The organism is Sulfurospirillum cavolei (assembly GCF_001548055.1).
Taxonomy (GTDB): Bacteria; Campylobacterota; Campylobacteria; order Campylobacterales; family Sulfurospirillaceae; genus Sulfurospirillum.
Window position 1 is genome coordinate 2,473,987 of the sequence record NZ_AP014724.1, and the last position, 115,343, is coordinate 2,589,329.

At 43.1% G+C, this 115,343-nt stretch carries 117 protein-coding genes (1 of these 117 running past the window's edge); 32 read left to right on the plus strand and 85 right to left on the minus strand.

What is annotated here, in order from left to right:
- Positions 1–197: 197 nt before the first annotated feature.
- Positions 198–1,580 carry a PLP-dependent aminotransferase family protein gene (locus UCH003_RS12400; protein ID WP_060826741.1) on the minus strand — a complete coding sequence of 461 codons (1,383 nt, stop codon included), beginning with the start codon at positions 1,578–1,580 and terminating at the stop codon, positions 198–200.
- Positions 1,581–1,670: 90 nt separating this feature from the next.
- Between UCH003_RS12400 and UCH003_RS12405 the strand changes: the two genes are divergently transcribed.
- The 3 genes from UCH003_RS12405 to UCH003_RS12415 all read left to right on the plus strand — a co-directional run bounded on the left by UCH003_RS12405 (position 1,671) and on the right by UCH003_RS12415 (position 3,734).
- Entirely contained in the window at positions 1,671–2,039 is a 369-nt protein-coding gene (locus UCH003_RS12405; RefSeq protein WP_060826742.1) for a hypothetical protein, read from the plus strand.
- Between the two features lie 10 nt (positions 2,040–2,049).
- Positions 2,050–2,658 (plus strand): pyridoxamine 5'-phosphate oxidase family protein, encoded by a 609-nt coding sequence (locus tag UCH003_RS12410; protein ID WP_060826743.1) that lies wholly within the window; start codon positions 2,050–2,052, stop codon positions 2,656–2,658.
- 137 nt (positions 2,659–2,795) lie between these two features.
- Entirely contained in the window at positions 2,796–3,734 is a 939-nt protein-coding gene (locus UCH003_RS12415) for a sensor domain-containing diguanylate cyclase (protein WP_060826744.1), read from the plus strand.
- A 211-nt stretch (positions 3,735–3,945) separates the two neighbouring features.
- On the opposite strand, the gene UCH003_RS12420 is transcribed toward UCH003_RS12415, so the two are convergent.
- The 4 genes from UCH003_RS12420 to UCH003_RS12435 form a co-directional block, all read right to left on the minus strand.
- Positions 3,946–4,896: an ankyrin repeat domain-containing protein gene (locus UCH003_RS12420; RefSeq protein ID WP_060826745.1), complete on the minus strand. Its 951-nt coding sequence runs from the start codon at positions 4,894–4,896 to the stop codon at positions 3,946–3,948.
- A 101-nt stretch (positions 4,897–4,997) separates the two neighbouring features.
- Positions 4,998–6,650, minus strand: a complete 1,653-nt coding sequence (locus UCH003_RS12425) for a TIGR01212 family radical SAM protein (protein WP_231964782.1) — start codon at positions 6,648–6,650, stop codon at positions 4,998–5,000.
- 30 nt (positions 6,651–6,680) lie between these two features.
- Positions 6,681–7,028 (minus strand): nitrous oxide-stimulated promoter family protein, encoded by a 348-nt coding sequence (locus UCH003_RS12430; RefSeq protein WP_039672013.1) that lies wholly within the window; start codon positions 7,026–7,028, stop codon positions 6,681–6,683.
- A gap of 137 nt (positions 7,029–7,165) precedes the next feature.
- Complete coding sequence (locus UCH003_RS12435; RefSeq protein WP_060826747.1) at positions 7,166–8,170, minus strand: c-type cytochrome; 1,005 nt, start codon at positions 8,168–8,170, stop codon at positions 7,166–7,168.
- Positions 8,171–8,325: 155 nt separating this feature from the next.
- Here UCH003_RS12435 and UCH003_RS12440 point away from each other — a divergent pair, with 155 nt between their 5' ends.
- From UCH003_RS12440 to UCH003_RS12450, 3 genes are read left to right on the plus strand one after another with little or no spacing between them, the layout of a single operon-like run.
- On the plus strand, positions 8,326–9,237 hold the full coding sequence (locus UCH003_RS12440; protein ID WP_144441017.1) for a cache domain-containing protein: 912 nt from the start codon (positions 8,326–8,328) through the stop codon (positions 9,235–9,237).
- Positions 9,234–9,899: a response regulator transcription factor gene (locus tag UCH003_RS12445; protein WP_060826748.1), complete on the plus strand. Its 666-nt coding sequence runs from the start codon at positions 9,234–9,236 to the stop codon at positions 9,897–9,899. The genes UCH003_RS12440 and UCH003_RS12445 overlap by 4 nt, the downstream gene beginning before the upstream one ends.
- Entirely contained in the window at positions 9,880–11,040 is a 1,161-nt protein-coding gene (locus tag UCH003_RS12450) for a sensor histidine kinase (RefSeq protein WP_060826749.1), read from the plus strand. The genes UCH003_RS12445 and UCH003_RS12450 overlap by 20 nt, the downstream gene beginning before the upstream one ends.
- Positions 11,041–11,045: 5 nt before the next feature.
- On the opposite strand, the gene UCH003_RS12455 is transcribed toward UCH003_RS12450, so the two are convergent.
- A complete protein-coding gene (locus tag UCH003_RS12455) occupies positions 11,046–11,261 on the minus strand; it encodes a cold-shock protein (RefSeq protein ID WP_039672007.1) in 216 nt (71 codons plus the stop codon).
- Positions 11,262–11,469: 208 nt separating this feature from the next.
- Between UCH003_RS12455 and UCH003_RS12460 the strand changes: the two genes are divergently transcribed.
- Positions 11,470–13,965 carry an EAL domain-containing protein gene (locus tag UCH003_RS12460; protein WP_060826750.1) on the plus strand — a complete coding sequence of 832 codons (2,496 nt, stop codon included), beginning with the start codon at positions 11,470–11,472 and terminating at the stop codon, positions 13,963–13,965.
- Positions 13,937–14,284: a DUF309 domain-containing protein gene (locus UCH003_RS12465; RefSeq protein WP_060826751.1), complete on the plus strand. Its 348-nt coding sequence runs from the start codon at positions 13,937–13,939 to the stop codon at positions 14,282–14,284. Before UCH003_RS12460 ends, UCH003_RS12465 begins: the two co-directional genes overlap by 29 nt.
- Positions 14,285–14,289: 5 nt before the next feature.
- Here the strand turns inward: UCH003_RS12465 and ribD are convergent, their stop codons facing one another.
- The 14 genes from ribD to nadA form a co-directional block, all read right to left on the minus strand.
- On the minus strand, positions 14,290–15,300 hold the full coding sequence (ribD, locus tag UCH003_RS12470) for a bifunctional diaminohydroxyphosphoribosylaminopyrimidine deaminase/5-amino-6-(5-phosphoribosylamino)uracil reductase RibD (RefSeq protein ID WP_060826752.1): 1,011 nt from the start codon (positions 15,298–15,300) through the stop codon (positions 14,290–14,292).
- Complete coding sequence (locus tag UCH003_RS12475) at positions 15,294–15,722, minus strand: ribosome maturation factor (RefSeq protein WP_039672005.1); 429 nt, start codon at positions 15,720–15,722, stop codon at positions 15,294–15,296. The genes ribD and UCH003_RS12475 overlap by 7 nt, the downstream gene beginning before the upstream one ends.
- A complete protein-coding gene (rbfA, locus tag UCH003_RS12480; protein WP_041963532.1) occupies positions 15,715–16,092 on the minus strand; it encodes a 30S ribosome-binding factor RbfA in 378 nt (125 codons plus the stop codon). Before rbfA ends, UCH003_RS12475 begins: the two co-directional genes overlap by 8 nt.
- Entirely contained in the window at positions 16,089–18,737 is a 2,649-nt protein-coding gene (infB, locus tag UCH003_RS12485; RefSeq protein ID WP_039672003.1) for a translation initiation factor IF-2, read from the minus strand. The genes rbfA and infB overlap by 4 nt, the downstream gene beginning before the upstream one ends.
- Positions 18,730–18,981 (minus strand): DUF448 domain-containing protein, encoded by a 252-nt coding sequence (locus UCH003_RS14050; protein WP_039672002.1) that lies wholly within the window; start codon positions 18,979–18,981, stop codon positions 18,730–18,732. Before UCH003_RS14050 ends, infB begins: the two co-directional genes overlap by 8 nt.
- A gap of 35 nt (positions 18,982–19,016) precedes the next feature.
- Positions 19,017–19,901: a homoserine kinase gene (thrB, locus tag UCH003_RS12495; protein WP_060826753.1), complete on the minus strand. Its 885-nt coding sequence runs from the start codon at positions 19,899–19,901 to the stop codon at positions 19,017–19,019.
- Between the two features lie 10 nt (positions 19,902–19,911).
- A complete protein-coding gene (locus tag UCH003_RS12500) occupies positions 19,912–20,298 on the minus strand; it encodes a hypothetical protein (protein ID WP_231964783.1) in 387 nt (128 codons plus the stop codon).
- Positions 20,299–20,369: 71 nt separating this feature from the next.
- Positions 20,370–21,254 carry a UDP-3-O-acyl-N-acetylglucosamine deacetylase gene (gene lpxC, locus UCH003_RS12505; protein WP_039671999.1) on the minus strand — a complete coding sequence of 295 codons (885 nt, stop codon included), beginning with the start codon at positions 21,252–21,254 and terminating at the stop codon, positions 20,370–20,372.
- Positions 21,251–21,862, minus strand: coding sequence for a septum site-determining protein MinC (gene minC / locus UCH003_RS12510; RefSeq protein WP_039671998.1), 612 nt, complete (start codon positions 21,860–21,862; stop codon positions 21,251–21,253). Before minC ends, lpxC begins: the two co-directional genes overlap by 4 nt.
- Positions 21,859–23,229, minus strand: a complete 1,371-nt coding sequence (locus tag UCH003_RS12515) for a M23 family metallopeptidase (protein ID WP_060826755.1) — start codon at positions 23,227–23,229, stop codon at positions 21,859–21,861. Before UCH003_RS12515 ends, minC begins: the two co-directional genes overlap by 4 nt.
- Positions 23,226–24,170, minus strand: coding sequence for a DHH family phosphoesterase (locus tag UCH003_RS12520; RefSeq protein WP_060826756.1), 945 nt, complete (start codon positions 24,168–24,170; stop codon positions 23,226–23,228). Before UCH003_RS12520 ends, UCH003_RS12515 begins: the two co-directional genes overlap by 4 nt.
- A gap of 57 nt (positions 24,171–24,227) precedes the next feature.
- On the minus strand, positions 24,228–25,286 hold the full coding sequence (gene flhB, locus UCH003_RS12525) for a flagellar biosynthesis protein FlhB (RefSeq protein ID WP_039671995.1): 1,059 nt from the start codon (positions 25,284–25,286) through the stop codon (positions 24,228–24,230).
- 17 nt (positions 25,287–25,303) lie between these two features.
- The gene (gene nadC, locus UCH003_RS12530; RefSeq protein ID WP_039671994.1) at positions 25,304–26,134 is read right to left on the minus strand and encodes a carboxylating nicotinate-nucleotide diphosphorylase; all 831 of its coding nucleotides are present in this window, start codon (positions 26,132–26,134) and stop codon (positions 25,304–25,306) included.
- Positions 26,131–27,123, minus strand: coding sequence for a quinolinate synthase NadA (nadA, locus tag UCH003_RS12535; RefSeq protein ID WP_060826757.1), 993 nt, complete (start codon positions 27,121–27,123; stop codon positions 26,131–26,133). Before nadA ends, nadC begins: the two co-directional genes overlap by 4 nt.
- Positions 27,124–27,230: 107 nt before the next feature.
- On the opposite strand from nadA, the gene plsY reads away from it, so the two are divergent.
- The 6 genes from plsY (at position 27,231) to UCH003_RS12565 (ending at position 32,023) form a co-directional block, all read left to right on the plus strand.
- Positions 27,231–27,857, plus strand: a complete 627-nt coding sequence (gene plsY / locus UCH003_RS12540) for a glycerol-3-phosphate 1-O-acyltransferase PlsY (protein WP_060826758.1) — start codon at positions 27,231–27,233, stop codon at positions 27,855–27,857.
- On the plus strand, positions 27,857–28,192 hold the full coding sequence (locus UCH003_RS12545; protein WP_039671991.1) for a dihydroneopterin aldolase: 336 nt from the start codon (positions 27,857–27,859) through the stop codon (positions 28,190–28,192). The genes plsY and UCH003_RS12545 overlap by 1 nt, the downstream gene beginning before the upstream one ends.
- Positions 28,193–28,271: 79 nt before the next feature.
- A complete protein-coding gene (hsrA, locus tag UCH003_RS12550; RefSeq protein ID WP_012856039.1) occupies positions 28,272–28,943 on the plus strand; it encodes a homeostatic response regulator transcription factor HsrA in 672 nt (223 codons plus the stop codon).
- Positions 28,922–30,232 carry a sensor histidine kinase gene (locus UCH003_RS12555; RefSeq protein WP_082709206.1) on the plus strand — a complete coding sequence of 437 codons (1,311 nt, stop codon included), beginning with the start codon at positions 28,922–28,924 and terminating at the stop codon, positions 30,230–30,232. Before hsrA ends, UCH003_RS12555 begins: the two co-directional genes overlap by 22 nt.
- Before the next feature lie 67 nt (positions 30,233–30,299).
- Positions 30,300–30,551, plus strand: a complete 252-nt coding sequence (locus UCH003_RS12560; protein WP_012856037.1) for a YfhL family 4Fe-4S dicluster ferredoxin — start codon at positions 30,300–30,302, stop codon at positions 30,549–30,551.
- Complete coding sequence (locus tag UCH003_RS12565) at positions 30,551–32,023, plus strand: Ppx/GppA phosphatase family protein (RefSeq protein ID WP_060826759.1); 1,473 nt, start codon at positions 30,551–30,553, stop codon at positions 32,021–32,023. Before UCH003_RS12560 ends, UCH003_RS12565 begins: the two co-directional genes overlap by 1 nt.
- Before the next feature lie 63 nt (positions 32,024–32,086).
- Here the strand turns inward: UCH003_RS12565 and bamA are convergent, their stop codons facing one another.
- Complete coding sequence (gene bamA, locus UCH003_RS12570; protein ID WP_060826760.1) at positions 32,087–34,333, minus strand: outer membrane protein assembly factor BamA; 2,247 nt, start codon at positions 34,331–34,333, stop codon at positions 32,087–32,089.
- Between the two features lie 127 nt (positions 34,334–34,460).
- Here bamA and UCH003_RS12575 point away from each other — a divergent pair, with 127 nt between their 5' ends.
- Positions 34,461–35,288 carry a prephenate dehydrogenase gene (locus tag UCH003_RS12575; protein WP_060826761.1) on the plus strand — a complete coding sequence of 276 codons (828 nt, stop codon included), beginning with the start codon at positions 34,461–34,463 and terminating at the stop codon, positions 35,286–35,288.
- 54 nt (positions 35,289–35,342) lie between these two features.
- Here the strand turns inward: UCH003_RS12575 and UCH003_RS12580 are convergent, their stop codons facing one another.
- From UCH003_RS12580 to UCH003_RS12605, 6 genes are all read right to left on the minus strand, one after another.
- Entirely contained in the window at positions 35,343–36,335 is a 993-nt protein-coding gene (locus UCH003_RS12580; protein ID WP_060826762.1) for a beta-ketoacyl-ACP synthase III, read from the minus strand.
- Positions 36,336–36,344: 9 nt separating this feature from the next.
- Positions 36,345–37,343 (minus strand): phosphate acyltransferase PlsX, encoded by a 999-nt coding sequence (plsX, locus tag UCH003_RS12585; protein WP_060826763.1) that lies wholly within the window; start codon positions 37,341–37,343, stop codon positions 36,345–36,347.
- Complete coding sequence (gene rpmF, locus UCH003_RS12590; RefSeq protein WP_039671985.1) at positions 37,344–37,496, minus strand: 50S ribosomal protein L32; 153 nt, start codon at positions 37,494–37,496, stop codon at positions 37,344–37,346.
- 1 nt (position 37,497) lies between these two features.
- Entirely contained in the window at positions 37,498–37,866 is a 369-nt protein-coding gene (locus tag UCH003_RS12595; protein WP_060826764.1) for a DNA-binding protein, read from the minus strand.
- Between the two features lie 5 nt (positions 37,867–37,871).
- Positions 37,872–38,285, minus strand: a complete 414-nt coding sequence (gene ndk, locus UCH003_RS12600; protein WP_039671983.1) for a nucleoside-diphosphate kinase — start codon at positions 38,283–38,285, stop codon at positions 37,872–37,874.
- A gap of 143 nt (positions 38,286–38,428) precedes the next feature.
- A complete protein-coding gene (locus UCH003_RS12605) occupies positions 38,429–38,713 on the minus strand; it encodes an NADH-quinone oxidoreductase subunit I (RefSeq protein ID WP_039671982.1) in 285 nt (94 codons plus the stop codon).
- Positions 38,714–39,116: 403 nt separating this feature from the next.
- On the opposite strand from UCH003_RS12605, the gene UCH003_RS12610 reads away from it, so the two are divergent.
- Both UCH003_RS12610 and UCH003_RS12615 read left to right on the plus strand, forming a co-directional pair.
- A complete protein-coding gene (locus tag UCH003_RS12610; RefSeq protein ID WP_060826765.1) occupies positions 39,117–41,087 on the plus strand; it encodes a methyl-accepting chemotaxis protein in 1,971 nt (656 codons plus the stop codon).
- 110 nt (positions 41,088–41,197) lie between these two features.
- Complete coding sequence (locus tag UCH003_RS12615) at positions 41,198–41,794, plus strand: peroxiredoxin (protein WP_039671980.1); 597 nt, start codon at positions 41,198–41,200, stop codon at positions 41,792–41,794.
- A gap of 56 nt (positions 41,795–41,850) precedes the next feature.
- On the opposite strand, the gene UCH003_RS12620 is transcribed toward UCH003_RS12615, so the two are convergent.
- From UCH003_RS12620 to UCH003_RS12690, 15 genes are all read right to left on the minus strand, one after another.
- The gene (locus UCH003_RS12620; RefSeq protein ID WP_060826766.1) at positions 41,851–42,261 is read right to left on the minus strand and encodes a Fur family transcriptional regulator; all 411 of its coding nucleotides are present in this window, start codon (positions 42,259–42,261) and stop codon (positions 41,851–41,853) included.
- 83 nt (positions 42,262–42,344) lie between these two features.
- Complete coding sequence (dxs, locus tag UCH003_RS12625; protein WP_060826767.1) at positions 42,345–44,183, minus strand: 1-deoxy-D-xylulose-5-phosphate synthase; 1,839 nt, start codon at positions 44,181–44,183, stop codon at positions 42,345–42,347.
- Positions 44,184–44,198: 15 nt separating this feature from the next.
- Positions 44,199–44,999 (minus strand): flagellar assembly protein FliH, encoded by an 801-nt coding sequence (fliH, locus tag UCH003_RS12630; RefSeq protein ID WP_060826768.1) that lies wholly within the window; start codon positions 44,997–44,999, stop codon positions 44,199–44,201.
- A gap of 1 nt (position 45,000) precedes the next feature.
- Positions 45,001–46,029, minus strand: a complete 1,029-nt coding sequence (gene fliG, locus UCH003_RS12635; RefSeq protein WP_060826769.1) for a flagellar motor switch protein FliG — start codon at positions 46,027–46,029, stop codon at positions 45,001–45,003.
- The gene (gene fliF, locus UCH003_RS12640; protein ID WP_039671975.1) at positions 46,026–47,753 is read right to left on the minus strand and encodes a flagellar basal-body MS-ring/collar protein FliF; all 1,728 of its coding nucleotides are present in this window, start codon (positions 47,751–47,753) and stop codon (positions 46,026–46,028) included. Before fliF ends, fliG begins: the two co-directional genes overlap by 4 nt.
- Before the next feature lie 9 nt (positions 47,754–47,762).
- Positions 47,763–48,863, minus strand: coding sequence for a histidinol-phosphate transaminase (gene hisC / locus UCH003_RS12645; RefSeq protein ID WP_060826770.1), 1,101 nt, complete (start codon positions 48,861–48,863; stop codon positions 47,763–47,765).
- Between the two features lie 3 nt (positions 48,864–48,866).
- Positions 48,867–49,934: a prephenate dehydratase gene (gene pheA / locus UCH003_RS12650; RefSeq protein WP_060826771.1), complete on the minus strand. Its 1,068-nt coding sequence runs from the start codon at positions 49,932–49,934 to the stop codon at positions 48,867–48,869.
- 50 nt (positions 49,935–49,984) lie between these two features.
- Positions 49,985–51,190: a diaminopimelate decarboxylase gene (lysA, locus tag UCH003_RS12655; RefSeq protein WP_060826772.1), complete on the minus strand. Its 1,206-nt coding sequence runs from the start codon at positions 51,188–51,190 to the stop codon at positions 49,985–49,987.
- Between the two features lie 66 nt (positions 51,191–51,256).
- Positions 51,257–52,315, minus strand: coding sequence for an LptF/LptG family permease (locus UCH003_RS12660; RefSeq protein WP_060826773.1), 1,059 nt, complete (start codon positions 52,313–52,315; stop codon positions 51,257–51,259).
- Complete coding sequence (pth, locus tag UCH003_RS12665; protein ID WP_060826774.1) at positions 52,312–52,887, minus strand: aminoacyl-tRNA hydrolase; 576 nt, start codon at positions 52,885–52,887, stop codon at positions 52,312–52,314. Before pth ends, UCH003_RS12660 begins: the two co-directional genes overlap by 4 nt.
- A 6-nt stretch (positions 52,888–52,893) precedes the next feature.
- Entirely contained in the window at positions 52,894–53,430 is a 537-nt protein-coding gene (locus tag UCH003_RS12670) for a 50S ribosomal protein L25/general stress protein Ctc (RefSeq protein ID WP_060826775.1), read from the minus strand.
- Between the two features lie 62 nt (positions 53,431–53,492).
- A complete protein-coding gene (locus UCH003_RS12675) occupies positions 53,493–54,692 on the minus strand; it encodes a type IV pilus twitching motility protein PilT (protein WP_039671968.1) in 1,200 nt (399 codons plus the stop codon).
- A 17-nt stretch (positions 54,693–54,709) separates the two neighbouring features.
- Positions 54,710–55,708 (minus strand): transaldolase, encoded by a 999-nt coding sequence (locus UCH003_RS12680; RefSeq protein ID WP_060826776.1) that lies wholly within the window; start codon positions 55,706–55,708, stop codon positions 54,710–54,712.
- 17 nt (positions 55,709–55,725) lie between these two features.
- Positions 55,726–56,346, minus strand: coding sequence for a phosphoserine phosphatase SerB (serB, locus tag UCH003_RS12685; protein WP_039671966.1), 621 nt, complete (start codon positions 56,344–56,346; stop codon positions 55,726–55,728).
- Between the two features lie 124 nt (positions 56,347–56,470).
- Positions 56,471–56,944 carry a bacteriohemerythrin gene (locus UCH003_RS12690; RefSeq protein ID WP_060826777.1) on the minus strand — a complete coding sequence of 158 codons (474 nt, stop codon included), beginning with the start codon at positions 56,942–56,944 and terminating at the stop codon, positions 56,471–56,473.
- A 163-nt stretch (positions 56,945–57,107) separates the two neighbouring features.
- Between UCH003_RS12690 and UCH003_RS12695 the strand changes: the two genes are divergently transcribed.
- Entirely contained in the window at positions 57,108–58,022 is a 915-nt protein-coding gene (locus UCH003_RS12695; RefSeq protein WP_039671964.1) for a methylenetetrahydrofolate reductase, read from the plus strand.
- 43 nt (positions 58,023–58,065) lie between these two features.
- Here UCH003_RS12695 and UCH003_RS12700 read toward each other — a convergent pair whose 3' ends face one another.
- From UCH003_RS12700 to lpxB, 7 genes are read right to left on the minus strand one after another with little or no spacing between them, the layout of a single operon-like run.
- Positions 58,066–58,560, minus strand: coding sequence for a chemotaxis protein CheW (locus UCH003_RS12700; protein WP_039671963.1), 495 nt, complete (start codon positions 58,558–58,560; stop codon positions 58,066–58,068).
- Positions 58,561–58,573: 13 nt separating this feature from the next.
- Positions 58,574–60,919, minus strand: coding sequence for a hybrid sensor histidine kinase/response regulator (locus UCH003_RS12705; protein WP_060826778.1), 2,346 nt, complete (start codon positions 60,917–60,919; stop codon positions 58,574–58,576).
- Positions 60,920–60,929: 10 nt separating this feature from the next.
- Positions 60,930–61,880, minus strand: coding sequence for a chemotaxis protein (locus tag UCH003_RS12710; protein WP_039671961.1), 951 nt, complete (start codon positions 61,878–61,880; stop codon positions 60,930–60,932).
- 9 nt (positions 61,881–61,889) lie between these two features.
- Complete coding sequence (locus UCH003_RS12715) at positions 61,890–62,627, minus strand: UDP-2,3-diacylglucosamine diphosphatase (RefSeq protein ID WP_060826779.1); 738 nt, start codon at positions 62,625–62,627, stop codon at positions 61,890–61,892.
- Positions 62,617–63,630 (minus strand): N-acetyl-gamma-glutamyl-phosphate reductase, encoded by a 1,014-nt coding sequence (argC, locus tag UCH003_RS12720; protein ID WP_173636966.1) that lies wholly within the window; start codon positions 63,628–63,630, stop codon positions 62,617–62,619. The genes UCH003_RS12715 and argC overlap by 11 nt, the downstream gene beginning before the upstream one ends.
- Before the next feature lie 2 nt (positions 63,631–63,632).
- On the minus strand, positions 63,633–64,127 hold the full coding sequence (gene greA / locus UCH003_RS12725; protein ID WP_039671959.1) for a transcription elongation factor GreA: 495 nt from the start codon (positions 64,125–64,127) through the stop codon (positions 63,633–63,635).
- Positions 64,128–64,152: 25 nt separating this feature from the next.
- Positions 64,153–65,184 (minus strand): lipid-A-disaccharide synthase, encoded by a 1,032-nt coding sequence (gene lpxB, locus UCH003_RS12730; protein WP_039672442.1) that lies wholly within the window; start codon positions 65,182–65,184, stop codon positions 64,153–64,155.
- Positions 65,185–65,312: 128 nt separating this feature from the next.
- On the opposite strand from lpxB, the gene surE reads away from it, so the two are divergent.
- From surE to UCH003_RS12745, 3 genes are read left to right on the plus strand one after another with little or no spacing between them, the layout of a single operon-like run.
- Positions 65,313–66,098, plus strand: a complete 786-nt coding sequence (gene surE / locus UCH003_RS12735) for a 5'/3'-nucleotidase SurE (RefSeq protein WP_060826780.1) — start codon at positions 65,313–65,315, stop codon at positions 66,096–66,098.
- Complete coding sequence (locus UCH003_RS12740) at positions 66,098–66,742, plus strand: tRNA threonylcarbamoyladenosine dehydratase (protein ID WP_060826781.1); 645 nt, start codon at positions 66,098–66,100, stop codon at positions 66,740–66,742. Before surE ends, UCH003_RS12740 begins: the two co-directional genes overlap by 1 nt.
- Before the next feature lie 34 nt (positions 66,743–66,776).
- Positions 66,777–68,564: a DUF4365 domain-containing protein gene (locus UCH003_RS12745; RefSeq protein WP_060826782.1), complete on the plus strand. Its 1,788-nt coding sequence runs from the start codon at positions 66,777–66,779 to the stop codon at positions 68,562–68,564.
- A 5-nt stretch (positions 68,565–68,569) separates the two neighbouring features.
- Here the strand turns inward: UCH003_RS12745 and UCH003_RS12750 are convergent, their stop codons facing one another.
- The 9 genes from UCH003_RS12750 to UCH003_RS12790 form a co-directional block, all read right to left on the minus strand.
- Complete coding sequence (locus UCH003_RS12750) at positions 68,570–69,193, minus strand: hypothetical protein (RefSeq protein ID WP_060826783.1); 624 nt, start codon at positions 69,191–69,193, stop codon at positions 68,570–68,572.
- Entirely contained in the window at positions 69,193–69,633 is a 441-nt protein-coding gene (locus UCH003_RS12755; protein ID WP_060827002.1) for a hypothetical protein, read from the minus strand. Before UCH003_RS12755 ends, UCH003_RS12750 begins: the two co-directional genes overlap by 1 nt.
- 4 nt (positions 69,634–69,637) lie before the next feature.
- Positions 69,638–72,895 (minus strand): carbamoyl-phosphate synthase large subunit, encoded by a 3,258-nt coding sequence (gene carB / locus UCH003_RS12760; RefSeq protein WP_060826784.1) that lies wholly within the window; start codon positions 72,893–72,895, stop codon positions 69,638–69,640.
- A gap of 61 nt (positions 72,896–72,956) precedes the next feature.
- A complete protein-coding gene (gene mreC / locus UCH003_RS12765; RefSeq protein WP_039671947.1) occupies positions 72,957–73,703 on the minus strand; it encodes a rod shape-determining protein MreC in 747 nt (248 codons plus the stop codon).
- Positions 73,696–74,730, minus strand: a complete 1,035-nt coding sequence (locus UCH003_RS12770) for a rod shape-determining protein (protein WP_039671946.1) — start codon at positions 74,728–74,730, stop codon at positions 73,696–73,698. The genes mreC and UCH003_RS12770 overlap by 8 nt, the downstream gene beginning before the upstream one ends.
- Positions 74,731–74,746: 16 nt before the next feature.
- The gene (gene clpX, locus UCH003_RS12775) at positions 74,747–75,979 is read right to left on the minus strand and encodes an ATP-dependent Clp protease ATP-binding subunit ClpX (protein ID WP_041962813.1); all 1,233 of its coding nucleotides are present in this window, start codon (positions 75,977–75,979) and stop codon (positions 74,747–74,749) included.
- The gene (lpxA, locus tag UCH003_RS12780) at positions 75,972–76,763 is read right to left on the minus strand and encodes an acyl-ACP--UDP-N-acetylglucosamine O-acyltransferase (protein WP_060826785.1); all 792 of its coding nucleotides are present in this window, start codon (positions 76,761–76,763) and stop codon (positions 75,972–75,974) included. Before lpxA ends, clpX begins: the two co-directional genes overlap by 8 nt.
- 1 nt (position 76,764) lies before the next feature.
- Positions 76,765–77,214 (minus strand): 3-hydroxyacyl-ACP dehydratase FabZ, encoded by a 450-nt coding sequence (fabZ, locus tag UCH003_RS12785; protein ID WP_039671944.1) that lies wholly within the window; start codon positions 77,212–77,214, stop codon positions 76,765–76,767.
- 33 nt (positions 77,215–77,247) lie between these two features.
- Positions 77,248–78,336, minus strand: a complete 1,089-nt coding sequence (locus tag UCH003_RS12790) for an epoxyqueuosine reductase QueH (RefSeq protein WP_060826786.1) — start codon at positions 78,334–78,336, stop codon at positions 77,248–77,250.
- Between the two features lie 213 nt (positions 78,337–78,549).
- On the opposite strand from UCH003_RS12790, the gene UCH003_RS12795 reads away from it, so the two are divergent.
- Positions 78,550–81,432: a DUF748 domain-containing protein gene (locus UCH003_RS12795; protein WP_060826787.1), complete on the plus strand. Its 2,883-nt coding sequence runs from the start codon at positions 78,550–78,552 to the stop codon at positions 81,430–81,432.
- Between the two features lie 9 nt (positions 81,433–81,441).
- Here the strand turns inward: UCH003_RS12795 and bcp are convergent, their stop codons facing one another.
- Positions 81,442–81,906 (minus strand): thioredoxin-dependent thiol peroxidase, encoded by a 465-nt coding sequence (bcp, locus tag UCH003_RS12800; RefSeq protein WP_060826788.1) that lies wholly within the window; start codon positions 81,904–81,906, stop codon positions 81,442–81,444.
- 158 nt (positions 81,907–82,064) lie between these two features.
- Here bcp and UCH003_RS12805 point away from each other — a divergent pair, with 158 nt between their 5' ends.
- Genes UCH003_RS12805 through UCH003_RS12825 form a run of 5 tightly spaced genes read left to right on the plus strand, consistent with a single transcriptional unit; the run spans position 82,065 to position 85,846 of the window.
- A complete protein-coding gene (locus tag UCH003_RS12805; protein WP_060826789.1) occupies positions 82,065–82,979 on the plus strand; it encodes a branched-chain amino acid transaminase in 915 nt (304 codons plus the stop codon).
- Between the two features lie 17 nt (positions 82,980–82,996).
- Positions 82,997–84,088, plus strand: coding sequence for a prohibitin family protein (locus tag UCH003_RS12810; protein WP_060826790.1), 1,092 nt, complete (start codon positions 82,997–82,999; stop codon positions 84,086–84,088).
- Positions 84,085–84,768 carry a bifunctional phosphoribosyl-AMP cyclohydrolase/phosphoribosyl-ATP diphosphatase HisIE gene (gene hisIE, locus UCH003_RS12815; RefSeq protein ID WP_060826791.1) on the plus strand — a complete coding sequence of 228 codons (684 nt, stop codon included), beginning with the start codon at positions 84,085–84,087 and terminating at the stop codon, positions 84,766–84,768. The genes UCH003_RS12810 and hisIE overlap by 4 nt, the downstream gene beginning before the upstream one ends.
- The gene (locus tag UCH003_RS12820; protein ID WP_060826792.1) at positions 84,758–85,294 is read left to right on the plus strand and encodes a DUF2393 family protein; all 537 of its coding nucleotides are present in this window, start codon (positions 84,758–84,760) and stop codon (positions 85,292–85,294) included. Before hisIE ends, UCH003_RS12820 begins: the two co-directional genes overlap by 11 nt.
- A 9-nt stretch (positions 85,295–85,303) precedes the next feature.
- A complete protein-coding gene (locus tag UCH003_RS12825; RefSeq protein WP_060826793.1) occupies positions 85,304–85,846 on the plus strand; it encodes a DUF2393 family protein in 543 nt (180 codons plus the stop codon).
- On the opposite strand, the gene UCH003_RS12830 is transcribed toward UCH003_RS12825, so the two are convergent.
- From UCH003_RS12830 to UCH003_RS12900, 15 genes are all read right to left on the minus strand, one after another.
- The gene (locus UCH003_RS12830) at positions 85,843–86,805 is read right to left on the minus strand and encodes a TIGR01212 family radical SAM protein (RefSeq protein ID WP_060826794.1); all 963 of its coding nucleotides are present in this window, start codon (positions 86,803–86,805) and stop codon (positions 85,843–85,845) included. The two genes, UCH003_RS12825 and UCH003_RS12830, sit on opposite strands and share 4 nt — an antisense overlap.
- Positions 86,805–88,142: an amidophosphoribosyltransferase gene (purF, locus tag UCH003_RS12835; RefSeq protein ID WP_041962678.1), complete on the minus strand. Its 1,338-nt coding sequence runs from the start codon at positions 88,140–88,142 to the stop codon at positions 86,805–86,807. The genes UCH003_RS12830 and purF overlap by 1 nt, the downstream gene beginning before the upstream one ends.
- A 14-nt stretch (positions 88,143–88,156) precedes the next feature.
- Positions 88,157–88,924 carry a 4-hydroxy-tetrahydrodipicolinate reductase gene (gene dapB, locus UCH003_RS12840; RefSeq protein WP_060826795.1) on the minus strand — a complete coding sequence of 256 codons (768 nt, stop codon included), beginning with the start codon at positions 88,922–88,924 and terminating at the stop codon, positions 88,157–88,159.
- A 12-nt stretch (positions 88,925–88,936) separates the two neighbouring features.
- Positions 88,937–89,875, minus strand: coding sequence for a thioredoxin-disulfide reductase (trxB, locus tag UCH003_RS12845; protein ID WP_060826796.1), 939 nt, complete (start codon positions 89,873–89,875; stop codon positions 88,937–88,939).
- 127 nt (positions 89,876–90,002) lie between these two features.
- Positions 90,003–90,320 carry a thioredoxin gene (trxA, locus tag UCH003_RS12850; protein WP_039671931.1) on the minus strand — a complete coding sequence of 106 codons (318 nt, stop codon included), beginning with the start codon at positions 90,318–90,320 and terminating at the stop codon, positions 90,003–90,005.
- An 85-nt stretch (positions 90,321–90,405) separates the two neighbouring features.
- Positions 90,406–90,732, minus strand: coding sequence for a YraN family protein (locus UCH003_RS12855; RefSeq protein WP_060826797.1), 327 nt, complete (start codon positions 90,730–90,732; stop codon positions 90,406–90,408).
- A complete protein-coding gene (locus UCH003_RS12860; protein ID WP_060826798.1) occupies positions 90,733–92,004 on the minus strand; it encodes a homoserine dehydrogenase in 1,272 nt (423 codons plus the stop codon).
- The gene (locus UCH003_RS12865; RefSeq protein WP_039671928.1) at positions 92,001–93,221 is read right to left on the minus strand and encodes an LL-diaminopimelate aminotransferase; all 1,221 of its coding nucleotides are present in this window, start codon (positions 93,219–93,221) and stop codon (positions 92,001–92,003) included. Before UCH003_RS12865 ends, UCH003_RS12860 begins: the two co-directional genes overlap by 4 nt.
- A gap of 10 nt (positions 93,222–93,231) precedes the next feature.
- Positions 93,232–94,047 carry a hypothetical protein gene (locus UCH003_RS12870; RefSeq protein WP_060826799.1) on the minus strand — a complete coding sequence of 272 codons (816 nt, stop codon included), beginning with the start codon at positions 94,045–94,047 and terminating at the stop codon, positions 93,232–93,234.
- Positions 94,041–94,976: a hypothetical protein gene (locus UCH003_RS12875; protein ID WP_060826800.1), complete on the minus strand. Its 936-nt coding sequence runs from the start codon at positions 94,974–94,976 to the stop codon at positions 94,041–94,043. The genes UCH003_RS12870 and UCH003_RS12875 overlap by 7 nt, the downstream gene beginning before the upstream one ends.
- Complete coding sequence (gene rlmB / locus UCH003_RS12880; protein WP_060826801.1) at positions 94,969–95,652, minus strand: 23S rRNA (guanosine(2251)-2'-O)-methyltransferase RlmB; 684 nt, start codon at positions 95,650–95,652, stop codon at positions 94,969–94,971. The genes UCH003_RS12875 and rlmB overlap by 8 nt, the downstream gene beginning before the upstream one ends.
- Positions 95,653–95,742: 90 nt before the next feature.
- A complete protein-coding gene (gene rsmI / locus UCH003_RS12885) occupies positions 95,743–96,555 on the minus strand; it encodes a 16S rRNA (cytidine(1402)-2'-O)-methyltransferase (RefSeq protein WP_060826802.1) in 813 nt (270 codons plus the stop codon).
- Positions 96,556–96,570: 15 nt separating this feature from the next.
- Complete coding sequence (rpmE, locus tag UCH003_RS12890) at positions 96,571–96,771, minus strand: 50S ribosomal protein L31 (protein WP_060826803.1); 201 nt, start codon at positions 96,769–96,771, stop codon at positions 96,571–96,573.
- Between the two features lie 101 nt (positions 96,772–96,872).
- On the minus strand, positions 96,873–97,541 hold the full coding sequence (locus UCH003_RS12895) for a 16S rRNA (uracil(1498)-N(3))-methyltransferase (RefSeq protein WP_060826804.1): 669 nt from the start codon (positions 97,539–97,541) through the stop codon (positions 96,873–96,875).
- Between the two features lies 1 nt (position 97,542).
- Complete coding sequence (locus UCH003_RS12900; protein ID WP_039671921.1) at positions 97,543–97,953, minus strand: hypothetical protein; 411 nt, start codon at positions 97,951–97,953, stop codon at positions 97,543–97,545.
- An 81-nt stretch (positions 97,954–98,034) separates the two neighbouring features.
- On the opposite strand from UCH003_RS12900, the gene UCH003_RS12905 reads away from it, so the two are divergent.
- A complete protein-coding gene (locus UCH003_RS12905) occupies positions 98,035–99,150 on the plus strand; it encodes a molybdopterin molybdotransferase MoeA (protein WP_060826805.1) in 1,116 nt (371 codons plus the stop codon).
- A 223-nt stretch (positions 99,151–99,373) separates the two neighbouring features.
- On the opposite strand, the gene moaA is transcribed toward UCH003_RS12905, so the two are convergent.
- Entirely contained in the window at positions 99,374–100,342 is a 969-nt protein-coding gene (gene moaA, locus UCH003_RS12910) for a GTP 3',8-cyclase MoaA (RefSeq protein WP_039671919.1), read from the minus strand.
- A gap of 121 nt (positions 100,343–100,463) precedes the next feature.
- Between moaA and UCH003_RS12915 the strand changes: the two genes are divergently transcribed.
- Positions 100,464–100,976, plus strand: a complete 513-nt coding sequence (locus UCH003_RS12915) for a PAS domain-containing protein (RefSeq protein ID WP_060826806.1) — start codon at positions 100,464–100,466, stop codon at positions 100,974–100,976.
- Positions 100,942–102,396 carry a methyl-accepting chemotaxis protein gene (locus UCH003_RS12920; protein ID WP_060826807.1) on the plus strand — a complete coding sequence of 485 codons (1,455 nt, stop codon included), beginning with the start codon at positions 100,942–100,944 and terminating at the stop codon, positions 102,394–102,396. Before UCH003_RS12915 ends, UCH003_RS12920 begins: the two co-directional genes overlap by 35 nt.
- A gap of 75 nt (positions 102,397–102,471) precedes the next feature.
- On the opposite strand, the gene UCH003_RS12925 is transcribed toward UCH003_RS12920, so the two are convergent.
- From UCH003_RS12925 to mqnP, 3 genes are read right to left on the minus strand one after another with little or no spacing between them, the layout of a single operon-like run.
- On the minus strand, positions 102,472–102,978 hold the full coding sequence (locus UCH003_RS12925; protein WP_041962689.1) for a DUF6115 domain-containing protein: 507 nt from the start codon (positions 102,976–102,978) through the stop codon (positions 102,472–102,474).
- A complete protein-coding gene (locus UCH003_RS12930) occupies positions 102,968–103,507 on the minus strand; it encodes a hypothetical protein (protein WP_060826808.1) in 540 nt (179 codons plus the stop codon). The genes UCH003_RS12925 and UCH003_RS12930 overlap by 11 nt, the downstream gene beginning before the upstream one ends.
- 1 nt (position 103,508) lies before the next feature.
- Entirely contained in the window at positions 103,509–104,378 is an 870-nt protein-coding gene (mqnP, locus tag UCH003_RS12935) for a menaquinone biosynthesis prenyltransferase MqnP (protein WP_060826809.1), read from the minus strand.
- A 99-nt stretch (positions 104,379–104,477) separates the two neighbouring features.
- Here mqnP and miaA point away from each other — a divergent pair, with 99 nt between their 5' ends.
- Together miaA and UCH003_RS12945 are read left to right on the plus strand one after the other, a co-directional pair.
- Complete coding sequence (miaA, locus tag UCH003_RS12940; RefSeq protein WP_060826810.1) at positions 104,478–105,395, plus strand: tRNA (adenosine(37)-N6)-dimethylallyltransferase MiaA; 918 nt, start codon at positions 104,478–104,480, stop codon at positions 105,393–105,395.
- On the plus strand, positions 105,392–106,810 hold the full coding sequence (locus UCH003_RS12945) for an aldehyde dehydrogenase family protein (RefSeq protein ID WP_060826811.1): 1,419 nt from the start codon (positions 105,392–105,394) through the stop codon (positions 106,808–106,810). The genes miaA and UCH003_RS12945 overlap by 4 nt, the downstream gene beginning before the upstream one ends.
- Here UCH003_RS12945 and UCH003_RS12950 read toward each other — a convergent pair.
- The 7 genes in view from UCH003_RS12950 to nuoI are tightly spaced (at most 40 nt apart) and all read right to left on the minus strand, a layout consistent with a single transcriptional unit that may run on beyond the window.
- The gene (locus tag UCH003_RS12950) at positions 106,807–109,200 is read right to left on the minus strand and encodes a DUF7494 domain-containing protein (RefSeq protein WP_060826812.1); all 2,394 of its coding nucleotides are present in this window, start codon (positions 109,198–109,200) and stop codon (positions 106,807–106,809) included. The genes UCH003_RS12945 and UCH003_RS12950 overlap by 4 nt on opposite strands.
- Positions 109,201–109,240: 40 nt before the next feature.
- The gene (gene nuoN / locus UCH003_RS12955; RefSeq protein ID WP_060826813.1) at positions 109,241–110,728 is read right to left on the minus strand and encodes an NADH-quinone oxidoreductase subunit NuoN; all 1,488 of its coding nucleotides are present in this window, start codon (positions 110,726–110,728) and stop codon (positions 109,241–109,243) included.
- The gene (locus UCH003_RS12960; RefSeq protein ID WP_039671910.1) at positions 110,728–112,254 is read right to left on the minus strand and encodes an NADH-quinone oxidoreductase subunit M; all 1,527 of its coding nucleotides are present in this window, start codon (positions 112,252–112,254) and stop codon (positions 110,728–110,730) included. The genes nuoN and UCH003_RS12960 overlap by 1 nt, the downstream gene beginning before the upstream one ends.
- A gap of 10 nt (positions 112,255–112,264) precedes the next feature.
- On the minus strand, positions 112,265–114,121 hold the full coding sequence (gene nuoL, locus UCH003_RS12965; RefSeq protein WP_060826814.1) for an NADH-quinone oxidoreductase subunit L: 1,857 nt from the start codon (positions 114,119–114,121) through the stop codon (positions 112,265–112,267).
- 3 nt (positions 114,122–114,124) lie between these two features.
- On the minus strand, positions 114,125–114,427 hold the full coding sequence (nuoK, locus tag UCH003_RS12970; RefSeq protein ID WP_039671907.1) for an NADH-quinone oxidoreductase subunit NuoK: 303 nt from the start codon (positions 114,425–114,427) through the stop codon (positions 114,125–114,127).
- Positions 114,424–114,978, minus strand: a complete 555-nt coding sequence (locus UCH003_RS12975) for an NADH-quinone oxidoreductase subunit J (protein WP_060826815.1) — start codon at positions 114,976–114,978, stop codon at positions 114,424–114,426. Before UCH003_RS12975 ends, nuoK begins: the two co-directional genes overlap by 4 nt.
- Before the next feature lie 7 nt (positions 114,979–114,985).
- Positions 114,986–115,343, minus strand: the 3' portion of a protein-coding gene (gene nuoI / locus UCH003_RS12980; RefSeq protein ID WP_060826816.1) for an NADH-quinone oxidoreductase subunit NuoI. 257 nt of this gene lie beyond the right edge of the window; the window shows 358 of its 615 coding nt (coding positions 258–615); its start codon lies off the right edge, out of view; its stop codon occupies positions 114,986–114,988.

Here is a 115,343-nt window from a genome sequence, read left to right on the forward strand (position 1 = left end):
TTTTGAGTTTACAAAAGCTCATTATTGCCTTAAAATAGTTATATATAAAAAAATATGACGATAAAATATAGCATAAAACAATCAATAAGAATCTATTATGAAAAAAGGAGGAAGCTAAACTTTCAAAAGGGCTCAGGCAAACATTAAAAATATCGTTCTTCTTATTTGCGTACCGTGCGATACCATTACGGTAGAGCTTACCGTGCCAACGTTTCTATCCAAATGGTATTGAGAAGTTCTATAGCATCACTGATCTCTTCTTCCCTCAGTCCTCCAAACCCCATGCGTATCGCTTCCCATGTCTCACCGTAAAGATCGCTCGCACAATAGAGTTTCATACCCTTTTTAAGGGCATTTTCACGCAAACGGTGCAGATCGATCGCAACCGTTGGACGCATGATGATCGCTAAACCTCCACCTTCACTGATGATCTCGATCTGATCGCCTAGCATGCTTTTGAGTTTATTGCGCATAAGGTCATGTTTTTTACGATTGAGCGTGCGAATCTTACGCAAGTGTCGCTCCCAATGCCCCTCTGCCATAAAAAGCTCTAACGTCTTTTGCGTACTCAGTGCCACGCCACAGCGTTGATGGCTCATCTGACACATCGTGGTGTAGGCTTCCAAGTAACGATGCGGCAAAACGATGTAACTCACCCGAAGAGCAGGAGAAAGTGCTTTGGAGAAGGTTCCCATATAAATGACATTGGCACCGTTTTCCAGTCCTTGCAGTGCTGGAATCGGACGGTTTTGGTACCTCAGTTCGCTGTCATAATCATCTTCAATGATCACACCTCCCTCCCGTTTTGCCCAGTGCAACAACCGCATACGATGCGTTATGGGCATACTGACGCCTGTGGGGTACTGGTGCGATGGGGTGATGTAAACCATCTTTGCCGTTGTCTGCTCTAACGCATCTATGTTAAGACCACTCGCATTGACCTCAATGGGTGCAATGGCATAGCCGTACTGTTTAAAAATAGTCCCTGCCGCGGGGTATCCAGGATGTTCAACGGCGATTTCATGAAAGTGCGTTTGAAAAAGGGTTGCGATCTGCCGCATCGCATCGCTAGAGCCTGCACAAAGAATGATTTGTGAAGCATCGCAAAGCACACCACGTGAATGCATCAAGTAGCGTGCTATCTCACTTCGAAGCCCTTCCTCTCCTTGTCTATTCGTGTACGCACCAAAATCGAGCGGTGTTTTCATTGCTTTGATAAAAAGGCGTTGCCACAGTTTGAGTGGAAAGGTGTCTGGACTGAGTCTTGCTGGGAAAAAGTCATAACGAATAGATGGCTCAGATGGCGTCTCTTGCATGGGCGAAGAGCGCGCTGTGGGGGTGAGTTCGTGTACGATGTCGGCGACGAAATAGCCGCTTTTGGGCACGCTTTCGATGTACCCTTCGCTGTAAAGTTGCTGATACGCTAGCGAAACGCTGTTTTTGCTGATGGCGTATTGAACTGCCATTTTACGCACCGAAGAGAGTTTGGTGCCTTTTTCGAGCTGATGGGTGACGATGTCGTGCTTGATCGCATCGTAGAGTTGAATGTAAAGTGGCTTATTTTGGTTAAGATCGTACATAACTGACCCTTAAAATATTTCAAAAACTGGCTCTTGTGAAGAGTACAGATTAGGATTATAATACCACAATTTAAATCAAAAGGAGTTCGTATGATTTCAGACACACTCAAACGTGTGATGCAAAAAGAGGGCGTTGTCGCCATCGTCGCTCAAGGCAAAGAGTTTCCCTGCGTTGTCAATACATGGCATTCGTATGTGCGTCTTACTGAAAATAGCTTGATTATTCCTGTGGGTGGTATGCACAGCATCGAAGAGGCATTAAGTCGCGATAACAGAGTTTTAGTGACAGTGGGCAGTAAAGAGGTCGAGGGATTGCACCATATGGGGACAGGATTTTTACTGCGCGGCAATGCCTGCATGATAGAAGAGGGTGATGCGTTTACGACTATCAAAGAGAACTACCCGTGGGCAAGAGCGGTGTTGGAAATCAATCTGACAGAAGCAACACAAACCGTTTAGGAGAAAAAGCATGCGAAGAGCTGAGTTTGAAGTGCATGATCCTGCACTCATCGAAGAAGTTTTGAACAGTTGCGAGTATGGAACGCTCAGTCTTGTCGATGGCGACAAGCCTTACGGCGTGCCGATCAATTTTGCGTGGCATGAAAACCGTCTAGGATTTCATGGATCGCTCGAAGGCCGCAAGATGGACGTCATCGCTCGAAATGCCAAAGCCAGTTTCAGTGTGGTGAAACCGCTTTCGCTTTTGCCCTCGTATTTTAGCAACACACGCTCGGCGTGTCCGGCTTCTCAGCTTTATATTTCCGTGATGTGTGTAGGAGTTGTGAAGGTGATTTCGGATTTACATGTAAAGTGTGAGATGCTCAATGCGCTGATGCAAAAGCTCCAACCTGAAGGTGGGTACGACCCTATCGAAGCGGACAATCCTGTCTATACAAAAGTGGTCGAACGACTGGGCATTTGTGTTTTAGAACCGACGTCCATGAGCCTCAAAGTCAAAGCCGGGCAAAATCTTACGGAAGAGCGAAGAACACTGTTGGTGGAGAAATTGCGTCAAAGAGATAGTGCGATCGATCGTTTGAGTCTTAAAGTGATCCAACAGCTCAATGAACAACATTAAAGGATAGTGTGTATGCCAAAGAATGAAGGATTAGGGGAAATAACGTGATGTGTTAAAGAATAAAATTCTTACATGTCAAGATGCTTAGGCAAAATTTAGATAGAATTTAATGCATCAAATGACATAAGAGGTGATATATGAGTAAAAAATTTAATCTTTTGCATACACATATTAGCCTTGAAGCACTTTTTGAATTAATGCCTGTAGCAATGGTTCTCATCGATAGGTCCGGTCGGAATATTGCCTTCAATCAAAAGCTCAGAACGTTACATGGATTTACACCCAACATTCTTCTTCGACGAAGAGTAAAAGAGTTTTGCCAAAAAAGCGCAGCCAATATTGAACGCGATTTTTATATGCACGATAAAGGCTTAGATGTGCCAGACCACGAAATACAGATAAACAATAAAATTTACCTTGTTGCCGTTAGACCTATCCGAGATAAGAGTGGTTTTGCCGTCGGAGAAATGGCAAGCTTAACCGATATTACGCAACAAAAGAACACTGAAAGAGCACTTGTATTAGCCAATGAAAAACTCGAGTTTCTGGCAAATAACGACCCTCTAACTGGATTGTTAAATACGCGCGCTTACTATACCGTATGTGAACAGATGATTAATATATCTCATCGTAACCATACATCCTTTTCTGTTCTCTTTGTCGATCTTGATCATTTTAAAAATATTAACGACACCTATGGACATAATGTCGGAGATATTGTTCTTAAAGCCGTCTCAAAATGTATCATGGATTTTTGTAGAAAAAGCGATCTTATCGGTCGAGTCGGCGGTGAAGAGTTTTCAATATTCCTGCCTGATACCGACAATATAAGTGCCGTCAATTTTGCCGAAAAACTACGTGCGAAGATTGAGCTATTAAATCCTAATATCGGCGAAGATAAAAACATAAGTATTACGGCGAGTATTGGGGTAGCTTCAAAAATGACACATCACAAATCTATAACAGATATTCAGCGCGACGCAGATCATGCCATGTATCATGCTAAAAAAAATGGTCGTAATAGGGTTTCATGTTTGCATCACCCCTGCTATGTTGAAGCAAAAAAGGAACTATAAGCTTGTAACGTTTATCTTTACATGTAAAGAGTTGTAGACAAGATTGAGTTAGAATTTAACCAATAAAATTGACATTTAACGGAAGAAAATTAAAAATTTAATTGAATGAAAGAAAGTTGAATTCTTTTCCAATCTTTCTTTCCATAATTACCTTTCCATTAATTAAAATCATATTAGACATTGAGAAGATAGTTTTCTTTTGTGACGAATGTCAAATACGATTTTTTAAAAAATTGACGACATCATGTCTATTATGCATAACTGCAAATTCTTTCAGAGATTTTCCATAAGAAACCTTTTGTGTAATATCAGCTCCTTTTTCAATCAAAATTTTTATCATTTCAAGATTTCCATGCTTAAAAATTGCCAATGCAAGTACTCCGTCTCCTTCTCCATGCTTTTTTTTATTCGGATAAGAGAAAATTGATTCTCTAGGATTTACCCCATTTTCAAGTAACAAGTTAACTGCTTCTAATTTGTTGCAATTTACAGCAAAATATAAGGGGGAATAGCCTGCTCCAAAAGAATCATATTCAAGTTTATTTGGGCTTGTTCCATTAGTAATAAATTCATGCATCTTTGACAAATCACCAAGTCCAGCACATAAATGCAAGTTCAACGATACACCATGTTCAACAAAGATTTTCGCTACAGTTGTTGAATTATCGCAATACAATAGAGCTTGAGCTAGAGGAGTTTCTAATTTATTATTTTTCAATCCTTCAATATTTGCTCTATTATTTAGAAGTAATTTTACTATTGACTCATATCCATGTGTGGCTGCTATACTTAATGGCGTTCTCATAAATTTTTCAGCACTTTTTCCACTACCATCATATGTGTCGTATGTTCCATCCACAAACGCTCCACGCTCAAGTAAAAGCTTGCATATTTCTATATTCCCTTCAGCCGCTGCTATATATAACGGACGACCTTCGTCAAGATCTGCCCCATAGTCTAATAAAAGCTGGACTACATTTAAGTTACCATTCTCTATTGCACACGAAATAGGAAGTTTTTTATAGCTGCTTTTCCCATCATTTCCATATTTGTTAGCGTTAACACCGCCTTCTAAAAGTTTTTTTACAAGTGCAATAGCACCATTCCGTGATGCTTTACAAAGTTCATCAGCTCTATTATCAAAAAGACCAAATAACCCCATTGTATTCCTTTTTATTTTTGTTGTTAGTTTATTATATTATCCATCAATTTACCTACATTTTATGCGTAAAAAGATAGAAGTTGAGAACTAACCTTTTCACTTCAATCTTTACATGTCAAGACTTTTTGACGTTCGCTTTCGATCTCTTTATCGCTTAAGATACCGTAAGGATCACGGTACGGTTCTTTAACATGTAAGGACTTCGACACCTTTGAGAGTGTAGCGACGACACCTTTGATGTCGCTGTTTTCGTCATTGGCAACGTGCACGTCAAAGCCTGCGAGCGTGAGTCCCGCTTGGCTGACATGTAACGCGGTGGAGGCGACCAAAATGCCATCTAGTTTGAGCCGTTTTCGCAGGGTTTGGAAAAATTCTAACGTCACAAGCGACGCGTTGTTACTCTCTAAAAATGGGTCTACAAAGATGACATCGAAGCACTCGTCCAAACGCGTCATCGCATAACGTGCTTCGGCGTTGAGAAATTCAACCTTCGTAAAATCATCTTCATACTTCCCACATGTAAAAAGTGCTTCCAAAAGTTGTACATGTAAAGATTCCGGCACGATCTCCATGCTCTTTTGTAAAAGCAGACGATCGTGGTCGATCGCCTTGACATGTAAGGTGTGTTTTCTGAGGATTTGTGCTACTTTAAGAGCTTCAAGCGTGTTGTACCCCATCCCGAAACCGATCTCCAATACCCTTACGTCGCCTTGTTCCAGCCGCTTTTTTAAACACGATTTTTCCAAAAAAAGCCTTTGTGCTTGAGCGTACGCACCCGCTTTAGGATGGTAATAATCACGGTACGTTTCGCTCCAAAAAGTCGTACTTCCGTCTTTTAAGTCTATTTTTTGCGGTATTACACTCTTTGGTGCGCTTTGGTTTTCGATGCGATCGCCTTGAGAGATTCCGCGATACCGCATCGTTTGAGCGACGTATTCACTAAATTGCCCCTTTGCCATATGCCATTTTGGAGCGACCAATTCGCGCTCGGGCGTGTCGGTGGCAAGGCGCACGATCGGTATAGACGAAGGCACGTAACGAAGCAACTCGATCAAGGCTTCGGCATACGCGTATTCGTTTAAAAGCGTGAAGGGCTCTTGAGCATATTGGCGCGCCAAATCGGTATTTTTGATGACATGTAAGTTGTGAAATTTAATCCCAGCAATGTGCTCGTCGACCACGCCTCGAACGCTTTCGCGCCACATCTCGGGCGTTTCGTTCGGAAGCCCTACGATCAGGTGCGCATACGTTTTTAACCCTTTGGCGCGTAAACGCCTTAGCGCATCCAAAGAGCACGCGGCGGTATGCCCGCGATTGAGACTTTCAAGCGTTACATCGTGCAAACTTTGAACGCCAAGCTCCACGACCACATCGATCGTGCTGTTGAGTTCACTCAAATAGGCTAACGTCGCCTCACTCAAACAATCAGGTCTGGTTCCGACATGTAAAGCTCGAAAAGGGTATAGCGAAAGCAAGGCGGCGTAGGTCTCTTTTTGCCGAATCAACGAGGCAAAAGTGCCCGTGTAGGCTTGAATGTAAAGGGCAAACGCTTGAGCGTTGTAACGTTTTTTCGCAAAAGCAAGTGCTTTTTCGATCTGCTCTTCGACACTTTTGGCATCGGCGATTTGAGCTGCGCGGCTTCCGTGTTCGGGGCAAAACGAGCAGCCGCCGCTTCCGTCTTTTTCACGGTTGGGGCAACCAAATTCCACATTGACGGGAATAGTGTACAACGCTTCGCCATAACAAGCGCGCATAGACGCTTTATGGCTTAAATACGGAAGCATTTACTTGAAAAGAAATTGGCGCATCTTGGTCAATCCCAAACGCATACCGCTGTAACGCATAATCTTCGCCATCTTTTTCCACACCGGTTTTTCATAGCACGGATTGAGACATTTGCGACAACTGGGTTTGGGTTCTTGCGTACAGTTTCGAAGCCTCTCATAGGCATACAAAAAAAGCGTTTCGCACTCTTCGCACAAACGATACGGCACTTCGCATACGTTCTCTTCGTGAAAACGAACCTGTAACGTACCCTCTTTTTTGGGAACGTCGTTGTGTTCTTTATCGCAATGCAATTGTAAAAAACGGTGTAGGGTTTGGCTATCGTTAGCAAGTTTATCGCGCGTCATGATCTCTCTTTGCATGTAAAAATAGATGCTCTAGCAAAAAGCAATAGTATCACAAAATCATTAACGCGACGTTCTCTTTTGAACTTAACGGTTCTTTTTAAAAAAAGAGCGACCTAAATCGCCCTTTTTCGGAAGGATTATTCGGCTTTTTTCGCGGGAATAATAATGCCTTTGTAAGGACCAAATTTATGCTGATGGCGATTTTTATCGTCAGCATATGGAGGCGTATCGGTATCCGCAGCTTTGACGATTACGTCAGGAAAATCTTTTTCTTTATTCGCTTTAATCGGTCGTACCTTGTCGTAATTGTTAATATACGCGGCAACATCATAAGCTTGATCGTCCGTCAAAATTTTTGCATCGCTGGTCGCACCTAAAGGCATATTAGTAGCAATCCAATCGGCAGCTTTAATCAATCTAAACATACCGGCACCCGTATTATAAGTATCTTTACCCCAAAGCGGCGGATATTCATAACCGTTTGCCTTGCCTTCACGTTTCACACCCTGTCCGTTATCACCGTGACAAGAAGCGCAATACTCTTGATATACCTTTTCTCCTTTGATGGGGTCAGCCGCTCGACTCATAATTATTTTACGGTCAATTTTCATCAAAGAACTGCCTTCAACTTTAGCACCGACAGGTATCCCCTGTGATAACCAATACATATATGCCGTCATCGCTTTCATCTCTTTAGAGTTTTCCGGCAATGGCTTACCGTTCATACTACGTTGCATACAGCCGTTAATACGATCTTCGATAGTTCCAATCGTATTTTCTCTAGGACGGTATTGAGGGAAATTTGCAAAAACACCGATAAATCCCGCAGAATATTTCTTTGTTCCTGCATCTAAGTGGCAACTGTTACAGGCAAGGTTATTGCCAGCATAACGCATTTTTGGATCGGCAACTTCCGGTCCAATGTATTTATACGTTTCTTGAACTAAGGCTTTGCCGTAACGAACATACTCCCCAAACATATTATCAGGAATCGTTTTTTCATCAGGTGCTTGCCACTCTTTCACGGTAATCGGTTTAAATCCCTGATAATTTCGTTTAGCAAGTTCACCCACATCAAATGCAAAAAGCCCGCTTGCATACGTTAACGCCAATGCCGCCGAAACTAAAGATAATCTTTTCATTTCTGCCTCCTTTTAAATTTTTAGACTATTGTAATCATAAACATTTATCGTCAATTTATCGTCAAAAACGCTCAGGACGTTTTTCGGTATAATGCTTTTCATCTTTATAGACAAAAGGAGATGCCATCAAAACCGTTCGCATTTACGCCCTTTTGTTGGCACTTTTTAGCCTATCGATGCTCATCATCGGCTTTTTAATTTATCGAACTAACCACAACCTTTACGTCGAAGACGCCAAAAACAGTGTCGAGAGCGTTTTAAATCTTACCCAAGAGCTGATCTCCCATAAAAAACAACTCGCTCTCAGCGTGGCATTGATGCTTTCTCAAAACGAAGCGATCAAAGAAGCCTATCGGCACGAAGATCGGCATGCACTTTTTACCGTTATTAACCAAGAAATTGTCAAGACGAAGCAGTACCTTCAAATGGAGCATATGGAAGTCCAGTTTCATACCAAAGACGCCAAAGCGTGGGTCAGGAGCTGGGACTATGAAGACTACGGTAACGAACTTGCCTCATGGCGCAAAGGCATTGCCTTGCTTCATCAAACGCAAACGCCTTTGGTCGCGATCGAACTTGGAAAACGCCTCAATATCAAAGCATTGACGCCGATTTTCGATCGGGGCGTTTTTATCGGCTCGTTGGAGGTCATTTTAGGCTTTGAAGAGATCGCGCAAAACCTTAAAAATAAAAAAATCGATTTTGTGGTTTTGATGCATCGCGACTTCTTGGAAATCGGCTCGTGGATGAAAGATTTGGAACAAATCAACGATTTCGTCGTCGTGAATAGCAGTTGCCCCGCTTCATGCCACACCGCTTTATACACCATCGCGACGCCCGAAACGTTGGATAAGGGATTTGCGCGCATCGACGGTATGTTATTCGGATTTACGCCGCTCTTTGACATCGAATCCAAACCCATCGGTTACGTCGGTGTTTGGTTTGACGAGTCGCTGCTCAAAGACTCCCTGCTTTTGCGCGCGACGCTAGCCCCTCATCCGCAAAGCATGCATACTAAAACGCTGATGCCCTCTTCCCAAACGACGCAAGAGGTTTTAATTCGATGAAAATTTTACTGCTTGAAGACGACTATGCCTATAAAGAGAGTATTCAAGACTCCCTCGAAGAGATGGGTTACGCCGTAGACGCGTTTGAAGACGGACAAAAAGCGTTGGACGCCCTGTTTGAAAATCGGTACCATCTGGCACTTTTGGATATTCGCGTTCCCCACGTCGACGGTTACGAGATTTTAAAACAAATTCGCAAAGCCAAACTCGATCTACCGATTATTTTTATCACGTCGCTTACCGACATCAACAACCTCAGCCTCGGTTATGAGCTCGGATGTAACGACTATATCCGAAAACCTTTTTCGCTCAAAGAGCTTCAATACCGCGTTACGCAGGCATTAAATGCTTACCATATGCGAACGACTGTTGACATCACGCTTTGCCACGGTTTTAGCTATCGCTTGGAAGATCAATCGTTATGGTTTGACGCGATGCAAATTCCGCTGACGCAATACGAGAAAAAACTCCTCTTTTTGCTGGTCAAGAACCGTGGTAATTATATCTCGACCGAAAACATTCATGCCTACGTATGGGAAGACAAAGCTGTAGGCGACAACGACATTCGTATGCTGGTCAAAAAGTTGCGCGACAAAACCGACAAAGAGCTCATCGTAACCGCCAAAGGCATAGGATATAAAATTGAAAAATGCCACGCATAACGTCCTTATCTTTGCCCTTGCCGTCACGTTTCTAACGCTTTTAGTCGTGTTGTTTCCGACGCTCAATTATCTCTCCGCTTCATTACGTCTTTCGCAATTTAACCAAGAACGCGAATTACGGCTCTATGCCAAAGAGGTCGAAAAAAGCATTTACGCTATTTCTCCGATGCAAAAAACCTTTATTTTTCCGCGTTCGATTCTTTACAAAGGTGCACTTCTCGATGCTTCCAACCGTATCGTATTTTCGTTGATCGAAGAGCCGATCCCCCTCTTTGAAGACGCTTTTTACAAAAGCGGTCAGTCGCTCTTTTACAAACAAACGTTACTGGACAATCCTTTACATGTCAGCTTTCTCGTCGTACAAAAAGAGCTTTCGTATTCGCAGGTTATTTTTGATAGTTTGATTATGATCGGCGTGGTATTGGCGGGAATGTTCGTAATTTCGTTTTTGCTGATGAAGATGCTTTTAAAACCCTACATCGAAACCTCCGCTCGTATGAACCTCTTTTTTACCGACGTGATGCACGAACTTAAAACGCCTTTAGGCATCATGCAACTTAATATCGAAGGTCTAAACAGTAAATACAAAGACAAACGCCTCAGTCGTTCTTTGGCCGCACTCTCGACGCTTGCGACGCTTTATGACGATTTGGAGTACCTCATCAAAAATAAAACCATCACCTACACGCACGAATATCTGGATTTTTCGATTTTTTTGGAAGATCGTATCAGCTACTTCGAATCCCTCGCCGCGTCTAAAGAGATTACGCTCTTAGCGACGATCGCTCCGGAGCTGTTTATTACGATGAACCGTATCGAATTGCAACGCCTCATCGACAACAACCTTACCAACGCAATTAAATATTCTCATCCCAAAAGCACGATCGAGATTTTTCTTTATCCCTGCGAAGAGGGTATCGTTTTTGAAGTGAAAGATTACGGTATCGGTATTAAAGAGATCGATAAGATTTTTACGCGTCACTATCGAGGGGATATTTTTAAAGGCGGATTCGGAATCGGTTTGAGTATTGTGAAAAGTATTTGCGATAAATACGACATTGCGATCAACGTCGAATCAAAAGTGGGAGAAGGGAGTCGATTTTCGTATCGATTTTTAAAGAGGGAATCGCTTCCCTCTTAAAAGGCTTACAGACCTGTTACGTTCTCGGCTTGAGGACCTTTTGGACCTTCGCCTAGTTCGTACGTTACTTTTTGACCTTCGGCCAAAGATACACGACCGTAACCGGTTCTGTTTACTTGGCGAAAGTGTACGAATACGTCTTTGCTGCCATCATTTGGTTGGATAAAACCAAAACCTTTTTCGTTGTTAAACCATTTAACGGTTCCCTCTAATAAAGCCATTCTAAGCTCCTATGTAAAATACACTCCCTCACGGCAGTGGTTGAAAAGTAGAAAATTGAGTATTTTTGGAGTGTTTTAGAGAGCTTTCGAAGAGCCGTGACACAAAACCTACCAAAGATGAACTCGAACCTCATCTTTCTAGAAAAATAGTTTATCTTATTTTTCAAAATAAAGCAAATTTAAACGCACGATTCACTATACTCTTTGCATGAAACTGACCAAAACCTATACACTTTACACTTTTCTCATCTTAGTATTGACCATTTTGCTGATGATGGGCGTATGGTTTGGTATCAAAACGGACGAACATCGAAACATTTTAAAAGAGCAATGGAGTGCTTTTGAGAGGTATCAAAGTGTTTTGGAACTCGAAAGCCGTTTGATTCGTAAAACCGTCTACGATTATGCGGCATTAGACGCGCTTCAAGCTTTTATCGTTTCCAACGATACGGCATGGGGACATTCCCATTTGGAACCTCTTTTAAAACGTTTGGACGTCGATGCGATTTTGCTTTTTAATGCACGTAAAGAGTTGATTTACCGCTTCGACACGTCAGTCGCCTATACGATACCCGATTTGCATCGTTTTTCAACTCCTATGCCTTCTTTCAAAGAATTTTTTTCATTAGACGCGCAAACGCGACTTAACCAATATTTTTTAGCGCCCCTTTACGCTCACAATGCCTCCGATGAACACCCTATCGGTTTTTTCGTGATCGTACGGCAATGGGATCAGGCATTTTTCCATGAAATCGCTAAATTGACGCGCGCTCAAACCGCAATTATTCCTCCCTTGAGCGACAAAGAACAACGTGAAATGCCGTTTTTGCTTCCTTTAAAAGCCTTAGACGACACGACGGTCGGCTTTTTGCGCTTTGAGTATCTTCCCTCGGCATTGCTTTTTATGACGGAACTTCAAACCGTTTTATTTACGGCGGGATCGGTGATTCTTCTTGTAGCATTTTTCCTTTTTTTCCTTCTAACGCGCAAAACGTTTTTCATTCCGATTCGCTATCTTTCCAAAGCACTTAAAACAAAACATTACATGTACATTGCCGCACTTTCAAAACAAAAGCACGAACTCGGCGAAATCGCACGGCTGATCGTCGAACACGACCAGCAATCCCTTCAACTCAACCGCTATACCGAAGCCGTCGATGAAATAGCCATCGTCTCCAAAACAACGCCCAAAGGCATTATTACCTACGTTAACGACGCTTTTGTGAGCATTTCGGGCTATGCCAAAGAAGAGCTGATCGGAAAACCTCACAATATCGTACGTCACCCCGACAACCCTCCTCAATTTTTTTACGATATGTGGCAAACACTTAAACACGGACGTACGTGGAAGGGTATTTTGAAAAATTTACGTAAAAACGGGCAAACCTACTATGTCAAATCCGCCATTATACCGATGCTAAGCGCCAAAGGCGAGATCGAGGAGTTTATTGCGATTCGCTACGATATTACGGACCTTTTCGAACAAATGGAGCATCTCAAAAAAGAGAACGTTTTGGATCTTCCCGGACGTAAAATGCTTTTTGAATCCGTCGAGCAATGCCTCGATCCTCATCTTGCCATTTTAAATATTTGCGGCTTTCGCGATATTAATACCCTGCACGGACAAGCATTTGGGGACTCGGTTCTGCAACACCTCTGTTTTAAAATCAAAACGGCACTGACGCAATGTTTTCAGCTTTTCTACCTCCAAGGCGATGAATTTGCCCTTTTATGTTGCGAAACCCTCTCCTACGACGATTTTCTTCAAAAATGCGACACTTTGTTGACACGCCTGAACGATGAAGGACTCATCATCGCAGGCAAGCACTATGCGATCACGCTTCGTATGGGCATCGCCAACGGTAACGACTATACCTACAATCGAGCGGAAATCGCTCTGGAAGAGGCACGGAAAAGCCACAAAGCTTTAGTCGTCTACGACGATAACGAAGGTTTTTCCAAAAAACTTCAAGGCGACATCGCATGGAACGAAACGCTACGCGATGCCTTAGTGCACAACCGTTTTACCGTCTTTCTCCAAGAGATCGTCCCTTTAAACGATACGGCGGAGCGAAAAAAATACGAAGTGCTGATCCGACTTATCGACCGCAACGGAACGATTATCGCGCCGTTTCACTTTTTGGATTTGGCAAAACGCATGCACGTCTATCACCAACTAACGCGCTTTGTGATCCAAGAAGCGATCCAAGCGGCATTAGAACTTCATTGCGACGTCTCGATCAATCTTGCCAAAGAAGATATTCTCAATGTCGAAATCGCTTCATTTTTGCTATCGACGCTCCATCACTATCCGATGCTGAAAAAGCGTATTACGATCGAGCTGCTGGAGAGTGAGGGTATCGAGAATTCGCCCGAGGTCAAAGCTTTTCTGCAAACGGCACGGGCGGAAGGGTGTTTACTGGCAATCGACGATTTTGGCTCCGGATACTCGAATTTTGAATACCTCTTACAGCTTCAAGTGGATTTTATCAAGATCGACGGTTCGTTGATTAAGAACATCGATACGGATAGCAACGCATACGAAACCGTCAAAGCTATCGTCACATTTGCCAAAAGCTTGGGTATCCAAGTCGTTGCGGAATTTGTTCATAAACACGAAGTCTTAACGCGCGTGAAAGAGTTAGGCATCGACTTTGCACAAGGATATTATCTGCATGAACCCGCCCCTAAAACCAAACTCTAAGGTATGCGAAGCATTAGAACGCTTTTTGATCGTCGTCGAAAACGAAGACTTTGTCGAAGGTCATGAGGTTTTAGAGCCTTCGTGGCATGCTTTTAAAAAACTTCCCGAATCGCTCAACGATGCTTTAATTTTAAAAGGATTGATTAACGGTGCTACGGCATTGGCATTGGCGAAAAAAGGCAAAACTGAGGGAGCCAAGCGCGTCTGGGCGACGCTTGAAAAATACGCCCCGCTGATTGAGCTCTCTGCTTCGGAACTAACGCCCTACTACCGCCAAGCATGTCGCTTACTGCAACATAAAAAATGTTTTCACATGTAAGGCTTTTAAGTACGTTTATAGTACCACGAAAGCGTATCTTCTCCGATGGTTTCGCAATAGCACAACTCTAAACCTTGCGGTAAAACCAACGCTTTTCCCTCTTTGGTATGCGGGGAGCGAAAGATCAAGTACCATTGAACGCTCTGTTGTACCGCATCGAGCATGCCCTGAGCACCCTCGATCATCACCATACGGTATGCATCTAACGCTAGCTCGTCCGAAATGCTTACATGTCGATTTGCAACGCTAAAAAGCGGGATACTTTTATCCCATGTTTTGTGATGTGAATAGATCAAAATATCGGGAGCTTTTCCTTGAACCAACCGTGCATCCAAAATCGGACGATCGACGCGTACCGTATTTCCGCCGATCACTAAAAGATCGCAACGATCGCGAAGCGCATGCACTCTTGTACGAGATTCCAAAGAGCTAATCGTTCCGCCCGTCGCAACGCCGTTGGCGCTCAACGCCACTTTAAAAAAGAGAAACGGCCGTCGATGAAGCTGACATGTAAAAGGTGCCAACAAACGATCGCACGCCTCTTTTTCACACCCGTATTCAACTTCAACACCGTATGTTCGCAAATAAGCCCCGCCGCCTTTGGCTTGTGTGCTCTCGTCGTAAGAACCGATAACAACGCGTTTGATCCCCAACGTTTGAATCAAATGCGAACACGGAGGCGTTTTTCCGTAATGATGACACGGCTCTAGCGTGACATGTAAGGTTAAAGGGTGAAATAACGAACGGTGGTGAAGGATTAAATAGTCGTGAATTTCTTGCGAATCTTCAAGAGCGTTTATCGCGTGATCGTGCGTCAATGCGACGTACGCTTCTTTAAGCGCGATCACTTCGGCATGAGGAGAGCCTGCTCGAACGTGGGCACCGATACCTAAAATAGTACCCGCATCGTCGCTGACGACGGCTCCGACGGCAGGATTAGGAAACGTGAGAATCTGATACGCCCAAGCGGCTTTTAAAGCCTTTTGCATCAAAGGCGTATCACACGCCCTTACCATTCAAAATACGTTCGGGCTTTTTCGATCGATTCTAAAGGAATGCGTCTTACGTCATTATCGATACGAACCGACACAACGCCGTTTTCATACGCCTCCAACACTCCGACCATTTTTTCTTTATCGTTTAATTTCAGCTTGACTTTTTCACCGATCGAAGCGGCAAAATGTTCGGGTTTGACCAACTTACGCTCGATACCGGGGGAACTGACCTCAAAAAAGTATTCGCCCTCAAGCGGCGGTTCCAAATCAAAAATCGGCGATAAAATGCGGCTAATCTCTTCGCATTTATCCAAACCGATGCCCTCTTTTGAGCTAATGTAAATACGAAAAATTTTCTTGTCGAATTCGCTTGCGACTTCCGTATCGTATAAAGATACGCCGCAACTTTCGACGATTTTTGTAATTTGTTCTAGATTAATCATCGCTTTTAGTACCTTTTTTCAACTCTTCTTCTACTTTGGCAAACAGTGCATCCATCTTCGTGTAGCGTTCTAAACTATCATCAAAACGAAAACGAAAATTGGGACAACGAAACCAACCTTCCGTTTGCATACAATGGGTTTGAATATGCCTTTTCACGCGCTCAAGATGCGATAAAATATAGCTTTTTTCTTTTTCGTCGTACACCGAACCGTCTAAATAGACGATTGCGTCGTATTTTCCGCGACTGCATTCCACGTCCACGACGCAAACACCGCGTAAGAGCTCATCGTGAAGCGTGCATAAAGCCTCTGGAATCAGCTCTCGTAAAACGCTTTCGGTACGTTGGATTTTAATACTTTTATCCATCATAATTTCGCTTTTTCTTCAACCTCTTTGAAGCTTTCGATGTAGTCGCCGACCTTAATATCGTTGTATCCGTCGATGCCTACGCCGCATTCATACCCTTTGCCGACCTCTTTGACATCGTCTTTGAAACGTTTCAACGATGAAACGCTTCCTTCAAAAATAATAACACCGTCGCGAATAACGCGAATTTTCACACCGCGGTTAATCGTACCGTCCGTTACGATACAACCCGCAATTGCTCCAAGCTTGGGTACCATAAAGACTTCTCGAACCATCGCTTGACCGATATTCTCTTCACGAATTACCGGAGCCATCATACCCGTTACGAGATTGGTGACGTCATCGATCAGGTCGTAAATAATACTGTATGTTTTAATTTCGACGCCCGAACTTTTCGCCTTTTCTTTCACCGGACCCGTCGGTCGTACGTGAAATCCTAAAATAACACAGTTGGAGCTAGCACTTGCCAAAGCAACGTCGCTTTCGGTGATACCGCCGATTCCCGCACTGACGATATTGACTTTGGTCTCGGCATTACGAATTTTTTCAAGGCTTCCTTTGATCGCTTCAAGGCTTCCTTGAACGTCCGCTTTGATAATGACCGGTAACGTTTTCAACGCGCCCTCGGCAATCATATCGCTTAATTCGTCAAGGCTCACTTTAGTCGATTTGGAAAGCTCTTTTTGGCGGAGGTATTCCGCTTTTTTCTTCGCATACTCGCGCGCTATTTTATCCGTTTTAACGCTGATGAGCGTTTCGCCCGCACCGGGAACTTCGCTTAAACCTAAAACAACGACGGGCTCGCCCGGTTTTGCCTCTTTAACCGAAATACCTCTATCGTTAAGTAAAGCTTTCACTTTACCGAAGGCAATACCGGCAACGACAATGTCGCCGACGCGCATCGTACCGTCTTCGATCACGACGGTTGCCACGGGACCTCGTCCTTTTTCCAACGAACTTTCGATAACGGTCGCTTTAACTTCACGCGTAGGATCGGCTTTAAGCTCCAATAAATCGGCTTGCAATAAAATCACTTCCAAAAGTTCTTCGATTCCCATACCCGTTTTAGCCGAAACCGGAACAAATTCGTGTTCGCCGCCCCAATCGATCGGCGTAATGCCGAGTTCTGCCAATTGCGCTTTGACTAAATCGGGATTGGCGGATTCTTTATCCATTTTATTGACCGCAATAATAATCGGTACGTTTGCCGCTTTGGCATGTTCGATTGCTTCTTTGGTTTGAGGTTTAACTCCGTCGTCTGCGGCAACAACGACAATAACGATGTCGGTTACTTTCGCACCGCGTGAACGCATTTCGGTAAACGCTTCATGCCCCGGAGTATCGATAAACGTGATATTGCGTCCGTTTTTCTCGACCATATACGCACCGACGTGTTGCGTAATTCCGCCTGCTTCTCCGGCAGCGACTTTTGCGTGTCGAATGTAATCCAAAAGCGACGTTTTACCGTGATCGACATGTCCCATAATCGTGATGACCGGAGCGCGTTCTACCAGATGCTCATCCATGCCCTCTTGCTCTTCGTCGTAAGCTTTAACGTAATCAAATGCCTCTTGATCGTTGACGGTCGTCACGTTAATACCGAAAGTTTCGGCCAAGATTTCAATCGAGTCTTTATCTAAAAAGTCGTTTTTCGTAAACATGACACCCAAAGAGAACAACTCTTTAATGACTTCACCGACCGGTTTATTGATTTTTTCCGCAAATTCGTAGACACGAATCTCTTCGGCGATTTCAATCGCGCTGATCGCTTCGCTTTCTTTAGCTTGTACCGGACGGCGTCTTCGTTTACGTCCTTCTCTTTGAATGCTTTGCATCACAAAATTGGTTTTTTTCGTCGTACGAATTTGGCTCGGGTCGATCTGCTTTTTCTTTTTGACCTCTTCTTGGATATTTATTCCCATATTGAGATCCGGAAGAACGATCATCTCCTCGTCCTCGGCATCGATATTCGTATCCGCCATTTCGATATTAATCGATAGGTCTAATTTTTCCGCATTCGTTTTCTTCTCTGCCGGACCTTTTTTAACTTTCTTTTTCTTTTTTTGCATTTCGCTTTGTAAACTACCGGAAGCAAACATCGCTTCGATGCTTTTAGGCGCACTTTTAAAAGATGCTCCGTAAGATACGTTTTCATCTTCGTCATCGGCTTCGATTTGCTTCGTCTCGGGGCGCTTTTTCTTAACGATGACAAGGCCTCTTCGTTTACGCACGTTGGTCGGGTCGACTTTTTCTTCGCCCTCGTCGTCTTCGCTTACGACGTCGGTTTTACCTTCGTTAGGAAGCTCTTTAGGCATAACGCTTGCAGGTGCAATCCCTAATTCGCGCTCTTTTTCTTTCAATGTTTTGGTTTTAGGCTGAGGCATTGTCTCGACCGCTTTGGGGGCTTCGACCGGAATTTCTTTTTTCTCCGGTTTTTTCTCTTCAACCGGTTTGGTAGGAGCCGCGGATTTCGTCGTTTGTGCACCTTCGCCCGTTAAAATATAGTTGGCTAATTTTTCGGCATCTTCCGCGCTAATGGAGCTTGCATGCCCTTTCACGTCTAGTCCGATATCTTTGGCTTTTTCCAAAATATCTTTATTATTCATGCCTAATTCTTTTGCTACGTCGGTAATACGAACTTTATCCATTCGACCCTGTCTCCTTAAAAATTTTACCAAATTCACTTAATGCTTGGTGGTGAGTTTTGCATTTATGGTTGAGTACTTTTATAACTTTTTTCTCATTTTCTTTCATACATGTTTCGCAGAGATAAAAGCTCCTTCCGTTTCCCGAAAAAAGCACGAGTTCGCCCTTAAACTGTTGAAACCGTCGCAACGCTTTTTGTTCGATGCGCGTTCTACATACAATACACATTCGGATAGGTTGACTCATTTTTGCGCCTGATTATATCAAAATTTAGCTGTTTTTCAGCTTTGTAGAATTTGAAAACCGCCGTTATCCAACTCAAAAATTTCTACTCGGAACGATTCAAAGCGATTTTTGAGTGCCTGCGCCACCTTAGCGGCATTTTCTTGCTTGACTAAACTGAAAAACGAAGAGCCGCTACCTGAGAGCGTACTCATTAGTGCTCCGTTTTGAAGGGCGACTTCTCTAACATCAAACAGCTCTCTTAATTGGCGCATCCGACGGTGTTCGTGCATGCAATCTTTGGATGCCGCTCGTAAAACGTCCCAATTTTCGCTAAAAAAAGCGGCACTCATTAACGATGCACGAGAGAGATTGTAAACGACGTTTTTCATCAAATAGGATTTCGGTAGCAAAGTTCGTGAGTGTGCCGTCGACATCGGACGATCGGGTATGACCATTACCGCACGCAATTGTGAACTCAACTCTTTTTTGAGTGTTCTGACTTTCGCATTTTCGACGATAGAACTTGTAAAACCGCCGTAAACGGCGGGTGCGATATTGTCGGGATGCGTTTCGTAGAGAATCGCTTTGTTCAAAACGGCTTCACGCGACACTTTAATACCCGCCATACTATACGCACTCGCAATGGCTCCGACGATCACGGCGGAACTACTTCCAAGGCCGCGCGAAAAAGGGATACGATTGTAAAATTCAAAACGAAACGGGTCTTTTTTTCCGGTTACTTCTTGATAAATTTCATAAAAAATAGAGACAAAAATATTGTTGCTTTTGAGTTTGGCGTTTTCTTCGCCCTCTCCTTTAACGGAGATACTTTGATAACGTGAGGGTTTAATCGTCACTTCGTTGTATAAGGCAATCGCAAGCCCTAAGCAATCAAACCCCGGTCCTAAATTAGCACTGGTTGCGGGTATACAAATTTTCACCTATTTTCTCCTAAACTGCCGGTAACATGTAAAGCGGTTCCGTCTCCTCGCTAAAGAGCGAAACATCGAGCAAGGTCGGCAACGTAAACGGTTGCGCCGCCGCGGGCTCGTCGAGACGGACGGTCGAAATCGTGTCGTTTTCTTTGATGAAATAAAGATTGCGCATCGCTCGAATCGGCGTAGAGCCGTTTAATGCAAAACCGTCGCATGCCAAAAGAGGAATTTGCAAACCGATGCTCATCGTTTTTAAAAAAATATAGCTGATTTTTATCGCCATAAAACTTCCGGGGCCTCGGGCGAAAAAGAGTCTTTTCGGTGCGTAGTTTTTTAACACAACGTCAAAAAGTGCGGGCAACGCATCGCTTGTTTGCTCGTTTGATTCGTATGTTTGAATCAAACGATTGTTCTCGTATACGCCTATATAAAGAGGAGACGCTAATGCTATAACGACGATGTCGACCGATGTTTTTATGCAAAAACCTTTTCGAACGCTTGCGCTTTTTCGTCACTTAACGCTCTGACTTCATAATTACTCGGATCCCTTAAAATCGCTTTTGTCAATTCGTGATTGAGGTGGTGACTTCCGGCAAAAGAGGTATAATTTCCCGCAAAAGGCGAACCTAAAAGCGATAAATCGCCGATAGCGTCCAAAATTTTATGGCGTACGAATTCATTGGAAAAGCGAAGCCCTTCGGGATTTAAAATCTTGTGCTCGTCCATAATAACGGCATTGTCTAAAGAACCGCCGAGTCCAAGCCCTCGTGAACGCAACATCTGTACGTCTTTAAGAAAACCGAACGTTCGAGCTTTGGCGATCTCTTCAAGGAAATTTTTCTTGCTAAATTCGAAACTGTACGATTGTCGACCGATGGAAGGGTGGGAAAATTCGATTTCAAAACTGTAATGAGGCGTTAGGCTCGGACTCACGCGTACGAATTTTTTGCCATCACTTACTTCGACTTCTTTTTTGAGGATCAAAACATTTTTAGTCACATCCAATTTACGAATACCCGCTTCGTCCAACATCATGCAAAAGCTGGCACTACTACCGTCCATCACGGGAACTTCAGGACCGTCCAATACGACACGCACGTTATCGATACCGTAGGAATAGATTGCCGAGAGCAAGTGCTCAATCGTCGAAATCGACCCGCTAGCATTACCGATGACCGTCGCCATTTGCGTGTTAACGACATTTTCGGGCTTAGCCTGAACCAACAAACCGATGTCGCTTCGGTAAAACACGACACCGCTGTTTGCTTCTAGGGGTTCTAAACGGATTTGAATCGGTTCGCCCTTGTGTAATCCTATGCCTAAGCTACTAATCGCTCTTGCGAGTGTCGTTTGCTTCACACTACTTCCTTTATTTCTAACGCATGATCGCGTATAACGATTTTTTGCAATACGTTGGCTCGAATCTGTTCGCTATCCACGATTTGGCCGTTGAAGATCAAGTGCCCCCTTGGACCGATTCCGCTTAAGACAATGTATTCGCCGTCACACTGCACTAATCCGTCTATCATACCATAAATACTCATACTCTCTTCACAAAAGACTTTTGCGCCGCTGTTAATGCGCCCGAAAATAACCGTCGGAAGCGTCTCGTGCAACTCTTCACCCGAACGAATCGTTCTATCGTAAAGCTTTACTTTACGCTGTTGCGTTAATTCATGTGACTCTTTAGATAAAGGTTTTTCGTCACATGTCTCTTTTTGGGACGGCTCTTCTACGGCTACCGCTTCTTTTTTAATCGACCCGAATCGAATACGGCACTGATTAATCTCTTTGTAACACACACCGCTTTGCTCTAAAACAAAGGCGATTTTCGGTGTTATTTCCCCTTCGATAAGCAAAAAGAATTCCTTCAAAAGAGGACTGTTTTTTCTAAAATATTCTAAAAAAGCACTCTCGTCGTCGATTTCGATATGAAATACCCGAACGTTCTTTTGGGTTACTTTCATCGATCGACCAACTTCTTCGCGGCATCGATCACGTTAAAGACGCTCTCTTTAAGCCATTGCTCGTCCATCCACTCTTCGGGTCTTACGTCTACGCCTTGCACATACATGCCAAAATGCAAGTGATCTCCCAATGCCAATCCCGTCATACCGGTTTTTGCGATTGCATCGCCTGCTTTAAGCGCATCGCCTTCTTTCACGAGGAAACTAGAGCAGTGACCGTAAAGCGAATAAACCCCCAAGCCGTGATCGATAATAATATTGTTGCCGTAAATACCGTTCTCACGCGCTAAAACAACAACGCCGTCGTTGGAAGTTTGCATCGTCGCTTGAGCATTGCTCGCCAAATCCAGTCCGAGGTGATAGGATTCGCTGGTCGGTTGTTTTTGGTATTCGTAAAAACGATGATCTCCAAAGCTTGCAACGACTTTACCGTTACGCAACGGATAAAACGGCTTTAAGAAAAATCCTTGAACCGGCGTCGTGGGTACTTTGGAAGTTACGTTTAAGATCAACTCTTCATTACCACCGCGCATGGTTTCGTTAACAAATTTAAATTTTTCCAAACGATCTAAGCTCGAGCGTTCCGGTGCCATCTCGGCGACCAAATCGGCAATTTTACCGTCCAAGAAACGATCTTCCAATTGAATCGTCGAAGTGCGGTATTTACGATCTTGTAGAAAATAGGGAATGTGCGTTTTCGTGATATTTCCGGCGCGATCGATTGCGACGACCGAGGCACTAAAGTTTTCGACTTGCGTCGGCCATGCGACCAAAGAGAGATAATACCCTTCTTTGTAAAAAGGCGTAGGATAGAATTTTTTGCCGAAATTCGTCTCGATATAAAGCGACTTCATCGCCTCGTCTTGCGCTTTAAAAACGACGACTGCGGCACCGCCCTTCATAATTTTGTACGAACTCCCCGCTATCGTCACTTCCGGGCGTTTGGTGTCGACTTTGACGATTGCTTTGACATGTGCGGTATTGCCCGCAAAAAAGTTCCATTTGCTTCGATCGATCGCTTCTACGGTTAATTCGAACAGTTTTTTATTAGCACCGAAGCCGGTTTTAGGGAACGTGACGTTCAAATCAAGAAGAGCCTCGGACGTTTTTAGTTCTTTACTTTCCAAATCGACGCTTTTTTCACCGTCGAATAACGAGACTTTCACACGTTTCAATCCGCTTTGATCGCTAATTTGAATATGAATAGGATCTTTTAGATTCCATTCGATCTCTTTGGGTAAATTGACTTGCGGTGCATCTCTTTCGAAAAGGCTTGAGTTAAAAACATACGCTACGCCGCCGACTAAAATCAAAAAAATCATCCCTAAGCTTAATGCCGCTAATGAAAATTTACGTTGTCGTTTCATACCTCAGTAATCCTTTTAATTTTTGCTACGATTTCGTCTCTCAATACCGTCGGATCACACGAGGGCACCTCAAAACCGGCTGCGGTTTTATGCCCTCCGCCTTGATACTCCAACGCAATTTGCGAGACGTTAATATCTTTACTTCTTAACGAGACTTTATAGCCTCCCTCTTTCTCTTCCAAAATCATAATCGCACTGGTCACGTTAACGATGCTTCGCAACATATTAATGATATTTTTCGTATCGTGCCGCTTTGCACCGGTCGATTCCAATGCCGCTTTATCAAAGATAATCGTGGCAATCGTGCCGTTTTCATGCAAATCAAAATGATTTAACATGTAGCCGTAAAGCCTGATTTTCGATAAAGGTTCTCTTCGTTTTACTTTCGAAGCAATCTCTTGCGGATTAGCTCCGCATTTGACAAGATGCGATACGATCGAAAACGTTAATGCATCCATATCGCCGTAGAGGAAAAACCCCGTATCATCGGCAATCGCCGTATAAAGGCATATTGCGCACTCTTTGCTTATCTCGATTTCGTTAGCTTTAAGCAACTCATACACGACCATTCCGGCACTCGTAAAACGATCGACCACAAGGTTCATTTGCCCGAAATACCGATTGGTGATGTGATGATCGATGTTAATGATTTCGTAATCACCCTTGGGTAATTTCAAACGATCTCGTGTCGAACAATCGCAACTGACGACCAAATCAAATGTCTTCGGCAACACGTGCTTTGTTTTCGCAAAACCGGGTAGAAAATCGTACACTCTAGGCAATTCGTTATTGGTATTGTAATGCGTTACTTTTTTCCCGGCACGCGTCAATACGTCGTACAAAGCTAACGCACTGCCCAACGTATCTCCGTCGGGATGCACGTGGGAAACAATAACGATATGATTGGCTTCGAGCATTCGCTTCCACGCCTCTTGATACATCAATAAACCACCTTGAGATAAAGCCAAAATTATACTTAATAATTGCTAATAAGTAGATTATCTCATTTTTTTAGAACTTCGATAGACAAAGGCAAGTACTTCGGCAACCGCTTTGTACAGGGTTTCGGGAATGATTTCTCCCAAATCGCATTTTTTGTACAGCTCGCGAGCCAAGGGAGGATTCTCGACGATTTGAATCTGATGGTTGAGTGCAATTTCTTTAATACGAAGTGCCACGTAATCAGTTCCTTTTGCGATCACTTTGGGCGCAGCCTCTTTTTCTTGGTTGTAGCGAATTGCAACCGCATAGTGCGTCGGATTGGTAATGACGACGTCGGCTTCGGGAATCTCTTGCATCATTCGCTTGCGGGTCATTTGCATTTGAATTTGGCGAATTTTCGCTTTGATTTTCGGATCACCCTCCATCTGCTTATACTCGTCTTTAATCTCTTGTTTGCTCATACGTAAATTTTTAAAATAGTTATAACGTACAAATAAAAGATCCATCAGCGCGATAACCAGAAAAATAATTAAAATAACCGCCGCAAGAATGAGCATCTTTTCTTTCAACCACGCCAGTTGGTCATATAAAGGGAAATAGATCACCGTCGGCAATTCTTTGGTAAACGACCATAAAAAGTAGTAGGCAACCCACATTACGATGCTGACTTTAATCAAAATTTTAACCGTCTCAACCAATTTTTTTAACGAAAGAAGATTTTTAAGCCCTTTCATCGGATCTAATTTGCTGAGATCGGGCATCAGCGGTTTTGTGGTAAAAATAAAGCCCGTTTGAAGCACGTTTGCCAAAATACCCGCTATTGCGACGGCAACCGCTAAGGGAATAACCATAAAAATCACTTCTCGACACGATATAAGCGACATTTGTAAAACAACCTCTTTGGTAATCTCGACGCCGATGAGGGAGTGATAGTAGTAATACAAATAAACCGTTCGCGACTCGATCCACGATAGCATCGCTAAAAACGTTCCCAGCGCGACGATCAGCGTAATGAACGCCGACGTATCCATACTCTTGGGAACGTTTCCGTCTTTGCGCGCATCTTCTATTTTCTTGGACGTGGCTTCTTCGGTCTTTTCTTGGTCATCCGCCACGCATTATCCTTTAGGTATTAAATTACGGTTTTGTGCGTAATCTTCATCGAAAAATCAAGCCATGTTGCATGATGGATCAAACTGCCGCTGCTAATCGCGTCAACGCCCGTTTGTGCATATAAAACGATATTTTCCTTCGTGATATTGCCGCTTGCCTCCAAAAGGACATGCGGGAAAAACTGTTTTTTGTATGCGACCACTTCGCGAATCGTATCGTGAGACATGTTGTCGCACATAACGATATCGGCGCCGCATTGCATCGCAAACTTTGCAAAATCGACCGTTTCGCATTCGATTTCGATCTTACATGTAAAGGGAAGTTTTTCCCGTGCTTCTTCGATAAATCGTTTTAAATCGTCGATGGTTTGCAGATGCGTGTCTTTGAGCATCAAACAATCGTCAAGTCCCATACGGTGGTTGTTGCCGCCACCGCAACGAATGGCGTATTTTTCGAAAATACGTAAATGGGGTCTCGTTTTTCGCGTATCTAAAAGTTTAAGCGTATACCCTTCCAACGCTTTTTTATACGAAGCAACGTTGCTCGCGATGCCGCTGGCATGTTGCATAAGATTCAAAATCACGCGTTCACACCGTAAAATATGGGTTGATTTTCCCTCAATAAGAGCGACCAAATCGCCTTTGTGAAGCGTATCGCCGTCTTCAAAATAAAACGTAATATCAAGCTTGTTCATTTTACACAATGCTTTGACGTACGGTTTACCGGCAAAAACGCCTTCGTCTTTGCAAATGATCGCAGCGGTGGCAAAACTCTCTTTTCCGACCAACGCAAATAAATCGCCTCTGCCGACGTCTTCTTCCAACGCCTTTTTGACAAACGTTTTAATCATAGTTCAAACATCCTGTAGAGTGCTTTGTGCGCCCAAAAACGCGTCTCTTCCGAAATCGATATTTCATTCTCGAATCGCCCCTCTTGAATACTGATAAGCGTGCGATAGACATCTTCAAGCGTCGTTTCATTCATGGTCGGACACTCGGGCTTAGAAGATGAAAGGACGTACGTATTGTCGTGGCGTAAACGTTTGATCATATTGTATTCGGTGCCTATCGCCACCTTCTGTTCTTTAGGGAGCTTAGTAACAAAATCGATAATTTGACTGGTCGAGCCGACAAAGTCGGATTGGTCGCATACTTCGGGTTTGCATTCGGGATGCGTGACAATTAAAATACCCGGATACTTCGCACGGTAAAAAGCAATATCCTCAACGTCGAAAAGCTGGTGTACCGAACAAAACCCGTTGTAACAGATAATATCCGCTACCTTTACGTCCGTCCCGTCTCCGATGACGCAGGAACGCAATCCCATCTCTTTGGCAATATTTTGACCCAAGCAACGATCGGGTACGAAAAGTATTTTTTTGCCGCTTTCACGCGCTTTAACGATAATTTTTTTAGCATTGGAGCTAGTGCATACCAATCCGCCCATTTTCCCGACAGCCGCTTTCACTTCCGCCGAAGAGTTAATGTACGTCACGGGCAAAATGTCTTCTTTGGCGATACCCGCTTCTTCCATGAGGTGAACGTTTTGCTCGTAATACGCCACATCAATCATGCGTGCCATAGCGCAACAGGCAATTTTAGGCATCATGACGCGTTTGGTTGGAGCTAAAATTTTGACGCTTTGCCCCATAAATCCCACGCCGCAAAACAGTAAATTTGGATTGGCGTCATTGGCGGCCCATTGGGCAAGTTGCAACGAATCTCCCGTAAAATCGGCTAATTCAAAAACTTCGTCTTTTTGATAAAAATGGGCAACGATACTGACATGTAAGGTTTTTTTGAGTTCTAAAATCGCTGCTTTTAACGCTTGATGATCCATGCTCCCATCCTTTGACTATCTCGAAAAACCGCATTATAGCGTTAAAGGAATAATAACAAAATAATTGCTATACTGCCCTCATCATCTTAAATGCAAGGACAGCATTCGTGGAGTTTTTGTTTAATATCAACGTTCAATTTTATATTTTAGCGTATCTAATCGGCGGCATACCTTTTGGGTTATTGCTCGCAAAAAGCCTTACGGGGAAAGATATTCGAGAGAGCGGAAGCGGCAGTATCGGCGCGACAAACGTTCTTCGCGTTTTAAAAGAGAGCAACCCCTCGTTGGCGAAAAAACTAGCCATTTTAACCGTCGTATGCGATGCATTGAAAGGCATCGTCGTTCTCTTGATTGCAAAAATGATAGGGCTCGAGAGCGAAACGCTTTGGGCGATTGCGGTTTTCGCGGTTATCGGACATTGCTACAGTCCTTACCTTAAATTCGAAGGAGGCAAAGGCGTCGCAACGGGTGCGGGCGTGCTCTTCGTGATGCTTCCTCTCGAGACGCTTATTGCTTTCATCGTTTGGTTTATCGTCGGCAAAGGACTTAAAATTTCTTCAATCTCTTCGTTATCGGCACTTTTAACGCTGATCGTTGCGTCCTATTTGATAACACCCGATATGCACGGCATTCATTCGCATGCACCTCTTTACATGATCGCATTTATCATCGTATACAAACATATTCCCAATATCGTACGACTTTTTCAAGGTAAAGAATCGAAAGTCGTTTAATGCGCATTCTCATCAAAGAGCTTCGGTTTGAAACCATTATCGGTATTTTGGATACGGAACGTGTAACGCCTCAACCAGTCGTTTTACATGTCACCATCGACTACACCTATCAAACGGGCTCTTTTATCGATTATGCCGAGATCGCAACTTTTTTAGAGCAAACGATGCAACGTGAACGCTACGCTTTGATTGAAGAAGCTCTTGAAGATTTATTGCAAAAATTGTTGGAAAAATATCCGCCGATAGAGAAAGTAAAACTCACCCTTTTAAAACCTACGATCTTAGCAAATGCCGTCGTAGGGCTTACGCAGAAAATCAAACGTAATAAAAATTAAATTCTCATTAAAAAAACTTTAAATCTAGCTAAAGTTGTGGTATAATCCCGTTTAAATTTTAGCAACTAAGGATTTTATAATGCGAATTTTAATCGTAGAAGATGAAGTAACCCTCAATAAAACCATTGCCGAAGGTTTGCAAGAATTCGGCTACCAAACCGATAGTTCCGAAAATTATAAAGACGCCGAATACTACATCGGTATTCGAAATTACGACCTTGTACTCACGGACTGGATGCTTCCTGATGGCGACGGTGTCGATCTCATCAACCTCATTAAACAAAAATCGCCTCGTACCGCAGCGGTCATTATCTCTGCTAAAGACGACAAAGAGAGTGAAATCAAAGCTCTTAAAGCCGGTGCGGACGACTATATCCGCAAACCGTTCGATTTTGATATTTTAGTCGCACGCATCGAAGCACGTTTGCGCTTCGGCGGTACGAACGTGATTAAAATCGACGATTTGACGATCGATCCGGATGAAGAAAAAATTACCTATAAAGGTCAAGAGATCGAGCTTAAAGGTAAACCGTTCGAAGTGCTAACGCATCTTGCACGCCATAGCGATCAAATCGTCTCTAAAGAACAACTTTTAGATGCGATTTGGGAAGAACCCGAACTCGTTACGCCGAACGTCATCGAAGTTGCTATTAACCAAATTCGCCAAAAAATGGACAAACCGTTGGAAATTTCGACGATTGAAACCGTTAGACGAAGAGGTTACCGATTTTGCTTTCCCAAAAAAGTATAAGAGATAGTTTTATTTTACAATTGGTGTCCGCTTCGGCGACACTGATTGTAATTTTTTCCGTTATTCTCTACAACTACATCAAAATTTCCATTTTTGAAGATATTATTCAAGAATTAACAAAGCAGGCTCATATTATTGCCACCTCGCGCGTGAGCTCGATTGAACGTATGGGAATTAATATTTTCGATCCATCCCTTAGCTCTATCAATCGTCCCTCCGATGTCCAAGTAACCATCGCTATACGCGTCAATCAGCCCGATGTCCCGACCTTTGAGCAGAGCGAACAAAACGGAGAAAACTTCTTAACGATTTTTTATCCGCTGGAAAAACGCCAACATCATTTCATTTCCATTACCAAGAACATCTCCAACACCTATGTTTTACTCGATAAAATCTTAAAAAACATCTTGATTATCAACTTAACGGCAATCTTTCTCATCCTTTTTTACGCACTTTTTCTTTCACGTATGTTAGTGCTACCGATACGCTCTTTAACCAGTAAACTTGCCAGTATGAACGAAAATTTTTTACAAAAGATCAACACCCAAAAACTCCCTAACGAATTTTTACCCTTAGGCAATAGTATCAATAAACTCGTCGAGCGTATTCAGATTTTCGTAAACTCTCAAAAAGAGCTTTTTATCGGTGCGGCACATGAGCTTAAGACACCTCTTGCCGTTATGAAAACCAAAAACGAAGTGACGCTTTTAAAGCCCAGAGAAAATGAAAAATACGTCGAAACACTCAAAAGCAACAACCAAACTATCAACGATATGAATAAAATGATCAGTAATATCCTAGAAATCGGACGCCAAGAGGGAGCCCAATTTGAAAAACCCGTCGAAATCGATTTAATAAACTTTTTAAAAGAACAGATCACCAACTACACGATTTTAGCGAAAATGGAAGAGAAAGAGATTGTCGAAGAGATTTCACCCGAACAATATAAAATTCTGACCCAACCGACTCTTTTAATGCATATCTTGCAGAATTTCGTCCAAAATGCCGTTAAATTTACTCCCAAAGGCGGAAAAATCTCGATTCGATCTTATCTAAATAAAGACGGTTTTTTTGTTCACGTCATTGACGAGGGTATCGGTATCGACGAAAGTAAAGACCTTTTTGCACCCTTTAAACGCTACGGTAACCAAACGGGTGCCGGATTAGGGCTCTTTCTTGCCAAAAATGCTGCCGATGCTATCGGTGCTCGTATTTCTCTCAAAAATCGTGACGATGCTCAAGGTACGATTGCAACGCTTCTGCTTCCTCTACGAAAACACGCTCTTTAAATTTCGTTAAAGTATTTTTAGTGTATAAACTCGTCAACAAAATTGACTTTAGTCGTAAGGAAAGCCAATGTCTTTAATGATTACCGAAGAGTGTATCGCCTGTGACGCGTGTCGCGACGAGTGTCCAAACGGCGCGATTGAAGAATCTGATCCGATTTATATTATCGATCCCGATGTCTGTACCGAGTGTGTAGGTCACTATGACGAACCGGCATGTATCTCCGTGTGTCCCGTAGAGTGTATTATCCCCGATCCCGATAATATCGAGAGCGTCGAAGAGCTCAAACTCAAATACGAACAACTCAACAGCGACAATTAATGTCTAAGCGAACGGCCATTATTGATATCGGATCTAACTCCGCTCGAATGGCTATTTTTGAGAAAAGCAGCCGTTTTGCTTTTCATTTGATTCATGAAACCAAAAGTCGCGTTAGGATCGGAGAAGGTGCCTACAATTTCAACGGCATTTTACAAGAACCCGCTTTAAAACGTGCCTATATCGCGTTGGAAGAGTTCGGACATATTATTAAGAGCTTTAAATGCACGAAAACGCTTTGTCTTGCAACTTCGGCCCTTCGCGATGCACCCAATGCCTCTGCTTTTATTCGCAAGATTCACTCCGAGCTCAACATCCAAATCAAAATTATCGAAGGACCTAAAGAGGCGTATTACGGTGCCGTAGGTGCCTTGAATTACCTTAAAGAGCTACAAGACGCCGTAACGATTGATATCGGAGGAGGCTCGACGGAACTTGCCAAAATCGAAAACGGAACGATTGTGGAAACGATCTCGCTTAATATCGGTACCGTTCGTCTTAAAGAACTATTTTTCGATAAAAAAATTCCGCTTCAAAATGTTCGCGCTTTTCTTCACCAAGAGATAGAAAAAATTCCGCAACGTTTTAGTGCCCATGCAATGATCGGTATCGGCGGTACTTTACGTTCACTTTCCAAAATCATTATGGAGCGTATGAATTATCCTCTTAAAACCGTTCACGGGTTTGAATACGACGTAGACGAATATACCGAATTTATTGATGCTATTGTTAATTCGGACGTTTTAGGATTAAAAGATTTAGGAATTCGTAAAGACCGTCTTGATACGATGCGGGAAGGGTGTATCATTTTTCAATCCATTTATCAAAAATTTGGAATTTCACATATCATCACCAGCGGTGCAGGCATACGAGAGGGAGCTTATTTGTGTGATCTTTTACGCTCTTGCCGCCATAAATTTCATCCAGAATTTAAACTGAGCCTTCGAAGCCTCAAAGACCGTTTTAGTATGACCGAAAAAGAAAATCTTTTTATCAAACAAACGGCGTTAGCTCTTTTTGACGCACTCCTACCGATTCACGGTATTTCTTCGGACTATAAACAAGAGCTGGGTGTTGCGGCCGAACTTCATACGATTGGAACAAAGCTCGGCTTTTACCAAAACCAATTACACAGTTTCTACTTCATCTTAAATAACCTTAATTACGGTTTCTCGCATGAGCAAAAAATGCTAATTGCAATGTTAGTGAAGTATCATGTCAACAAATTACCGAGTGTAGAAGACATGCTCATTTATAAAGCTTTGCTCCCCGACATACAAACCGTACAATGGTTGAGCTTTTTACTAGCTCTTTCCAAAGCCATCAATAGCGATTTACGGCAAAGCCCAGTTGTATTAAGCTATCAAAACCACACACTCACGATTCAAAGCCAAAGTAAGCTTTTTTTAGCAAAAGAACAAATCAAACAACTTCTTAAACCTGCATCGTTTGCGATAATTATTAAATCTTTATAAAGAATTGAGGGAAGCAGAAAGAAAATGAGGAGGGTTTGCAAAACCCGTCCTCTATAAGATAGTTTAAAATTTTTGTCCGATCGTAAATTCAAACGTTGCGGTTCGGTCACCGGTTTCTTTCATTAACGGTTCCGCAAAGATCAAGTTAATAGGACCTAGAGGAGAAATCCATTCTAAAGCAAAACCGGTACCGGCTCGTTTAATGTCCAAGCTGTCCTCGCCGATCATACCGTAATCCAAGAAGAGAGCACCACGCATTTTTAGTCGCTCGATCAACGGTATACTCATCTCAATCGAATTCACGAACATCGTGTTACCACCAAGTAGAGTGCTATGATCTTCCGGAGCTTTTGGAGCAATAGAGTTGGATTCATAACCACGAATGGTACGCACGCCGCCCATATAAAACTTTTCACCGAAGGAATATTTTTCGTCCGAATCATTAATCGCAAGGTACTTGAATTGTGCTTTGTAGCGTAAAATTAAATCGTAATCGATTAAATCTTGTAACCCATAATAAATAGCAAATTTATTGACGCTGCTCATAAACTTTTCATCTCCACCGAGACCTGCGATCTCCAACGTCGTACTTGCCGTCATACCGCTACGTGGAAGATAATAATCGTCGGTGTTATTGAAGGAGATTCCGGGAACAACGGAGCTTTTAATCGTTGTTTCGTCCGTCCATAAAATATCTTTATATTTTGTATACAATAAATCGGTACTGTCAATATCTAATTTACTTTGTTGGAGGATATATCCCAGAGAAACGCCCCAGTTGCGGGCAATTTTGCGCCCTAAAACAATATTAAATCCGTATTTCTTTTCGTCATAGTCATAGTAGTCGTTATCTGCGGCATAAATTTTCCCACTTAAACTGTACACCGAATCAAACAATCTTGGGTTGGCAAGAGAAATAGCTCCGTTAAGTTCACTATCGCTTCTTTCGACGTCGATACCGGCACGCAAGCCAGATCCGAAAATATTACCGTCGGAGAGACTGGCACTCAAAAGCAATCCGTCTGAAGAACCGTAACCGATACCGCCGCTAATGGTTCCGGTCGAAGCCTCTTTGACGTTAATCACTAAATCAACGCTGTTTTTACTTAAACGCTCTTCCTTAATCTCCACGTCTTCAAAATAACCGGTTCGTTTTAATGCTTTTTTCGTATCGTCTACGTCCGTACGACTGTAAAGATCGCCGTTCGCCAAATAAACTTCACGTCGAACAACGCGATCGATCGTACGGCTATTACCTGCAATACGCACGCTATTAATATACACTTTTTCACCGGGAACGACACGATAGACGATATTGGCAATGTGGTTTGTTTTATCATTTTTAACATCAGGAGAGACTTTTACGAAAGCATATCCAAGATCGGCAACTTTTGTTTCAATTAGCGTCATATCTTTACGCAATTTGGCAACGTTAAAGACTTTACCGTTTTGAAGGAACATCTCTTCGATTACCGCATTCACATCGATAAATCCGTCCGGAATATCGATATTGATCGTACCGACTTTATATTGTTCGCCTTCGTTAATACTGTATGCTAAATCGGCGGTATAGCTGTCCATATACGTTCGAAGGAACGGCTGACTGACTTCACAATCCAAATAGCCTTTTTGCATATACGTATCTTTGATACGAGCCGAATCGTGTTCCAAATCGCCCGTACGCAATTTTCCGTCATTAAAGCCCCACATCCATGGAAGCCATTCTGCCTCTTTATTGGCGATATTCGGCTCAACGTCGTCATAATCAAGGGCTTTAGAACCGCATAACGTAACTTTTTTAATGACGATATTTTCACCGCGGTTAATGGCAAAGTCGAGTGAAATTGACAATTTTTCACTCATCGGTGACGTTTTAATTTCGACGACCGTATCAAAATAGCCTTTGTCTTCGTAAAATTTAATAATTTTAAGCTTAGAGACTTCCGCACGTTCCGCATCGTACACTTCGCCTTTTTTAATCCCGGCAAGCTTTGCGATTTCGTCTTTGTCGCTGTCGCTAATACCTAAAAAATCGACTTTGGCGATAACCGGTTTTTCTTTCACGTGAAAGAGGAGTGCTCCTTCGCTAACTTCTTCAACCCACACATCCTCAAAATAGTTTTGTTTATAGAGTGTTTTGATCGCTTTATCGATCTTTTCCATATCGACGGAGTCGCCGGCTCGCATATCGATCATTTCCGAAGCCGTCTCAGGAGAGAGATGGATCAAACCGTCAAATTGAAGGCTTTTGAGTTGAGCCGCGCACAATGAAGTGGCGACAACAAGAGACAACGCAGTTATTTTTTTCATACTGATTCGCCCTAGAATATAATTTTTAGATATTTTGAAATATAATACCATCTCTAGAATTAAGTGCCTATTAAACCTTCAAACGGTCTTGAAAAGGCACTTGGTGAGAGTGAATAAAGGAGAAAAAATGGTCGTCGGAATTGTCGGACTTGGGCTTATGGGAGGATCGCTCGGTATTGCCCTCAAACATACAAAATTTGTCTCTAAAATCGTCGGTTTCGATCATAATCTCAGCCACTGCGAAGAAGCTTTAAAATTAGGTCTTGTGGAGGAAATCGTCTCGTTCTCGGAAATCAAACAATGCGACGTCATCTTTCTAGCCATACCCGTCGGAGGTATTATCAAAGCGATGCAAGAAATGCAAGACGTCTCTCCCGAAACGACAATTATCGATCTGGGAAGTACGAAAGCTCAGATTGTCGATTCCGTTCCTGAGGCTATTCGTCAAAACTTTATTGCGGCACACCCGATGACCGGTACGGAAAAATTCGGTCCGAGTGCTGCCGTTGCCGAACTCTATCACGATAAGATCGTTGTATTGTGCGACACGTATCACAATAGCGAACAACATAAAAACAGAGCAATTCAAATCTTCTCGCATATCGGTATGAAAATCGTTTTTATGGATCCAAGTGCACACGATGCACATGCTTCGTTTATCTCCCACTTGCCGCATGTGATTAGCTACGCTTTGGCCAATACGGTTATGGGGCAAGAAGACCCTAAAAGCATCTTGTCTTTAGCTGCCGGCGGGTTCAAAGATATGAGTCGCGTCGCAAAGAGTTCGCCTCAAATGTGGTCGAATATTTTTAAGCAAAATAAAGAAAATGTTTTGCGTTCGATTGAAATCTTTGAAGAAGAGTTAGAAAAATCAAAACAGATGATTCAAGCGGAACAATGGGATGAGTTGGAAGCATGGATGCGTAAAGCTACGACGCTTCATAAAATTCTTTGATGCACGTTATGCTTTACATGTAATGCCAAAAGGCTTACATGTAAAGATTCTTACTTAATTTCCGCCAAATCGTACGAGAGCACTTGCCCACGTAAAACCGCCTCCGAACGTATCAAGAAGCATCAAATCACCCTTATGAATACGCCCCGTCTCATAAGCGTCGTTAATCGCCATAGGAATAGACGCTGCGGAGGTGTTGCCGTATTTTTCAACCGTTAAAACGGTTTTTTCGATCGGAAAATTGAGTTTTTCCCGCACTGCATCAATGATACGGAAATTGGCTTGATGAGGAATAAAATGATCGACTTGCGACGCTTCAAGGCCGTTACTTTGCAAGATATCAACGACATCGTTGGTTAATGTTTTTACGGCGACTTTATAAACGTCATTGCCCTTCATTTTAATAAAGTTGAGGCGTTCGTCTAAAGTCTCTTGTGAACACGGATATTTAGATCCACAACCGGGAGTAATAAGGTAATCGGCATAATTTCCGTCCGCCGACGCATGCACGTCTACGATTGCTTCGTTTTTATTGTCGGTTGCTCCGATAATAGCCGCACCCGCTCCGTCTCCAAATAAAATACACGTCCCTCTGTCGGTATAATCCACCACGCTACTAATCTTTTCGGCACCGACAAGCAGAATCTTTTTCTTCATGCCTGATTCGATATAAGCCTTTGCCATGGAAAGCATGTAGACAAATCCGCTACATGCCGCACTTATGTCGTAGGCCATAACGTTCGTAATTCCTAATTTTGCGGCAATAATGCATGCGGTTGAGGGCATGCAAAGATGATCGGGAGAGAGTGTCGCACAGATAATCAAATCGATCTCTTCTTTTGCGATACCGGATCGTGCAATGGCTATTTCAGCAGCTTTAGCTCCCAAATCACTGGTTGATTCTTCGGCACTGGCAATACGCCTCTCTTTGATTCCGGTACGTTTTTCAATCCATTCGTCGCTGGTATCGACCATTTTTTCAAGGTCGGCATTACTTAAAATGCGTGAAGGGACATAAGCTCCGATCGATTTTAACGATGCGTACACGACTCTCCTTTATTGTGCGTGAGCTAAACGCTCTAGCTTAGTTTCGATATCGGTATTAATATTGGAATTGGAAAAGTTGATAGCTTGAAAAATCGCGTTTTTCACGGCTTTGGCGTTACTCTTTCCGTGTCCGATAATAGCGCACCCATTAATACCGATTAACGGCGCTCCGCCGTATTCCGCATAATCGACTTGCTTTTTTAAGACCGTAAATACTTTACGCATTAATACGGCACCCGCAATTGCAAGAGGGGATCGCCTCACGTTTTGTTTGATAATCTTAGTAATCGAATCGGCAACGCCTTCACTGGTTTTGAGTAAAATATTACCGACAAAACCGTCACATACGATCACGTCGACGGAGCCGTCAAAAATATTGTTCCCCTCAACGTTTCCGACAAAGCTCTCCAATTTTTTTAAACTGAGAAATGCTTCTTTGGTTGTTTCGTTGCCTTTGCTTTCCTCTTCGCCGTTAGACAAAAGTCCTACTTTCGGCTTAGTGATTTTTAAAACGTCCTTAACGTACGTTTCGCCCATCACGGCAAACTGCACTAAATGCTCCGCTTTACAATCCACGTTAGCACCGACATCCAGAACCAAACTAAGCTTTCCGGATATTGCCGTCGGCATCATGGTCGCAATAGCAGGACGAAGTACGCCTTTGAGTCTTCCGATGCGAAGCGTTGCCAAGCTCATTGTTGCACCGCTGTGCCCCATCGATACGATGGCATCGGCTTGTCGGTCGCGCACTAAATCAACGGCTTTGTAAATTGAGGTTTCTTTACGTTTTAACGCATTGGTGGCCGCTTCATGCATGTCTAAAACGTCGTTTGCTTCAATAAAGCAGATTCGATCAAAAAAAGATTCGGGGATAAGCGGCTTTAAAAGGGTCGTATTTCCGACCAACAAAGCCTTAAACTGACGCTCTCTTAGCGCTTGGAGCGTTCCTTCAACAATAGGCGCGGGACCGAAGTCCCCACCCATGGCATCAATTGCTATTGTTAGCATTTAGTTTTTATATTCGCCTGTTGTTTTGTTAATTCTATGAGGCATTTTCCATGTGCCATCATTGTCTTTGACCGGCATAGGAAGAGTTACTTTATAATGTGTTCTTCTTTTTGCGGCTCTTGTTTTACTCACGCGTCTCTTTGGTACTGCCATTTTATTCTCCTTTTAATAATTCACATTGCCCACAATAGTGGTAATCGCTTTTAAATGCTTCAATCTCACTTTGCATCATCATATCAAAATCGATAGAGCCTTCAAAAAATTCTATTACGTTTAGAAGTTCTTCACCCTCTTTGTCGGTATACAACCCCTCACTGGCAAAGACTTCAACCGTCTCTTCAATCGGCAAACAAAACGTTTCGGCACAACGATCGCAAGCATGTTGAAGCGTGCCTAAAAGTTTTCCGTTACATTTAACGAGAGTTTTGTCCACTTTGACGGCTTCACCGAAAAAATGTACGTCTCCCGTACGTGTTTCAAAATGAATTCCGCTTATGGGAATCTTTTTGAACTCGACGACCATAAGGATTAAAGAATTTCTCTTCGTGCAAAAAAGAAATCAATTTCGATTTTTGCATTTTCCAAACTGTCGCTACCGTGAACCGCATTAGCATCGATACTCTCGGCAAAATCAGCACGAATCGTTCCTTTTGCCGCTTCTTTAGGGTTTGTTGCACCCATAAGTTCACGGTTTTTTGCCACCGCGTTTTCGCCTTCTAGCACCATAACAACTACCGGACCGCTAATCATAAACTTGACAAGATCACCGAAAAACGGTCTACTTGCATGAACGGCGTAAAAAGCTTCGGCATCGGCTTGGCTTAATTGTACTTTTTTCATTGCCGCAATTTTTAATCCGTTTGATTCAAATCTGTCAACAATTTTACCGATAACATTTTTAGCTACGGCATCCGGCTTAATAATGGATAGTGTGTTCTCCACAATTTTCTCCTAAATAGATCATTAAATTTTATAAACTTTACAGGGAATTAGAACGTGGGAGTATAGCAGAATTTTTTTTTAATATCAATTAAATTTTATTTTTGATCAAAAACAAAGAGGGGAATCCCTCTTTGCGTACAAACTTATTCAGCACAAGGCGTTGTGCCTTTTCTCATCTCAGCACCGATTTCGTCACGGCTAGGTTGACCTGGATATGGTGCATCCCAGACGATACAACCTTCCGTCGGACAGGCTTCTGCACAAGCGGGCGCATCATGATGGCCTACGCACTCAACACATTTATCTGCATAAACATAATAAATATCGGCACCTGTCGGGTTATCGCTATCGTCAACGATTGCACTTACAGGACACTCATCAATACACGCACCGCATGCGATACAAATATCACTAATCTTTACTGCCATTATTTCTCCTTTACTCGATGGGTTTACTCGCTAAAAACTATATCGAAACTAAATTAAAATTGATATTAAATCCAAATGCTCGTTTTAAACTCACAAAGGGCTTAATTTAGCCGGTTTTAACCGGAACCTTTTCTCTCTACAACAACCAAGATATCTTGCCCGACACTAATTGTATCAAAGAAATCTTACATTAATTTCGTAGCATGAAAATAGCTTACTAGCTTCGTGTTTTATTTTGTATGCTTGTCATAAATAAGCGTTGCATTTCTTTAACATGTTAAGATTTATAAGGTTCCTTTTTCTAAAAGGTAAATAATAATTTATCTTTCTACGTTTCGTTTAACTTATCGAAAGGTTTTTTTTCATACTATTATTCCAACATAATTTTAATGCGAGGTTCCAGATGAATTCATTAGCTAAAAAAGTGACGATTTTACAAGTCCTAATCGTTTCAATTTCTATTTTCGCATTTATCGTATATATCAACTTTTATTTAGGTACGTATATCAAACAAGAGACCGAACAAAAAATCACGATGAGTATCACCGAACTCGAAAGAACCGTACAAGTCTACAACAGTGCATTGGAAGATACGGCCTTGAAACTCTATAGAATCTTTGAATCCCGATTCGGTAGCTTTGCACTCCATTCTAACGACACCGTCAACGTAAACGGCATTAAAACCCCGCGCATCACTGCCGGTGATTTTACGCTCAACAACAATTTTGCTTCCGTCGACGCTTTCACGAGTTTAACGGATGCCGTTGCAACCGTTTTTGTCAAAAGCGGCGATGATTTCGTCCGTATCTCAACTTCTTTGAAAAAAGAAGACGGTTCCCGTGCAATGGGTACTTTTTTAGGGAAAAACAGCCCGGCTTATATTCCGATTATGAATAAACAAAACTATATCGGTAATGCGCGCCTCTTCGGTAAAGACTACATTACCGTTTACGCGCCCATCATCGAAGACGACCAAATCCTAGGCATTCTTTTTATCGGTTATAACTTCACCGACGGATTAAAAAACCTTAAAAAGCAGATTAGCCAAATGAAAATCGGCGAATCGGGTTATTTCTACGCGATCAATACCAAAGGCGAATCTTACGACATTCATCCCCAATACGATACGAAAAAAGTCGCATCCGAATTGGACAAAAAAATTCTAACGCAAAAACAAGGCTTATTTCATATTTCGCAAGATGGTGCGGAAAAGATCGTCAGCTTTAAACCGTTTGACAAATGGAATTGGATTTTAGTCGCAGAAGCAAACGAAGCCGATTTTCAAGTCGCCAACCAAAAACTGCTCAATAACCTCATTATCGCATCGCTTATCATGACAATCGTTATGTTAATAATTATTTGGCAAATTATCAACCGCATTATCGCAAAACCGCTTCATCATTTAATCGTAAAAGCAAAGGAGCTTTCAAGCGGTAACGGAGATTTGACGCGTAAATTAGAAGTCAAAGGAACGGACGAGATCGCTCAGGCGAGCGAACAAATCAATCGATTTATCGATAAAGTCCATGATTTGATTTGTAATGCCAAATCTATGTCAAGCGAAAACTCTTCTATCTCCTACGAACTTTCAACAACTTCGTTACATGTCGAAAAATTAGTCGAGCAATCAACCGATATTGTTTTGCAAACAACGACGCAAGCAGAGCAAATCAAAAACAATATGACGCAATCGATGTCTTATGCCAAAAACAGCAAAGAGGATATGACAAGAGCCAACCAATCCCTCCGATCTGCCAGTCAAGCCGTTATCGAACTAACCAAAGAAATTCAACAAAGCTCTATGACCGAAATCGAACTTGCGCAAAAACTCAGCCAATTAAGTGCCGATGCGGAGCAAGTGAAAAGCGTCTTAACGGTTATCAGCGATATCGCCGACCAGACAAATCTTTTGGCTCTCAATGCCGCAATAGAAGCCGCACGCGCGGGCGAACACGGACGAGGCTTTGCGGTTGTTGCCGATGAAGTACGAAAACTAGCCGAAAGAACGCAAAAAAGTCTTTTTGAAATTAACGCGACCATTAACGTTATCGTCCAAGCCATCGTCAACTCAAGCGATCAGATGAGCCAAAACTCTCACAAAGTCGAAGACCTCGCCAATCGTGCCCATAAAGTAGAATCAAGCCTACAAGAAAGCTTCCAATTGATTGATGCTGTAACGAAAATTACTGAAAATACCGTTGATGATTACCTCAAAACAGGCAATGAAATCGAAATTATTATTGCTAAAATAGCCCAAATCAATAAAATTTCAACGGAAAATAGCCGTAGCGTCGAGGAAATTGCTTCTGCGGCAGATCATTTGAGTAAAATGACGGAAAATCTCAATCAAAAACTCGGTGAATTTCGGACTTAAAAGTTGGGGAAAGCTTATAAGAGCTAATTAGTCTTATTTGTTAAAAACGATTTTTTGTATTTAACTATATAATTTACGTATCAATAAAAATTCCTATCTAAAGGATCTACATGTTAGTTACAAATAAAGCTCCAGATTTTACGGCGACGGCCGTTTTAGGTGACAATCAAATTGTGGATAATTTCAACCTCTATCAAAATTTTGGCTCTAAAGGAACCGTACTCTTCTTTTATCCTTTGGATTTTACGTTCGTATGCCCTTCCGAAATTATCGCTTTCGATAAGCGTTTAGGAGAGTTTACAAGCCGCGGTATCAATGTTATCGGTGTATCGATCGATTCTCAATTCTCACACTTCGCATGGAAAAATACGCCGGTTGACCATGGCGGAATCGGACAAGTTAAATTCCCGCTTGTTGCAGATATTACCAAACAAATTTCCCGTGACTACGACGTGCTATTTCAAGAAGGCGTTGCACTACGCGGATCGTTTTTGATCGACAAAGACGGCACTGTCAGACATGCAGTCATTAACGATTTACCGCTTGGTAGAAATATCGACGAAATGTTAAGAATGATCGATACGATGCTTTTTACGAACGAGTACGGTGAAGTATGCCCTGCCGGTTGGCAAAAAGGCGATAAAGGAATGAAAGCGACGACCGAAGGCGTTGCAGACTATCTTGCACACAACTCCGATAAACTTTAATCTTTAGAAAGAGAGCATTAGCTCTCTTTCATTCTCTCTAATTCTTTCAAAATTTCCTATTTACAAAATCGGCAATGTGAAACGGAAGCAATAACGTCCATGCGTAAGATATGAATCTTTTGCTTTTCCTCCAATGCCGCTTGATAGTCGAATAAATTTTGATCGTAATCGCTATCCTCGATTGCGCCGCAAGACGAACAAACCACGTGAATATGAGGTTTTGAATAAATATCGTAACGCATTTTGCCGTCGGCAACGTTTACCTCGATAACCACGCCTTTTTCTTTTAACATCGCAAGGTTTTTATAAACCGTCGCAAGCGACATAGAAGGATTTTCTTTTTTGAGGGAATCATATAAATCGTCAATGGTCGGATGTGTTTTTTTATCCAGTTCTTTTAAAACAGAAATGCGTTGGGGCGTTGCTTTAAGCTCTTTGCTCTTGAGTAGCTGAATAAAGTCGTTCATCTCATTCCCCTCCTCTTTAAAAATTTTCTATATCATGCCATACGATCGTTCAAATTAGATGAAAAATTTCTAATTAATATTTTTTATTTATTATTATACAATAGTGCAATTTTCTGAGCGATTTGAGGTGCCGAAATGCCGAGCCGCTCTTCAACAAGATGCGTCTCCCCATGTGTAATAAAAGCATCCTCGTACTCAAAAGTATGGATTTTCGCGGATAAATCATGTTTTTCTTTAAACGATAAAAGCAACGTACCGATACCGCCTATTTTAGCACTATCGCTTATCACATACCATGTTTCGTAATGCTTTGAAAGTGATAATAACGTCGTTTCGTCTAACGGCTTGGCAAAGCGCAAATCAACAAGGCCGACCTGAATACCTTTTGCTTCCAAAAGATGTGCAACCTCAACCGCTTTTCCTACGCCGCTTCCGTACCCGACCAAAAGAATCGAGTCTTGGCCTTCTTGCAGTGTTTGTGCTTTTGCATACTCAAACGCAAGAGAGCTAAAAGCACTGCAATCGCCGAACGAACCTCTGGGATAGCGAATAGCAAGAGGACCTTCATGCGTATACGCATAGCGCAGTGCTTCATGCATACTCGCTTCATCACGCGGTGCCATCAGCGTCATATTCGGAATTGCGCTTAAATACGAAATATCAAAAGCTCCTTGATGCGTTTCACCGTCTTCACCGACAATGCCGGCTCTATCGATCGCAAAGACAACATTTAAATTTAAAATACAGGCATCATGAATCACTTGGTCGTATGCTCGTTGTAAAAAAGTAGAGTAAATGCTTACAAAAGGTTTAAAACCCTCTTTTGCCATAGAACACATCGACGTGACGGCATGTTGTTCGGCAATCGCGACATCCCAAAAACGATTGGGATACGCTTGAATTAACGGAGACAAACCCGTTCCGCTCGGCATTGCGGCAGTAACACCGACGACATTGTCATGTTCTTTTGCCAAAGCCATCAATGCTTCCGAATACATCGTCGTAGCATTTTTGCTTACACCTTGCTTGATCGCTTCGCCGCTTGCGACGTCAAACGGCCCCACGCCGTGCCATTTTTCATAATACCCTTCCGCCATTTCATACCCTTTTCCCTTAAGGGTCTGCGCATGAATAATAACGGGTTTTTTCAAGCTACGAGCCGATTGCATCGCGCGAATAAGGCTTTCTAAGTCATGCCCGTCAATCGGACCGATATAATCGATACCTAATTCTTCAAACAAAATTCCCGGCGTAATCAGCTTAAAACTTTCTTCAAATTTTTTTGCCATATACGTGGCACTTTCAGGGAGATACTGTAAGATCTGTTCGGTTGTTTTTTTAATTTTTTGATAAAAATCTCCGGCCATGGCTTGAGAAAGAAATTTACTGATAGCACCGATAGGTTTTGCGATACTCATTTTATTATCGTTCAGGATAATTACGACAGGATAGCGTCTATCGCCTAACTCGTTTAATGCCTCATACACCATTCCCGCACTTAAAGAACCGTCGCCGATTAATGCAACAGGAAGGCGTTTTGCCTGTTCGCCCTTTAATGCAATGGCTTTAGCAGCTCCTACGGCTAACGAAATCGACGTCGAACTATGTCCGGCGATAAAATAATCGTAAGGAGACTCATCCGGCCTTGTATAACCGCTAATGCCGTCCAATGTTCGAAGCGTATCAAACCGTCCCCATCGATCGGTTAAAAGTTTGTGCGTATATGCCTGATGGCTTACATCGAAAATAAAAGGATCATTTTGAGCGTCAAAGACGTAATGCATTGCAACGATAAGCTCAACGGCACCGACGTTACTGCTTAAATGCCCTCCGTTATGGCTGACCGTTTGAATAATTTTTTGCCTAATCTCTTCACATAAATGGGTTAATTCTTCAATCGATTGTTTGCGTAGCTCTTTCATAGTTTCCAATACTTCTTAATTTTCTTGTAATAAATATTTCACTTTTTCCAAACGTACGGCTAGATTACCGTCAAGATTTCCTACGTCGCTCAAAACGATGACGCCGCCTAAAGTAACGGCATCGTCGGAAACCACCGTAATTTTTTCTTCGCCCGCATAGAGTTCTTTTAGAAAATCAAAATCTTTCGGGTTGACTTTAAGTTCAATTTTCATCGCCTCTTTAACTTCTTTGAGTAAAGCTTTTGCCAAAGAAGCCGCCACTTGGGAGCTTGAGCTTGCTATCTCTTTTTTAATCACTTCTTTTGCGATTTCAAAAGCACTGACACTCATATCGGTTTCAATTTTTTCCAATTTTTCATCGAGACTTTTATAAAGCGTATCTAAGTGCATAATCGACTTGAGATAACGCGATTTTATCTCGGAGAGTACGCTCTCGGACTCCTCTTTTGCTTTTTGATACCCTTGCGCATAGGCATTTTCTCTTTCACGCGTTAACTCTTCCGTGAGTCGCTTGCTAAAATCTTGTTCTTGTTTCTCGATTTGAATTTGTAATTTAACGACATTCGACGTCAATTCATCGGTTTTTTTTAAAAGTTCTTCAATAAATTGATTTTGCGCACCCTCTTCAATACGTGTAATCGTAACGATTTCATCGGAAGGCGTCTTCATCTCTTGCGGTTCAAAAGCATCTTGCATGTATTCGTCTTGCGTCGTGACGATAGCATCAAGATTCCCGTTCGTACCTAAGACTTTAAAACGATAACGCTGAATCGAATGGTCGTCAATGCGATCTTTATCAATAATATTATCTGCCATCTTAACCTATCATTTCTTCGGCTTCGCCGATTTGTAATACGCCTTGCTCGGCCAGCTTTTGCACCTCTTCGACAATTTTACGTTGTGCTTCTTCAACGTCCTTGACACGCACGGCACCGAGGAAGTTCATCTCCTCGACAAATGCTTCTTGCGCACGTTGGGACATGTTGTCGAAAAATTTGCGTTTGAGATCGTCGATCGATCCTTTTAAAGCAATCATCAAATCGCGTTTATCGGCAACTTTTAGAATTTCTCGTACCGCATTTCCGTCAAGTTTCATAATATCTTCAAACGTAAACATCATATCTTTGATAACCGATGCTAATTTTTCATCGGCCTGCTCAATATAAGCAATGGTTGTTTTAGATGCTTTTTGCCCCAAACGGTTCAAAATTTCGGCAACAGCTCTTGGACCGCCAACTTCAACTTTATACGACGTCAACGATTCGAGTTTGTTTTCCAACACTGCCGAAACACGTTTCACGACGGAGGGTGAAATTTCGCCGAGGTTTGCCATTCTGATCGTTACTTCGCTTCTAAGTTGATCAGGAAAGAAAGAGAGCGTCTCTGCCGCACTCGTAGGATCCATATGCGCCAAAATAAGTGCCACGGTTTGAGGATGCTCATTGATAATAAAATCGCCCAGTTGTTGAGGTTTAATTTGAGAGAGATACCCAAAGCTTTGTGAATTTTCCATTGATTTGGAGAGCTTATCTAAAATCTTTTGAGCTTCTTCCGCACCGAACGTTCGGTATAGGATCTCTTTCGCATATTCCATACCGCCGCTTCGGATATACTGATTGGATTGTAAGATAACGTAAAATTCTTCCAAAACGGCATTAGCGACGGCTTTATCAATATTTTTTGCCGTTGCGATATATTTGGAGATATCGGTTACGACATCGATTTCCATATGTGAAAAAAGATTTGCCGTAGAATCTTCCCCGAGTTGTATCAATAAAATAGCCGCTTTTTCCGCCATAGTTAGTTCATTGTAAAGGGTTTTTTGTTCTTCCGTTAATTTCATTATCCAAGATCCTTTGAACTATTACGCGTATCGAAATCCCCCTCGTTACGAATCATCGATTGTAATAAAGAGGCAAACTCCTCGCTCTTTTGTTCCGCCAAGTGTTTCAGTTTCTCAAGTAAGACGTCGTATTTTAAACTTTCTTCATTAAAGTCTTGCCCGATACCCAATTGATCTTCGACTTTTTTACGTGCCTGTTTGAATTTTTCTAATGTATCTTCCGCACCCTCTTCTTCGTCTAGTTTAATCGGTTCAACTTCATCTTCGAAATCGTCCAACTTTGTCTCAACCATTTTTTGACTAAACGGAAGAATAACTTTTTTGTAAAAAACGAAGAGTAAAATTGCAACCATAAGATATTTAAGCAAAGGAACCAACGGCATAACGTAACGAGAAACTTTTTCCATAAAGTCTTTCGTCGCAACACGCGTTCCATCGCTTGAGAGCGGTTTAAACTCGAAATTGCTGACGGTCACTTCATCGCCTCGCGTCGCGTTATACCCTACCGTTTGGCGTACGATATCACGAATAGCGTCCATCTGCTCTTTGCTCAAAGGCGTATATTCTAATTCGCTTTTTTTATTTCCTTTTTCGTCTAAACCGTATTTATACGCACCGTCAACGACGACTGCGGCAGTAATGCGTTTAATTTTGGCAAATTCGTCTTTGGAGTTAACAACTTTTTTAGAAATTTCATAATTCGTCGTGGTCGAACTTTTTTGGTATGTTTCACCCTTTTTCGTACTCTCTAACCCTTGCACCGGACCGATATTGCTAATAGCACCCGGTACGCCTCCGACGTCTTGAGGTTCTTTGCCTTCACGTTTCTCTTCGATGCTTTGTTCGCTTCTCGGTACCGAATTGGGATCGTAAATTTCACTGACGGAATCTTGTTGCGAAAAATCAAAATCAATCGTTACTTTAGCGTTGACTTTATCGATACCGCCGATAACAGGGGCTAATACGTTAATAATTTTCTGTTCGATATTGTGTTCAAACTCTTTTTTATAGCGGATTTGACTCTTAACAAGTTCGCCCTGAAATAAATTGCTGTCGTTATCGCCTAAAGGTTCTCCGTCTTGATTAACGATCGAGACATTTTCTGCCGTAAGGTTGGCAATCGACGCGGCAATAAGGTTTTTAATACCCGTAATTTGTTTTAAAGAAAGGCTCATGCCCGATCGAATATTTAAAACAACCGATGCAGTAGGCGATGCTTGCTTTTGTGCAAAAACCGTCTCTTTGGGTACAGCGATATGAACGCTTGCATTGGCGATCGGTCCTAAGCTTTCGATCGTACGGGCAAGTTCGCCTTCCAAAGCACGGATATATTTGATTTTTTGTTCAAAATCGGTTGCGCCGAATTCCGTTTTATCAAAAATTTCAAAACCGACTTTGCTGTTTTTCGGGATACCTTGTGCGGCGATAGCGATACGTTGTTTATGCACCATCTCCGAGGGAACGGCTATCGTTCCTTCGTTTAAAATTTTATAAGGCACTTTATCTTTTTCGAGTTGTTGAATAATCAACGCTGAATCGCCCGCGGTAGTATTTTCAAACAAAACACTATACCCGCTCGTATTGGAAGAGTTGCTGTTTTTATACAACATTAAAAACACTAGAAAACCGATCAGCACGACAATAGACATAGCCGCAACGATGCGCTGGCGTAACGTTAAGTTTTGAATAAGCGTCGCTATCTGATTTAAAAGCGTTCTAAACTCCATGTATCTCTCTTATTTATAAAGGGTTTTAAAGCATTCAAAAAAGCGTGCGTTTTGTTCCGGCGTTCCGATAGTGACACGAATCGCATTCATACCGTACGAGCCTAAGTTTCTAACGATTATACCTTTTTCCATCAACTTTTGTGCTATCTCTGCGGAGTTTTTCGTAGCATCAAACTCTAAAACGATAAAGTTTGTGTAACTTTCCATCGATTTAAATCCGAGTTCTGCGGCAAACGCTTCGTACGCTTTCATTTGCTCAAAATTTTCACGAACGGAAGCCTCAACAAACGTTTGATCGCTCAATGCGACAATGGCGGCTTTGAGCGTCAGGCTGGTAATATTAAAAGGTGCTCTTAATTTTAAAAAAGCTTGAATCATTTCAGGCTGAGCAATACCGTATCCGCAACGCATACCGCCCAATCCGTATGCTTTTGAAAACGTCCCCGTATAGATCGCGTTAGGATATTTGCTAATCAGGTCATGCGCATCGATATTTTTAGCGGGGTCTTTAAAACGTGCGTATTCCAAATACGCCGCATCGACGACTACCAAGGTTTCACGATCGATCTGATCTAAAAATGCATACACGTCTTTGGCGTCTAAACACTCGCCCAAAGGGTTGTTCGGAATACAAAGCATAATGATGGAAATATCCGGATTGGCTTTGTAAATTTCCAACATCTCTTTCAAATTGTGTCTGGCGGATGGCGTTTTAAGCACTTTGGCACCTGTTTGTAACGTGTAAATTTCGTACATCGCAAACGTAATTCCCGCCATTAAAACTTTTGTACCGGCATTGGCTTTGGCATGAATCGCCATTTCAATCACTTGGTCGCTTCCCGAGCCGATGATAATATTTTTATCTTCGACGCGATACATGTGCGCTAAAGCCTCTTTGAGTTCATACATGCTATCATCGGGATAACGATTCATATGTACGGCTTCCGCACGTACCGCTTCGATCACTTTCGGGCTGCATCCTCTCGGATTTTCGTTACTCGCCAGTTTGATAACGTCTTTGGCCTCAATACCGTATTCTCGTACGACAAGTTCAATCGGTTTACCCGCTTCATACGTTTTTAAATTTGCTAAAACCCCGTTAAATTGCATTTTTCATCCTCCGCAAATATAGCTACCGAGCCATTTAATATCATAGCGATCTTTGTTTTCTTCGATCACTCTTTGGACATTTTCATCATCGATATGTCCCTCAAAATCCATATAAAACATCGATTGAAAGCCTCTTTCTTTCGTCGGACGCGATTCAATCTTCGTAAGATTCACTTTTTGAGCTTGAAACGTCTGCAAAAATTCAACCAGCCCGCCCGGTTTATCGTCCGTCTTTGCCAAAATCGACGTTTTGTTATGAATACCTTTTTTATTTTTAAAATCGCTGAGAATTAAAAAGCGTGTTTGATTCGCTAAATTGTCTTCGATCTTTCCGAACAGTATCGGTAAATTGCACAATTTTGCCGCGATATGTGAACAAATCGCAGCAGCTCCCTCTTCTTCACTCGCTTTGCGCGCGGCTTCGGCCGTGGATTTTGTAGGTACGAACTCGATGCCTAAAAGCATATGTTCTTCTAAAAATCGTCTGCACTGATTGTAGCCCTGCGGATGGGAGTAGATGCGTTTTACCTTTTTTATATCCTCGCACGCGGTTGCGAACGAATGATGAATATCCATGTAAATTTCCGCAACGATTTTGGCACTAAATTTTCCCAAACAATCAAGCGTCGTTCCTACCGCACCTTCGGTATTATTTTCGACCGGAACGACTCCGTATTTTGCTTCTTTGTTTTCCAGCGCATGAAAAACCGCTTCAATCGCACTTACGCCGATGTAATTGCCCATAGCCCCGAAACGGCTCTCCGCCACTTGATGCGTATAGCTTCCTTCCGGTCCCAAATACGCAATCTTTTCCGGAAATTCTAAATTGCGGCTGACGGCAAAAACTTCCAAAAAAATAGCGTCGATCGCCTGAGGATTGAGCGCGCCTTTGTTTAGCAATTTAAGACGATCCAAAATCTCTTTTTCACGTTCGGGACGGTAAATCGACGTACCGCTCGTTTGCTTAACGCGTCCGATCTCTTTGACGATTTCCATACGGTCGTTTAAAAATTTTAAAATTTGGTTGTCGATCTCATCGATTTGTTTTCGATACGTCTCGATCTCTTTCATACCCTACCCTTTAATCATACACTCATTTTTTTGACATGTAAGGCTTACGCTTACATATACGCTTCTTCCAAAGCAATCATATCTTCAAAGCTTTCACGTCGACGAATCAAACGTCCTTCTCCTTGCTCCAACGCAACCTCGGCGACACGCGCACGAGAATTGTAATTGCTGCTCATCGTAAAACCGTAGGCACCGGCACTCTTTACGATCAAAAGATCGTCGTGTTCCAGAGGCGGCAATGCAATATTTTTCGCAAAAAAATCGCCGCTTTCGCAAATCGGTCCGACAACGTCGCACAGACTCGTATGCTCATTCGATTTTCCTTCGGCTTCGATTTCGTGATACGCTTGGTAAAGGCTCGGACGGATCAGATCGTTCATAGCACCGTCGATAATCACGAACCGCTTATGACCGTTTTGCTTCTCGTACAAAACCCGAGTTAAGAAGAAACCGCAATCGCCGACCAAATAACGTCCCGGCTCGCATACGAGCGTGACGTCAAGCCCGCTCATCGCACTAAAAATCGCTTGAGCGTAATCGTAAAGCGCGATCGTCTCTTCGTCGTTATAGCGAATACCGATTCCGCCGCCGACGTCGAAAAATTTAATGTCGACATTCAAAGCTTTCAAGCTACGCACCAAATTCGCAAGTACGACGGCCGCTTCTTTAAACGGCGTTACGTCGGTAATTTGACTTCCGATATGAAAATGGATTCCTACGGGATCAAGCGAAGATACATTTTTAGCGTAAAGGTACATACGTTTTGCGCTTTCAACGTCGACGCCGAACTTGTTTTCATGCAATCCCGTCGAAATATACGGATGCGTTTTGGGATCGATATTGGGATTGACGCGAATGCTAATGCGCGCAACTACGCCTAAATTCGACGCAATAGTTTCAACACGTTTCATCTCTTCTTCGCTCTCTAAATTGAGCATCAGAATATCGCTTTTAAGAGCTTCTTCAATCTCATCGTCTCGTTTGCCGACACCGCTAAAGATAATTTTATATTTAGGAACGCCTGCTCTTAAAGCGCGCTTGACCTCTCCGATCGAGACACAATCGCATCCGGCGCCTAAATCTGCCATATGCTTTAAAACCGAAAGATTGGCATTGGCTTTTAGTGCGAAGCAAATTAACGATTTACGCGCTTTAAAAACCTCTTTAAGCGCTAAAAATTTTTGGGAAATCACGTCAAAATCGTAAACGTATAAAGGCGTACCGTATTGTTGAGCTAAAGCAGAAAATTTCGTCATTGTGAACCTTAATAGAGATAACTGCTCTATTTTATCGAAAAGTTCAACAAAAAACGATTAAACCCTTTAACGTTTGGTGTAGAAATAAAGAGCGGTAAACAATAAAAGAACAATCGGAAGTAAAATAGCAACTTCTGAAAATAAAATGCCGCTAGAGGCTAAACGGCTCAATAAAAAAAGTCCGCTCCAAACGATTAACGTAATAAAAGCAAACAAGGAAGCAATCAGCGCACTGTTATAATACCTGCCCATCATCGGAGCTTTAAAATACAAAATAACCAGCAAAAGGGGTGCAAAAAACGGAAAAAAGAGCTGATAGAACAGTGTCGCTTTAATTTTACTCGTATTGATGCCCTGAGAATCGAAAAAATGCAATGCGTCGATGCCGTCGCTGATGGACAAAGCGTATTCGCTTTGATAGACGTTATCCATAATTTTAGGCTTAAAATCTTGCATTGTTTGCAATTTATCGACCTTTTCGGTTTTTAAGCCCGTATCGTTTAAAGAAGCAACATGCGGTTTATGCGTGATCGTGACATTTTCCAATACCCAATAATGATCGATAAACGTCGCCGTATCCGCGCGTATCACTTTCAATAAATCCGTGTGGTCGACTTCGAAAATAGCAATATCGTACGCAATTTGTTTGAGCGGATCTAGTTTTTTAAAATAAACGTATTGATTGTTGTGTTTGAGAAACAGATCTTCGGAATTACTCGAGATACGATTGTACTTTTTAAGATTGGAACCGTATTCGTACGCATATGCGAAATCGGTACTGTTGAGCCCGATATATCCTAACGTAATCGCTAACGCCGTAATCACAAAAGGGCGAATAAACGCTCTTTGAGAAATACTCGATGCGTACATACAAATAAGCTCATTTGTTTTCAGCATACTAAAATAGCTCACGATCATTCCGAAAACAATCGAAAGAGGCAAAACGTAATTGACCGCGTTCATACCTTGAAACAATGCGTACAATAATTGTAAATTTGCAGAATCCGGAATCGTATTGTAGTTGGTTAGAATATCGACGCCGACGTAAAAAAGATCGAGTGCGATAAAGATAATAAAAAAGTTTTTGAGATAATTGATAACAATATATTTCTCAAAAAGTTTCATACCTCATCCCCGCCGCATAACGTTTGTTTGAGGGAGTATTGTAGCGAAACTTCTTTTAAATCGTGAAGCAGTAATGCTTGAACGCTTTTGGTGACATGTAAAAGAATTTCAGGTAGAAATTTTCTTTGGCATGCCGAAAAATCGGAGAGTACGTATTTTGCCACATCGCTTTTGCGTACCGGTTTCCCGATACCGATACGAACCCGTGTATATTCGACTCCGATATGCGCGTCAATCGAGCGAAGCCCGTTATGTCCGCCGTGTCCACCGCCGATTTTAAAACGCAGGGTTCCGAAAGGAAGATCTAAATCATCGTGAATGACGATCACATGATCGGGTTTAAAATAATCATCAACCGCTCTGACACTTTCGCCTGAGAGGTTCATATAGGTTGATGGTTTAAGCAAAAGCATGGAAGGGGCTTTAAAAAGCTCGCCTTTAAAATTGGTTTTGGTGATTTTTTCGCACGAAGTTTGGCCGTCGATAAGTGCATCGACGACCATAAAACCGACGTTATGTCGATTGTTTTTATACTGTAAGTCAGGGTTACCTAAGCCTACGATCAGTGTCATTAAGCGTTACTTCGCTTTAATAACTCCGGCTACGGAAACGCGGGTTTCATCGACGATTTTGACATTAGCGGGAACCGTAATATCGCGAACAAGAACCGTATCGCCTACGTCAAGATCGCTTACGTCGATCGTAAAGTCGTTCGGCAAATTCTCAGCCGTACATTTAACCGCTAAACGTTTTTTAGATTGAATCAAAACGCCTTTGTTTTTTGTACCTTTCGGTACGCCGACAAGCTTAACGGGAACAAGGTATTTCGTCAATACGCCCGGAAGTGCCATACGCAAATCAACATGTAAAAGATTGCTGTTTACCGGATCTCTTTGGTAATCTTGAATCACGACGTTGTACTCGGTACCCGCAACTTTAACAGGGAAAATGAGACTGTCTTTGCTCTTTGCTGCTTTGATGAATTCGTTTGCTTTAAATGCAGCATTGATGTTTTGTTCACCTTTACCGTAAATATTAGCAATTAGATATCCATCTCTACGAAGCGCTTTAGTAGCCTTTTTTTCGATACTATCTCTAATGATGCCTTCTAACATAGTTTTCCTTTGTAAAAAATAAGGGAGATATTATATAAAAACAAATCTAAAAACTCTCTAAATTATTTTTTAAGACTGATAATATCTTTATCGTACGTTTGCAACTCTTTGATGTTGGTCGCAGATTCGGATTTTCGGATCTCTTTTTGACTCTTATCGGCATCGTAAAAATCGAGTGCCATCGTAAGATCGTTGCGGCTGGTTGCGCTTTTGAGAGCTTCGTCACGGGAAATTCTTCCTTCCGCATAGAGGTTTAAAAGCGATTGATCAAACGTTTGCGTTTTATAAACCTCTTTTCCTTCTTTGAGCGCATCGGGAATTTCACTCTCTCTTCCTTCCAAGATCAGCGATTCGATTCGAGCGTTTTTTACCAATATTTCCACTGCCGCCGTTCGACCGTGATTCACGGTTTTAACCAGACGTTGCGCAATGACGCCTTGCAAAACCGATGATAAAGACATCTTAATGCGGTTTTGTTCGTTTCCGGGAAACATTCCGATAATACGCCCAACCGTCTCTTTGGCATCGATCGTATGCAAGGTTGAAAGCACCAAGTGACCCGTTTCTGCGGCATGTATCGCAGTTTCTATCGTCTCCAAATCCCGCATCTCGCCGACGAGAATGACGTCCGGATCTTCACGTAATGCCGCGCGCAAAGCATCCGAAAACGTTAACGCGTCTTGTCCGATCGCACGCTGGTTAACAATACATGCTTCGTCTTGATAGATAAATTCTACCGGATCTTCGATCGTGATAATATGCTTTCTCTGCGTTTTATTGATGCGGTTGATAATCGAAGCAAGGGTCGTCGTTTTACCGCTTCCCGTAGGTCCCGTGACCAAAATCAGTCCTCTGGAAAGATCGCTTAACGTATTAATAATCGGCGGTAAATGAAGCGACTCCACGGTCGGCAAAACCATCGGAATCGTTCGAAATACCGCCGAAACGCCGTCGACTTGGAAGAACATGTTAACACGGAAACGATAATCGTCGTTGAGCTTAAATGTAAAGTCGATGTTTTTCTTTTCGACCAGCTCGCCGAAACGACTTCGTAACAACTCTTTTGCCAACGTTAAACCGTCGGCATGGCTCAACGCTTCTTTCGTAAAAGGAACGATTTCACCGTTAATTCGCCCTCGAATCGTCGTTCCCGTTTTGATATGTAAATCGCTGCCTTCATGCTCGACTAATTTACTCAAATAAAATTTAAGCTTTTTCGTCATTTCAAACGTGAGTTCATTAACGTTGACTTCAACACTCATTTTGAAACTCCCTTGTCTTATTTTAGTGCGTCTAAAATCTCCGTAAACGCTTCTTTAAAGGCATCAAGTCCTTCGTGCATTAGCTCCTCGCAAACGCTTTCGATTGCAATACCGTTTGCCGCTAACGCATTAAAAAAGTTATCGATTAAGTCCGTACGAACTTCAACTACAAGATTGTCTCTCGTATCGGCGACAAAAGCGTAGATCGTTCCAAGAGGAGCCGTATTAATCGCATTTTTAACCAAAAGTTCTTTAATATAATAATCCGGACTTAATGCATTGCCCTTCACGCCCGTACTGGCAAATAACGCTCTAACGTTAGGCATAGCGTCGTGCTGAATCGCGGCATAACATCGTAATGCATTCATGACGCCGACTCTTCCGGTCGGAAAATCGATCGCTTTGAGTGCGTCGTCGAGTTTGCGATCGAAACGGCTGACAAAAATACTGATGACGGCTTGCGGCAATGCATGAACGTTTCGTGCCTTTAAAGCGTCGTTCGCTTTGCGAAAAGCTTCCAAACAGCGATGCGTTTGCTCGATGGAAAAAATGAGCGTCGCATTGACGTTAATGCCTTCGCTCAGAAGTGCTTCCATCGCAACGAATCCCGCTTGCGTCGCCGGAACTTTAATCATCACGTTAGGGTATCCGATCGCCTTAAACAGCCTTTTCCCTTCCTCGATCGTTTTTTGAGCGTCGTCGCATAAAAAAGGATCGACTTCGATGCTGATAAATCCGTCATCGTTTTTTTCATAAGACGGTAAAAGTTTGCTTGCGGCCAAAGTCACGTCTTGAATCGCTAAAGCCTCGTAAATCTCTTTAGCCGGTCTACCTTTTAAGGCGGCTTTATCTTCGGCGTAAGCTGAAGAGCTTAAAAAAGCCGACTTGAAAATTGCCGGATTACTCGTTGCCGCGTTGATAATTTTTTTATCGATCAATTCCGTAAATTCGCCCTCTAAAAAACTACGTTCGACAAAATCACACCACAATGAAAACTTTATATCGTCTTTATACATGTTAACTACCTACTTACTTAAATAAAATCTAAAAGGCGGCGCATATCTTTTTCGTCAATGACGATATTGGCCGCATTTTTTAAAATCGGTTTTGCGCAAAACGCTACTTTTTTCGCCGCGCATTCAAACATCGAAATATCGTTGGCTCCGTCACCTACCGCAACGGTATTTTCGTAGCTGACATGTAACAAATTTTGAAGACGGCGTAACATGTCGCCTTTGGAGAAGCCGAACATCATATCGCCGCCAACACGGCCGCTGAGATGATTATCTTTCACATGTAAGACATTCGCAAAATCCGCATCAAAATCCAAAAACGCTTTAGCCGGCGTTGTAGCAATGCGAAAACCGCCGCTAAACACAACAACGTTGTAGCCTTGCGCTTTCAGTCCCTTAATGGCATCTTTCGCACCGTTCATTAATGGAAGCGAAGCACAAATTTCTTCTGCTTTTTTGGCGTTCATCCCTTTTAAAAGTCCTACACGCGTGCTTAAACTTTCAAAAAAATCGAGTTCGCCGCGCATCGCCGCTTCGGTAATCGAAGAAACTTCGCGAAATACTCCGTGTTCTTTTGCCAAAAAGTCAATCGTTTCTCCGTCCATAAGCGTTGAATCAAAATCAAAAACGCATAACTTCATTCCGTACAAGCTCCTTTACGACTCTTCGCATTTTTTATGTGGATAAAAGAAACTATTATAACACGTGCTTGCTTACAATCGTTATTGGACAAACAAGCAAAGAAGCACGCGATAAAAGTGCAGGTTATTTGAAAAACATATCGGCCAATGTTTTAAGCCAGCCTTCATTTGCCGTCTGCTTTGCGGCTGAAATCTGCTTTTTTTCTAACATGTCGATCACGGCTTCTTGATAATCTTTGTCGTCATGCTGAATATGGTTAATCAGCCAGATTTGAAGTTCGTTCATCAATTGCCGCGTAATTTCTTCGCCGTTTGAAGAGCGCTCTTTAAAAAAATCGATACGTTTGATGAACGACTCATGAACTTTTTTATGGGGCTCCAACATCACATATCCGGCTTCTTGCATCAAACTTTCTTCAAACGAAAAATGCGAAAGCGTGTAATCGACGAGGTAAGACAATATCGCTTTTGCCTTTTCCGAATCACGGTACATAAGTGCGTTATTTAATTCGTTAATGTAGTCGATAATACGTTTATGCTGGTTATCAATCACGGCGATTCCCACTGAAAATGCCGACTCCCAGACCCAATACGCCATGCGAAAACTCCTTTAATCCGGTCTCGTAATGTATTACTAAAATGGTTAAGTATACCACAAAAATAATTTAAACTCACAAACCTAATTTTTAACGATACCGCCTTTTTTCGTTTTCGAATACAATTGGTTATAATACGGAAAAGTTATACGTATTGGATATAAAATGGTTGAATCTTTCATCGAAAAACTACGCAGCGATACTTTCTTAAGTCTAGAGACGACACCGATGCACGAGCCGACGTTCGAACCGATTATCGAAAAAATAGCTTCTTTGAAATTGGATCAAAAAGTAGACGGCTTTAGCACGACCGACAATCCCTTAGCGCGTTTAAAGTACAATGCTTTAATGGGTGCCCTCAAACTCCAGCATCGTTTTCACAAACCCGTCATTGCAACGATGAGTATGCGTGATCGCAACAAATTGGCGTTGCAATCTGATTTATTGGGAGCCAATGAACACGATTTGCGAACGATTTTATGCCTTACGGGCGATCCGGCCGGCGCAAGCGACCAGCCGCAGCTGAAGGGTGTTTTTGAGGGAAACAGTACGCTTTTAATGGAGATTATCCAATGCTTTAACGCAAGCATCGACTACTCCGGAAAACCGTTTAAGACGCCACCTAAGCCGATCTATCCGTTCGCCGTATGCAATGCGCATGCCAATACGCCTAAGCATCTCGCAAAAAAAATGGCGACAAAAATTAGCCACGGAGCGATCGGAATTATCACGCAACCCGTTTACAGCGAAGAAAATGCGCGTATGCTTTTGGAACTTTTTGACGAAGCAAAAACACTCTCCGGAAAGAAAGAGTCTCCGTGCGAATTGATTTTAGGCTTTTTCCCAATCGTGCATCTTCGAACGGCCCAATTTTTAAGTGCTCACGTACCGGGCGTTCATGTTCCCGATATATGGACGGAAAAGCTTTTACATGCAAAAAAAATCGGTGAAAACGAAGAAAAAAAAGTAGGGTTTGAACTTTCGCTTCAAACGTTTCAAACGTTGCGACGCGTGCATCCGAAAACACACATCATGAGTGCCAACCATTTTGAACTGATTGCAGATATTTTAAATGCGTAAGAAAGAGACTACAAGCCTCAAAACGGTTTGTAGTCTCTTTTAATTAGAAATCGCGTTTGAGCAGAGCTTCGACTTTAAGAATCGTCAAAATATTTTCATCGCGCATACCGATACCGTAAACAAGCCCTTTCTCGGCATGAATCGTTTCCGGCGGCGGTCCGATACGACTGCTTTTAATACGAATCGCCTCAGTCAGACGATCGATCACGAAACCGGCGGTATTGTCTTTACCTTTCATCACGATGTAACGCGTCTCTTCGGTCACTTTAGAAGGATCCATCTTAAACTTGCTACGAAGATCGATCAACGGGATCACGCTTCCTCTGAGGTTAAAGACACCCAAGATATACGTCGGGACACTCGGAACACGCGTATATTCAATCGGTTTGATGATCTCTTGAATGCTCAAAATGGGCACGGCGTACTCTTCTTGCCCGATAATAAATCCTACCAATTGGACAACGTCATCCTCTTTTTTTTGAGGCTCTTCAATCTGTTTTTGTTGCTTTTGAAGAATTTGATTGAGTTTATCGTTCATCTTCTTGCCTCACTTATAGTTTAATATTTTTTCGTACGACACTCTCAAGATATTCCGGAGAGTACGGCTTGGTGATATATTCACTCATACCCGATTCCACGCCTCTGAGTCGATCGGATTTTGAGGTACGCGACGTCACCGCAATAAGCGGTAGGTTTTTGTATTTGGAATACTTACGGATCTCGCTCGCCAAGGTATAGCCGTCCATACGCGGCATTTCGATATCGATTAAAACCGCATCGATACTGTATTCTGCCGATTTGAGCATATTTAAAGCCTCTTGACCGTTGCTGGCTTCGATCACCGTTAAGCCGATAGGTTCCATCGATTTTTTCATAATATTGCGATCCATCGCACTGTCGTCTACGGCAAGTACGACGTAATCACTCGGTACACTTTTCGTTTTAACCGTTGTTTCCGCCGTTGCACGAATATCGACCGTAATGCCTTTGGCAAGATTCATTAACGCCGCTACATCCACAATCAGCGTAACGCGTCCGTCGCCTCGAATCGTCGCACCCGCAATACCCTCAATGCCTTGGAGGTAATCGCCCAAAGATTTAATAACAATCTCTTCTTGTCCGACCAAAGTATCGACGACGACGCCGAGTTTAGATTCGGCAAGTCCGATAACGACGACGTAAGTGTGTTCTCCGCCCTCATAAACTTGTTTCACTCCGAAAATATCGGAGAGTCTAACAAGAGAGAGCACCTCGTCGCGAAGGCGTAAAACATTTTTGCCTTCAATCGTATAAATCTCGTCCAAAGGAATGCGAACGGTTTCTAAAACCGATGCCAACGGAATCGCGTAATACTCTTCTTGCGCACCGACCAATAGGGCTTGAATAATCGCCAACGTCAACGGAATTTTAAGTTTGATAACCGTACCGCGACCTAACTCGCTGTCAACGTCGATAATGCCGTTTAATTTTTCGATATTCGTTTTAACGACGTCCATACCTACACCGCGACCCGAAACGTTGGTGACCACTTTTGCCGTCGATAAAGAAGGTCTAAAAATCAATGAAAACGCCTCTTTATCGCTCATAGCGTCGGCTTCACGCTCGCTGATCATTCCTTTTTCAATGGCTTTGGAACGTAAAAGATCGGCATCCAAGCCTTTACCGTCGTCGGTAATTTCGATGACGATATGGTTACCCTCATTATACGCTTTAAGCTGAATGAGACCCATTTCAGGTTTGCCTTTAGCACGTCTAGACGCAGCGTCTTCAATGCCGTGGTCGCACGAGTTACGAATAATATGCACCAAAGGATCGCCGATCTCTTCAACGATCGATTTATCAAGCTCCGTCTCTTCACCCGAAATTTCAAGCTCGATTTGTTTACCGAGCTCGCGGGAAAGGTCGCGAACCATTCGCGGAAACTTGTTGAAAACTTTTGCAATAGGAAGCATTCTTGTTTTCATAACCGCAATTTGAAGGTCGGTCGTTACGAGTGAAATCGACGATACGACTTGGTTGAGTTCTTCCAAGAATTTCTCGCCCTCGTAACGTTCTTCGACGTCATCGTAGATTTTTAACAATCTATTTTTGCCCAAAACAAGCTCGCCGATAAGGTTCATCAGATGGTCGAGTCGTTTTACCTCGACGCGTATCGTCTGCTCCATCGTACTTGCGGACTCTTTTTTAGCCGGAGCATTAGTGCTCTCGCCGCCGCTTCGTTTTGCCGTCGATTTTTCCGCCGGAGCTTCTTCACTCTCGTCGTGATCGCCAAGTCCTGCAAACGAAGGTGCCGCAGAAGGAGTCGGTGCAACCGGAGCCGGTGCAGTGCTTTCTTTCGCATGGCCTTCTTTACGCTTACGATCTTCTTCTTTGCGCATTTTCAATAAACGTTCGATCTCTTCTTCAACCTCTTGATCGCTGAGTTTGGAGTAATCGGCATTGTCGTCTACCGCTACCGGTGCCGTTGCTTCTTCTGCGGATTGCGTTGAAACTTCGACAACTTCTTCGCCGTTTGAAATGACGTCCAAGCGACGGCAAATATCGGTAATATCCAATCCGATAGACGTATCGTCTCCGTTATCGCGAATAGCATGTAACAAAGTCTTCATCAAATCGATCGACTCCAAAACGACGTCCATAACTTCCGACGTCAATTTTAAGTCCCCATGGCGTGCTTTGTTTAAAACATCTTCCATATGATGCGTTAATTGCGTCAAAATGTTAAAGTTAAGAAACGATGAAGAGCCTTTAATCGTATGGGCAACCCTAAAGATGCTATTGAGGAGTTCCAGATCGTCGGGATTGGACTCAAGCTCTACTAAGTTTTGATCGAGTTGTTCAATAAGTTCGAACGCTTCAACCAAAAAATCTTCTAAAATTTCTTGAATATCTTCCATCGTTCTACCCCTATTGTGCAGTTTTTACATGCGATTTTATTACTTTAGAAACTTCTTTGTAAAAAATCGACGCATCAAATTTCGTTAAATAAGCCTCTCCGCCCGCCTCTTTACCTCTGATCTCGCTGAAGTGATCGCTAATGGAGGAGTTGAATACGATCGGAATATTTTTAAACCTCGTATCTTCTTTGACGTTTGCGGCAAAATGGAATCCGTCCATTTGCGGCATTTCGACGTCGCTGATAATAATCTTAACTTCGTCGCCGATACGCTCGTTGTAGGTCGTGTAAAGCTCATTGAGCCTTTGAATTCCCTCCAAACCGTCTTTGGCTTCCACGACGCGCATTCCCATTTTTTTCAACGCATCGCTTACGAGTTTTCGCGCCGTCATACTGTCATCCAAGATGAGTGCCGTTCCTTCGACTTTGACGATTTGATGGTCGTCGATGTCCATTTTGGGCTGGTAAATTCCCAACGCCTGTACGACGCTTTCCAAGTCCAAAATCAACAGTACGTCGTCGTTTTCGATGCGCGTTACGCCCGTAATTTGGCTTTTATCCAAAGAGCCCATGCCCGCAACGAACGATGCGGGTTCGATGTCTTTCCAGCTGATGCGACGAATTCGTTTTGCTTCGTGAACGACAAAACCGATCAAAATGTCGCTAAACTCGGTAATGATAATACGCGGTTTAATCGATCCGTCGTCGGGCTCTTTAATATTCATCCACTTCGCAAGGTTAACGACGGGTATGACGATGCCGCGAAGATCGAAGATGCCTTCGATGTACTCGGGAACTCCGGGGAGTTCGGTTAGATTGGGGATTTTGATGATTTCGCGAACCTTGGCGACGTTGACGCCGTAGATTCCCTCATACACACCCTTCTCTTCCTTTTTGAAAATACGAAAATCCACCAGTTCCATTTCATTGGAACCTACTTTTAAAATACTCTCTTTAGCCATTGCTGCCCCTTATTTACTTGGACATGACCTCAATTGCATGGGTGCAAAGTGTGTCTCTGGAGAGGATTGTACACTAAAATAGCTTTGATTGCACGCAAAAGAAGAAAAATTAACATAATGAACGCTAGATACCGTAAAATCGACGTTTTGATGGTAGTGCCCTTCGGCGATGACCTCGGTTTTTGGGTAAAAAGAGAGTTTGCGTTGTATTTGCGTTACAAAGTCTTCGATTTTCTTGCAGAGATTTTTTTTACGTTGATCGTTTTGAATCTTTTTGGAGATCGCATGCGAGAAGAGTCGATCCAAAACGTTCAAAACACTTAAAAGCTTTGGATGACGAATCACTTTCGTATAACAACGGTTCAGCAAAGTTCCGTATTTGTCACCGTGCAACAGCAAACACGTTCTGCCGTCGGGAAGCCGACATGCCAGCGGTTGGCGTTCAATGGGAACGACCGTGACATGGGAAAAGACTTTGGCTAGATTAAAATCGTGATTGCCTTCAAAATAATAAACTTCGCATCGCGCGGCAATCGTGTCGATTAGGTCGATGTAAGGGCGGTATTGCTCAACGCCGTAGTCTACGTTCCCGACCAAGAGATCGAACATATCGCCCATCAAAAAGAGTTGCGGGGGAGGATTGTGCTTGACATGTAAAAGAAAATCGAAGAAGAAAGAGCGCTCGCTTGAATCATGCGCATCGGCAATAAAAAGCGCTCCTTCTTGAATCTGCACGTTAGGGAACATACGCGATCATAGGAATACCGGCGGTTTCGTCCAAACCGCACATCAAGTTTGCATTGACCACCGCTTGGGACGAAGCACCGCGTAAAAGGTTATCGATAGCAGACGAAACGAAAAGGGATTTGCCTTTTTGCGTCACGAAAATATCGCAAAAATTGGTTCCTGCCGTCGCTTTAATCTCTACGGGCGTTTCGCGCACGCGCACGAACGTCGCATCGGCGTAATACGCCCTTAAAACCGCCTTCGCGTCAATCGTCTCATCGGTTTGCAAATAAGAACTTACCAACATTCCGCGCGTCAGGGGAAGCAAATGCGGAATGAAGTTGACTTCAAACGCATGCGCGCTTATCTGGCGCAATTTTTCCGCAATTTCGGGTTCGTGGCGATGCTTTAACGGATTGTAGGCAAACATATTTTCGTTAATAGCAACAAAATGCGCCGTAGGCGTTAACTTTTTACCTGCACCCGACACACCGCTTTTCGCATCGATAAAAATCGGTGCTTCTTTGTTCAGATACGGCAAAAACGGCAAAATTCCCAAAATCGACGCCGTAGGATAACACCCCGGATTGGCGATCAAACGAGCGTTTTGAATGCGTGCTTTGTGAATTTCGGGCAATCCGTAGACCGCTTCGCTTAAATGTTCTTTATCCTCATGCTCGCAATAGTGTTTTTCGTAGGCTTCCAACTCCAAGCGATAGTCCGCAGAAAGATCGACAACCTTGACATGTAAGTCTAAAAGCTCTTTCGCAAACCCCATCGCGGCTTTGTGAGGAAGTGCTAAAAATGCCAGCGTCGCATGTTTTGCCACCTCTTTGGCGTCAGCTTTTTGCACGTCTTGTTCAAAAACGCAAGCGAGCGAAGGATGAAGCTCGCTTGCGCTCACGCCTCCTTCGCTCGTTGCGATATAACGAATCGTGAAATGAGGATGGTTGATCAAGATTTTGATCAATTCCAATCCCGTATATCCGCTAGCCCCTATAATAGCTACATCGATTTTAGGCATGCTTATCCTTCAAAGTCGATCTCGCGATAGGCGATTTCGAGGATTTCGTACTCTTGCGAGCCGTTCGGTAATTTAATCGTTACTTCTTCGCCTTCGCTACGTCCCATGAGCTGTTTGGCAAGCGGAGAGTGAAACGAAATCAACCCGCGATCGGGATTGCTTTCGGTACTACCTACGATGGTATAGCTTACCTCTTCGCCGCTGTCCGTATTTTCCAACATCACGCTCGAACCGAATCGTACTTTATCGTGTTCGTACGAGCTAGGATCGATCACGTGGGCACGTGCCAAAAGATCGCTTAGTTCGCCGATGCGCGTATCGATAAACGCTAAACGATCTTTGGCCGCGTGGTATTCGGCATTCTCTTTAAGATCCCCGTGACTGCGCGCAATATCCAATTCTATGACCGTCTCGGGACGTTGTTTTTTTCGTAAATCTTGTAATTCGTTTGATAATTTTTGATAACCGAACTCGGTCATCGGCTCTTTATTTTCCATTGAGTTCTCCTTCAAAAAGCACCTATTATAGCTTCATTATACTTATCATTGCCTCTTTGCTTCCGTGTTCCAAAAGCGTTCGAAGTTTCGTGGCACGTTCGAAAAAAACCTCTTGATCGGTTTGCTCGTAAACGTGGAGCAAGTTGTCCGCATAGACCTCTTCTTGCAACAACTCTACATGTAAAGGCTCTTCTTGTTCAAAATCAAACAAAATATTCGCCAAACCGACATGTTTGAGCTTCACAAATTGCTTCGCAATCCAATAATCAAACGCTTTGGCTTTGTACGCCAACACGAAAGGCACCCCCACAAGAGCCGCTTCCAACGTCGCCGTTCCCGAACAAACAAACGCAAACTCGCTTTGTAAAAACGCGTCGTACGTATTGCGTGAAATTTTGAACATACCCAAATCCCCGTATATATCGACAATTTCCCGATACGTAAAATGTGCGGGAATGACCAGAAGCTTCTCTTTATCCTCAATTTTTGCCGCAAGTTCTTTGTAGATAGGCAATAAAGCCCTTATCTCACTCTTGCGGCTTCCGGGCAGAAAGGCGATCGTTCCCGTTTTTTCATGGCGTATCTTAAAGTGCGGTATCTCGTCCAACAAGGGATTGCCTACATACGTCGATTTGGTATAACATAAATTCTCAAACGGGAAAATCGACGCCAAAATATCGCAATATTTTTCCAATTTCGCCGCGCGTTTGGGTCTCCAAGCCCATACTTTCGGCAAAATGTAGTAAATGATCTGGACGTTCGGATTGATCGTTTTAATCGCTTTTGCCAAAGGTAAATTAAAAGCCGGAGAGTCGATCAGCAACACTTTATCCACAAAAAAACTCATACGCGCCATCACTTTAATCGCCCGTTTCGCCTCGCGAATTTTAGGAAGTGCATCCAAAAAACCCATAATCGAAAAAGCACCGGAAGACAAAAACGGCTTCCCGAAACGCTCGTCGAAAATACCGAAAATTTCGCAAGACTCCAAGCCTTCTAAAATAGGTTCGAGATGCAAATTTGCGGAGGGTTCCAATGCCGAGATTAAAAGTTTCAAACGCATACCTTCTTTTTTGTATAAGTCTATACAAAAATCTCTTAAAAAGAGACGCGCTTTGGAGCTTTAAACGAAGTCTACTATAAGCCCGTTTCGTTATAATGGTTTTAAAAAAGACAGGTCTTTTCATGAAACGTATTTTAATTACCAACGACGACGGATTTGAAAGTCCGGGCTTACATGCGCTTGCACGCGCGCTTCGTCCTTTAGGGCATGTCACGATCGTAGCTCCCACCACCGAAAAATCAGCATGCGGACACTCTTTAACCTTAACGCGTCCGCTTCGCTTTATCTCCATTAGCGACGATTTTTTTAAACTGGACGACGGCACGCCGACCGATTGCATTTACCTCTCGCTCAATGCCCTTTTTGAAGGAGAGAGCAAACCCGACCTCATCGTAAGCGGCATCAATAAAGGCTCCAATTTGGGCGAAGACATTACCTACAGCGGTACGGCGAGCGCGGCAATGGAAGGTGCACTTCACAGCGTTCCGTCCATCGCGATTTCGCAAGTTTACGAAGGTAGCCCCCAAAATATCGAATTGACGCACGGCTACGATTTGGCGGAGCGCGTCGTGTACGATCTTTCCAAAAAGATTTTGGAAAAAACCTTTCCTTTGAACGAACGTCGCTTTTTAAACGTCAACGTGCCGCCGTTGAAACCCGAAGAGTGCAAAGGCTATAAAATCACGCGCGCAGGATACCGTATGTACGGAAACGACGCGCATCTGCACCGCAATCCTAGAGGCGAAGAGTTCTACTGGCTGGGCGTTCACACACTGGAGTGGAAAAAAGGAGCACTTAGCGACTGCGATTTGAGTGCTATCGAAGAGGGCTACGTCTCGATTACGCCGATAAAGCTCGATATGACCGCGCACGATGAACTGGAAGCCTTAAAAGAGTGGATCAAATAATGGACGACCGCTTCACAAGAGTTCGCCGTGTTTTTGGTGAGGATTTTGAAAAACTCCAAAAAGCAAATATCCTTCTTTTAGGCGTGGGCGGTGTTGGAAGTGTCTGTTTGGACGCACTGTTTCGAACCGGCATCGGGCGCATTACCATCGTTGATGATGATGTGTATGACATCACAAACCAAAACCGACAACTAGGCTCAGAAGCGGTGGGCGAAGTCAAAGTCTTGCACCTTGCCTCACTTTACTCCAACGTCACACCGATTCACGTACTCATTACGCCCGAGTGGGTGGAGCAGTTTGACTTTTCGCCTTTTGATCTTGTCATCGACGCTATAGACGATATGAGAGCCAAAGTTGCCGTAGCACACAAAACGAGCGAAAAACTTTTCAGCTCCAGCGGCAGTGCTAAAAAACTAGACCCCACACGCATTCGCACTGCTTCCATCTGGAAAACTCATGGTGACGCGCTGGCAAAAAAGATGCGGTATGAACTCAAAAAAAGCGGTTTTACGGGAGATTTTCTAACCGTCTTCTCAGACGAAGAGCCTACATGTAAAGAACTAGGAAGCCTCATGTGCGTTACGGGAGCATTTGGCTTGACGCTCGCTTCACTGGCAATTCGGAAGATTACGGGAAAAATGTAAGTTATTGCTCGAACAAAGAAAATTAAGAAAAAAAATGAATCAAAAACGACCCATGCAGACTGATTCGCAAAGTCTTGGTGATATAGGGGCAACAACAGTACAATTAATTTTGCAAAAATTTAAATGGACTGCAGATATTATCAAAAGTGATTTTGGCGAAGATATTGACTGCAATATCTTCATTGATAATATTAGAACAAACTATCATTTTAGGTGTCAAGTAAAATCATCAACTAAAGATAGCAAATATATACGAAAATTAAAAAATGGAGATTTTAGTATATCAATTGAAGCAACTCACTTGAGAGCGTGGCAAACTAGTTATTTTCCTGTTTTTTTAATAATCTATGAAGAAGAAACCGATAAATGTTATTGGACTATGCCTGTTGAACAAATCTTTCAAAGTCCAAGAAAATTAAATGCAAAAGCTCCCACTATCAATATTTCTAAAAATAATATTTTTGATGATACCACCAAAGACAATATTTTAAATACAACAAAAAACTTTTACAGTAAGTTTTTAAGAGTAGATGAATCGGCTATTGAATGTAATGTAGTGCCTGTTTTAATGCCAGATTATAAGGTTATACCAATATTTGATTGCTATGATTTTATTCATAGTAAAAGTGACCTTCAGATTGATTTGAATTATAATTTAATTGAAAATTTACCATCTTGGATGATGGTATTAAGGCGAATTGATCCTTCAAGTATTCATACCTTTTTAAAAATATCTTCAACAGTTAAAGTAGAGTTGGAAGAATTTATTAAAAAGTTAAAACAGAAGTTATTATTATTTGATTACTCAACCAAAAATAATAAATGGATTTCTTTTATTATTAGTCCAATCAAAATATCTTCACGTAAATCAAATTGGGAAAACGAATTGACTTCTTGGCTTTCATTTTCTAAAATAAATAATCATATAGTCGATGATTTTAATTATACATTTGAGTCTCCTAACAATTTCTTGAGACAAATCACTAGGCGCTCTATGAGTTGGGATTCATCTTATTTTGTAGACCCTACACAAGATATAGCAATTCGGTTTTTAGGTGCTAATAAAATTACGCCTGCCATTTTAAATATTAATCAAATTCATTTGAACAATATAAAAGGTCAATATCTTTTATGGGAGTGCAAAAAAGAAGATATTGAGACATTGCACAATAAAATTTCTACTCTTGAATTACAAATCCAGATACTTGAAAATACAAATGAAAAATGCTTAGTAGCTATAGCGATGGCTATGTTTGATCCAACCATAGGTATGTACACGCAAGCTAGAGATTGGGAAAGTTATGAAAATGGCAATGCGAAGAACATTTTAGAAAAAAATAATATGATACAAGCTTTACCAGGGAATGAATATAAAGGTAAAACGCCAGTATTATTAAAAGAACTATTAAAACCATATGGTGAATCAAACTATACAATGGCTCAAGTCAATATAAATAGCTATATTTGGGGATTCCCATTAATGCAAAATCAAAGAGAAATATACATTTCAAGGTTTCAAGAAATTGCACAAGACAAAGCAGAAAAGCTTAAATTAAAAATCAAAAAGTATAAACACAATTTTCAAATAGAGTTGATTTTAGTAGATGACACATTTAGAAACTCTATTTATGAATTGCTAATAGGTTTTATACCTAATTTAGAAAAATCTTCTAAAGATGCTTATTTGGACAAAGAAAGTGAAATCCTAAAAATATTTGATGATATATTGCCAACTAAAACATATAGTGATACAACATTTAAAAATTCTTTTGATATTTTACATGTTGCAGGACAAATTGAATTTGAAAAGCATACAAAATAGTTTTCTTACTCTTCCATCGCCATCATCAAAAACCCCGTAAAAGCGGCATTGTCATCGTGGCTTATCTTTGCTCCGACATTGGCTTTCATGTTTTCCAATACACTCGTATACGCTGTGTAAAATTTATAACTCGGTTTTGGCTTATAAACTAAACCTTCTATCTCAAAAAAAGCGATAATGTTTTTGGTGGTTGTAGGCTTGATGAAAAACGCTTTATCTCGGTAAAAGTAGTAAGGAATGAACGTTACAAGCGGCCATTTTGCCAAACTGTAAAATGAAAGCACCTCTACTAAGGTCTCAAAGCCCTCTTTTGGGTCGCCGTAAAGCATTTCATACAGACCAATACAAAGCATATCTCTTCGCTCCATGCGCATGGACTTGACCATATCGCGTACTTTTGGTTTTTCAAAGAGTGAGATGAGGGTTGACTTTGAGGCGATTTTGGCGAAGTTTTCGCAGATGAGCTCAGGCTGTGAGAAATTCTCTTTGGCAAACATCTCACGGACTTGCTCGCCTATTTTTGCGGTGTTGTGTCGTTTGATGATAGGTTGAAGTCCTATATCTTGAAACCCCTCAGGATAAAGTTCTAAAAAATAAGCTTCCGCGTTTTTGAGTTTTTCTAAGTTCATTACCGTAATTTCCTCATCTTGTGTTTACCGAGTTTGAAAATCTTTGAGGGTTTGTCTTCAAAAAAACCTTTACATGTAAACACAACGATGTCTGCTTTTTCGATGGCAAAAGCTTCATCAAAACCCTTCCCGCTGGGGTTAGACGAGGTGGAATAACTCCATGTCAGTTTTCGTAAAAACGGCAAGTGATCCGTGTCTTGGATCACACGAATTGCTAGTCCACACGGATAGGCGAAAGTAGTTTTTTTGGCTCTTCGGATACGGTTTTTATGCTCTTTTGGAACACGGGTAAAGGTGCGAAGTGTCTGTAAGCTGTCCACGCTCATCAAAAACGGCTTACCGTTTGGGCGATTTTTGATGGTTGCTAATGCCTCGGCATTTTGGGAGAGAAACCCCGCCGTTGTCTCTGTTTGAGCTAGATAAACACGGTCGGGGTTCATGGTTTTAGTTGAGATAGTCTTGTAAAGCACGTGGTTCAAGCGCACTTTTGTCTTGAATGTACGCGATAGATTCCGTTGCCGCCGCTGCTGCCGCTACGGTCGTAAAATAAGGAATTTTGAAGCGAAGAACCGCTTGGCGGATCTTTTTTGCATCGTCTTTGCTCGATTTGGCATCGCTCGTGTTAATCACTAAAGCGATGTCGCCGTTTTTGAGTTTATCTTCGATGTTGGGGCGACCCTCGGAAATTTTATAGACAAATTCCGCTTCCACGCCCGCATCGCGCAAGGCTTTATGCGTTCCGCCGGTCGCGACGACTTTAAAACCGAGCTGAACAAATTTTTCGCCGATCTGTTTAGCATAGCTTTTATCGATATCGACTAAAGAGATGAACACCGCACCGCTTTTCGGTAAGATATTCGCCGAAGCAATTTGACTTTTCGCAAACGAAGCCGGAAAATTTTTGCTAATGCCCATAACCTCACCCGTTGATTTCATCTCAGGTCCCAAGATAAGGTCTGCGCCTTGAAGTTTATTGAACGGGAAGACCGCTTCTTTGACCGCAACGTGGCTAAGCGGCTTGGGTTTTAAAAGTCCGCCGACTTCGGTTACCATGTTAAATTTGTCGTAAAATTTAAGTGCTTCGCGGAGATTGCCTTGAAACATCACGCGCGTAGCGACTTTTGCCATCGGAACGCCGGTAGCTTTACTGACAAACGGTACGGTACGACTGGCTCTGGGATTGACTTCGATCATATAAACGTCGTCTTGATAAATGGCGTATTGAATGTTCATCAGTCCTACGACACCAAGATTTAAAGCAATTTGGCGTGTTTGCGTTTCTATTTTTGCCAAAATCGTTTCGCTGAGGCTAACGGAAGGCAGAGAACACGCACTGTCGCCGCTGTGAATACCCGCTTCTTCGATATGTTGCATGATGCCGCCGATGTAGACGTCTTTACCGTCGCTGATCGCATCCACGTCGACTTCGATCGCACGATCTAAAAACTGATCGATCAAAACGGGCGAATTGTGACTCACACTTACCGCTTCGTTCATATAGGTTCTAAGTTCGCTTTCATTGTAAACGATGCGCATCGCACGACCGCCTAAAACATAACTTGGGCGAACCAAAACGGGATAACCGATGATTTTAGCTTTTTCGATCGCCTCTTCTTCGCTGGTCGCCGTTGCGTTATTGGGCTGTTTAATATGATTTTCTTTAATAAATTGCGAAAACTTTTCTCGATCTTCCGCCATATCGATCACGCGAGCGGTCGTTCCGATGATTTTTGCACCCATAACGGTCAATTTCTTCGCCAATTTCAACGGTGTTTGTCCACCGAAATGCACGATAATTCCATCGGGTTGTTCTTTTTCGACCACGCTTCTGACATGTTCAAAATCGATCGGTTCAAAATAGAGAATATCGCTGGTGTCGTAGTCGGTTGAAACGGTTTCGGGATTGCAGTTGTACATAATGGTTTTCACGCCCATATCGCCTAACGCATATGCCGCGTGAACGCAACAGTAGTCAAACTCGATACCCTGTCCGATACGATTCGGACCGCCGCCGATGATCATCACTTTTTTCTGTGTATCCGTCGTCTTGGACGGTTGAGGCACTTTCATGATATTTGTCGTCGAATACAAATACGGCGTTAAGGCTTTAAATTCCGCCGCACACGTGTCGACTTCGTTGTATTCAAAGTCGATACCGAGCTTGTTACGCGCAAAGTAAATATCGTTTTCGGTTAACTCTAAATTGTCCTCTTTGTTGATCAATTTTGCGATCATCTTGTCCGAAAAACCCATCGTTTTTGCTTTGCGTAACATCGTTTCGTTATTGAGGATAAACATGTCGATCTCTTTTTCAAAATCGACGATCTCTTTGATTTGCCCTAGAAACCATGGATCGATTTTACTCAAACGATACACTTCTTCAACGTCATAGCCTCTTCGAAACCCTTCCGCAACGTAAAGTGCACGGTCGCAATTGGGACGTCGAATCTCGTTTTTAAGTTTTTCTTCTTCGACTTTTTGAATTTCAAAACCGCTCAAACCGGTTTCCAAAGAACATAACGCTTTTTGAAACGACTCTTTAAACGTTCGCCCGATCGCCATGACTTCGCCCACGCTTTTCATCGACGTGGTCAACGTCGAATCGGCAAGCGGAAATTTTTCAAATGTAAAACGAGGAATTTTCGTCACGATATAATCAATGACCGGCTCAAAACTCGCCGCCGTACCCGTAATGTCGTTTTTAATCTCGTCAAGCGTAAATCCGACGGCTAAAAGCGTGGCGACTTTGGCAATCGGATACCCCGTTGCCTTCGAAGCCAATGCCGAGCTACGGCTCACGCGCGGATTCATTTCGATGACGGTCATGCGTCCCGTTTGGGGGCAAATCGAAAACTGTACGTTACTACCGCCGGTATCAACGCCGATTTCGCGCAAAATCGCAAACGAGGCATTTCGCATACGTTGGTACTCTTTATCGGTGAGCGTAAGAGCGGGAGCAATGGTAATGGAATCGCCCGTATGCACGCCCATCGGGTCAAAGTTTTCGATCGAACAGACGATAATGCAGTTATCGGCACGATCGCGAATAACTTCCATCTCGTACTCTTTCCAACCCAAAAGCGACTCTTCGATTAAGATTTCGTTGATCGGACTCGCATCCAAGCCGGCACTTGCTAACTCTTTAAACTCGTCGATATTGTACGCGACACCGCTTCCGCCGCCCGCTAAGGTATACGAAGCGCGGATAATCAAAGGGAATCCAATTTTTTCCGCCGCCGCGTACGCATCTTCCATCGTATAGGCATACGCGCTAATCGGCAAATCCATACCGATTTTCATCATGGCTTCTTTAAACGCTTGTCTGTCTTCGCCTTTTTTAATCGCCGCAGGGTTTGCGCCTAAAAATTTGACGTTTTCCAGCAATCCCAGATCGTGCATACGCATGGCAACGTTCAAGGCCGTTTGTCCGCCCATCGTCGGTAAAATCGCGTCGATATTCTCTTTTTCGATAATACGCGCGATAACCTCTTCGGTAATCGGCTCGATATACGTACGATCGGCGAATTCCGGGTCGGTCATAATCGTTGCGGGATTTGAATTGACCAGTACGACGCGGTATCCAAGTTCTTTGAGTGTTTTTGCCGCTTGCGTTCCCGAATAGTCAAATTCACATGCCTGTCCGATAACGATAGGACCTGATCCGATTAATAGTATGGTTTTAATATCTTGGCGTTTTGGCATCTCTTTCCTTTAATCTACATGTAGTCTTCAACCCAACACCTTTTAGGTTCTGGGTTCAAGACTAATTTTGTAAAATTACATGCATAAATGCAGGGACATGGGCATTGGCATAAGGCTTAACGACCACGGTTTTGGATGACTCCTCTTCAATGACCTGCGTCACGGTTCCGACTTTAATTCCCTCGAAGAAAAGACCGTCCAATCCGCTGGTGACCACTTCGTCTCCGACTTGCGGTTGCAACCATTGCGAAATATATTTCACTAAAATTTCTTTGCGGTTTCCTTGTAAAACGCCTTGCATTTTTTGATCTCCCACATAAACCGAAAAAATCGATTTTGGGTCGCTTAACAACAAACCTTGCGGATGCCCGTCATTTGATACGACGATACCCGCGGCATATCCTTGGGTTAAAAGACCGTAAATTTTACTTTGATTAAAATCTTTAAAATCAAGCCATACTTTACCGTAATCGTTAAGGTCGGTATAGCCGATCGACTGAATCAATGCAATTTTAGGAGAGTATGCCGTAACGTTGTTTTCTTTTAAAAGATCGTTCAATTTGCTCGCAAACGCGATGGATAATACGGCCGATTTTTGCAACGTCTGATTCTCGGCACGCAACCGTTTAATCTCTTCTTGTTGGGCAAAATGCTCGTTCACACGATTTTCGATACTCGTTTTTAGATCAACGTAAGCGGATAATACTTTCGTATTTAATCCGCCGATATAATGCTTTGCTTCCGTTCCGTACCGAAACGATACGAAAACGAAAGCCGCTAAAAGTATAAGGATTTTAAATTTATTCATTCGATAGTTGTTGCAATATCTCTATCTCTTCCAAAGCTTTTCCCGTTCCTTTAGCAACGGCTAAAAGCGGTTCGTCCGCTACGAAAACGGGGAGTTTGACGATGTCGGAAAGATATTTGTCAAATCCACGAATCAACGCACCGCCGCCCGTCAATACGATACCGTTTTCCACGATATCGCCCGCCAAATCGGGAGGCATAACCTCTAAAACGTCTTTGAGCGCATCGGCAATCTCTTTCAAAGGCTCTTTAATAGCGTCGCGTACGTCCTCGCTGGTCAACTCGATACGGCTTAAAAGTCCGCTGACTTGATCGCGACCTTTGACCATCATCGAAAGCGGTTCATCCATCGGTACGGCCGTTCCGATAGCGATTTTAATCTCTTCTCCGGTTCGTTCGCCGATCAGAAGGTTGTATTTTTTCTTCACATAATCTACGATTGCCAAGTCGATTTTATCGCCGGCAACACGAATCGATTTGCTGATAACCAAACCGCCCAAAGAGACTACGCCGATTTCGGTCGTACCGCCGCCGATATCGACAACCAGGCTTCCTTGCGGCTCTCGTACCGGCAGTCCGGCTCCAATAGCCGCCGCCATCGGCTCTTCGATCAAGAAGACTTCGCGCGCGCCCGCACTCATCGCCGACTCACGTACCGCCTTACGCTCGACTTGCGTCAAACCGTAAGGAACACAGATAATAATGCGCGGTCGTAAAAAACTTTTTCTGCGATGGGCTTTTTCAATAAAATAGCGAATCATTTTTTCGGTCATATCAAAATCGGCAATCACGCCGTCACGCATCGGACGAATCGCTTCGATGTCGCCGGGAGTTTTACCCACCATATTTTTAGCCTCTTTACCGACGGCCAAAATACTCTGTTTTCCCATGCGATTTCTTTGTACGGCGACAACGGAGGGTTCGTTAATAATGATACCCTTGCCTTTGACGAGAACAAGCGTATTGGCCGTTCCGAGGTCAATACTCATATCGCTTGAAAAAAAGCCTATCACTTTGTCTAAAATCATCTCTACAATCCTTTATTTACGCACTTTTTTTATCTTTTTTGACATAAAGCGGTTTATCGCCTTTTAAAACGACGTCTTCGGTTATCACGACTTCGTAACCGGCAAGTTCGGGAAGTTCGTACATAACGTCAACCATAATATCTTCCATAATACTTCGAAGTCCGCGAGCTCCCGTTTTACGTTTAATCGCAAGCTCCGCAACCGCACTCAAGGCTTCTTTCGTAAACGAGAGAAGTACGTTATCGATGGCAAAGAGCTTTTGATATTGTTTAAAAATAGCATTTTTAGGTTCCGTTAAAATTCGCACCATATCTTCTTGCGTAATAGCAGAAAGTTTTGCGGTGACATGTAAGCGACCGATCAACTCCGGAATCAAACCGTAATGTACCAGATCGTCGGGCTCGACTAAATCAAAAAGTCCTTCGTCTTGACTTTTAGTACGTTTTTCCTGCTCAAATCCGAGTACGTTTTTGCCGATACGACGTTTAACGATCTCTTCGAGTCCGTCAAAAGCACCGCCGCAAACAAATAAAATATTGGTCGTATCGATTTGAATAAAATCTTGGTTCGGGTGTTTGCGTCCACCCTTAGGAGGAATATTAACGACGCTTCCTTCGATAATTTTTAAAAGTGCTTGTTGTACACCCTCTCCCGATACGTCTCTGGTAATCGAACGATTTTCGCTCATACGGGCAATTTTGTCGATTTCATCGATAAACACGATACCGTGTTCGGCTTTTTTAATATCGCCGTTCGCACACTGAAGTAGCTTCGTCAAAATATTTTCGACGTCTTCGCCGACGTATCCGGCTTCGGTTAAACTCGTCGCATCCGAAATAGCGATGGGCACGTCTAAAAAGCGCGCCAACGTTTGCGCCATAAGCGTTTTACCGCTTCCGGTCGGTCCGATTAATAAAATATTGGATTTCGAGATTTCCGTATCGTCTTGAATCGTGCTCTGTTTAAAAATACGTTTATAGTGATTGTAAACGCCCACCGAAAAAATCTTTTTCGCTTGGTCTTGACCGATGACAAAATCGTCTAAAACTTTTTTGAGCTCTTTGGGGACGAGAAGTTCTTGATTAAACGCTTCGTCATGGCTTAATGCGGCGGTCGTCTCAGGAATATCGCCGAAGAAAATTTTATACGCCGAAATGACGCAATGTTCACAAATAAAAACATCGTCGCCCGCAATCAACCTCGTATCGTTGCTCTCTTTCGTTCCGCAGAAACTGCACTCTCTATTCACCATTATTTTTCCTCTCAAATGGAATGCCGCGTTTGGACTCCATAATAAATCGACACATTTGTACGACGTACGCGTTAGAAGCGTTTTGCAATAACAAGGTCGCCGTCTCTTGAATCGGCTGACCCGATTCAAACAATTTTCGATACGCCGCCTTCAGCTCGTCGATATCTTGACGTTCCAAATGACGACGAAGTCCCGTAAGGTTTAAGCCGCGCAACATCGCACGATTGCCTTCCGCTAAGCAAAACGGAGGAATATCTTGTGATAAGGCCGAAGCTCCCGCAATCATCACGTAATCTCCGACTTTAACGAACTGATGAATCGGCGTCATACCGCCGATTACCGTGTGATTCCCCAATTCGACGTGCCCCGCAAGCGTCGCCGCATTGGCTAAAATACAGTGATTGCCGACATGTACGTCGTGCCCGATATGCACGTATCCCATAAATAAATTGTAACTACCGATAACGGTTTTTCCGCCGCCGCCCGCCGTTCCGGGATTGAAAAGCGTGAACTCTCGAATTTTATTGTAATCTCCGATAATCAGCTCGACTTCTTCTCCCGCATACTTTAAATCTTGAGGAATCGACCCCAAAACCGCATGCGAAAAAATCTGGTTATGTTTACCGATCGTCGTATTACCGTAGATGTGTGCGCCTTGCGCTATTTTTGTGCCTTGCCCGATCTTCGCTTGACTTGAAACATAGCAAAATGCGCCTATTTCGACGTCTGCGCTAATCAAAGCCCCGTCCTCGATGATAGCAGTCGGATGAATGTTCGACATGTTATTTATCCACGATCATTGCTTTGAGTTCCGCTTCCGCCACAAGCTTTTCGTCAACATACGCTTTGGCGTCGAGAACCCAAATATTTCCTCTATGCTTGATCACGCCGAGTTTATACACCAGCTGATCGCCTGGGCGAACCGGATTCCTAAATTTTGCATTATCGATACTCATAAAATAAACGACTTTGTTTTTCGTGTCTTCTTGTTTTTCGCTATCCATACTTTGAAACGCCAAAACGCCGCCGGCTTGCGCCATTCCCTCGATAATCATGACTCCGGGATAAATCGGGTGTTCTGGAAAATGCCCTTGAAAAATATGTTCGCCGATCGTCACGTTTTTGAACCCCTCGATGGATTCTCCCGGCGTCAATCCCGTAATACGATCAATCAGTAAAAAAGGGAATCGGTGAGGAAGTATTTTTTGAATCTCTACAACATCCATTAACATCTTTAAAAACCTTATTAACAAAATTCAAATATTTTAGCTAATAAATACTAAATTTTCTCTAATGTCGGAGTAGCTTACGCTCTCGATAAAAAGCGTATATTCCCTCTCATCAAGCGTGTCAACGATCATAATCGGACTTAAAGAGAGTACCGCGGAGGGAAACAAATGTGAACGAACTTTCATTTCACATTCAAGATCGGGAGGATTTCTTAGCATCTCTTTGACATCGCAAAAGCTTGTATTTGCCGCCTCGTTAAACCGATCGATCGTTACGAAACGTATCTCTTCTTTGGTTGCGTACCCCACACCCGATACGCTAAAAGCCACCCGTGTTTTGGATACTTTTTTCTGACAAGTCGAGTAAAAAAGAATATAACTCGGAACGATTTCTTGCGCATCGTTTTGCAACCATGCCCGTAAAAGACGGTAATTTAAAAATTTTTCCCGCACAAGACGAAACGGCCGACGTTCTTCTTCCGCACAAATCACCGCTTCATAAAGACGTAAGCGCTCTTCGATCGAACCGGGCAAACATTGCGGACGCAAAGGAGAACATAATTCGTCGGCAAAACGTTTTTGCTGTTCGCGTTGTTTAGCAAGAGCAAACACGCACCCGCAATAGTTTTGATGATAAAGCATTGCGTCTCGCGCTAAAGCAAATTGCGCTTGCGTACCGCCGTCTTTTCGAAAATCGGGCACGACGATTGCTAAACCGTATTTTTGTGCAATCGTTTCTAACGCTTGTTCTAACTGCTGTAAGGACTTTTTAGGACTTGTTAGTAAAGTGGTCGTAATGATTTTTTCCCCAAGTTCCAGTGCTTTTTTAGCACTCTCTTCTAACCTGTTATCAAAACAAACATTGCAACGTTTGCCTTTTTCGGGTTCATGTTCCAAGCCCCTTACTGCATTGATCCATGCCTCATAATCGTACGAACCTTCCCATAAAACGATGCCTAATTTTCGGCAACTGCGGCGAACGTCCAAAAGACGTAAACGGTACTCGTCGTAAGGATGAATATTCGGATCGTAAAAAAAACCGATCAGCGGTTCGTTAGGATACGCTTCACGTAATTTTTGAAGAAAAAAATGGCTATCGACCGAGCAACAGATATGAACGAGCATGCATGCTTTCTTTACGAAATAAATTTGCTAAAAGTATACCATCTCTTTGCTCTCATTCGTATACGCACTAGGTAGTATTCTTCTTTATGTAATGATGTATAAAAGACCGTATCGCGCTAGCAAAAGCAATGGCAACCTCATAAAACTCATAGTTTTAAAAAGATTTTTTTGTTTTTAGTGTATAATAATTTCAATCGATAACAGGAGTGTTTTATGCTCACAAAAAATATGAAAACGATTGTATTTTGGCTGATTAGCCTCCCGTTGTTTTATACACTGTGCGGTTTCGTGATCCTTCCGTGGTGGGTACGCACACAACTTCCTTCGCTCCTGCACGAAAAAGTCGGCATTCTTCTCAGCGTCGAGCATGTTCGCTTTAACCCTTTTACGTTTGAAGTCAATCTCGAGTCCTTGGCACTGCTAGACTCTAATGCTACTAAAGCTCTTAGCATCGGACATGTCTATCTCAATTACGATCCTTCGGCTCTGTTTAAAAAAGAGTTTTCGATTAAAGCGGTTCACATCGACAATCCAGACATCGATCTAAGCCTCGATCAAGAAGGTTCGCTCAAACTTCTCAAACTTTTTCCTAACACGCAAACGCAAGAGCAAGAGAACAACGCATCCGAAACGACAACCTCTCTTACCATGCCGCTCATCGTCAAACATGTGGAAATTCACAATGCGCATACGCTTTTTCAAGACCCAAGGGGTGAACATCCTTTCCAATTTGAAATCGGACCTATCTCCTATACTGCCGATAATTTGAGTTTCTATAAAGACGATTTGAGCCTTCATGCGATCAAAGCCGTTTTACAAAATGAAGAAAAACTCTCCATCGCGAGCAGCCTTATTATTGAACCGCTTATTTTTTACGGAGAACTTAACCTAACGAAGCTACCGCTTTCTACGCTTTGGGGTTACACCTTAAGCGCTCTTCCCGCAAAGCTCTCTAAAGGCGATCTAACGCTTCGCATTCCTTTCTGGATCGATTTAAGTAAAAACTCGCCTTCCGTGCTCATCGAAAAAGGCTCTTTACTGGTCGAAAATACCGAATTTACCGACGCAAATCAATCCGTAATCCAAATCCCTTCACTCAAGTTAGACGGAATCGATTTTGATCTACAGGCTTCACATGTCACTATTGCGGAAGCATCTTTGACGCAACCGAATATTCGTTTGCAACTTGAAAAAGCGTATCACGTCAATTTTGAGAGATTGTTTACGCCCGCTTCCAAGACAAACCCAACAGACAAAAACACAGCAACCTCATCCTCTTCCACTACGTCTTCGCCGTGGAGCTTTGCACTCCGTCGACTTTACGTCGATTCGGCTCGCGTACATGTCGTCGATCAAAACGTGAAATCTTCGCCTATCGATTGCGCTCCGCTTTCTTTAATCGTCGATAATATCACCAACGATACCCATCAAACGATTGCATTCGATCTCAACGGCACGATCGATAAAGAGGCTTCTTTGAAGCTCAAAGGCACGTTTCTTCCCGCTCGTTCCTCCTTGGATATGCGCATTGTCGCCGATACGCTCTCGTTAGAAAAAACACAACCTTATCTCAAACCCTTTACGACGGCATTGATCCAAGACGGCTACGTTTCGCTCGATACGCTACTTAAGGCCTCGTTTGATCAACAAACCAAGCTCGACGTTCAAGGCGATATCACGGTTTCAAAGTTTTCGCTTGCAGATCGCTTTAAAACACCTTTGGTTGCGTGGGAGAGCTTGAATTTAAGCGCATTATCGTATACCTTAGACCCTGAAGTAATGCGTATTCAAAAAATAATGCTTGACAAACCTTACGTAAATTTGGATATTAAAAAAGACCATAGCACGAATTTTGCCGACCTTCTTGTCCAACAAAAAGCCCCTCCTACGACGACTCACGATCAAAAATCCGTCTCCAAAGAGAGTGCTTTGACGCTTTTTTTAGGCAATATCTCTTTAAAAAGAGGAACGGCGCATTTTCAAGACGCTACATTGCCGATCCCTTTTGCAACATTTGCGGATAATCTCAACGGCTCACTCTCCACGCTCGATACGAAAAGTACAAAGCCTTCGACTCTCAAAATAGAAGGAAAAGTCGATAAATACGGCTATGCAAAAATCGACAGTACCCTATTGCCCTTCGACATCAAAAACCATGCCAATCTCAAAATAATCTTCAAAAACATCGCGATGCCTAAATTGACGCCTTATTCTGGAAAATTCGTCGGATATGCGATTAAAGAAGGAAAACTTTCGTTGGATTTGAACTATAAAATTAAAAAAGGGCTCATGGAGGGTCAAAATAAGATCAATTTAGACTCTTTGGTCTTAGGAGAAAAGATCGAAAGCGAAGATGCCCTCAATCTACCGCTAGACTTAGCGATAGCACTTTTAAAAGATTCAAAAGGACAAATTGATCTGGATCTTCCGGTCAGCGGAGATCTTAACGATCCGGAGTTTCGTTACGGAAGCGTCGTTTGGAAAGCAATCGGCAATCTCATCGGAGGCATCGTTACCTCTCCATTTAAACTTTTAGGCTCTCTTTTGGGCATTGAAGCCGAAAATCTTCAAAGTATCGACTTCGCGGCGGGTGAAGCCGTACTGATTGCTTCGGAAGAAGAGAAAATGGCACAGTACCGACAAATTTTGGAAAAACGATCCGCCTTAAAGTTGCTTATTACTCCTAGCTATAACGAAACACTCGATATGCAGGCTTTAAAAGAAAACAACATAACCGCACAAATCGAACAAAAGCTCTCTAAAAATAGCACGGAAGACGCTTATGCCCGAGCCGTGCAAAAACTCTTCGTTCAAAAATACGGAGACGATGCGTACGGTACGCTAATGAAACAGTGCAAGGAAGAACAACTTGATCCTCCCGCTATTAACGATCGCCTAATCGCTAAAATTGCCGAAACGGTCGTAATCGATCCCGCAGTCCTTCACGCCCTTGCTCAAAAGCGCGCCGAGGCGATTGTCCAAAAGCTTGCAAAATCCTATAACATCGCTCCCGAAAGACTCATTAAACAAGAGGTACAAGCGGTAGACGCACAGCGAGAATCATGGATTGGGTGTGCAATTTCCATTAGCAATTAAGAAGGCGCTTTATACGAGCGCCTCCAATGCTTTTTTCACTTCACTTGCGTGATCTTTCACTTTGACGTTAGACCAAATCTGTGCGATTTTTCCCTCGGGGTCGATCAAAAACGTCGAACGCACGATCCCCATATACTCTTTGCCGCAAAACTTTTTCAGTTGCCATACGCCGTAGCGTTGTGCGATCTGGGTGGTTGAATCGGACAAAAGCGTAATGTCTAATTTTTGCTTTGCGATAAACTTTTGATGCGACGCCGTGCTATCGGGGCTAACGCCCAAAACGACCGCTCCTAGAGTGTCAAATTGCGGCAAAGTTGCCGTAAAATCGCATGCTTCCGTTGTACATCCGGGGGTGTTATCTTTGGGATAAAAATAAAGAACAATCCACTTCCCCGCCAAATCGCGAAGCGAAATTTCAACGTCGTCTTGGTTGGGAAGCGTTAATTCGGGGGCATTATCGCCGATCTTAAGCATCAATCATCCTTACATGTAGAATTTTTGTAGCATCTTAACATAGATTCACACGATCTTCTTTAAGATGACGGTATTGATTTTAACCCTAAAACTATCTTTAATTAAAGTTTAGCTACTATAATTTCTCTTTACAAACGACTTCACGATAAGGCTAGACAATGGATAAAGCACAATTTATTTGGATGGACGGCAAACTAGTTGCGTGGGATGATGCAAAAGTACATATTTTAACCCATACGCTTCACTACGGTAACGGTGTTTTTGAAGGTACCCGCGCTTACATGACCAAAGAAGGTTTGGCCGTTTTCAAGCTTAAAGAACACACGAAACGCCTCTTAAACTCGGCAAAAATTACACGCATTAAGGCAAATTTTTCACAAGAAGAGTTAGAACAGGCTCACCTTGAACTTTTAAGAGCCAACCGTTTTACCGCCAACGTTTACATTCGCCCTCTCATTTACCTCGGATACGGCGTCATGGGACTTAATCATATCCAAGCACCCGTTAATACGGCTATTGCGGCATGGCAATGGGGAAGCTACCTCGGCGACGAAGGATTGGAAAACGGCATTCGCGTTAAAATCTCCTCGTTTACCCGAAATCCTGCCAAATCAATGATGGGAAAAGCCAAATCGGCTGCGAATTATCTCAATTCACAAATGGCCAAATACGAAGCTTTGGAAGCCGGCTACGAAGAAGCTCTTTTACTTGACGACGAAGGATTTATCGCCGAAGGTAGCGGAGAGTGCTTTTTTATCGTTCGAAACGGTACGTTGATTACGCCTCCAAACGATACGTCTTTAGAAAGCATTACGCAAGCGACCGTACTGGATTTGGCTAAAGAAGCGGGTATCCCTATCGAGCGTAGACGTATCACTCGCGATGAAGTGTATATCGCAGACGAAGCATTTTTTACGGGAACCGCCGCAGAAGTAACGCCGATTAAAGATGTCGATAACTATGTCATCGGCGATGGAAAACGCGGATCTATAACCCGTCAACTTCAAGAGGCTTATTTTGACGTTGTTTACGGACGCAATCCAAAATACAAGCACCTCTTAACATTTATTTAATTAACCAAAGGAACGATATGCCAGCAGATTTGAACGACTATTTTAAGAAAAAAAATAACGGCGGCGGTTTTGGAGGCGGAGGCGACAACGACAATCGTACGCCTTTCAACGTCGAACCTCCCGATTTTATGAAAAACTTGGGAAAGAAAGCCGGACTGATTTACGTCGTTATTGCGATCATCGTTATTTTTATTATCGCTAAACCGTTTGTGATTATTAATTCCGGCGAAATGGGAATTAAAGCGACGACGGGTAAGTTTGAACCGATTCCGATGGAACCGGGATTTCATCTTTTTCTTCCGTTTATTCAACAAGTTTTTATCGTCGATACGAAAGTACGTATTATGAACTACTCCTCGACCGAAGATTTGGGCGAAGTGGTACAACGCGGTTCCGGCATTAAACGCAATGCCGCAATTTCCGTTTTAGATGCTAGAGGTTTACCCGTTTCGATCGAACTGACCGTACAATACAAGCTCGAGCCTTCAACCGCACCGCAAACGATCGCAACATGGGGTATGTCATGGGAAGATAAAATCATCAATCCCGTCGTTCGCGATGTGACGCGAAGCGTTGTCGGTAAATTTAACGCCGAAGAACTTCCGCAAAAGCGCAATGAAATTGCCGTCAATATCGAAGAAGGTATTCGCAAAGCGATCGATGCCCAACCGGGTCAACCCGTCGAGCTTTTAACGGTTCAACTCCGTGAAATCGTACTTCCGGCTAAAATTAAAGAGCAAATTGAACGCGTACAAGTTGCACGCCAAGAAGTCGAACGTACAAAATACGAAGTCGAGCGCGCAAATCAAGAAGCCCTAAAACGCGCCGCCGAAGCGGAAGGTCAAGCCAAAGCCAGAGAGATTAACGCACAAGGTCAAGCCAATGCAATTAAGATCGAAGCGGATGCCGATGCTTATGCCAATAAAAAAATTAGCGAAAGCATCTCCGCTCCTTTGTTAAACCTCCGCCAAATCGAAGTTCAAGGCAAATTTAACGAAGCACTCAAAGAAAACAAAGATGCGAAAATCTTCTTAACGCCGGGCGGCTCGGTTCCCAACATTTGGGTCGATACGAAAGATAGCCAAAAAGCTGTTAGCGTCGCCAAATGAGTACCGAACTTTTAAAAACAATCGACTGGGGGAAATTTCCCCTTCTTCCGGTAATCGCTCAAGCGTATGATACGCAAGAAGTTCTGATGTTCGCATACATGAACGAGGAAGCGTTGAAACTGACGTTGGAGACGGGAATTGCGCACTACTTTTCGCGTAGTCGCCAAACGTTATGGAAAAAAGGTGAGACGAGCGGACATTTACAGTATGTCAAAGAAGCTTATTTAGATTGCGATAACGATACTTTGCTCATCAAAGTCAAACAAGAAGGCGTCGCATGCCATACGGGACGTATGTCGTGCTTTTTTAATCGCGTCGATATCGACGAGGCACCTAAAGAGCCTCAGACCGCTATCGAAGCATATTCGATCGCCGATACACTCTATCACATTGTTCAAGAACGAAAACATGCCGATCCGAAAAGTTCTTACGTCGCTTCACTGCTTCAAAAAGGCGATAATAGCATGTTAAAAAAAGTCGTTGAAGAAGCGGGCGAATTTTGTTTTGCATGTAAAGACGGTGAGCAAGAAGCTATCATTTACGAAGCGGCGGATTTGATGTTCCATACGATTGTAGCACTCGGAGCAAAAAATATTCACCCCGATCGTATTAAACAAGAGCTTAAGCGTCGATTCGGCTTAAGCGGCATCGAGGAGAAAAACAGTCGCAATGCTCATTGACGCGCTTAAAATTTCACTCTTAACCTATTTTAGAAATTTAGGTTTGTATGATTATCTAGCGTTTGCATGGCTTATCGTGACGTTTTTAACGCTGATTGCGTTTGCGATTTTGATCGCTAAACGCTCTTCAGCACTCTCCGTACTTATTATTATTCTCTCTTTGATCTTCTTTGCCGTCTCACCTTTTTTGATTCATTACAAACTCAATGCACTTTTACGCCAAAACGTTACGGAAATTACCATGGTTAAAAAGCTCGTATTTTCCGATACCCTCATTGTCGAAGCCACCCTTCAAAACCTCTCCCAAAAGCCCTTCAAACGCTGTTTGATTCAAACAAGTGCAATCAAGCAAACTTCCGCAGAAGGAATTAAAGCTTGGATGACTCGATTAAAGCCTATCGCAAATCAGTCGATACTAGTCCAAGAGAGTCTTTCCCCGAATGAGTTGACGAATATTCGCATTCTCTTTGATGATTTTACCTATCAAGGAGATGTCAACGCTACTTTAAAGGCGGAATGTTATTAAGGAGACCCAATGACTTATTTTACGATTTTACATTGGATTGCCGTTTCTATTATTGCCGTACTGTTTATCCTTTTTTTGGTTTTAACATTCCAAAACCGTGACGAGAAATCTTCTTTAGCGGCACCTATTTTAACCAACATCTTGGCAATGTCGATTCTCACTTTTTTCAGTATTTATGTTTTAGACAAATACACAAAATTGGCACAACTTGATAACGTAATTCAGAAAAAAATGCTCGTGAACGAATCGTTTGCTATCAGCGGTCAAATTCGCAATATCGGGAATTTTCAGATTGCACAATGCACTTTAGAAGTCAAAGTTTCCAATAACGCTATCGAAAAGACGGGAACCGACAGTGCTATTTTTGTACCCAAATCGGCGTTAGATAGTTTATTTAAGCGCAAAGATGAAGATATCGGCGTCGAGACGACCAAAGAATTCGTCATTGCCGAAGATCTTCGTCCCGGAGAATTACGTAACTTTACGGTCTTTATGCGCTATCCGCCCTCTTTTAGCAAGCCTTATACGCGTTATGAACTTTTCTGCCATTAATATAACCAACCCTGATGGGCAAATGCTTGGCGAATAGCATACATTTGCCGATGTTTATCGTAACACCAATCGGGTGCCAACAACGACGTATCGCCTATGCCGGCACTCACGCGCTGAATCATAACATGTGAAGGAAGAAGTGCTATCGCTTTAACGAGCGTATCAATATAGACCTCTTCCGTAATCGGCGTAAACGTCCCTTTATTTAAATCATGCGCAAGAGCCGTTTTTTTGACGACATAAAGCGGATGAAACTTGAACGATTGTACATCAAGGCTGAGTGCAAATTTGACGCTTTCAAGCATCATTTCCTGCGTCTCTTGCGGTAATCCGAAAATCATATGGGTGCAGACGTTCAATCCATACCGACGCGTCATCTTAATACTTGAAGCAATATTGGCACTATCATGCCCGCGATTGATACGTTGCAACGTTGTATCAAAAGACGATTGCACGCCGTACTCCACCCAAATTTCATGTGTTTGCGCCAGCTCAGCCAAATAGTCTAAAATGTCCGGAGAAATGCTATCGGTACGTGTACCGATACTCAAACCGATAACGTCTTCAAAACCGAGAGCCTTCGTATACAATGCCTTTAACGTCTCTAAAGGAGCATACGTATTGGTAAACGATTGAAAATAGACGATAAATTTTTTTGCTCCAAACTTTTTACGTAAGCTATTTTGGGTTTTTTTAAATTGTGCCTCAAGCTGTAAAAGCTGAAAGTCTAAATAAGGGTTATGGGAAGTATTCGGTTGCAAAAAAAAACGCTTCGGTTGTTCTTTGCTATGCCCCAAGTTGGGGCTAAAGGACTCGTTTTCGCAAAAAATGCATCCGCCTTTAGCCACACTCCCGTCAATATTCGGACATGTAAATCCAAAAATCGAGATCGGAACTTTATAAACGTTGACATTAAATTTTTCTCTAAAATACCGCCCCGCGGTTAAAATAGCGCGCATTATTTAATAAAATAGTTTCCATCAAAACTCACGAGCGAATAGTTCATATCGTTTCCGATGCTCTCTTTAAGGGCTTCAATACTTAAAAAAGCTAACGAATCGGCTCCGATATACTCGCGTACTTCTTCCACGTTTTTGTTGGCACTGATCAGCTCTTTGTAGCTTGGAGTATCAATACCGTAAAGACAAGGATGCTCGATCGTAGGAGAAGCGATACGCATGTGAACTTCCGCCGCACCGGCACGTTTGAGCATTTTTACAATCTGTCGCGACGTTGTTCCTCGAACGATACTGTCGTCAATTACGACGATTTTTTTACCTTCTAGAATTTTATGAATCGGAGAGAGTTTAAGTTTAACTTTTAAATCGCGTACCGCTTGCGTAGGCTCGATAAACGTTCTACCGACATAGTGGTTACGCACAATCGCCATTTCAAAAGGTATACCGCTTTGTTGAGCGTAGCCTAATGCCGCACTCACGCCGCTGTCTGGAACGGGAATCACGAAATCCGCTTTTACGGGTGATAGATCCGCCAATTTCATTCCCATTCGTTTACGCGCCGCATAAACGTTTTTGCCTTCGATCACGCTATCGGGACGAGCGAAATAGATAAATTCGAAAGCACAAATATGCGGGTCGGGTTCAAAAAGTTGAATGCTTTCAAACGCTTCTTGTCCGTGTCTAAAAATAACCATTTCCCCCGGTCTGACGTCTCGAATAAATTCGGCATCAACCAAATCTAGCGCACATGTTTCACTGGCAACGATGTAGCCGCCCTCTTTGAGCTTTCCGATCGAAAGCGGTCTAACCCCGTAACGATCACGGATTGCAAACATCTTGGAACGACTTTGAATCAAAAGACAATACGCACCCTTAATGACGTTTAACGCTTCGACAATACGGTCTTTAAGTTTATCCTGTTGAGAACGTGCAATCAAATGAATGATATTTTCGGTATCCATCGAAGATTGAAAAATAGCACCTTGTTCAATGAGGCGACTGCGCACTTCATGCTTATTGATCAAATTTCCGTTATGCACGATCGAAATATCGCCGAGTTTATAACTTGCAGCAACCGGTTGCGCATCTTTAACCGAATCGCTTCCTGCGGTTGAATAACGGTTATGACCGATTGCCATATCGCCGTCTAGAAAAGTGAGTTTTGTTTCGTTAAAAACTTCGGTAACAAGTCCGTTATCTTTAATCGTACGGATTCTTTTTCCGTCACTTGAACTGATTCCTGTTGCCTCTTGACCTCTATGTTGCATCGCAAATAACGCATAATACGCTATTTTGGAAGCATGTTTTACATCAAATACACCGACAATTGCACACATACGCTTCTACCTTTTTAAAGACCCAAACAATCGCTAATCGTATAGAGACCGTTTGGTTGATGGACGATCCATTTCGCCGCTTTAATCGCGCCTTTTGCAAAGGTATCGCGACTGGTCGCCGTATGGTTCATCTCTATAAATTCCCCGTCATTATAAAAACCGACGGTATGGCGACCGACGATATCGCCTCCGCGTAATGCCATAATTGCAATTTCATTTTTACTACGTTCACCGATCAATCCGTTACGCCCGCTAACGCGCACGTCGTCCAAAACCAATCCTCGAGCGCGTGCGGCATGTTCACCGAGCGTCAAAGCCGTTCCGCTTGGAGCGTCTTTTTTATGGCGATGATGCTGTTCTACGATTTCGATATCAAAATCGCTTAGGCTTTTGGATGCGAGTTCGACCAAACGATTTAAAACCGCAACGCCTAGAGACATATTGGTCGAATATAAAATCGGCATATGATTAGCCGCTTCTTTTAAAAGATTATGCTGATGTTCGTTTAATCCGGTCGTACCGATGACAAGAGGAGTAGGAGATTTGAGTGCATTTTCCAATAAAGTTTCCGTCCCTGTCGCAATCGTAAAATCGATCACGACATCGCTTCGCTCTAACAAAATACTCACGTCGTTTGTCGTGGAAATTTCCGAAGGTACGGAAAAACTAAACGCCTCAATAGCATGTAAAATATAAGGACGGGCTTGAGCGTCTTTCATAAGATTTTCAATTAATAATCTTCCGACTCTACCGGTTGAGCCGTGAATTCCGACATTGATCATACGTCTGATTCCTTATGCATGGTGATTAACGTATTCAAGGGCTTGAATACCCGCGGTTGCTCCGTCTCCGGCGGCACAGACGACTTGTTTTGAGGCTTTTGTCCTCAAATCTCCGGCGGCGAACAGACCCGCAACGGAAGTTTTCATTGAAAGATCGACGATCACGTTTCCGTTTTCATCCATATCGCAAAGAAACGTACCGTCTTGCTGTTTTAAGATACCGTTATTAACGTTCATACCGACAAAAACAAACACTCCCGGAACGGCAATATCACGCTCTTTTCCCTCTTTATCGACAACAATAATGCCGTTAAGTCCCATTTTATCGCCGTACGCTTTTTTAACCGAAACGTTTAATACCAGTTCTATCTTCGGGTTGTTTTTCACACGTTCGACGGTGCTCGGGCTGGCTCTAAAACTATCGCGTCGATGCACCAAATAGACTTTTGAGCAAATATGCGAAAGGTATAAAGCTTCTTCCAAAGCCGTATCACCGCCGCCTAAAGCGACAACTTCCTTATTTTTGTAAAAGAAACCGTCACATGTAGCACATGTACTAATGCCTTTACCGAAAAACTCGGCCTCACCTTCAAATTCGGCACGTTTAGGCGTGCTTCCGGTACAAACGACGACGCTTTTGGCTTCTTCGCTTTTACCGCCTGCAAGGCTGAGGGTAAATGTCCCGTCACTGTTTTTTGAAATGCGCGTAACTTCATCCATTACATGTTTAAGCCCAAAGCGCATGCACTGTTCGGACCACGGTGCCATGAAGTCTAAGCCGCTAAGGACTTGCGCCGAACCGGGATAATTTTCTATTTCGCTACTGCTCGTAATTTGGCCTCCGGGCATTCCTTTTTCAAACATAACCACGTTTTTAAGTCCGCCTCGCGTCGCGTACAATCCGGCACTAAGTCCTGCGGGACCTCCGCCGACAATCGCTAAATCTAACATGCTGATTTCCTTATTCGTTTTCGGACTGTTTTGCGAATGACCGGCAAAAGGTCATCTACCATTTAGTCTCAAGAAGTCGAGGATACAAAAGAGTGCTGTCTCTCCTTGGTATCCTCGGTTTTAATAATTAAAGAAGAGAGTTGATTTTATCCGCTAATACTTGTTTAGACGACGCACCGATCATTTGATCAACCAATTCCCCGTTTTTAAAGAATAAAATCGTCGGAATCGAACGAATACCGTACTTAATCGCAACGTCTTGTTCTTCATCGGTATTAACTTTACAAATTTTAGCTTTTCCGTCGAAATCGCCGGCAAGCTCATCGATAACGGGAGCAATCATACGACAAGGTCCGCACCAAGGTGCCCAGAAATCAACTAGTGCGACGCCTTCGGCAACGGTGCTATCAAAATTTGAAGCGTTTAATTCTAGATATTTACCCATTTTTTTCCCCTAAAACGTTATTTTATAGATATTCAATTATACTCACTCTAACTTTAAAATTACCATAGCGAGTAAAGTTATTTTTTTAGTAACTAATATTTTTTATTATTTCTATAGTTCCCGGCGTGACGAGAATTGCATCAATTTCATAATCGTGAGAAGAGGGATGTCGCATAAAATAGTACTGAACGGTTTTGATGATTTTTTGCATTTTGGAAGGTGTAATGCGCGGAAGCGGATCGTAATGATGCGAAAATTTTACTTCACAAAAATGTAGAATGTCGCCTTTAAGCGCAACGATATCAAGTTCGCCGAACTTAGAATGAAAATTACGCTCTAAAATACGATAACCTAACGATTGAAGGTATAAAGAGGCTTTTTCTTCGGCCTCTTTTCCCTGTTCAAGCCCCATTTACGACTCGATACGAATCATCGTCGGTTTGCGTTCGACAAACTCTAAATCGCTAATTTCGCATAAAGCTTTTTGAATATCTTTTTCTTTACATGTATGCGTTGAAAAAAGTAAAACGGCACATTCACTCTTCTTTGAATCTTGCTTTTGAATAAAGCTACTGATAGAAATAGAGTGTTTGCCTAACACTTCCGAAATTTTCGAAAGAACACCGATTTTATCGATAACGCTCACACGGATATAGTACTGCGTGGCAATATCGTCTTTACACATTAAGGTCAAGCCACTTTTTTCCAAAGAGCTGATGAACCCTAACATCGGCGAATTTTGCGCATGACGGGCAATATCGATCAAGTCGGATACGACCGCACTTGCCGTTGCACTTCCGCCGGCTCCCGGACCGTAATACATTGTCTCGCCGACACGATCGCCGATAACGCTAATACCGTTCATAACGCCGTCGACCTTAGCAATCATCTGTTGCATCGGAACCAGTGCCGGATGAACGCGAAGTTCGACTTGATCACCGCTTTTTTTAGCAATCGTCAAAAGTTTGATGTTGTAACCGAACTCTTTGGCAAAATAGATATCTTCACTGTTAATCTGCTCGATGCCTTCGATTAGAATTTCTTCGGGCTTAACGTCGATACCGTAAGCGATGCTCGCCAAGATCAACAATTTATGCGCCGCATCGAATCCGCCGACGTCAAAACTCGGATCGGCTTCGGCATAACCTAACGCTTGTGCTTCTTTTAAGACGTCCGCAAATTCGGCTTTTTCATTCATCATTTTCGTCAAAATAAAGTTACATGTACCGTTCATAATGCCTTTAATTGCTTCAATATGATTGGCACTTAACCCTTCTCTTAACGCTTTAATAATCGGAATTCCACCTGCGACACTCGCTTCGTATCCGATCGGCGTTTCTCCCGCCAAATCTTTCAGTTCGTAACGATGATACGCCAACAACGCTTTATTGGCGGTCACAACCGCTTTTTTATGTTTAAGGGCTTTTGTCACGATTGCATACGCCTCTTCTACACCGCCCATCAACTCGACGACGACATCGATTTCCGGATTTTCCAAAACAGCGTCTACCGAATCGCTTAAAGGGAGGTCAACCTCCCTTGGTTTGTTTAAATCTCTCACGACACCGAGTATCGGAACGATTTTTTTACCGGTACGCGCAGTAATAATATCCTCGTTTTCACGTAGGATTTTTACCACATGGCTACCGACGGTTCCGACACCGATGATTCCGACTTTGATCATACGTTTGTACCTTCTAGACTTTTCAAATATTTCTTGACATTGCGCGCGGCTTGGCGAATGCGGTTTTCGTTTTCAATCAACGCAATTCGCACGTATCCGTCTCCAGCTTCTCCAAAACCAATACCGGGGCTCACGGCAATTTTGGCTTCTTGGAGCAGTTGTTTTGCAAATTCCATACTTCCCAAATGTTCAGCAACTTTAGGAATTTTAGCCCATACGAACATGGTCGATTTGGGTTTTTCCATCGGCCAACCCGCATGGTTGAAACTCTCAACCAAAACATCGCGTCTTTTTTTATACGTTGCGCGAATCTCGTCGACACACTCTTGCGGACCGTCCAATGCAACGGTTGAAGCAACTTGAATCGGCGTAAACATACCGTAGTCGAACCATGACTTAATTTTTTGAAGCGCACCGACCAATTTCTTATTACCGACGACAAACCCGACGCGCCAACCCGCCATATTGTAACTTTTGGAAAGCGTATAACACTCTACCGCCACGTCTTTAGCGCCTTCGACTTGAAAAATAGAAGGTGTTTCGTATCCGTCGAAAGAGAGATCGGCATACGCAATATCGCTAATAATATAAAAGCGCTCCTCTTTTGCATAGGCAACCAATGCCTCGTAAAACGCTTTGTCCGTCGTTACGCACGTCGGATTGTGCGGAAAATTGACGACGACAAATTTTGGTTTGGGGGCTGATTCTTTAAACACTTTTTTGAGTTTGGTAAAAAATTGTTCTTTATCCAGTTCATAATGCTCGTTATAATCCAAGGCAAATTTATGTACGTTTCCGCCCGCAATCATAAACGCATACGCATGAATCGGATAGGCCGGATCGGGGACAACGGCAACGTCACCCGGATTCATAATTGCTTGAGCCAAGTGTACAAAACCCTCTTTACTGCCCAGCGTTGCGACCGCTTCGGTATTAGGATCAAGCGTAACACCGTATTTTCGAGCATACCAATTACAGATAGCTAGACGAAGTTTATAAATACCTTTGCTCACGGAGTAACCGTGAGTTCCGTCTTTTTGTGCCGATTCGACTAATTTGTCGATAATATGTTGCGGCGTTCTTCCGTCTGGATTTCCCATCGAAAAATCGATAATATCTTCGCCGGTTCTACGTGCGGCTAATTTTAACTCATTAATTTCTGCAAAAACATAACCCGGTAATCTCTCAATCGTATTAAATCGAATTTCGTCAAACATTGTTTATCCTTTACTCTTTGACATTCAATGACAACCCGTGCTTAATGTTTTCCAGCAAAAAAGCATCGCTTATTTTCAAATAAGCGGCACCGTTTGGAACTTTAAGCTTGAGTACACGCGTCGACTCTTCTGATTTGATATCGCTTAAAAGGTGTAAGTGCTCATCAAAAAAGGCAACATCCGGAAACCATTTGTCTCCCGATTGAACCGTCAAACTGATCTCTTTAAGATTATGTACGTCGATCCAATAAGGTTTTAAAGGCTTTCCTAAACTTGTCGTACCGACCTCGACTTTGCGTGCCGAAAGATACGCATTGCTAGAGTCGATATCGTAAAACCAATAGTGTTCATCGTTTTTCACGATATTCATTATAGTACATCCCCTAGCCCCAAGGGCGCGGGCAAATGCTTCGGGGTCGACGACATGTTCGGTTTGAAGGTAAATTTCCCATACAAATCCGGCACTATCGCGTAAAGCATTATTGGTTAAGAAATAGTTATATCCCATCGTCTCGAGCGATTCGTTAATAATTTTCAAAAAAATCAGCGGATCGCTTTGCGTACGAAACGCCAGACGAAGTTGTATCGGTCTATCGTACAGCAATTGCACTAAGCCGTTTTTCTTCAAAACGGAAATGACCTTAACACTGTCCACTTCGCCGTTAGGTAAAGTAAAAGCGGCAGGTTGCGCAAATAAGACTTGGATCAAATTGATCTGTTTGTCGTATTGCGTTGCGCCGACAAAACTTTTAACTTTTTCTTGAACGCTCTGTGCGCCGAATAACGAAAGACTCGCTATTAGGATCAAAAATAATTTTTTTACCAATTTTTACCTCGATTCAACTCGATAAACTTTTCTTCGGAAATTTTTTGTATTTTGCCGTTTTCCACCAAGAAACGGGTACTGCCCTGTTCAACAAAATCCTCGGTGCTTCCGTCGTAAGAGAGCTTGAAAAAACCGTTACCCGTTTTAATCAGTTGGCGTTTGGTTAAGTCGATCGTGATATTTTGATCGCCCGTAGTCTCTTTGCGGCTCATATCGTCCAAGGAGACTTTACCGATCCAAATACGCTTTGTCGGTACGATGATGGCTCGGTTTTGAGGAATATTCGAAACCAACGAAACATTTGTATCGACGGGAGAAAGCGGAAGCGGTAACGAAACGTTACTTTCATTTCGTTCACCGCTTGTATTTGCCTCTGATGCACGCGTCAAATTTTCGTCGATTCGAACGACAACCGCACGAACGGTGGCATTGGAGCTATTGGTTTCCACACTTCGTTCTTCGACTTTGACACCCAAAGAACTTGCCGCTTCCTGAACGACGGGAGCGTTTTGAAACGCAGACGTTTGATTGGTTTCGCCTTTAACTTGATCTAACATGTTCCCTAAATCAAAATCGATTTTAAAAATAGAAAAGATACCGAACATTCCGGCAATAAACGCAATGAATAAAAAAAGAATCGCCGCTTTTTTAGAACTTCGATCGCTCTTGGCACGAACAAAAATTTTTTCCTTTTGCTCGTCTTCTTCCGATTTATGTTCTGCCCAATAGTCGTAGAAACCCTCTAACCAATCGCTCAAATCCAGTTTGTACTCGCGAGAAAGAATTTTGACGAATCCTAAAGTATTGATCTTATTGAGCTTCTCGTATTGATTGTTGATCATATACTCTAACTGAGCGACTTCGATATGTGTTCGCTTACAAACTTCTTGCAATCCGATTTTTTCCAATACCCTGATATCTTTATCCATTGGCTATCCTATCACACAGTACCGCAGCTGCCGCACTTACGTTTAAAGAGTCAAATGCTCTTGCCATTTTGATTGAAATAATCTTATCTAACCGCTCTTTGATTTTAGGAGAAAGTCCTTTCCCTTCACTTCCCATCACTAACGCTTTTTTGGAAGGGAAGCTAACGTCTTTTACGTCTTCACCGCCCATATCGGCTCCGTAAAGCGTAAAACCCATCTGTTTCAATTCATTAAGCATATCACGCGTCGAAGGACACAGTGCAATCGGCAGTTCAAACGCCGCGGCACTGCTCGTACGCAAGATAGCTTCAAGGTTGCAACTTTTGACACCGCTTAAGATCAATCCGTCCGCACCGAATGCGTAGGCACTTCGTACGATTGCTCCGATATTTCCGACATCGGTTACTTCATCAAGCACTACCAAAAACGAGCCGTGCTTAATCTCGTTAAAAGGCGTTAGGTTCATTGCTTCGATTTCGGCAATAAACCCTTGATGATTTCCTCCGTGACATAAAGCTTGCGCTTTACGCTCATCGATACTACAAATTTTTGATGTCGCTTTGGCAATGCGTGAAAAAAGTTTCGGATCGCATTTTTTGGACAAAAAAACCGTTTGGAGCTTTGAAGGATAGTGCTCTAACAGATGTAAAAATAGTTGTTTACCGTAAATAATCATGACAATTATTGTATCTAAAATGGCTTAAAATAATACGAGTTTGGCACAAAAAGTAGCGTCGATCGCTAAGGCTTATAGCAAAAAAGTTACTTACTTTTGAAGCGCGTTATACCACTCTTTGACGCTTTTTCCTGTGAGCTTCGAGAGAAGTTTCGCTTTTTGTTTCGGAGGTAAATCGAGGCTTAGAATATCTTCTTTGGTAATTGCTTCTGCATTCTCTTGTTTTTCGGGAGTCACGATCACAACCCATTCGCCTTTTAAATTAGCGTTTTTAAAGGCACTTTGTACCTCTAAAGCCGTTCCTAAAAAGCGTTTTTCATGCAATTTTGTCGCTTCTTTAATCGCAAAAATACTACGCTCTGGCGCAAAATGGGCTAACTCGTCCATTAGCTTTTCAATACGATGCGGCGATTCGTACACGATAACGGCGTAAGGAAGATTTAAAACTTCCGTCAATTCGTTATAGCGGTCATTTCCTTTATGCGCTAAAAATCCGTAGAAAATGAAACGGTGCGTCCCCAACCCGCTTGCAACATACGCCAAAAGTGCGGCATTGGCTCCGGGTAAAATTTCATACGCAATGGCGCGTTCTTGACAGTAACGTATCAAAATGCTTCCGGGATCGCTAATACCGGGCATCCCGGCATCGCTTAAATAGCCGACGTTTTCTTGAAAAACAGCCGAATCGATTTCGTTCAAAACGCTTTGTTCGTTGTGTGAATGCATCGAAATAAAACGTTCGACGTGAAACGTAACGCGGTGTTTGTCGCTTAAAAGTGTGAGGAGTTTTTTCGTAATGCGGGTGTCTTCGCAGAAGAGCGTTTTGCATTCGGCAAGAAGCTTGAGGCTTCTTACCGAAATATCATCTAAGTTTCCTATGGGAGTAGGAATAAAATAGACCAATGTTTTATTCGAGAATTATTTTAAGTTATATTTTTTCTTAAATTTCTCAACGCGACCTGCGGCATCCACGATTTTCTCACTGCCCGTAAAGAAAGGGTGGCATGCGCTACAAATGTCGATTTTGATCTCGGATTTATTCGAGAGCGTCTCAAAGCTGTTACCGCATGCGCAAGTAACGACACACTGTACGTATTCGGGATGAATATCTTTTTTCATAACGTTTTTCCTTAAATTGTTTATCATAAAAATAAAATCTGTTATTTGGCATGTTTTGCCAAAGGGTGCAAATTATAGCACAAAAGATTGATTATTTCAAGTCATGCCAAGATTTTCGAGACGGCCGCCGTGACCGCTGTTTCGCTTCTTAATATACTCGAGCACGAAAGACCCAAAATACGGTGCGCGTCAAACATCGCTCGCTCTTTGTCGCTAAAACCTCCCTCAGGCCCCACGACGAGCGTTTGAACGTCATCTTGAGCCGTGAGTTTACGTTCGCTAAAATCGATGATCGTCGCTTTGGGATACGCGCTTAGAAACGCCTTTAAGGTCGGAAGCATTTCAAATTGCATCAAGCGGCTTCGTCCGCATTGTTGCGAAGAATTGATCACGATGCGCTCCATACGTTCACGATCGAGTTTAAACTGTTTTTGCGAAAATTCGGCGTAAAAAAAAGTCATTTTCTCGACACCCAATTCATTGAGCATCGGTAACGTTTTTTCGACGATTTTCGGATCGACGATACTCCAACCGACATGTAAAGATCGTGCAGAAAAAACGGGAGCGTACGTTGGGTGCGTTAAGCGCAAGAGAGCCTCTTTTTTTCCGATGCTCTCGATGACGTATTCGTATAAAATATCGTCTAAAGCATTGCGCCAAAAAAGCGTCGTACCGATCCCGATACGCCTAACTTTAAAGAGATGTTCGTAAGCTTTGACGTCTACATGTAACGTTTCCTCACCGGCATGAGAATGATACACAAACTGCATTTTATCGCACCGTGTAAAACAGAAGCGACGTGATAACGATTAAAAGGGCGTCGATAAGGTATTTACGAATCGTGAGCGTTTTGTAACGGTTCAGATCCATTTGCGCGATGCGCACCTTTTTATAACTTTTATGGTTTCGAATGCCAAACGCAACGATATAAACCCAAACGCCGATCATTACCCACACTAAAGGCGAAAACGTAAACTGGCGTACTGCCATCACGATCAAGCCCGTAAAAAAAATTGCTGCCAATACGATGTAATATTGCGGTGCCAACAGTTCGAGTCGTTTGGACAACGAAACGAACGAGCGATCACTTTTAAGCAAATAAAGATTCCCTCCGATTAAACCGACTAAAAGAACGATAAATAAAAGGTGTAAGTCGGAAGAGAGTGCGATAAGTTCTTCCATGATGAAAATTCCTTCACAAAAAATAGTCTCAAATTTTACCCGTTTTAGTATAATATCCCGCATAAATCATAAGGTTTTTCCATGCCCGTTTTATACCAAGAAGCACTCAAAACGATTCAAACCGCCGTTGCGCCTTTACGAAAAACGCAAACGCTCTCTTTATTGAAGGCGATGCATCGCATTTCGGCGACAAACGTACACGCCCACTTTGCTCTACCGAAATACCCTATGAGCCTCAAAGAAGGATACGGATTTATTCTCAAAGAACCGACGGACGATGCGTTATGCATTCCTTGGAGCCAAACCGTCAGACTTTCGACGGGCGATTTCGTTCCGGCGGGCATTAACGCCGTGGTTGCCGAAGAAGACGCACATATCGATTACGAAACGAACCGTATGGTTTTAAACGCCAAACCTTCGCTCTACCAAAATATTAAACACCAAGGCGAAGATATTGCCAAAGGCGAAGTTCTGCTTCAACGTTTTGAACGGATTAGTGCCTATAAAATTACCGCCTTATCGTCGCAAGGCATTCATCGCATTAAAGTTTTGAAAAAACCCGTTATCGGTATTATTAGCATCGGTGAAGCTCTTGCCAACGGGCATGTCGCTAACTCAAACGCTATGAGCCTTGCCGGACGGATTATCGAGCTTGGCGGAACGATCGAAGCGATGGTCGTCTGTCGGGAAAATACCGAAACTATTTTGGAACACTTACACCGTTTAAGCTCCGTGTGCGATTGCATCGTCACCACCGGCGCGTTAAGCCATAAAGACGCTATGCGCGCGTTGATCCATCAAAACCTCTTTAAGACGCTGTTTGATCGCGTCAAACTAACGCCTTCTCAGCCGAGCGCGCTTTCGCTTTTGAATGCAACGCCGATTTTGCATCTTCCGGGTTTGCCTCTTTCGTGCATGCTCGGCTTTGAAATGCTAGGCGTTCCGCTCTTGCGCCACTTGCAACATTACACCTGTATGCTTCCCGATATGATTACGTGTATTAACCAAAAACGTTTGACATGTAAGGCTTCCAGCATGAATGCCGTTCCCGGATTTAGCGACGGTAGGCATTTTCTTCATGCGCCTTATTACGAAGCGGGACGTTTAAATATTTTGAGCGCGTGTAACGGTTATACGTTGATCGAAAACAAAGAGGTGATTGAAGAGGGAGAAGAAATCGCTTTTTTCTATTTTTAATACGAGGCTCGGGCAAAGCCCAAACCTCTACGCTGCGCTGTGCACTAAAGCTTGCCTCGTGCGAGGCAGAATATGTGTTCACGCTTTTAGACATTTCGGCGTTTCGCGACCAAGCCCAAACCTCTACGCTGCGCTGTGCACTAAAGCTTGCCTCGTGCGAGGCAGAATGATTACCTTACGCTTCGTGACATGTAAGCTTTTATCCTTACATGTCAAAGCCTTATCATCCTCCGGTTTCGTAAAAAGCGCGATTGGAAGTCTCGTTTTGATCGTCTTCGCTCCATTTATTTTTTTCGGGTTTATTGCGTAAAACCTCTTTTAAAATCTCCGTAGCTTTTTCGATATTTCCGTGTTGTACGGCTTCTTTAATGCTCATCGCTTCGTCAAAGTAAAGACACGGTATCAACATCCCCTCCGCCGTCAGCCTAATGCGATTGCAATCTTCGCAAAAATCGTGTTTATGCGGATCGATAATCCCAAACACGTACCCGTCTTCCAACTCAAAAAGATGTGCCGGACTCGGACCGGAACGACCGATCGCTTTAAACGGATATTTTTGGGCAATAATCTCTTGAACTTCTTGCGCGCTTAAGCCTTGAAGCTTCTCTTTAGCATGCGTGTTTTCCATATATTCGATATAACGAACGCTCATACCGCGTTCTTTGCAGAACTCTAAAATATCGACGACTTCGCTATCGTTCACGCCTCGAATCGGAACCATATTGATTTTGACGGTAAGCCCGACTTTCAAAGCCTCTTCGATACCCGCTTTGACTTTGCCCAGAACATCTTTTTGCGCCATTTTTGCCGCCACGTCGGCTTTAAGGCTGTCTAACGAAACGTTAACGCGCTGAAGTCCCGCATTTTTGAGTTTTAACGCCACGTCCTTGAGTAAAAATCCATTGGTCGTTAACGCCAGATCAAGACCGCTTTTATGGTGGTTAATCATCGCGATAAAACGATCAAGATCGGCTCGCAAAAGCGGCTCACCTCCCGTGATACGAATCTTGGTAATCCCCTCGTCTATCGCCGTTTTAATAAATAAAAAAAGGTCTTCAAAACACAATAAATTCTCTTTAGGCACCCAAGAAAAGGGCTTTTCCGGCATACAATACAAACACCGAAAATTACACCGTTCCGTCACCGAAACACGCAAATACGTTACTTCCCTTCCAAATCCGTCAATCAGCATCTTTTCCCCATTTGTTTAAATCCGAAGAGGTATTATACATAAAATGTCACTTTGAAGCTATTTATAAAATGTTTTCGCCTACAATACTAAAGTCTACCCTAATTTTTAAGGAGCAAGCACGATGCAAAAAATTGTTCTGACATCCAAAGAGCACGATGTTAAACTCGATGCCTTTTTAGTCTCCAAAACCGATACGAAGGGACATATTACCTATTGTAATCAACCCTTTTTGCAGATCGTCGGCGCGCAAGAGTCCGACCTCTTGGGTCAACCCCATCGCATTATTCGCCACCCCGATATGCCCAAAATTATCTTTAAATATTTGTGGGAAAAGATTGCGCGTCAAGAAGAAATCTTTGCCTATATCAAAAACCTGAGCTTTGACGGAGGCTATTATTGGGTTTATGCCAACGTTACGGCATCGACCGATTCCAATCGGCACATCGTCGGATACTATTCGATTCGACGCAAAGCCAATCCCAAAGCTTTGGAGATCATCAAACCCTTATACGAAAAGCTGCTTTCATTGGAAAAAACGGGAGGCATCGATGCTTCTTCGGAATATTTAACGCACTATTTACACGAAAAAGGAGTCGATTATGACGAATTTTCAAACGCTCTTCAACGCTTATAAATTTCCCTTGGCGGGATTGTTCGTCGTCTTGCTGGCACTTAACGTTTTATATCCGACCCCAAGCGTCGTCGACTCGTCTCTTTTGATTACGGGGCTGGTTGCGGGATCGTTTTGGGGCAGTCAAAAAACGATGCAGTGCGATAGCGCGTTGTACGAAAAAACCTTACATGTCATTCGCGAAGCCGCACAAGGGAACTTGGAACCGCGCGTGATTGAAGCGGATCCTAACAAACCGATGGGGAAAATCGCCTTAGAAATCAACGACCTTTTAGATCAAATCGAAGCGTTGATGCGGGAAACCAAAACGTCTATCGAAATGGCGGGTGCCGGAAAAACGTATCGCAATATCTTTAACGAAGGTTTTCGCGGTCTGTTTTCGGTGAACGCGCGTTATATTGCTTCGGGTGTTCAAGGTATTTTAGAAGGACAAAAAGGTAAAGCTAAAGGCATGCTCTCTTCGGCTTTTGCCGATTTGGGCAACGGAAACAACGGTGTCGTGAGCATTCAAAAAGACTTGATGTCAAGTATCGAAGAGATGAATACAATCACGCAAATTTCCGATGAGACGGCACATAAATCGGACGAGAGTCTTCAAACCGTCACCGAATTGACGCAAGGCATTCAAGAGTTATTGGAACTTTTAAACAGCTCGAACGAAGCTATTACCTCACTTAGCGCACGCACCTCCGAAATCTCCTCCGTCGTCAACCTCATCAAAGATATTGCCGATCAAACCAACCTTCTAGCACTCAATGCCGCCATCGAAGCGGCGCGTGCGGGAGAACACGGCAGAGGTTTTGCGGTCGTTGCCGATGAAGTACGCAAACTTGCCGAACGTACGCAAAAAGCGACGCAAGAGATTGCCATGACGATTCAAACGCTTCAACAAGAGACCAACGGCATCTATGCCAATTCCGAGCGTATCAGCGTGATAGCCGATACCAGCGGTCAAAACGTCGTTCATTTCGAAGAAGCGTTAAAAGCGTTCAATCACGATGCCAACCGCACGGCGGATACGTCTTACCGCTTGGAAAATAAAATTTTTACTATTTTGGCGAAAATCGACCACATCGTCTACAAAACCAACGCCTATTCCGCGGTGCTCAACGAAAAAACGGACACGCATTTCGTCGATCACGAAAATTGTCGCTTAGGCAAATGGTACCTCAACCCTTTTACCAAAGAGCGCTTTAGCGTTACAAAATCGTATGCGGCACTCGAAGCACCGCACAAGACCGTTCATAGTTGCGTTTTGAACAATCTGGAAACGTTGCGCGAAACGGGTAACCGTCTTCAAAATATCGGAATATTTATCGATAATTTCAAACAGATGGAAGAGGCGAGCATGACCTTGTTTAAAACCCTCGATGCAATGATTGAAGAGTGTACGACGCAATGTCGCCATTCCCGCTCTTCGTAAAAAAATGAAGCTTACATGTAGGATTTTACGATCGTCAAAATCTTACATGTAACGCGTTAAATCTCCTCGAACGTTCTACTTGAGGTTGGCCAGTTTGAGCACCAAATCTACTTCGCCCACGCCGATACGCAAATCTTTTGCGATTTCCGCTTCGCTTTTACCTTTGGCAAATAAAGATAAAATCATCTTTTCATTCGAACTAGAAGGTACGACCGAAGCAAAACTCATCTCTTTGGTTCGGCTTTCGATGCGGTCGATACGCGCACTTTGTTCGTCTCTGAAATGCTGCATAATTTTTTCGACGTCTTTGAGCGAAGCGACGACCGGAAGTAGGCTGTGTTGCACTTCTTGTTTTGCCTGATCGAGAATCCTCTTTTCCAACGCCTTCGGGTCGGTTTGTTCTTGCGCCTTCATCTCCGTGAGCGTTTTATTGAGTACATGGTTTTGGTAGTTGAGCTCTTCAATGCTTTTTTCGTAAATCAAAAGTTTTTTATTGACTTCAACGTCTCGAATGTAAACCATCAAAAAAATAATGACGATCAACGCCGCCAATGCGATAAACGCCAATGTCTCAATACTCATCGTCAAATCCTTTCATCTCTCGAATCATCGCTCTCTCGCATGAAGCCACGTAGGTGTCCCATTCCCGCTCGTCTTCGTGATGCATCGTCGTAATTTTGGCAAGCGTAGGCGACAACGCTTGAAAAAAAAGCGGCGTGACGCGTTTGGGAAAGCTCGGAAGCATAAATCGTCCGTAGTACGAGCGTTCCGTTTGCAATACGGGAACGTCGCATTCAAAATAACCGTCGTAACCTACGGCATGAATCGTTGCTTCACCGCGCAAAGGAAGATGCAAAGGCTGCTCTTTTTGTTCCACCATACGCGTTAACATGTCAACCTTTCGATGCAACTCGATGATCAACGCCAATAAAACGGGATCGCTTTCTTGCACCTCTTTGCGCGTTTTCGAAGACTTGAGCCATGCGCCCAAAGCATCGTCGTTCAAAACGGAGAGCTCTTCGTATTCGTGCGTAAAACGTTGTTCTTCTTTATAGACGCCTTCTTCAAAAAAGAGCGTTAAGCACGCGTTGACCAAGCGAATCGAATCCATGCTAAAACCTATCGATCAAAATACAGACAAAAAAGAGAATGCCTAAATAGCCGTTAAGCGTAAAAAAAGCACGGTCAATTTTCGTAAAATCGCGCACAACGATGCGGTGTTCGAAAAAAAGCACTACCGCAGAAAGTGCAACGCCGACGTAAGCAAAAAAGCCCAACGACGCGCTTAACGCAAATAAAAACCAAAAGAGAATCGTTTGGGCATGAAAAAGCCGCGAAATAAAAAACGTCGCGTCTTTACCGAAACGCGAGGGAATCGAGAAAAGCCCGTTAGCCTTGTCGTATTCCATATCTTGCAGCGAGTACAAAAGATCAAATCCCGCGACCCAATACATCACGCCGATTGAGAGTAAAATCGCCCAAAGCGGCGTCGCTTCTTGTACGGCGATCACGCCCGCAATCGGAGCAAGCCCCAAAGACATTCCTAAGACCAAGTGGGCATACGGCGAAAAGCGTTTAAACAACGAATAACCGCCCAAGACGATCAAAATCGGTATGCTCAGTGCAAACGCGAGATCGTTAATAAGATAAGCGACTAAAATAAAAACGCCTGCATTGATTGCGATAAACAGTAGAAGATTGGAGCTTCCGATGCGCCCGTCTACGCTCGGGCGACCGGCGGTTCTTGGATTGTATTGATCGATATCGCGATCGGCGTATCGATTAAACGCCATGGCAAAATTACGCGCGCTCACGGCGGCGGCTAGACCTAAAATCAATAATTTAAACCCAAACCAAACCGTATCGTTTTGTGCTTTAGAGGCAACGATCATGGCCGTGAAAATAAACGGAAGGGCGAAGATAGAGTGTTTAAAGACGATCAAATCGCCGATGTCTTTCAGTTTTTGCCAAAACGATTGCACGCGAAACCTTTTTAGAGTAAGATAGCTCGATTTTACAACAAAACCCTTTAAAAGTGTTATAATTGCCCATTACCAACCCCTCATACGAAAGAGATATTCGTGAAAACCGTCGCTATTTTAGGTCCAACCGCATCCGGTAAAACCGCCCTTGCCATTGCACTTGCCAAACGCCATAACGCCTTAATCCTCTCTTTGGATTCCTTAAGCATCTATCGTTACATCGATATTGCTTCGGCAAAGCCTAGCATTCCGGAAAGAGAAGGCATGACGCATTTGGGAATCGACGTTTTGTTTCCGGACGAGCATTTTGACGTGACGATGTTCTTCGGGCTCTACGCAGAAGCCAAAGCGCGTGCCGAAGAGGAAGGAAAAAATCTGATTATCGTCGGAGGAACGAGCTTTTACCTCAAAGCCATGATGGAAGGACTCAGCCTTAGACCCGAAATTTCAAATTCCGCCCAAGACGAAATTCGACGCTTGATGTGCGATATACCGTTGGCGTACGATCTCATACGACGCACGGATCCTTCGTATGCTTCCAAAATCGCGTCTAGCGATCGCTATCGAATCGAAAAATGGTTGGAAATTTTTATCGCAACGGCAGAGATACCCTCCGTGTATCTGGAACGCTCTAAACAAGCACCTTTGATCAGCGAACTTGCCCTTTTTGAAATCGACGTCCCAAGAGAAGTTCTCGCACAGAAAATTACGTTACGCACGCACACCATGATCAAACTCGGGTTGGTCGATGAAGTTTTCGGTTTGGAAAAACGTTACGGCAGAGCCCCTCAATGCATGAAAGCCATCGGCATTAAAGAGGTTTTGGACTATTTTGACGGAAGCTTGAAATACAACGAACTTGTCGAGCGCATCAGTTTCAATACGATTCATTTAGCCAAGCGCCAACGCACCTTCAACGCTTCCCAATTTCCCTTACATGTCAAAGGCGATATTGAACATCTTTTCGATACGATTACACGATATTTTACTTCCGAAACAAGGTCTATTGTCGTATGAAAGTTATCGATCACAATTACATCAACGGCGTATTTACGCCTATTCGTTCTCATGAAAGCCTTATCCTTAAAAATCCGACGACCGAAGAAGCCATCGCGCAAATTTACCTGAGTACGCCCCAAGCGATGGACGAAGCGATTACCTGTGCCGCACAAACGTTTGAAACGTTTTCAAAGACGTCGATCGAAGAGAGGATGCAGATGCTTGAGCGCCTTCACGACGCATTGAGCGAACGCGAGAGTGAGCTGATCGATCTGGCGGTTTTGGAATTCGGGGCAACGATTACGACGACGAGGCGACGAACGAAAAATGCGATTCGCCTTTTTTTGGATATTAAAGACGAGCTTCAAACCTACGATTTTATCAAGCAAGATGCTTTTTCCATTACTCTCAAAGAAGGCATCGGCGTTATCGGCGTCATTATCCCGTGGAATGCCAATCTTGCCCATCTTTGCGGCAATATCGCTCCGGCCATCGCCATGGGGTGTACGTTGGTCATTAAACCGAGCGAATTGAACGCCCTCGAAACGCAAGCCTTTTTGGAATGCGTTCACAAAGCCGGTATCCCTAAAGGCGTTATCAACGTCGTACAAGGAACCGGAGAAAGCGTCGGTGAAGCCTTAACCTCCCATCCGCTGATCAATGCCGTCTCGTTTATCGGAAGCACGAAAACGGGAAAGCGTATTTTTGAAAAGTGCGCCAAGAGCGTTAAACGCATGACCTTAGAGCTCGGCGGAAAATCCCCGACGGTTCTTTTAGAAGACGCCTCTTTTGAAAAAGCCATTCCGCACGTTTTAAGCAGTGCTTTTAGCAATAGCGGACAAGCTTGCCATGCCGGAAGCCGTCTTTTGATTCCTAAAGCCAGACTTGCCGAAACGGAACGTTTACTTCTTGAAGCCGTTGCACGCCTTCGTATCGGCGATCCTAAAGAAGAAACAACTCATATCGGACCGATGATCACGCAAACGCAGTTTAATACCGTTCAATCGTATATTCAAAGCGGTATCGACGCGAAAGCAAGACTTTTGTGCGGCGGACTCGGAAGGGCGGAAGGCTTAACGCGCGGCTATTTCGTCAAACCGACGATTTTTATTTGCGAAGACGAAGATCTCAAAATCGTTCAAGAAGAGATTTTCGGTCCGGTGTTGTGCGTGCTTACGTATGAAAACGAAGACGAAGCCAAACGTATGGCGAACCATACGATTTTCGGCCTCTCGGCATACGTTTTTTCCGACGACGAGCAAAGAGCTTTAGCGTTTGCCAAACAGATACGAAGCGGAAGAGTCTTAATCAATACGGCAACGTCCAACGCCAAAACACCGCCTTTTGGAGGCATGAAACAATCAGGTCTTGGGCGTATGGGAGGAAGATACTCGATGGACGCTTTTAGCGAGATAAAATCAATCCTTTTTTAAGGCAACAAATCGAGATTTTGTTGGCAAATGCTTTTCCACGAGCTTTGGTCGTTCACCGCGACGCATTGCGTGAAATAGGCTTTTGCTTTTTCGGTATTCTTCAATTTCATACTAAGTTCCCCCGCGTGGTACAAGAGGCGTATTTTATCTTTAGGTGCTACGTGGACGTTTAACAACGGCTCAACAATACTCAATGCCTCTTCATTGCGCTCTAAACGTTTAAGGGCATCAATATATAAAAGCTCCACGCTCGGCGTATATGCGGTCGTTTTAAACTGCGCTTGCATCTGCATAATAATCTTGGCGTATTGGCTCAAAAGCAGATCGTTTTTAGCGTCGCTTGCCATTTTAACGATTTCATAATACAGATCGATCGTACCGGCTTCATTAGGGTATAAAATGCGAATACCTTCCGCCAACGAAGAAGCTCCTTCTAAGTCTTTCAACCCCGTATAAGCAAAAAAGAGATCGCGAAGCGTCGCCAAGTCGATCTTTTGTCGAAGCGAAAACGTTAAGGTTTTCAAATCTTCTTTAAACGCGATCGCCTCTTTAAAACGTCCCGTTTTCACCAACGCCTGTACCTCTTTTTGCGTCCATTCGTAACGTTTTTGAAGCGACGCGTCTTTCAAATGCGCACCGGATATTTCTCTAGCACGATCAAAGCGCGATTGACGCATAAAACACTCAAAAAGTTTATCGTCGTGCGCGCCGTCGCCCAATTGCAGTTTGTAGGTTTCGATTAAGTCGATTGTCGTTGGACATTCGCTCTTTTCCAACGCTTGCAACGCAAGGGATTTTGCCGCTTCATAAACGAGTTCTTCGCCTTTAAGATCAAAACGATCGGGGACTTTCGTCAATGCGTCTTGCATTCCCAAAACGTCTTGATACCGTTTTTGCTTCATCAAAAGATTGGCTTTTTCCAAAAGGGCTTTTTGACCGATTTCGTTATTGTACTTTTCGATCAATTTGTCGTAATAATTTTCCAATTTCGTTTCGTTGTTTTCCGGACGTTTAAAGAAGAGTTCGTCCAAAGCTTCGTTCACGTCTTGAAGGTATTCGCCGTTTGTTTTATAGTCGCTTAGGTACTCTTGATAGCGTCCGTATGCCGCTTCCGTTTCGTTGGCTTTGGCATGCCAATCGCCGCTTTCTTTCAGGAGCAATTCGCGATTTTCCTCTTTTTTGGACATATTCGCCAATAAAAGATCGGTAATCGACGCCGCAAGATCGTACAATTTATGCTCGTACAACCGCTTTGCCAACTTATAGCTTGCCGACGTATCTTTAAGTAAATACGCGGCATTAACGTTCAAGACTTTGAGTAAATACTCTTTCGCCTCTTTTAGCTTACCCGCATCCATTTGATAATCGCTCAGTCGAATCGCGGCTTCGGAAGCGACGTCAATGTCTTGCGCACCGTACAGAACGTCTAAGTAAAGCTTCATCGCTTTTTCTTTCTCTTTTTTGGCAAAGAGATGGTCGGCATAGAGTAAAATGGCTTTTTTTGTAAAAATGTTATCGGGATGTTCGCTGACTAAAATATCCAAAAAGTAATTGGCATCCGATTTGGAACCGCTTTTCAGATACGCTTTGGTCATCAGCATCAAGACTTCGGGTAAATTTTCATCACTCGTAAACTCTTTACTCCAACGTTTGGCGATTTCGGCAATCGTCGTATCGTTAAAGCTAAGTTCCGCCGAATCTTCACTCCGTGCGCTTAAGATTTTATCCATAGAGCGCATTTGAAACAACTCGAGTTCACTACGGAAAATCGAATTGGGAAAAGCGTTCAATACGCGCGTTACGTCTTTGACGACACTTTCATAATCGCCTTTTTCGTAGGCTTGTTTTATATCCAAATAAAGAGTGATGTCTTTACTTTGCGCATACGAAATCGGTTTTCCGTTCAGATCTAACGCCCCGACGTAAGGCATCTCTTGTTTGGAATAAACAACGGGAAAATCAATAGCGTCAAGCGGTTTTTTTTGCGTGTATAACGGCTTTTCTTGAAAAAGAATCGTCCAATGCGCGTAACGTTTAAGTTTAGGCTTGCCTAACACCTCTTTCGTTTCGAACAAGCTCTCTTCGACCGCAATTAATTTAGAATCGACTTTGGGCTCGATAGCGATATAAAAAGCACCCTCTTTCTCATAAAAATCGAGTTCGGCAAACTTCATCTTTTTCGGCTCGATCGGTTTATCGATCGCTCTTTCGATTTTGCATAAGTAGCGTTTGTGCTCTAAAGCGTCGGGAATCGTCTCACATGTAAACGGCGACGCGTCGATAAGGTGTAAAATAGCATAATTGATTTTATTCTCTTTGCCGCTATTCAATACGATCTCTAAAGCAAAAAGTTGTGCCGATAAAACCCAAAGAAGAAAAATGTATTTCATGCCTACATTATAGCAAAATAAGGGGATTTTCTCCCCTTATCTAAAAGCCGCTGGAAGCGACGTAGTGCGTAATAACTTGTAAAAGCGGTTCCACAAAAGCAATCGAAAATATCGTCACGATAGCGGCAAAACCTACGATGACTTTGAGCGATGTCGAAGCGTTGGTTGCGTAGAGTCTTGCATCGATCGTGACCGGTTCGTGCAAGAACATGTAAACGACCAATTTCATATAATAATAAACGGCAACGGCACTGTTAAGTGCGATCACGACGGCGAGCCAAATATAGTCGCTGTTAATTGCGGCACTGATCAAATACAGTTTTCCCCAGAAAACCGAAAACGGCGGCATTCCCGCAAGCGCAAACATAAAAATACCCATAATCGTCGCCGTCATCGGCATAATTTTCACTAAACCCGAAAACTTCGTATAAGGATGTTGATAACGCTCGTCCCATAGATTTTCGCGGTGTCGCACGATCCACAACATCGTAAACGCACCCAAGTTGGTAAAGAGGAAAAATATCCAATAAACAAACAACGCCGTATTGGCTTGGGTCGTTCCGATTAAAATCGCCGCCATCATAGAACCCGCATGCGAAATCGAACTAAACGCCAACATACGTTTAACGTCTTCTTGCACCAATGCCGTGATATTGGCTAAAGTCATCGTCAGCACCACCGCAGCGTACAATACGTATTCCAACCATACCACGCCCGAAGCGACGAGCATTTCAAACAAACGCATCGCGACAACGAAACCCGCAATCTTCGGAACGATTGACATGTAACCGGCAAGCGGTGCGGAACTTCCTTCGTAAACGTCGGGCGTCCATGTATGGGAAGGGACTAACGAGAGTTTAAATCCAAGAGCCGCCACCATAAAAATCGTAGCCGCTAAAACGCCGACTAACGGCTCAAAGTGACGTTCTTGTAAAACCTGTTCGATCTGATGGATTTCAACGCTGCCGGTCAACGCATAGAAAATCAATGCGGACATGCCGTAAAAACCCGCCGCCAAGGCACCCATCGTAAAATACTTAATTGCCGCCTCAAACGCTTTGGCGCGATTGTGAAGAGCGATCAGCGTATACAGTGCAAGGCTTGACGTTTCCAAACCGATAAAAATTAAAATCAAGTTATCGCTGGTCACCATGCATTGAAAGCCGACGATCATAAACATAAAAAGGGCGTAAAATTCCGCCATCTTAAATTCTCTAAAATGACGATGGCTCATGGAAAGCGGTAAAAAAAGTGCGGAAGCGACCAAAATAATGACTTGTGCGATCAGCGAAATACCGTCGATCAACAGAACGTCGAAGAAGCCGCGCACGTCGCCTTTGTATCCGATAACCGCCCCAAAATCCAAGACAATGAACAAAATCGTAATCATCGTTAGAAAGCTACGATTCAGCCCTTTAACCGCCAAGTCGACGCAAATAAGCGCTAACGCGCCGATCGTCAAAATCGCCATCGGCAAAAGTGCTTGTAAATTTAGCCCTGCGATATCGATTGAAATAGGCTCTAACATTAGTGATTCCCTCCTATCGTATTCGCTTTCATTAAGAGCTCTTTCGTCTTATCTTGAAGGGCTTTTTGATCCATTAAAACCAACATTTTTTCGACGCTCGCATCGATGGTCGTTAAAATCGGTTTAGGGTAAATGCCCAAAATAGCGACCAAAGCGACTAAAGGAATCAGTGCGCTTAGCTCTTTGGCATTTAAATCTTTGAGGGTTTTGTTTTCGACATGTACGACTTCACCGAAGAAGGACTTTTTATAAAGCACTAACATGTAAACCGCTCCTAAGATAATGCCCGTTCCCGCCAAAAGCGTCATCACCCAATTGATACGGTAAAAACCCGCCAAAGAGAGAAACTCTCCGACAAAACCTACGGTCAATGGAAGTCCCACCGAAGCCATCAGCATAATGCCGTAAATCGTCGCAAAATTGGGCATTACCGAAGCCAAACCGCCGAAGTCTTTCATCATCTTCGTATGACGTCTATCGTAAATGACGCCCACTAACATAAACAATGCACCGCTCACGATACCGTGACTGAGCATTAAAAAGATCGAACCGGTAATTCCCTCGCCGTTCATCGCAAACGTTCCTAAAATCACGATACCCATATGCGAAATCGAACTGTACGCGATGACTTGTTTCATATCTTCTTGCGCATAAGCGATCATCGCCGCATAGATCACCATAATAATACAAATGATCGCAACCGGAATCAGAAAATAGACCGATGCGTCCGGAAAGAGCGGCAGTGAAAAACGCACGAAACCGTAACTTCCCATTTTTAAAAGCACCGCCGCCAAGATGACCGAACCGATGGTCGGAGCTTGACCGTGGGCATAAGGCAACCACGTATGAAACGGGAACATCGGTACTTTAATCGCAAAGCCTACGAAGAAAGCTCCGAAAAGCCATAATTGTGCATCAAACGGTACTTGTAAAGCGTACCAATCGGGCAATGCAAAACTCCAAATACCCGTTGCATCGTGGTACAAATACCCCATATACAAAATACCCACCAACATTAAAACCGAGCCGGAAAAAGTGTAAAGGAAAAATTTGATCGCCGCATACATACGATTGGCACTGCCCCACGCACCGATGATGTAGAGCATCGGAATTAAGGAGAGTTCCCAAAACGCATAAAACCATACGACGTCTAAAATAACGAAAACGCCGACCATCGTCATCTCTAAGAATAAAACGGTAATGACGAGATTTTTAATCTCTTTTTCAATGCTCAATCCGATTAATGCAATCATCGTGATAAACGTCGATAATATAATCAAAAAGAGCGAAATACCGTCAACGCCCAGATAATAATTCATACCGTAACTGGGGACGAAAGGAAAAAACTCGACGAACTGATAGCCCGGATTACTCGTATCAAAAACCATCCATAAGATTAAAGACAAAACAAACTCGATAGCACTCACGCAGATACCGTACGCACGAATACTCTCTTTTACAACCAAAAAGCCTAAAAGTCCGGCCATCGCCGGGAAAAATACCAAAAGGGATAAAATATGCTCCATTACCTCACTCCTACATCATCGCGCTATAGACGATTGCAAACGCAAGGAGAACCAGCATCCCTACGATCATCCATCGTAACATATCGGAAAGATTTCCGCTTTGAATCTTTCTCGCCTCTTGACCGCTTGCATAAATGCATTTAGCGATGATATCTACCGTAAAATCCACCACTTTCATATCGATTTTTTGCCATACGAATTTGGAGAGCACCGTAAACGGTCGCATAATATAGCATTCGTATAACTTGGGAATATAGTATTGATTGCTTAACAATCGATAGCACGCTTTGTCTTCCAACGATTTGGAGAAACCGCCCCGTTTGTATTTGTACACGGCAAAGCCGATACCGCTTAGCGCGATTCCCAGCGTTGCGGCAATTAAAAGATACTCGGTTGCGTGCGGAATATGAATATGGTATTCGCTGACCAAGCGGGTAACGAACGCTTCAAACATCGGTTCAAAAAAGCCCGCAATAATTGCCAATAAACCTAAGGGTAAAAGGGCGTAAATGACGAAAGGTTGCGCATCGTGAGGATGAATGCCGTATTTGACATGTTCTTTTTCGCCGAAGAAAACCAACATCACTAAACGAAAACTGTAAAACGCCGTTAAGCCCGCACCGATGAACAAAGCGAGCCATAAACCGTACGCCCCTTCGTTAAACGCGACTTCCAAAATTTTATCTTTGGAGAAAAATCCCGCAAACGGATAAATACCCGCCAAGGCAACCGAAGCGACACTCATCAAAATTGCGGTGGCTTTCATGGAACCGTAAAGCCCTCCCATCTTTTTGATGTTTAGCTCATCGTGCATCGCATGCATAACGTTACCGGCACCCAAGAAAAGCAACGATTTAAAAAAGGCATGCGTCATCAAGTGAAACAGTGCAATCCAGTAAGCGCCCAAACCTGCCGCAACGAACATGTACCCAAGTTGCGAAAGCGTCGAATAGGCGATAATGCGTTTTAAGTCGTTATTGACCAATGCCATCGAAGCCGCAAAAACGGCGACGAAAGCACCTAAAGAAGCGATCGCAAATCCTACATGCGGGATTAAACTGTACAACTCGCCGGCACGAATCACCAAATAAACGCCCGCGGTAACCATCGTTGCCGCATGAATCAACGCCGAAACGGGTGTCGGACCTTCCATCGCATCCGCAAGCCACGTATGGAGCGGAAACTGTGCCGATTTACCCATCGCACCGATAAATAAGAAAATACCGATCGTGACGACGATACTAACGGGAAGTTCCGGTGCGGCGGCAAAAACGTCGTCGTATTGAAACGATCCGACATTCCAGTAAATCAAGAAAAGACCCATCAACATTCCAAGATCCGCGATTCTGTTCATAATAAACGCTTCGTTTGCCGCCCAAGATGCGGAGTGTTTATGATACCAAAATCCGATCAACAACCATGAACAAAGTCCCACGCCTTCCCATCCGATAAAAAGTCCGACGAAGTTGTCGCTCATGACCAAAATCATCATCGAGAACACAAACGCGGAAAGGTACGAGAAAAAGCGGTTAAAGCTTTTATCGTGATCCATATAACCGATGGAGTAAATATGCACAATCGTCGAAACCAGCGTGACGGTTACCATCATAATGACCGAAACCTCATCGACGACGAAACCGAAAGGTATTTCCAAATTGCCCGCGGTAATCCAATCCATCATCGTGACATGTAAAGGTCCGTAAGTATTGACGTCGACGAGCAACACAAACGAGCAAATCATCGAAACGGCAATCAGCAGCGATGCGACGATTCCCGTAAAAAGCATTTTCGGACGTGCCGCAAACACGGCGACGAACAGGGAACTGACAAGCGGCGAGAAGAGTGCCGTATAAAGATAGTTTTCCATGCCTTATCCCTTCATCATTTGTAAACTGTTTAGATCGACCGAACCGTTGCGTTTATACCACAAAATTAAAAGTCCAAGGCCGACGGCGACTTCGCTTGCCGCTACGGCGATAATAAAGAAGGCAAACATTTGACCGCTCAAATCGCCGTAAAATTTAGACACGGCGACAAAACCGATATTGACGGCATTGAGCAAAATTTCCGTTGAAAAGAAGAGCATCAAAAGGTTGGTTCGACGCATCACGCCGACAAGCCCGATCGAGAATAAAATACCCGTCAAAACAAGGTAATGCGTTAATCCTATCATCGACTCTCCTTTACGTTTCCGATCTCTTCGTCTTCAATGTTTAAATGTTCGTCCATCTTTTTACTCGCCAAAACGATGCCGGCAATCATCGCCACTAAGAGCATAATCGCCGCCAGTTCGAACGGAATGAGGTATTTTGTAAACAAAACCAATCCGATCATTTGTACGTTACCGACATGCTCTACGATCGGAAAGTTTGCCTGCACGCTTGAAGAAACAAGCGGTGCGGACAAAATGACGACCATTAAAATCGCACTTAACACAAAAAGCGTGTAGGCGATTTTTTTGGAACGCATTTTTTCGCTCACGTCTCTCGTGGTATCGAAAAACATCATACCAAACGCATACAACGCCATAATCGCACCCGAATAAACGACGATCTGCACGACACCTAAAAATTCGGCATCCAAGAGGAAAAAGAATCCCGAAATAAAAATCATACCGCCCGCTAACGCGCTCATGGCGTAAAGCGCATTTTTACTCATCACCACAATCGTAAACATTGCGATCGTCAGTGCGGCAAAAAGATAAAAAGCTATCACTTCATACATGCTAACCTCAATACGCTAATGGTGTTTGTTTAACGTTTTCGTCGGCATTGGCACTTAACGCGCCGAAGCCTTGAAACTCTTTTTGTTGTTTGGCTTTGAACGTATCCAAAGGCGTTAACATATCTTCTTTCAATCCAAAATGCGCACGTTGCTCACCGGCATTTTCATACTCCGCTCCGTGAACGATTGCAAGTTCGGGACAAACCTCGGCACAATAACCGCAAAAAATACAACGTCCAAAATTGATACTGTATTCGCTCACGACTTTACGGCTTTTCTCGTCTACGTGCGTGTCCATACGAATACAATTGGAGATACAAATCTTTTCGCACAATCCACACCCGATACAACGCTCGCTCCCGCTT

Coding starts and splice junctions, on each gene's coding strand:
- UCH003_RS12400 (WP_060826741.1), bottom strand. CDS start 1,580: ATGTACGATCTTAACCAAAATAAGCCACTTTACATTCAACTCTACGAT.
- UCH003_RS12405 (WP_060826742.1), top strand. CDS start 1,671: ATGATTTCAGACACACTCAAACGTGTGATGCAAAAAGAGGGCGTTGTC.
- UCH003_RS12410 (WP_060826743.1), top strand. CDS start 2,050: ATGCGAAGAGCTGAGTTTGAAGTGCATGATCCTGCACTCATCGAAGAA.
- UCH003_RS12415 (WP_060826744.1), top strand. CDS start 2,796: ATGAGTAAAAAATTTAATCTTTTGCATACACATATTAGCCTTGAAGCA.
- UCH003_RS12420 (WP_060826745.1), bottom strand. CDS start 4,896: ATGGGGTTATTTGGTCTTTTTGATAATAGAGCTGATGAACTTTGTAAA.
- UCH003_RS12425 (WP_231964782.1), bottom strand. CDS start 6,650: ATGCGCGCTTGTTATGGCGAAGCGTTGTACACTATTCCCGTCAATGTG.
- UCH003_RS12430 (WP_039672013.1), bottom strand. CDS start 7,028: ATGACGCGCGATAAACTTGCTAACGATAGCCAAACCCTACACCGTTTT.
- UCH003_RS12435 (WP_060826747.1), bottom strand. CDS start 8,170: ATGAAAAGATTATCTTTAGTTTCGGCGGCATTGGCGTTAACGTATGCA.
- UCH003_RS12445 (WP_060826748.1), top strand. CDS start 9,234: ATGAAAATTTTACTGCTTGAAGACGACTATGCCTATAAAGAGAGTATT.
- UCH003_RS12455 (WP_039672007.1), bottom strand. CDS start 11,261: ATGGCTTTATTAGAGGGAACCGTTAAATGGTTTAACAACGAAAAAGGT.
- UCH003_RS12460 (WP_060826750.1), top strand. CDS start 11,470: ATGAAACTGACCAAAACCTATACACTTTACACTTTTCTCATCTTAGTA.
- UCH003_RS12465 (WP_060826751.1), top strand. CDS start 13,937: ATGAACCCGCCCCTAAAACCAAACTCTAAGGTATGCGAAGCATTAGAA.
- ribD (WP_060826752.1), bottom strand. CDS start 15,300: ATGGTAAGGGCGTGTGATACGCCTTTGATGCAAAAGGCTTTAAAAGCC.
- UCH003_RS12475 (WP_039672005.1), bottom strand. CDS start 15,722: ATGATTAATCTAGAACAAATTACAAAAATCGTCGAAAGTTGCGGCGTA.
- rbfA (WP_041963532.1), bottom strand. CDS start 16,092: ATGATGGATAAAAGTATTAAAATCCAACGTACCGAAAGCGTTTTACGA.
- infB (WP_039672003.1), bottom strand. CDS start 18,737: ATGGATAAAGTTCGTATTACCGACGTAGCAAAAGAATTAGGCATGAAT.
- UCH003_RS14050 (WP_039672002.1), bottom strand. CDS start 18,981: ATGAGTCAACCTATCCGAATGTGTATTGTATGTAGAACGCGCATCGAA.
- minC (WP_039671998.1), bottom strand. CDS start 21,862: ATGAAAGTAACCCAAAAGAACGTTCGGGTATTTCATATCGAAATCGAC.
- UCH003_RS12515 (WP_060826755.1), bottom strand. CDS start 23,229: ATGAAACGACAACGTAAATTTTCATTAGCGGCATTAAGCTTAGGGATG.
- UCH003_RS12520 (WP_060826756.1), bottom strand. CDS start 24,170: ATGTATCAAGAGGCGTGGAAGCGAATGCTCGAAGCCAATCATATCGTT.
- nadC (WP_039671994.1), bottom strand. CDS start 26,134: ATGATTAAAACGTTTGTCAAAAAGGCGTTGGAAGAAGACGTCGGCAGA.
- nadA (WP_060826757.1), bottom strand. CDS start 27,123: ATGGATCATCAAGCGTTAAAAGCAGCGATTTTAGAACTCAAAAAAACC.
- UCH003_RS12545 (WP_039671991.1), top strand. CDS start 27,857: ATGCGCATTCTCATCAAAGAGCTTCGGTTTGAAACCATTATCGGTATT.
- hsrA (WP_012856039.1), top strand. CDS start 28,272: ATGCGAATTTTAATCGTAGAAGATGAAGTAACCCTCAATAAAACCATT.
- UCH003_RS12560 (WP_012856037.1), top strand. CDS start 30,300: ATGTCTTTAATGATTACCGAAGAGTGTATCGCCTGTGACGCGTGTCGC.
- UCH003_RS12565 (WP_060826759.1), top strand. CDS start 30,551: ATGTCTAAGCGAACGGCCATTATTGATATCGGATCTAACTCCGCTCGA.
- bamA (WP_060826760.1), bottom strand. CDS start 34,333: ATGAAAAAAATAACTGCGTTGTCTCTTGTTGTCGCCACTTCATTGTGC.
- UCH003_RS12575 (WP_060826761.1), top strand. CDS start 34,461: ATGGTCGTCGGAATTGTCGGACTTGGGCTTATGGGAGGATCGCTCGGT.
- plsX (WP_060826763.1), bottom strand. CDS start 37,343: ATGCTAACAATAGCAATTGATGCCATGGGTGGGGACTTCGGTCCCGCG.
- rpmF (WP_039671985.1), bottom strand. CDS start 37,496: ATGGCAGTACCAAAGAGACGCGTGAGTAAAACAAGAGCCGCAAAAAGA.
- UCH003_RS12595 (WP_060826764.1), bottom strand. CDS start 37,866: ATGGTCGTCGAGTTCAAAAAGATTCCCATAAGCGGAATTCATTTTGAA.
- UCH003_RS12605 (WP_039671982.1), bottom strand. CDS start 38,713: ATGGCAGTAAAGATTAGTGATATTTGTATCGCATGCGGTGCGTGTATT.
- UCH003_RS12610 (WP_060826765.1), top strand. CDS start 39,117: ATGAATTCATTAGCTAAAAAAGTGACGATTTTACAAGTCCTAATCGTT.
- UCH003_RS12615 (WP_039671980.1), top strand. CDS start 41,198: ATGTTAGTTACAAATAAAGCTCCAGATTTTACGGCGACGGCCGTTTTA.
- UCH003_RS12620 (WP_060826766.1), bottom strand. CDS start 42,261: ATGAACGACTTTATTCAGCTACTCAAGAGCAAAGAGCTTAAAGCAACG.
- dxs (WP_060826767.1), bottom strand. CDS start 44,183: ATGAAAGAGCTACGCAAACAATCGATTGAAGAATTAACCCATTTATGT.
- fliH (WP_060826768.1), bottom strand. CDS start 44,999: ATGGCAGATAATATTATTGATAAAGATCGCATTGACGACCATTCGATT.
- fliF (WP_039671975.1), bottom strand. CDS start 47,753: ATGGAGTTTAGAACGCTTTTAAATCAGATAGCGACGCTTATTCAAAAC.
- hisC (WP_060826770.1), bottom strand. CDS start 48,863: ATGCAATTTAACGGGGTTTTAGCAAATTTAAAAACGTATGAAGCGGGT.
- pheA (WP_060826771.1), bottom strand. CDS start 49,934: ATGAAAGAGATCGAGACGTATCGAAAACAAATCGATGAGATCGACAAC.
- lysA (WP_060826772.1), bottom strand. CDS start 51,190: ATGACGAAATTTTCTGCTTTAGCTCAACAATACGGTACGCCTTTATAC.
- UCH003_RS12660 (WP_060826773.1), bottom strand. CDS start 52,315: ATGAAACTTTTTGAGAAATATATTGTTATCAATTATCTCAAAAACTTT.
- pth (WP_060826774.1), bottom strand. CDS start 52,887: ATGACACTGATCGTAGGCTTAGGTAACCCTGACTTACAGTATAAAAAC.
- UCH003_RS12670 (WP_060826775.1), bottom strand. CDS start 53,430: ATGTTAGAAGGCATCATTAGAGATAGTATCGAAAAAAAGGCTACTAAA.
- UCH003_RS12675 (WP_039671968.1), bottom strand. CDS start 54,692: ATGAGTGTTGAAGTCAACGTTAATGAACTCACGTTTGAAATGACGAAA.
- UCH003_RS12680 (WP_060826776.1), bottom strand. CDS start 55,708: ATGTATAAAGACGATATAAAGTTTTCATTGTGGTGTGATTTTGTCGAA.
- serB (WP_039671966.1), bottom strand. CDS start 56,346: ATGAAGTTATGCGTTTTTGATTTTGATTCAACGCTTATGGACGGAGAA.
- UCH003_RS12690 (WP_060826777.1), bottom strand. CDS start 56,944: ATGGCGTATTGGGTCTGGGAGTCGGCATTTTCAGTGGGAATCGCCGTG.
- UCH003_RS12695 (WP_039671964.1), top strand. CDS start 57,108: ATGGTTGAATCTTTCATCGAAAAACTACGCAGCGATACTTTCTTAAGT.
- UCH003_RS12700 (WP_039671963.1), bottom strand. CDS start 58,560: ATGAACGATAAACTCAATCAAATTCTTCAAAAGCAACAAAAACAGATT.
- UCH003_RS12705 (WP_060826778.1), bottom strand. CDS start 60,919: ATGGAAGATATTCAAGAAATTTTAGAAGATTTTTTGGTTGAAGCGTTC.
- UCH003_RS12710 (WP_039671961.1), bottom strand. CDS start 61,880: ATGGCTAAAGAGAGTATTTTAAAAGTAGGTTCCAATGAAATGGAACTG.
- UCH003_RS12715 (WP_060826779.1), bottom strand. CDS start 62,627: ATGTTCCCTAACGTGCAGATTCAAGAAGGAGCGCTTTTTATTGCCGAT.
- argC (WP_173636966.1), bottom strand. CDS start 63,630: ATGCCTAAAATCGATGTAGCTATTATAGGGGCTAGCGGATATACGGGA.
- greA (WP_039671959.1), bottom strand. CDS start 64,127: ATGGAAAATAAAGAGCCGATGACCGAGTTCGGTTATCAAAAATTATCA.
- surE (WP_060826780.1), top strand. CDS start 65,313: ATGAAACGTATTTTAATTACCAACGACGACGGATTTGAAAGTCCGGGC.
- UCH003_RS12740 (WP_060826781.1), top strand. CDS start 66,098: ATGGACGACCGCTTCACAAGAGTTCGCCGTGTTTTTGGTGAGGATTTT.
- UCH003_RS12745 (WP_060826782.1), top strand. CDS start 66,777: ATGAATCAAAAACGACCCATGCAGACTGATTCGCAAAGTCTTGGTGAT.
- UCH003_RS12750 (WP_060826783.1), bottom strand. CDS start 69,193: ATGAACTTAGAAAAACTCAAAAACGCGGAAGCTTATTTTTTAGAACTT.
- UCH003_RS12755 (WP_060827002.1), bottom strand. CDS start 69,633: ATGAACCCCGACCGTGTTTATCTAGCTCAAACAGAGACAACGGCGGGG.
- carB (WP_060826784.1), bottom strand. CDS start 72,895: ATGCCAAAACGCCAAGATATTAAAACCATACTATTAATCGGATCAGGT.
- mreC (WP_039671947.1), bottom strand. CDS start 73,703: ATGAATAAATTTAAAATCCTTATACTTTTAGCGGCTTTCGTTTTCGTA.
- UCH003_RS12770 (WP_039671946.1), bottom strand. CDS start 74,730: ATGATTTTAGACAAAGTGATAGGCTTTTTTTCAAGCGATATGAGTATT.
- lpxA (WP_060826785.1), bottom strand. CDS start 76,763: ATGTCGAACATTCATCCGACTGCTATCATCGAGGACGGGGCTTTGATT.
- fabZ (WP_039671944.1), bottom strand. CDS start 77,214: ATGTTAATGGATGTTGTAGAGATTCAAAAAATACTTCCTCACCGATTC.
- UCH003_RS12790 (WP_060826786.1), bottom strand. CDS start 78,336: ATGCTCGTTCATATCTGTTGCTCGGTCGATAGCCATTTTTTTCTTCAA.
- UCH003_RS12795 (WP_060826787.1), top strand. CDS start 78,550: ATGCTCACAAAAAATATGAAAACGATTGTATTTTGGCTGATTAGCCTC.
- bcp (WP_060826788.1), bottom strand. CDS start 81,906: ATGCTTAAGATCGGCGATAATGCCCCCGAATTAACGCTTCCCAACCAA.
- UCH003_RS12805 (WP_060826789.1), top strand. CDS start 82,065: ATGGATAAAGCACAATTTATTTGGATGGACGGCAAACTAGTTGCGTGG.
- UCH003_RS12810 (WP_060826790.1), top strand. CDS start 82,997: ATGCCAGCAGATTTGAACGACTATTTTAAGAAAAAAAATAACGGCGGC.
- hisIE (WP_060826791.1), top strand. CDS start 84,085: ATGAGTACCGAACTTTTAAAAACAATCGACTGGGGGAAATTTCCCCTT.
- UCH003_RS12820 (WP_060826792.1), top strand. CDS start 84,758: ATGCTCATTGACGCGCTTAAAATTTCACTCTTAACCTATTTTAGAAAT.
- UCH003_RS12825 (WP_060826793.1), top strand. CDS start 85,304: ATGACTTATTTTACGATTTTACATTGGATTGCCGTTTCTATTATTGCC.
- UCH003_RS12830 (WP_060826794.1), bottom strand. CDS start 86,805: ATGCGCGCTATTTTAACCGCGGGGCGGTATTTTAGAGAAAAATTTAAT.
- purF (WP_041962678.1), bottom strand. CDS start 88,142: ATGTGTGCAATTGTCGGTGTATTTGATGTAAAACATGCTTCCAAAATA.
- dapB (WP_060826795.1), bottom strand. CDS start 88,924: ATGATCAATGTCGGAATTCACGGCTCAACCGGTAGAGTCGGAAGATTA.
- trxB (WP_060826796.1), bottom strand. CDS start 89,875: ATGTTAGATTTAGCGATTGTCGGCGGAGGTCCCGCAGGACTTAGTGCC.
- trxA (WP_039671931.1), bottom strand. CDS start 90,320: ATGGGTAAATATCTAGAATTAAACGCTTCAAATTTTGATAGCACCGTT.
- UCH003_RS12855 (WP_060826797.1), bottom strand. CDS start 90,732: ATGGGGCTTGAACAGGGAAAAGAGGCCGAAGAAAAAGCCTCTTTATAC.
- UCH003_RS12860 (WP_060826798.1), bottom strand. CDS start 92,004: ATGATCAAAGTCGGAATCATCGGTGTCGGAACCGTCGGTAGCCATGTG.
- UCH003_RS12865 (WP_039671928.1), bottom strand. CDS start 93,221: ATGTTTGACGAAATTCGATTTAATACGATTGAGAGATTACCGGGTTAT.
- UCH003_RS12875 (WP_060826800.1), bottom strand. CDS start 94,976: ATGGATAAAGATATCAGGGTATTGGAAAAAATCGGATTGCAAGAAGTT.
- rlmB (WP_060826801.1), bottom strand. CDS start 95,652: ATGATTATTTACGGTAAACAACTATTTTTACATCTGTTAGAGCACTAT.
- rpmE (WP_060826803.1), bottom strand. CDS start 96,771: ATGAAAAAAGATATTCATCCCGAATACGTACAGTGTGTCGTTACTTGC.
- UCH003_RS12895 (WP_060826804.1), bottom strand. CDS start 97,541: ATGCAGTTTGTGTATCATTCTCATGCCGGTGAGGAAACGTTACATGTA.
- UCH003_RS12900 (WP_039671921.1), bottom strand. CDS start 97,953: ATGGAAGAACTTATCGCACTCTCTTCCGACTTACACCTTTTATTTATC.
- UCH003_RS12905 (WP_060826805.1), top strand. CDS start 98,035: ATGCCCGTTTTATACCAAGAAGCACTCAAAACGATTCAAACCGCCGTT.
- moaA (WP_039671919.1), bottom strand. CDS start 100,342: ATGCTGATTGACGGATTTGGAAGGGAAGTAACGTATTTGCGTGTTTCG.
- UCH003_RS12915 (WP_060826806.1), top strand. CDS start 100,464: ATGCAAAAAATTGTTCTGACATCCAAAGAGCACGATGTTAAACTCGAT.
- UCH003_RS12920 (WP_060826807.1), top strand. CDS start 100,942: ATGACGAATTTTCAAACGCTCTTCAACGCTTATAAATTTCCCTTGGCG.
- UCH003_RS12925 (WP_041962689.1), bottom strand. CDS start 102,978: ATGAGTATTGAGACATTGGCGTTTATCGCATTGGCGGCGTTGATCGTC.
- UCH003_RS12930 (WP_060826808.1), bottom strand. CDS start 103,507: ATGGATTCGATTCGCTTGGTCAACGCGTGCTTAACGCTCTTTTTTGAA.
- UCH003_RS12945 (WP_060826811.1), top strand. CDS start 105,392: ATGAAAGTTATCGATCACAATTACATCAACGGCGTATTTACGCCTATT.
- UCH003_RS12950 (WP_060826812.1), bottom strand. CDS start 109,200: ATGAAATACATTTTTCTTCTTTGGGTTTTATCGGCACAACTTTTTGCT.
- nuoN (WP_060826813.1), bottom strand. CDS start 110,728: ATGTTAGAGCCTATTTCAATCGATATCGCAGGGCTAAATTTACAAGCA.
- UCH003_RS12960 (WP_039671910.1), bottom strand. CDS start 112,254: ATGGAGCATATTTTATCCCTTTTGGTATTTTTCCCGGCGATGGCCGGA.
- nuoL (WP_060826814.1), bottom strand. CDS start 114,121: ATGGAAAACTATCTTTATACGGCACTCTTCTCGCCGCTTGTCAGTTCC.
- nuoK (WP_039671907.1), bottom strand. CDS start 114,427: ATGATAGGATTAACGCATTACCTTGTTTTGACGGGTATTTTATTCTCG.
- UCH003_RS12975 (WP_060826815.1), bottom strand. CDS start 114,978: ATGTATGAAGTGATAGCTTTTTATCTTTTTGCCGCACTGACGATCGCA.